The sequence below is a fragment of the Duganella zoogloeoides genome (assembly GCF_034479515.1).
GTDB lineage: Bacteria > Pseudomonadota > Gammaproteobacteria > Burkholderiales > Burkholderiaceae_D > Rugamonas > Rugamonas zoogloeoides.
Map to the genome: position 1 here is coordinate 2,465,650 of NZ_CP140152.1, position 108,895 is coordinate 2,574,544.

General features: G+C 62.3%; 129 protein-coding genes, 1 tRNA gene and 2 pseudogenes (2 of these 132 running past the window's edge). 74 read left to right on the plus strand and 58 right to left on the minus strand.

All coding sequences use genetic code 11. The features are described 5' to 3' along the window. The 5 genes in view from SR858_RS10870 to wrbA are tightly spaced (at most 11 nt apart) and all read right to left on the minus strand, a layout consistent with a single transcriptional unit that may run on beyond the window. Positions 1-191, minus strand: partial view of an FtsX-like permease family protein gene (locus SR858_RS10870; protein ID WP_019920810.1) — the start only. Its footprint begins 2,380 nt before the window's first position; only the first 191 of its 2,571 coding nucleotides appear in the window; the start codon lies at positions 189-191; the stop codon falls past the left edge of the window. Continuing rightward, a complete protein-coding gene (locus SR858_RS10875) occupies positions 191-664 on the minus strand; it encodes a hypothetical protein (protein ID WP_051120283.1) in 474 nt (157 codons plus the stop codon). The genes SR858_RS10870 and SR858_RS10875 overlap by 1 nt, the downstream gene beginning before the upstream one ends. A gap of 11 nt (positions 665-675) precedes the next feature. Further along, positions 676-2,094, minus strand: a complete 1,419-nt coding sequence (locus tag SR858_RS10880) for an FAD-binding oxidoreductase (RefSeq protein ID WP_019920811.1) — start codon at positions 2,092-2,094, stop codon at positions 676-678. After that, entirely contained in the window at positions 2,091-2,498 is a 408-nt protein-coding gene (locus SR858_RS10885) for a DUF2069 domain-containing protein (protein WP_019920812.1), read from the minus strand. Before SR858_RS10885 ends, SR858_RS10880 begins: the two co-directional genes overlap by 4 nt. An 11-nt stretch (positions 2,499-2,509) precedes the next feature. Further along, positions 2,510-3,118 (minus strand): NAD(P)H:quinone oxidoreductase, encoded by a 609-nt coding sequence (wrbA, locus tag SR858_RS10890; RefSeq protein ID WP_019920813.1) that lies wholly within the window; start codon positions 3,116-3,118, stop codon positions 2,510-2,512. Positions 3,119-3,200: 82 nt separating this feature from the next. Between wrbA and SR858_RS10895 the strand changes: the two genes are divergently transcribed. Further along, positions 3,201-4,577, plus strand: coding sequence for a YihY family inner membrane protein (locus SR858_RS10895; protein WP_019920814.1), 1,377 nt, complete (start codon positions 3,201-3,203; stop codon positions 4,575-4,577). Between the two features lie 187 nt (positions 4,578-4,764). After that, on the plus strand, positions 4,765-5,223 hold the full coding sequence (locus tag SR858_RS10900) for a CBS domain-containing protein (protein ID WP_019920815.1): 459 nt from the start codon (positions 4,765-4,767) through the stop codon (positions 5,221-5,223). Positions 5,224-5,270: 47 nt separating this feature from the next. Here SR858_RS10900 and SR858_RS10905 read toward each other — a convergent pair whose 3' ends face one another. Then, entirely contained in the window at positions 5,271-7,577 is a 2,307-nt protein-coding gene (locus SR858_RS10905) for a bifunctional diguanylate cyclase/phosphodiesterase (protein WP_040377547.1), read from the minus strand. A 237-nt stretch (positions 7,578-7,814) separates the two neighbouring features. Between SR858_RS10905 and aroC the strand changes: the two genes are divergently transcribed. Then, positions 7,815-8,912 carry a chorismate synthase gene (gene aroC / locus SR858_RS10910; RefSeq protein WP_026637097.1) on the plus strand — a complete coding sequence of 366 codons (1,098 nt, stop codon included), beginning with the start codon at positions 7,815-7,817 and terminating at the stop codon, positions 8,910-8,912. Between the two features lie 6 nt (positions 8,913-8,918). On the opposite strand, the gene SR858_RS10915 is transcribed toward aroC, so the two are convergent. The 3 genes from SR858_RS10915 to SR858_RS10925 are packed head-to-tail and all read right to left on the minus strand — an operon-like array spanning position 8,919 to position 12,403. Next, positions 8,919-10,433 (minus strand): HDOD domain-containing protein, encoded by a 1,515-nt coding sequence (locus SR858_RS10915; RefSeq protein ID WP_019920818.1) that lies wholly within the window; start codon positions 10,431-10,433, stop codon positions 8,919-8,921. Continuing rightward, on the minus strand, positions 10,430-12,166 hold the full coding sequence (locus SR858_RS10920) for a putative bifunctional diguanylate cyclase/phosphodiesterase (protein ID WP_322534554.1): 1,737 nt from the start codon (positions 12,164-12,166) through the stop codon (positions 10,430-10,432). The genes SR858_RS10915 and SR858_RS10920 overlap by 4 nt, the downstream gene beginning before the upstream one ends. An 18-nt stretch (positions 12,167-12,184) precedes the next feature. Next, positions 12,185-12,403: a hypothetical protein gene (locus SR858_RS10925; protein ID WP_154819791.1), complete on the minus strand. Its 219-nt coding sequence runs from the start codon at positions 12,401-12,403 to the stop codon at positions 12,185-12,187. 25 nt (positions 12,404-12,428) lie between these two features. Here SR858_RS10925 and upp point away from each other — a divergent pair, with 25 nt between their 5' ends. The 3 genes from upp (at position 12,429) to SR858_RS10940 (ending at position 13,983) form a co-directional block, all read left to right on the plus strand. Further along, on the plus strand, positions 12,429-13,079 hold the full coding sequence (gene upp, locus SR858_RS10930) for a uracil phosphoribosyltransferase (protein ID WP_019920820.1): 651 nt from the start codon (positions 12,429-12,431) through the stop codon (positions 13,077-13,079). Positions 13,080-13,095: 16 nt separating this feature from the next. Then, on the plus strand, positions 13,096-13,461 hold the full coding sequence (locus SR858_RS10935) for an Hpt domain-containing protein (protein ID WP_019920821.1): 366 nt from the start codon (positions 13,096-13,098) through the stop codon (positions 13,459-13,461). A 318-nt stretch (positions 13,462-13,779) separates the two neighbouring features. After that, on the plus strand, positions 13,780-13,983 hold the full coding sequence (locus SR858_RS10940) for a cold-shock protein (protein ID WP_008448165.1): 204 nt from the start codon (positions 13,780-13,782) through the stop codon (positions 13,981-13,983). Between the two features lie 107 nt (positions 13,984-14,090). Here SR858_RS10940 and SR858_RS10945 read toward each other — a convergent pair whose 3' ends face one another. Beyond that, positions 14,091-15,008, minus strand: a complete 918-nt coding sequence (locus tag SR858_RS10945; protein WP_019920822.1) for a LysR family transcriptional regulator — start codon at positions 15,006-15,008, stop codon at positions 14,091-14,093. A gap of 197 nt (positions 15,009-15,205) precedes the next feature. On the opposite strand from SR858_RS10945, the gene aceB reads away from it, so the two are divergent. Next, positions 15,206-16,813, plus strand: a complete 1,608-nt coding sequence (gene aceB / locus SR858_RS10950; RefSeq protein ID WP_040377553.1) for a malate synthase A — start codon at positions 15,206-15,208, stop codon at positions 16,811-16,813. A 127-nt stretch (positions 16,814-16,940) separates the two neighbouring features. On the opposite strand, the gene gloB is transcribed toward aceB, so the two are convergent. Continuing rightward, positions 16,941-17,747, minus strand: coding sequence for a hydroxyacylglutathione hydrolase (gene gloB / locus SR858_RS10955; RefSeq protein WP_026637098.1), 807 nt, complete (start codon positions 17,745-17,747; stop codon positions 16,941-16,943). 20 nt (positions 17,748-17,767) lie between these two features. Between gloB and SR858_RS10960 the strand changes: the two genes are divergently transcribed. The 4 genes from SR858_RS10960 to SR858_RS10975 all read left to right on the plus strand — a co-directional run bounded on the left by SR858_RS10960 (position 17,768) and on the right by SR858_RS10975 (position 19,973). Then, the gene (locus tag SR858_RS10960) at positions 17,768-18,613 is read left to right on the plus strand and encodes a class I SAM-dependent methyltransferase (protein WP_019920825.1); all 846 of its coding nucleotides are present in this window, start codon (positions 17,768-17,770) and stop codon (positions 18,611-18,613) included. Next, positions 18,606-19,055: a ribonuclease HI gene (gene rnhA, locus SR858_RS10965; protein WP_019920826.1), complete on the plus strand. Its 450-nt coding sequence runs from the start codon at positions 18,606-18,608 to the stop codon at positions 19,053-19,055. The genes SR858_RS10960 and rnhA overlap by 8 nt, the downstream gene beginning before the upstream one ends. Before the next feature lie 54 nt (positions 19,056-19,109). Then, entirely contained in the window at positions 19,110-19,826 is a 717-nt protein-coding gene (dnaQ, locus tag SR858_RS10970; RefSeq protein ID WP_019920827.1) for a DNA polymerase III subunit epsilon, read from the plus strand. 72 nt (positions 19,827-19,898) lie between these two features. Continuing rightward, positions 19,899-19,973, plus strand: a tRNA-Val gene (locus tag SR858_RS10975). A gap of 86 nt (positions 19,974-20,059) precedes the next feature. Here SR858_RS10975 and SR858_RS10980 read toward each other — a convergent pair. The 7 genes from SR858_RS10980 to SR858_RS11010 all read right to left on the minus strand — a co-directional run bounded on the left by SR858_RS10980 (position 20,060) and on the right by SR858_RS11010 (position 24,381). Then, a complete protein-coding gene (locus SR858_RS10980; protein ID WP_019920828.1) occupies positions 20,060-21,076 on the minus strand; it encodes a tyrosine-type recombinase/integrase in 1,017 nt (338 codons plus the stop codon). Further along, a complete protein-coding gene (locus SR858_RS10985; protein WP_322534555.1) occupies positions 20,965-21,303 on the minus strand; it encodes a hypothetical protein in 339 nt (112 codons plus the stop codon). The genes SR858_RS10980 and SR858_RS10985 overlap by 112 nt, the downstream gene beginning before the upstream one ends. Beyond that, a complete protein-coding gene (locus tag SR858_RS10990) occupies positions 21,300-21,671 on the minus strand; it encodes a hypothetical protein (protein ID WP_322534556.1) in 372 nt (123 codons plus the stop codon). Before SR858_RS10990 ends, SR858_RS10985 begins: the two co-directional genes overlap by 4 nt. After that, the gene (locus SR858_RS10995; protein WP_019920830.1) at positions 21,668-22,924 is read right to left on the minus strand and encodes a hypothetical protein; all 1,257 of its coding nucleotides are present in this window, start codon (positions 22,922-22,924) and stop codon (positions 21,668-21,670) included. Before SR858_RS10995 ends, SR858_RS10990 begins: the two co-directional genes overlap by 4 nt. Continuing rightward, the gene (locus SR858_RS11000; protein ID WP_019920831.1) at positions 22,921-23,163 is read right to left on the minus strand and encodes a hypothetical protein; all 243 of its coding nucleotides are present in this window, start codon (positions 23,161-23,163) and stop codon (positions 22,921-22,923) included. The genes SR858_RS10995 and SR858_RS11000 overlap by 4 nt, the downstream gene beginning before the upstream one ends. A 94-nt stretch (positions 23,164-23,257) precedes the next feature. Next, complete coding sequence (locus tag SR858_RS11005) at positions 23,258-23,578, minus strand: hypothetical protein (RefSeq protein ID WP_019920833.1); 321 nt, start codon at positions 23,576-23,578, stop codon at positions 23,258-23,260. Continuing rightward, on the minus strand, positions 23,575-24,381 hold the full coding sequence (locus SR858_RS11010; protein ID WP_040377555.1) for a hypothetical protein: 807 nt from the start codon (positions 24,379-24,381) through the stop codon (positions 23,575-23,577). The genes SR858_RS11005 and SR858_RS11010 overlap by 4 nt, the downstream gene beginning before the upstream one ends. Between SR858_RS11010 and SR858_RS11015 the strand changes: the two genes are divergently transcribed. Further along, entirely contained in the window at positions 24,344-25,066 is a 723-nt protein-coding gene (locus SR858_RS11015) for a hypothetical protein (protein ID WP_322534557.1), read from the plus strand. The genes SR858_RS11010 and SR858_RS11015 overlap by 38 nt on opposite strands. A 15-nt stretch (positions 25,067-25,081) precedes the next feature. Here the strand turns inward: SR858_RS11015 and SR858_RS11020 are convergent, their stop codons facing one another. The 20 genes and pseudogenes from SR858_RS11020 to SR858_RS11115 all read right to left on the minus strand — a co-directional run bounded on the left by SR858_RS11020 (position 25,082) and on the right by SR858_RS11115 (position 35,989). Further along, on the minus strand, positions 25,082-25,498 hold the full coding sequence (locus tag SR858_RS11020; protein WP_322534615.1) for a DNA translocase FtsK: 417 nt from the start codon (positions 25,496-25,498) through the stop codon (positions 25,082-25,084). A 141-nt stretch (positions 25,499-25,639) separates the two neighbouring features. After that, a pseudogene (locus SR858_RS11025) lies at positions 25,640-26,542 on the minus strand (recombination-associated protein RdgC); the annotation flags it as partial. Between the two features lie 8 nt (positions 26,543-26,550). Then, on the minus strand, positions 26,551-26,964 hold the full coding sequence (locus SR858_RS11030) for a recombination protein NinB (RefSeq protein ID WP_019920837.1): 414 nt from the start codon (positions 26,962-26,964) through the stop codon (positions 26,551-26,553). Beyond that, on the minus strand, positions 26,961-27,149 hold the full coding sequence (locus SR858_RS11035; protein ID WP_019920838.1) for a hypothetical protein: 189 nt from the start codon (positions 27,147-27,149) through the stop codon (positions 26,961-26,963). The genes SR858_RS11030 and SR858_RS11035 overlap by 4 nt, the downstream gene beginning before the upstream one ends. Beyond that, complete coding sequence (locus SR858_RS11040; RefSeq protein ID WP_154819792.1) at positions 27,146-27,367, minus strand: hypothetical protein; 222 nt, start codon at positions 27,365-27,367, stop codon at positions 27,146-27,148. The genes SR858_RS11035 and SR858_RS11040 overlap by 4 nt, the downstream gene beginning before the upstream one ends. Continuing rightward, positions 27,364-27,600 (minus strand): hypothetical protein, encoded by a 237-nt coding sequence (locus SR858_RS11045; protein WP_019920839.1) that lies wholly within the window; start codon positions 27,598-27,600, stop codon positions 27,364-27,366. The genes SR858_RS11040 and SR858_RS11045 overlap by 4 nt, the downstream gene beginning before the upstream one ends. Continuing rightward, positions 27,597-27,896: a KTSC domain-containing protein gene (locus tag SR858_RS11050; protein ID WP_019920840.1), complete on the minus strand. Its 300-nt coding sequence runs from the start codon at positions 27,894-27,896 to the stop codon at positions 27,597-27,599. Before SR858_RS11050 ends, SR858_RS11045 begins: the two co-directional genes overlap by 4 nt. A gap of 24 nt (positions 27,897-27,920) precedes the next feature. Then, positions 27,921-29,831, minus strand: a complete 1,911-nt coding sequence (locus SR858_RS11055; protein ID WP_019920841.1) for a YqaJ viral recombinase family protein — start codon at positions 29,829-29,831, stop codon at positions 27,921-27,923. Positions 29,832-29,879: 48 nt separating this feature from the next. Beyond that, positions 29,880-30,809, minus strand: a complete 930-nt coding sequence (locus SR858_RS11060) for a RecT family recombinase (protein WP_322534559.1) — start codon at positions 30,807-30,809, stop codon at positions 29,880-29,882. Positions 30,810-30,876: 67 nt separating this feature from the next. Further along, positions 30,877-31,011, minus strand: a complete 135-nt coding sequence (locus SR858_RS11065) for a hypothetical protein (protein WP_019920843.1) — start codon at positions 31,009-31,011, stop codon at positions 30,877-30,879. Beyond that, complete coding sequence (locus SR858_RS11070; protein ID WP_019920844.1) at positions 30,998-31,267, minus strand: hypothetical protein; 270 nt, start codon at positions 31,265-31,267, stop codon at positions 30,998-31,000. Before SR858_RS11070 ends, SR858_RS11065 begins: the two co-directional genes overlap by 14 nt. Beyond that, positions 31,264-31,398, minus strand: coding sequence for a hypothetical protein (locus tag SR858_RS11075; protein ID WP_019920845.1), 135 nt, complete (start codon positions 31,396-31,398; stop codon positions 31,264-31,266). The genes SR858_RS11070 and SR858_RS11075 overlap by 4 nt, the downstream gene beginning before the upstream one ends. 109 nt (positions 31,399-31,507) lie before the next feature. Next, the gene (locus SR858_RS11080) at positions 31,508-31,729 is read right to left on the minus strand and encodes a hypothetical protein (protein WP_019920847.1); all 222 of its coding nucleotides are present in this window, start codon (positions 31,727-31,729) and stop codon (positions 31,508-31,510) included. Next, positions 31,726-31,983 (minus strand): hypothetical protein, encoded by a 258-nt coding sequence (locus SR858_RS11085; protein ID WP_019920848.1) that lies wholly within the window; start codon positions 31,981-31,983, stop codon positions 31,726-31,728. Before SR858_RS11085 ends, SR858_RS11080 begins: the two co-directional genes overlap by 4 nt. Before the next feature lie 319 nt (positions 31,984-32,302). Beyond that, entirely contained in the window at positions 32,303-32,485 is a 183-nt protein-coding gene (locus SR858_RS11090) for a hypothetical protein (RefSeq protein ID WP_019920849.1), read from the minus strand. A 149-nt stretch (positions 32,486-32,634) separates the two neighbouring features. Beyond that, positions 32,635-32,988 (minus strand): hypothetical protein, encoded by a 354-nt coding sequence (locus SR858_RS11095; RefSeq protein WP_019920850.1) that lies wholly within the window; start codon positions 32,986-32,988, stop codon positions 32,635-32,637. Continuing rightward, positions 32,985-33,323, minus strand: coding sequence for a hypothetical protein (locus SR858_RS11100; protein ID WP_019920851.1), 339 nt, complete (start codon positions 33,321-33,323; stop codon positions 32,985-32,987). The genes SR858_RS11095 and SR858_RS11100 overlap by 4 nt, the downstream gene beginning before the upstream one ends. A gap of 319 nt (positions 33,324-33,642) precedes the next feature. Then, a complete protein-coding gene (locus SR858_RS11105; protein ID WP_019920852.1) occupies positions 33,643-34,407 on the minus strand; it encodes a KilA-N domain-containing protein in 765 nt (254 codons plus the stop codon). A 264-nt stretch (positions 34,408-34,671) separates the two neighbouring features. Beyond that, on the minus strand, positions 34,672-35,172 hold the full coding sequence (locus SR858_RS11110) for a lipoprotein (RefSeq protein ID WP_019920853.1): 501 nt from the start codon (positions 35,170-35,172) through the stop codon (positions 34,672-34,674). A 76-nt stretch (positions 35,173-35,248) separates the two neighbouring features. Further along, positions 35,249-35,989: a S24 family peptidase gene (locus tag SR858_RS11115; protein WP_019920854.1), complete on the minus strand. Its 741-nt coding sequence runs from the start codon at positions 35,987-35,989 to the stop codon at positions 35,249-35,251. Between the two features lie 84 nt (positions 35,990-36,073). Between SR858_RS11115 and SR858_RS11120 the strand changes: the two genes are divergently transcribed. The 11 genes from SR858_RS11120 (at position 36,074) to SR858_RS11170 (ending at position 41,870) form a co-directional block, all read left to right on the plus strand. Next, positions 36,074-36,352 (plus strand): transcriptional regulator, encoded by a 279-nt coding sequence (locus SR858_RS11120; protein ID WP_019920855.1) that lies wholly within the window; start codon positions 36,074-36,076, stop codon positions 36,350-36,352. Beyond that, positions 36,349-36,753: a hypothetical protein gene (locus tag SR858_RS11125; protein WP_019920856.1), complete on the plus strand. Its 405-nt coding sequence runs from the start codon at positions 36,349-36,351 to the stop codon at positions 36,751-36,753. The genes SR858_RS11120 and SR858_RS11125 overlap by 4 nt, the downstream gene beginning before the upstream one ends. Before the next feature lie 88 nt (positions 36,754-36,841). Further along, complete coding sequence (locus SR858_RS11130) at positions 36,842-37,132, plus strand: hypothetical protein (RefSeq protein WP_019920857.1); 291 nt, start codon at positions 36,842-36,844, stop codon at positions 37,130-37,132. 47 nt (positions 37,133-37,179) lie between these two features. Then, positions 37,180-37,956, plus strand: coding sequence for a KilA-N domain-containing protein (locus SR858_RS11135; protein WP_019920858.1), 777 nt, complete (start codon positions 37,180-37,182; stop codon positions 37,954-37,956). Then, positions 37,953-38,540, plus strand: coding sequence for a hypothetical protein (locus SR858_RS11140; protein WP_019920859.1), 588 nt, complete (start codon positions 37,953-37,955; stop codon positions 38,538-38,540). Before SR858_RS11135 ends, SR858_RS11140 begins: the two co-directional genes overlap by 4 nt. Further along, positions 38,537-38,719, plus strand: a complete 183-nt coding sequence (locus tag SR858_RS11145) for a hypothetical protein (RefSeq protein ID WP_019920860.1) — start codon at positions 38,537-38,539, stop codon at positions 38,717-38,719. The genes SR858_RS11140 and SR858_RS11145 overlap by 4 nt, the downstream gene beginning before the upstream one ends. After that, positions 38,716-39,006 (plus strand): hypothetical protein, encoded by a 291-nt coding sequence (locus SR858_RS11150; protein ID WP_019920861.1) that lies wholly within the window; start codon positions 38,716-38,718, stop codon positions 39,004-39,006. Before SR858_RS11145 ends, SR858_RS11150 begins: the two co-directional genes overlap by 4 nt. Then, positions 39,003-39,236 carry a hypothetical protein gene (locus tag SR858_RS11155; RefSeq protein WP_019920862.1) on the plus strand — a complete coding sequence of 78 codons (234 nt, stop codon included), beginning with the start codon at positions 39,003-39,005 and terminating at the stop codon, positions 39,234-39,236. Before SR858_RS11150 ends, SR858_RS11155 begins: the two co-directional genes overlap by 4 nt. 95 nt (positions 39,237-39,331) lie before the next feature. Further along, complete coding sequence (locus SR858_RS11160; protein ID WP_019920863.1) at positions 39,332-39,523, plus strand: hypothetical protein; 192 nt, start codon at positions 39,332-39,334, stop codon at positions 39,521-39,523. Further along, entirely contained in the window at positions 39,520-39,840 is a 321-nt protein-coding gene (locus SR858_RS11165; protein ID WP_019920864.1) for a hypothetical protein, read from the plus strand. Before SR858_RS11160 ends, SR858_RS11165 begins: the two co-directional genes overlap by 4 nt. Next, on the plus strand, positions 39,837-41,870 hold the full coding sequence (locus SR858_RS11170; RefSeq protein ID WP_019920865.1) for a DNA cytosine methyltransferase: 2,034 nt from the start codon (positions 39,837-39,839) through the stop codon (positions 41,868-41,870). Before SR858_RS11165 ends, SR858_RS11170 begins: the two co-directional genes overlap by 4 nt. A gap of 8 nt (positions 41,871-41,878) precedes the next feature. On the opposite strand, the gene SR858_RS11175 is transcribed toward SR858_RS11170, so the two are convergent. Further along, a complete protein-coding gene (locus SR858_RS11175) occupies positions 41,879-42,502 on the minus strand; it encodes a hypothetical protein (RefSeq protein WP_019920866.1) in 624 nt (207 codons plus the stop codon). Between the two features lie 14 nt (positions 42,503-42,516). On the opposite strand from SR858_RS11175, the gene SR858_RS11180 reads away from it, so the two are divergent. Beyond that, entirely contained in the window at positions 42,517-42,954 is a 438-nt protein-coding gene (locus tag SR858_RS11180; protein WP_019920867.1) for a hypothetical protein, read from the plus strand. A gap of 34 nt (positions 42,955-42,988) precedes the next feature. Here SR858_RS11180 and SR858_RS11185 read toward each other — a convergent pair whose 3' ends face one another. Next, positions 42,989-43,645 carry a hypothetical protein gene (locus SR858_RS11185; RefSeq protein ID WP_019920868.1) on the minus strand — a complete coding sequence of 219 codons (657 nt, stop codon included), beginning with the start codon at positions 43,643-43,645 and terminating at the stop codon, positions 42,989-42,991. Positions 43,646-43,677: 32 nt separating this feature from the next. Here SR858_RS11185 and SR858_RS11190 point away from each other — a divergent pair, with 32 nt between their 5' ends. The 8 genes from SR858_RS11190 (at position 43,678) to SR858_RS11225 (ending at position 48,854) form a co-directional block, all read left to right on the plus strand. Further along, positions 43,678-44,370 carry a recombination protein NinG gene (locus SR858_RS11190; protein ID WP_084669855.1) on the plus strand — a complete coding sequence of 231 codons (693 nt, stop codon included), beginning with the start codon at positions 43,678-43,680 and terminating at the stop codon, positions 44,368-44,370. 34 nt (positions 44,371-44,404) lie between these two features. After that, positions 44,405-44,638, plus strand: coding sequence for a hypothetical protein (locus SR858_RS11195; protein WP_019920870.1), 234 nt, complete (start codon positions 44,405-44,407; stop codon positions 44,636-44,638). Next, complete coding sequence (locus tag SR858_RS11200) at positions 44,635-45,783, plus strand: DNA-methyltransferase (protein ID WP_019920871.1); 1,149 nt, start codon at positions 44,635-44,637, stop codon at positions 45,781-45,783. Before SR858_RS11195 ends, SR858_RS11200 begins: the two co-directional genes overlap by 4 nt. Further along, on the plus strand, positions 45,780-46,196 hold the full coding sequence (locus SR858_RS11205) for a hypothetical protein (RefSeq protein WP_019920872.1): 417 nt from the start codon (positions 45,780-45,782) through the stop codon (positions 46,194-46,196). Before SR858_RS11200 ends, SR858_RS11205 begins: the two co-directional genes overlap by 4 nt. Then, positions 46,193-47,041, plus strand: a complete 849-nt coding sequence (locus tag SR858_RS11210; RefSeq protein ID WP_019920873.1) for a YdaU family protein — start codon at positions 46,193-46,195, stop codon at positions 47,039-47,041. The genes SR858_RS11205 and SR858_RS11210 overlap by 4 nt, the downstream gene beginning before the upstream one ends. 16 nt (positions 47,042-47,057) lie before the next feature. Then, entirely contained in the window at positions 47,058-47,801 is a 744-nt protein-coding gene (locus SR858_RS11215; RefSeq protein WP_019920874.1) for a gas vesicle protein GvpD, read from the plus strand. Then, positions 47,801-48,211 carry a hypothetical protein gene (locus tag SR858_RS11220; RefSeq protein WP_019920875.1) on the plus strand — a complete coding sequence of 137 codons (411 nt, stop codon included), beginning with the start codon at positions 47,801-47,803 and terminating at the stop codon, positions 48,209-48,211. Before SR858_RS11215 ends, SR858_RS11220 begins: the two co-directional genes overlap by 1 nt. Positions 48,212-48,323: 112 nt before the next feature. Beyond that, positions 48,324-48,854, plus strand: coding sequence for a hypothetical protein (locus tag SR858_RS11225; RefSeq protein WP_154819793.1), 531 nt, complete (start codon positions 48,324-48,326; stop codon positions 48,852-48,854). Here the strand turns inward: SR858_RS11225 and SR858_RS11230 are convergent. The 3 genes from SR858_RS11230 to SR858_RS11240 all read right to left on the minus strand — a co-directional run bounded on the left by SR858_RS11230 (position 48,834) and on the right by SR858_RS11240 (position 53,688). Beyond that, positions 48,834-50,390 (minus strand): recombinase family protein, encoded by a 1,557-nt coding sequence (locus SR858_RS11230; protein WP_019920877.1) that lies wholly within the window; start codon positions 50,388-50,390, stop codon positions 48,834-48,836. The two genes, SR858_RS11225 and SR858_RS11230, sit on opposite strands and share 21 nt — an antisense overlap. Positions 50,391-50,704: 314 nt before the next feature. Further along, on the minus strand, positions 50,705-52,240 hold the full coding sequence (locus SR858_RS11235; RefSeq protein ID WP_084669857.1) for a recombinase family protein: 1,536 nt from the start codon (positions 52,238-52,240) through the stop codon (positions 50,705-50,707). Between the two features lie 320 nt (positions 52,241-52,560). Continuing rightward, the gene (locus SR858_RS11240) at positions 52,561-53,688 is read right to left on the minus strand and encodes a hypothetical protein (protein ID WP_154819794.1); all 1,128 of its coding nucleotides are present in this window, start codon (positions 53,686-53,688) and stop codon (positions 52,561-52,563) included. Positions 53,689-54,016: 328 nt separating this feature from the next. Here SR858_RS11240 and SR858_RS11245 point away from each other — a divergent pair, with 328 nt between their 5' ends. Continuing rightward, positions 54,017-54,181 carry a hypothetical protein gene (locus tag SR858_RS11245; protein WP_322534561.1) on the plus strand — a complete coding sequence of 55 codons (165 nt, stop codon included), beginning with the start codon at positions 54,017-54,019 and terminating at the stop codon, positions 54,179-54,181. 20 nt (positions 54,182-54,201) lie between these two features. Here SR858_RS11245 and SR858_RS11250 read toward each other — a convergent pair whose 3' ends face one another. Continuing rightward, positions 54,202-54,414 (minus strand): hypothetical protein, encoded by a 213-nt coding sequence (locus SR858_RS11250; RefSeq protein WP_322534562.1) that lies wholly within the window; start codon positions 54,412-54,414, stop codon positions 54,202-54,204. Between the two features lie 22 nt (positions 54,415-54,436). On the opposite strand from SR858_RS11250, the gene SR858_RS11255 reads away from it, so the two are divergent. The 32 genes from SR858_RS11255 (at position 54,437) to SR858_RS11410 (ending at position 84,480) form a co-directional block, all read left to right on the plus strand. Further along, on the plus strand, positions 54,437-54,634 hold the full coding sequence (locus SR858_RS11255; RefSeq protein ID WP_019920881.1) for a hypothetical protein: 198 nt from the start codon (positions 54,437-54,439) through the stop codon (positions 54,632-54,634). 82 nt (positions 54,635-54,716) lie between these two features. Continuing rightward, positions 54,717-54,962 carry a hypothetical protein gene (locus SR858_RS11260; RefSeq protein ID WP_019920882.1) on the plus strand — a complete coding sequence of 82 codons (246 nt, stop codon included), beginning with the start codon at positions 54,717-54,719 and terminating at the stop codon, positions 54,960-54,962. A 702-nt stretch (positions 54,963-55,664) separates the two neighbouring features. Further along, complete coding sequence (locus SR858_RS11265; RefSeq protein ID WP_019920884.1) at positions 55,665-56,234, plus strand: putative metallopeptidase; 570 nt, start codon at positions 55,665-55,667, stop codon at positions 56,232-56,234. A 30-nt stretch (positions 56,235-56,264) separates the two neighbouring features. Further along, a complete protein-coding gene (locus SR858_RS11270) occupies positions 56,265-56,741 on the plus strand; it encodes a DUF2280 domain-containing protein (RefSeq protein ID WP_019920885.1) in 477 nt (158 codons plus the stop codon). Then, complete coding sequence (locus tag SR858_RS11275; protein WP_026637104.1) at positions 56,710-58,035, plus strand: phage terminase large subunit family protein; 1,326 nt, start codon at positions 56,710-56,712, stop codon at positions 58,033-58,035. The genes SR858_RS11270 and SR858_RS11275 overlap by 32 nt, the downstream gene beginning before the upstream one ends. A gap of 14 nt (positions 58,036-58,049) precedes the next feature. Further along, a complete protein-coding gene (locus SR858_RS11280) occupies positions 58,050-59,480 on the plus strand; it encodes a DUF4055 domain-containing protein (protein ID WP_019920887.1) in 1,431 nt (476 codons plus the stop codon). Further along, positions 59,477-60,538 carry a structural protein gene (locus tag SR858_RS11285; protein WP_019920888.1) on the plus strand — a complete coding sequence of 354 codons (1,062 nt, stop codon included), beginning with the start codon at positions 59,477-59,479 and terminating at the stop codon, positions 60,536-60,538. The genes SR858_RS11280 and SR858_RS11285 overlap by 4 nt, the downstream gene beginning before the upstream one ends. An 868-nt stretch (positions 60,539-61,406) precedes the next feature. Then, positions 61,407-61,811, plus strand: coding sequence for a M48 family metalloprotease (locus SR858_RS11290; RefSeq protein WP_019920891.1), 405 nt, complete (start codon positions 61,407-61,409; stop codon positions 61,809-61,811). Between the two features lie 152 nt (positions 61,812-61,963). Continuing rightward, complete coding sequence (locus tag SR858_RS11295) at positions 61,964-62,743, plus strand: DUF6651 domain-containing protein (protein ID WP_154819795.1); 780 nt, start codon at positions 61,964-61,966, stop codon at positions 62,741-62,743. Positions 62,744-62,912: 169 nt separating this feature from the next. After that, entirely contained in the window at positions 62,913-64,238 is a 1,326-nt protein-coding gene (locus SR858_RS11300; RefSeq protein ID WP_322534563.1) for a P22 phage major capsid protein family protein, read from the plus strand. A gap of 54 nt (positions 64,239-64,292) precedes the next feature. Next, entirely contained in the window at positions 64,293-64,664 is a 372-nt protein-coding gene (locus SR858_RS11305) for a hypothetical protein (protein ID WP_019920894.1), read from the plus strand. Between the two features lie 67 nt (positions 64,665-64,731). Then, complete coding sequence (locus tag SR858_RS11310) at positions 64,732-65,610, plus strand: hypothetical protein (protein ID WP_019920895.1); 879 nt, start codon at positions 64,732-64,734, stop codon at positions 65,608-65,610. Beyond that, the gene (locus SR858_RS11315; RefSeq protein ID WP_154819796.1) at positions 65,607-66,857 is read left to right on the plus strand and encodes a sialidase family protein; all 1,251 of its coding nucleotides are present in this window, start codon (positions 65,607-65,609) and stop codon (positions 66,855-66,857) included. Before SR858_RS11310 ends, SR858_RS11315 begins: the two co-directional genes overlap by 4 nt. 9 nt (positions 66,858-66,866) lie before the next feature. Next, a complete protein-coding gene (locus SR858_RS11320) occupies positions 66,867-67,385 on the plus strand; it encodes a DnaT-like ssDNA-binding protein (RefSeq protein WP_019920897.1) in 519 nt (172 codons plus the stop codon). After that, complete coding sequence (locus tag SR858_RS11325) at positions 67,382-67,756, plus strand: hypothetical protein (protein WP_019920898.1); 375 nt, start codon at positions 67,382-67,384, stop codon at positions 67,754-67,756. The genes SR858_RS11320 and SR858_RS11325 overlap by 4 nt, the downstream gene beginning before the upstream one ends. Continuing rightward, positions 67,753-68,127, plus strand: a complete 375-nt coding sequence (locus SR858_RS11330) for a hypothetical protein (RefSeq protein WP_019920899.1) — start codon at positions 67,753-67,755, stop codon at positions 68,125-68,127. Before SR858_RS11325 ends, SR858_RS11330 begins: the two co-directional genes overlap by 4 nt. Continuing rightward, positions 68,127-68,525, plus strand: coding sequence for a hypothetical protein (locus SR858_RS11335; RefSeq protein ID WP_019920900.1), 399 nt, complete (start codon positions 68,127-68,129; stop codon positions 68,523-68,525). The genes SR858_RS11330 and SR858_RS11335 overlap by 1 nt, the downstream gene beginning before the upstream one ends. Further along, the gene (locus SR858_RS11340) at positions 68,522-68,944 is read left to right on the plus strand and encodes a phage tail terminator-like protein (RefSeq protein ID WP_019920901.1); all 423 of its coding nucleotides are present in this window, start codon (positions 68,522-68,524) and stop codon (positions 68,942-68,944) included. Before SR858_RS11335 ends, SR858_RS11340 begins: the two co-directional genes overlap by 4 nt. A 66-nt stretch (positions 68,945-69,010) precedes the next feature. Further along, complete coding sequence (locus tag SR858_RS11345; RefSeq protein WP_019920902.1) at positions 69,011-70,189, plus strand: phage tail tube protein; 1,179 nt, start codon at positions 69,011-69,013, stop codon at positions 70,187-70,189. 130 nt (positions 70,190-70,319) lie between these two features. Further along, positions 70,320-70,820: a hypothetical protein gene (locus SR858_RS11350; protein WP_019920903.1), complete on the plus strand. Its 501-nt coding sequence runs from the start codon at positions 70,320-70,322 to the stop codon at positions 70,818-70,820. 68 nt (positions 70,821-70,888) lie between these two features. Continuing rightward, on the plus strand, positions 70,889-71,152 hold the full coding sequence (locus tag SR858_RS11355) for a phage tail assembly chaperone (protein WP_019920904.1): 264 nt from the start codon (positions 70,889-70,891) through the stop codon (positions 71,150-71,152). A gap of 67 nt (positions 71,153-71,219) precedes the next feature. Further along, positions 71,220-76,637, plus strand: coding sequence for a tape measure protein (locus tag SR858_RS11360; protein ID WP_084669860.1), 5,418 nt, complete (start codon positions 71,220-71,222; stop codon positions 76,635-76,637). After that, a complete protein-coding gene (locus SR858_RS11365) occupies positions 76,634-78,124 on the plus strand; it encodes a serine/threonine-protein kinase (RefSeq protein WP_019920908.1) in 1,491 nt (496 codons plus the stop codon). The genes SR858_RS11360 and SR858_RS11365 overlap by 4 nt, the downstream gene beginning before the upstream one ends. Next, positions 78,121-80,610, plus strand: coding sequence for a phage tail tip fiber protein (locus SR858_RS11370; RefSeq protein WP_026637109.1), 2,490 nt, complete (start codon positions 78,121-78,123; stop codon positions 80,608-80,610). Before SR858_RS11365 ends, SR858_RS11370 begins: the two co-directional genes overlap by 4 nt. Then, positions 80,607-81,461, plus strand: coding sequence for a hypothetical protein (locus tag SR858_RS11375; protein WP_019920909.1), 855 nt, complete (start codon positions 80,607-80,609; stop codon positions 81,459-81,461). Before SR858_RS11370 ends, SR858_RS11375 begins: the two co-directional genes overlap by 4 nt. A gap of 25 nt (positions 81,462-81,486) precedes the next feature. After that, a complete protein-coding gene (locus SR858_RS11380) occupies positions 81,487-82,386 on the plus strand; it encodes a hypothetical protein (RefSeq protein ID WP_019920910.1) in 900 nt (299 codons plus the stop codon). 63 nt (positions 82,387-82,449) lie between these two features. Further along, the gene (locus tag SR858_RS11385) at positions 82,450-82,770 is read left to right on the plus strand and encodes a hypothetical protein (RefSeq protein WP_019920911.1); all 321 of its coding nucleotides are present in this window, start codon (positions 82,450-82,452) and stop codon (positions 82,768-82,770) included. Next, positions 82,767-83,006: a DUF7940 domain-containing protein gene (locus tag SR858_RS11390; protein WP_019920912.1), complete on the plus strand. Its 240-nt coding sequence runs from the start codon at positions 82,767-82,769 to the stop codon at positions 83,004-83,006. The genes SR858_RS11385 and SR858_RS11390 overlap by 4 nt, the downstream gene beginning before the upstream one ends. After that, on the plus strand, positions 82,993-83,472 hold the full coding sequence (locus tag SR858_RS11395) for a lysozyme (protein WP_026637111.1): 480 nt from the start codon (positions 82,993-82,995) through the stop codon (positions 83,470-83,472). Before SR858_RS11390 ends, SR858_RS11395 begins: the two co-directional genes overlap by 14 nt. Beyond that, positions 83,451-83,834 (plus strand): DUF6527 family protein, encoded by a 384-nt coding sequence (locus SR858_RS11400; protein ID WP_322534564.1) that lies wholly within the window; start codon positions 83,451-83,453, stop codon positions 83,832-83,834. The genes SR858_RS11395 and SR858_RS11400 overlap by 22 nt, the downstream gene beginning before the upstream one ends. A gap of 2 nt (positions 83,835-83,836) precedes the next feature. Next, positions 83,837-84,232 carry a hypothetical protein gene (locus SR858_RS11405; RefSeq protein WP_019920915.1) on the plus strand — a complete coding sequence of 132 codons (396 nt, stop codon included), beginning with the start codon at positions 83,837-83,839 and terminating at the stop codon, positions 84,230-84,232. Then, positions 84,229-84,480 carry a hypothetical protein gene (locus tag SR858_RS11410; protein WP_019920916.1) on the plus strand — a complete coding sequence of 84 codons (252 nt, stop codon included), beginning with the start codon at positions 84,229-84,231 and terminating at the stop codon, positions 84,478-84,480. Before SR858_RS11405 ends, SR858_RS11410 begins: the two co-directional genes overlap by 4 nt. A 16-nt stretch (positions 84,481-84,496) precedes the next feature. Here SR858_RS11410 and SR858_RS11415 read toward each other — a convergent pair whose 3' ends face one another. Both SR858_RS11415 and SR858_RS11420 read right to left on the minus strand, forming a co-directional pair. Next, positions 84,497-85,189, minus strand: a complete 693-nt coding sequence (locus SR858_RS11415; protein WP_026637112.1) for a hypothetical protein — start codon at positions 85,187-85,189, stop codon at positions 84,497-84,499. A 321-nt stretch (positions 85,190-85,510) separates the two neighbouring features. Then, complete coding sequence (locus SR858_RS11420; RefSeq protein ID WP_157094824.1) at positions 85,511-86,398, minus strand: HNH endonuclease; 888 nt, start codon at positions 86,396-86,398, stop codon at positions 85,511-85,513. A gap of 243 nt (positions 86,399-86,641) precedes the next feature. Between SR858_RS11420 and SR858_RS11425 the strand changes: the two genes are divergently transcribed. Beyond that, positions 86,642-87,322 (plus strand): hypothetical protein, encoded by a 681-nt coding sequence (locus SR858_RS11425; protein WP_019920918.1) that lies wholly within the window; start codon positions 86,642-86,644, stop codon positions 87,320-87,322. Between the two features lie 275 nt (positions 87,323-87,597). Here the strand turns inward: SR858_RS11425 and SR858_RS11430 are convergent, their stop codons facing one another. Further along, positions 87,598-87,786: a hypothetical protein gene (locus SR858_RS11430; protein ID WP_154819798.1), complete on the minus strand. Its 189-nt coding sequence runs from the start codon at positions 87,784-87,786 to the stop codon at positions 87,598-87,600. Positions 87,787-87,941: 155 nt separating this feature from the next. Between SR858_RS11430 and SR858_RS11435 the strand changes: the two genes are divergently transcribed. The 3 genes from SR858_RS11435 (at position 87,942) to SR858_RS11445 (ending at position 91,656) form a co-directional block, all read left to right on the plus strand. Beyond that, positions 87,942-88,379, plus strand: a complete 438-nt coding sequence (locus SR858_RS11435; protein ID WP_051120284.1) for an alpha-amylase family protein — start codon at positions 87,942-87,944, stop codon at positions 88,377-88,379. A 15-nt stretch (positions 88,380-88,394) separates the two neighbouring features. Next, the gene (locus SR858_RS11440; protein WP_051120285.1) at positions 88,395-91,097 is read left to right on the plus strand and encodes an NPCBM/NEW2 domain-containing protein; all 2,703 of its coding nucleotides are present in this window, start codon (positions 88,395-88,397) and stop codon (positions 91,095-91,097) included. A gap of 364 nt (positions 91,098-91,461) precedes the next feature. Beyond that, positions 91,462-91,656, plus strand: a complete 195-nt coding sequence (locus tag SR858_RS11445) for an ATP-binding protein (protein ID WP_154819799.1) — start codon at positions 91,462-91,464, stop codon at positions 91,654-91,656. On the opposite strand, the pseudogene SR858_RS11450 reads toward SR858_RS11445, so the two are convergent. Both SR858_RS11450 and SR858_RS11455 read right to left on the minus strand, forming a co-directional pair. After that, positions 91,651-92,224, minus strand: a pseudogene (locus SR858_RS11450) (homogentisate 1,2-dioxygenase domain-containing protein); the annotation flags it as partial. The gene SR858_RS11445 and the pseudogene SR858_RS11450 sit on opposite strands and share 6 nt — an antisense overlap. Before the next feature lie 133 nt (positions 92,225-92,357). Next, positions 92,358-92,621, minus strand: a complete 264-nt coding sequence (locus tag SR858_RS11455) for a hypothetical protein (protein ID WP_154819800.1) — start codon at positions 92,619-92,621, stop codon at positions 92,358-92,360. Positions 92,622-92,632: 11 nt separating this feature from the next. Here SR858_RS11455 and SR858_RS11460 point away from each other — a divergent pair, with 11 nt between their 5' ends. Then, on the plus strand, positions 92,633-93,292 hold the full coding sequence (locus SR858_RS11460; protein WP_019920923.1) for a chemotaxis protein CheB: 660 nt from the start codon (positions 92,633-92,635) through the stop codon (positions 93,290-93,292). On the opposite strand, the gene SR858_RS11465 is transcribed toward SR858_RS11460, so the two are convergent. The 3 genes from SR858_RS11465 to SR858_RS11475 form a co-directional block, all read right to left on the minus strand. Next, a complete protein-coding gene (locus SR858_RS11465; protein ID WP_019920924.1) occupies positions 93,268-94,614 on the minus strand; it encodes an MFS transporter in 1,347 nt (448 codons plus the stop codon). The genes SR858_RS11460 and SR858_RS11465 overlap by 25 nt on opposite strands. Positions 94,615-94,626: 12 nt before the next feature. Beyond that, positions 94,627-95,712, minus strand: a complete 1,086-nt coding sequence (locus tag SR858_RS11470) for a porin (RefSeq protein ID WP_019920925.1) — start codon at positions 95,710-95,712, stop codon at positions 94,627-94,629. A gap of 101 nt (positions 95,713-95,813) precedes the next feature. Next, complete coding sequence (locus SR858_RS11475; RefSeq protein ID WP_019920926.1) at positions 95,814-97,175, minus strand: enolase C-terminal domain-like protein; 1,362 nt, start codon at positions 97,173-97,175, stop codon at positions 95,814-95,816. Between the two features lie 218 nt (positions 97,176-97,393). On the opposite strand from SR858_RS11475, the gene SR858_RS11480 reads away from it, so the two are divergent. Beyond that, positions 97,394-98,122: a GntR family transcriptional regulator gene (locus SR858_RS11480; protein ID WP_019920927.1), complete on the plus strand. Its 729-nt coding sequence runs from the start codon at positions 97,394-97,396 to the stop codon at positions 98,120-98,122. A 297-nt stretch (positions 98,123-98,419) separates the two neighbouring features. On the opposite strand, the gene hmgA is transcribed toward SR858_RS11480, so the two are convergent. After that, positions 98,420-99,721 (minus strand): homogentisate 1,2-dioxygenase, encoded by a 1,302-nt coding sequence (hmgA, locus tag SR858_RS11485; protein WP_322534565.1) that lies wholly within the window; start codon positions 99,719-99,721, stop codon positions 98,420-98,422. Positions 99,722-99,860: 139 nt separating this feature from the next. On the opposite strand from hmgA, the gene SR858_RS11490 reads away from it, so the two are divergent. Then, positions 99,861-100,766 (plus strand): LysR family transcriptional regulator, encoded by a 906-nt coding sequence (locus tag SR858_RS11490; protein WP_019920930.1) that lies wholly within the window; start codon positions 99,861-99,863, stop codon positions 100,764-100,766. Between the two features lie 6 nt (positions 100,767-100,772). Here the strand turns inward: SR858_RS11490 and SR858_RS11495 are convergent, their stop codons facing one another. Further along, the gene (locus tag SR858_RS11495; RefSeq protein WP_322534566.1) at positions 100,773-101,963 is read right to left on the minus strand and encodes an ABC transporter substrate-binding protein; all 1,191 of its coding nucleotides are present in this window, start codon (positions 101,961-101,963) and stop codon (positions 100,773-100,775) included. A gap of 288 nt (positions 101,964-102,251) precedes the next feature. On the opposite strand from SR858_RS11495, the gene SR858_RS11500 reads away from it, so the two are divergent. Further along, on the plus strand, positions 102,252-102,659 hold the full coding sequence (locus tag SR858_RS11500; RefSeq protein ID WP_019920932.1) for a hypothetical protein: 408 nt from the start codon (positions 102,252-102,254) through the stop codon (positions 102,657-102,659). A 91-nt stretch (positions 102,660-102,750) separates the two neighbouring features. On the opposite strand, the gene SR858_RS11505 is transcribed toward SR858_RS11500, so the two are convergent. The 4 genes from SR858_RS11505 to SR858_RS11520 form a co-directional block, all read right to left on the minus strand. Further along, entirely contained in the window at positions 102,751-104,244 is a 1,494-nt protein-coding gene (locus SR858_RS11505) for a PepSY-associated TM helix domain-containing protein (RefSeq protein WP_019920933.1), read from the minus strand. Further along, positions 104,244-106,643, minus strand: coding sequence for a TonB-dependent siderophore receptor (locus SR858_RS11510; protein ID WP_019920934.1), 2,400 nt, complete (start codon positions 106,641-106,643; stop codon positions 104,244-104,246). The genes SR858_RS11505 and SR858_RS11510 overlap by 1 nt, the downstream gene beginning before the upstream one ends. A gap of 85 nt (positions 106,644-106,728) precedes the next feature. After that, entirely contained in the window at positions 106,729-107,715 is a 987-nt protein-coding gene (locus SR858_RS11515) for a FecR domain-containing protein (RefSeq protein WP_019920935.1), read from the minus strand. 3 nt (positions 107,716-107,718) lie between these two features. Continuing rightward, the gene (locus SR858_RS11520) at positions 107,719-108,246 is read right to left on the minus strand and encodes a sigma-70 family RNA polymerase sigma factor (RefSeq protein WP_040377577.1); all 528 of its coding nucleotides are present in this window, start codon (positions 108,244-108,246) and stop codon (positions 107,719-107,721) included. Positions 108,247-108,559: 313 nt separating this feature from the next. Between SR858_RS11520 and SR858_RS11525 the strand changes: the two genes are divergently transcribed. Next, positions 108,560-108,895, plus strand: the 5' end (the start) of a protein-coding gene (locus tag SR858_RS11525) for a hybrid sensor histidine kinase/response regulator (RefSeq protein ID WP_322534567.1). The gene runs 1,818 nt beyond the window's last position; only the first 336 of its 2,154 coding nucleotides appear in the window; the start codon lies at positions 108,560-108,562; its stop codon lies beyond the right edge, outside the window.

A 108,895-nucleotide genomic window follows, 5' to 3' on the forward strand; every position in this document is an offset into this window, starting at 1 on the left:
GCCACGCCGGACAGGCCCTTGATGGCCGACGAGAATTCGTTGAAGGCGGCAGCGTTGATCAGGTGGATGGCGAAGCCGAGCGCGATGCCGATGGCAATTGCCGCCACCGCCACCAGCGTGCGCACCGGGTGCGCCCGCCATTCGCCCAGCAGCAGCCAGCTTCCCAACCGTCCCGGCGCCAGCGCCGTCATCAGCGGGGGCACTCCAGGGCCAGCAGCTCGGCGGCGCGGCGGGCCTTGAGGCGGGCGGCATCGACCGTGGCGGCCGTGGCGCGGCGCGCGTCGTCGTCGGCCCACTGGCGATTGAGGCGCAGCTTGCCGCATTTGCGCTCGTGCGTGGCGGCCAGTTGCGCGGCCTTGGCGTCAAGCTTTGCTTCGCGTTCGTCGCGCGCTACGCGGGTCTTTTCCAGCGCCGCCGCTTCCTTGCGGGCGCGGGCCAGGCTGGCTGCGGCTGCGGCTGTCGCTGCCGGTTCAGCGCGCGGCGCGACCGGTATGGCCAGAGTACTGGCCCAGGTGGCGGCGGCAGGGCAGGGCGTATCGCCATAGCTGACCTTGCCGTCGACGATGCATTTGTGGATGTCTTGCGCGTGCACCGGATGCAGGGTGGTCGCGCACAGCAGGGCCGTGGTCATCACGCCGACCGGCCCGTACAGATGAGGTTGCATGGCTGTCCCGTTCACAAAATTTTCCCGGGATTCATGATACCGAGCGGGTCCAGCGCACCTTTGATGGCCCGCATCATGTTCAGCTCCACTGCCGATTTATGGTGCACCAGCTCGTCTCTTTTCAGCATACCGATGCCGTGCTCGGCCGAAATCGAGCCGCCAAAAACTTCCACGCTGTCGTACACCACGCGGTTGACCTCGTCCTGTTTGTGCAGGAATGCGTCGTTGGACACACCGTCGGGCGGCGCCACGTTGTAGTGCAGGTTGCCGTCGCCGAGGTGGCCGAAGCACACCAGCTGGCAGCCGGGGAAGGCGGCTTCGAGCTTCGGTCCGGTGGCGGCGATGAACTCGGCGATGCGCGAGACCGGCAGCGAGATGTCGTGCTTGATGTTCTTGCCCGCCTTGGCCTGCGCCAGCGGGATATGCTCGCGCAGCTGCCACAGGCCGGTCGATTGGGCCATCGACGTGGCCACCACCGCGTCGTCGATCACATCGCCGTCCAACGCCGCGCCAATGGCCCGTTCCAGCAGGCCCACGGCATGGGCTTCGGACTCGCTGCTCGAGAGCTCCAGCAGCACATACTGGGCGTGCGGCGTTTTGAATGGCTGCGGCAGTTGCGGGAATTCGCGCGCGACCAGCGCCAGGCAATACTGCGACATCAGCTCGAAGCCGGTCAGGCTCGCACCGCAGTGGTCCTGCATCAGGTTCAGCAGGCGGAGCGCGTGAACGGGCGAGGGCAGCGCCGCCAGCGCGGTAATCGCGGCTTTCGGCTGCGGGTACAGTTTCAGCACCGCCCCCGTGATCACGCCCAGCGTGCCTTCCGCGCCGATAAACAGGTCGCGCAGGTCGTAGCCGGTGTTGTCCTTGCGTAGCCCGCGCAAGCCGTTCCATATCTCTCCCTGCGGTGTGACCACTTCCAGGCCCAGGCACAGGTCGCGCGTGTTGCCGTAACGGAGCACGGCGGTGCCGCCCGCGTTGGTGGCCAGGTTGCCGCCGATGGTGCAACTACCCTCGGCCGCCAGCGACAGCGGGAACAAACAGCCTTGCGCGGCGGCCGCTTCCTGGGCGTGCTGCAGGATGCAGCCGGCATCGACGGTCATGGTGCGGTTGACGGCGTCGACCTGGCGCACGGCATTCATGCGCGCCAGCGACAGCACCACGGCGGCGCCGCCGCCGTCGGGCACGCTGCCCAGCACCAGTCCGGTGTTGCCGCCCTGCGGCACGATCGGCACGCGCCACTGCGCGCAGGTGCGCACCAGGGCCGCAACTTCGGCCACCGTGGCGGGCCGCAGCACGGCCAGTGCCCGGCCCGTGTAGCGCCCGCGCTGGTCGGTGAGGAAGGCGGCCTTGTCGGAATCGAGGTCGAGGACGTAATCCGCGCCAACGATGGCGCGGCACTGGTCGAGGAAAGCGTTGGTTATTTCCGTCATTTGACCGTGGTGACCTTTACCTTGTCGAGCAGTTCCTTGGCCAGTTTTTTCGCCGCCCGTTTATACGGGCGCAGGTATAGCAGCGCGCAGGCGAAATACACGCAGACGATGATCGCCTCGCCCCAGCCCAGCCAGGCCGACTCGCGGTCGGCGTCGCTCCAGCCACGCACGATGCCCTCGGTGAAGTACAGCAGTATCATCATCGACGTCCACTGCAAGGTGTAGATGTCGCGCTTCCACACGCCGTACAAAGGCAGCAGCAGCGGGGCGGCCTTGAGCACCAGCCACGAACCGCCCGGTTTCAGCGGCGCGATCACCATTTCCCACAACACGCACCACACGATCAGCAGGCCCAGGCTGCCGACGGCGCCCCAGTGAAAATACTTGTGCAAGGTGGTGTGCATGGCGTCGTCCTCTAACGGGTTGCGAGCTTGACGGCTGTTTCGGCCAGGCGCCGGCCCTGGGCGATGGCCAGGCGCTTTTCGTCGTCGGTGATCGGGCGGGCGCCATCGAGGCCGGCCCAGTGGCTGGCGCCGTACGGGGTGCCGCCGCTGGCGGTGGTCATCAATTCCGGGTTGGTGTAGGGCAGGCCCAGCACCATCAGGCCGTGGTGGAACAGCGGCACCATCATGGTGAGCAGCGTGGATTCCTGGCCGCCGTGCAGGCTGCCGGTGGACGTGAACACGCAAGCCGGCTTGCCGGCCAGCGCGCCGGACAGCCACTGGCTCGACGTGCCATCCCAAAAATACTTCATCGACGCGGCCATATTGCCGAAGCGGGTGGGCGAACCGACGGCAATGCCGGCGCATTCGGCCAGGTCGTCAAGTTCCACGTACGGTGCGCCGTCCAACGGCACCTCGGGCGCCGTGGCTTCGGTGACGGTGGAGACGGCGGGCACGGTGCGCAGGCGCGCATCGCAGCCCGATACGCTCTCGATGCCCTGGGCGATCAGCTCCGCCAATTTGCGCGTGGCGCCGTGACGCGAGTAGAACAGGACAAGAATAATCAGATTGGGTTGGCTCATCGCAGGTATTATAGGGGGTTAAAGCGGGCGCAGGCGGTGTGAAAAATCGGCTGCTGCGGCTCCTGAATTCCGATTATCGCTCATGTTCCAAAAATATATACAACCGATTTTCTTCTACCTGCTGCGCACCTGCCGCAACGGCGTCAATACCGTGCGCGCGCTGTCGTGGTCCGAGGTGCGCGACCTGGTGCTGTTCGCCCACCGCCGCCTGCGCGAGGAAAGCCTGCCGCAAGTGGCCGGCAGCCTCACGTTCACCACCGTGTTTGCGCTGGTGCCGCTGCTCACCATCGCGTTGGCGATTTTTACCACCTTCCCGATGTTCAATACCTTCCGCGCGTCGCTGGAAGCGTATTTCGTCCAGAGCGTGATGCCCAAGACGATCTCGGCCACCATCCTCAACTACCTGACCATGTTTGCGTCCAAGGCCACGCGGCTGTCGGCGGTGGGTGCGGTGGCGCTGATATTCACGTCGATCGCCATGATGAACCTGATCGAGCGCGTGTTCAACCGCATCTGGCGCGTGCGTGGGGAGCGCAGCTGGACCCGCCGCATCCTGGTCTATTGGGCCATTATCACGTTGGGGCCGCTGCTGATCGGCGTCTCGCTGACGCTGTCGTCCACCGTGTTCATGGCCACGTCCGACCTGTTCGAGCAGTTTCCGGTGGTGGGCGCCATCGTGTACACGTTCGCGTCGCTGGCTGTGACCACCGCCAGTTTTACGTTGCTGTACGTGGCGGTGCCCAATCGCGATGTCGATTGGTACGACGCCGCCTGGGGCGGCCTGGTGGCCGGCGTGGCATTCGAACTGGCCAAGCGCGGCTTCGCCATTTTCATCACGCAGTTCCCCACGTATTCCAAGATCTATGGCGCGCTGGCGGCCTTGCCGCTATTCTTGGTGTGGATTTATGTGTCGTGGGTGATCACCCTGATCGGCGCCTTGCTGGTGGCCGCGCTGCCGGTGGTCAAATACGAGCGCTGGTGGCACGAGGCCAAGCCTGGCGGCGAATTCGTCGATGCCATGGCGATCCTGAAAGTGCTGTTCCTGGCATGCAAATGCGGCGACACGGCATTGGTCAGCGCCGGCACCATCCGCACCCGCACCCGGCTGGGTTTTGACGAGATGGATGCCTTGCTTGAAAAAATGCTGGCCGAGGGCTGGGTGGGGCGCGTCAACGTGCCGGCGCCGCGCCGGGTGCAGTGGGGCAAGCGCGTGTCCGACGGCAGCGACCACTGGGTGTTGCTGGCCAATGTAGAGAAACTGACGCTGGCCGAGGTGTACCGGCTGTTCGTGTTCGGCGGCATGGCGGTCAATGCCGGCGTGGTGGACGATGACACGGACGAGCGCGACAAGCTCTCGGCGCGCGAGGCGGCGCAACTGGCGCGCGAGGTGGAAAACGCTGTCGAAACCGGGCTCGGCAAAAGCCTGGCAGACCACTTCGGCCCCATCGATTGCCGCTGATAACCGGGTTTTGGTTGCGGTGCAGCATAAGAGTGTTGCAACACTCTTATCAAATTCTTGCGATATCGTGGGGCGTGGCGCTGGATTTTTCGCCATGCATAGGCTACATTCGGCTTAGGCTTAAACACTAAAATTAATAATGACATCATCTACCCACGAAGCCTCTCAGCGGACAGGACGGTCAAATATGAAAGTCTCCGAAATCCTGCAGGTCAAAGGCAGTATCCTCTACACCATTTCGCCCGATCAACCGTTGGCCGAAGCGGCCGATATCATGGCGGAAAAAGACATTGGCTCGCTGGTCGTCATGGAATTCGGCGACCTGGTTGGCATGCTCACGTTCCGCGAAGTGCTGCGCGCGTTGCATGCTAACGAAGGCAATGTCGGCGCCGGCACGGTGCGCAAGCACATGGACGACTACCCGATCACGGTCACGCCCGATACCGAAGTCAACGAAGTGCGCCGCATCATGCTGGAAAAACATGCGCGCTACCTGCCCGTGATGAACGCCAAGACCATCCTCGGCGTGATTTCGTTCTACGACGTGGCGCGCGCGGTGCTGGAAGCGCAAAGCTTCGAAAACCGCATGCTCAAGGCCTATATCCGCGACTGGCCGGGCGACCAGGCCGAGCCGCATCCGGACTGACCGGCCGCCATCCCCTGCATCCGGCGCTGCCGGAGCAGGGGGCATTTTTATCTGCCGTTATCGAGCCATACCTCCAGCGCATCGGCCTTCATCGGCCTGGCGAACAAAAAGCCCTGCGCCAGCGGGCAGCCCAGCGCATGCAGGATCTGCGCCTGGCGTTCGTCTTCCACTCCTTCCGCAATCACCGTTAGGCCCAGGTTGCGGCCCAGTTGAATCACCATCTCGGCAATGCTGCTGCCGCGAGCCGAGCCGGTAATTTCGGTGACGAACGCGCGGTCGATTTTCAAGCGGTCCACCTGCAAGCGCTGCAAGTACGACAGCGACGAAAAACCGGTGCCGAAGTCGTCGATCGCGATCGAGACGCCGGTCTGCTTGATCTGGTCGAGCATCTTGATCAGCAAATCCGGTTCTTCCATCGCCATCGATTCGGTGATTTCCAGTTCGATGTTCTGCGGCGGCGCGCCGGTTTCCTCCAGCGCGCGGCGCAGCATCTCGAGGAAATGCGGGTGGCGGAACTGCACCTGCGAGACGTTGACCGACATGACGAAATCGAGGTGGCCGGCCGCGCGCACGGCCATCAGTTCGCGGCACGCGGTGCGCAGCACCCATTCACCGAGGTCGATGATCAAACCCGAATATTCGGCGATCGGGATGAATCGGTCGGGCGAGACGAAGGTGCCGTCTTCGGTCTGCCAGCGCAGCAGCGCTTCGGCGCCGACCGGCCGCCGGGTTTCGAGGTCGATCTGCGGCTGGTACATGACGAACAGCTGGCGCTGGCCAAACGCGGTGCGCAGCGCGTGCATCATGCGTACCCGCTCGCGGATTTCCACGCCCATCGAGCGCGAAAAATAGCAGTACCCGGCGCGCTGCTGGCTCTTGGCGCGTTTCAGGGCGATGTCGGCATCTTTCAATGCGTCGCCGCCGCTGCCTTCGTGTTCTTGCAGGCGCACCAGTCCTAGCGTGGCCGAGAGCTGCACGTCCTGGCCGTCGATGCGGAACGGCTGCTGGAACAGCGCCAGCAGCGCGGCGGGCGTGACCAGGTCGGCGTCGCCCAGCAGCGCGAAAATATCGCCGCCAATGCGCGCCACCGTCACTTGCCGCCCCAGGTCCGCCTGCAGGCGGTTGGCGACCGACACCAGCAGCAGGTCGCCGAACTGGTGGCCCAGCGCGTCGTTGGTTTCGGCAAAGTGGTCGAGATCGACGAGGGCCAGCGTGGCCTGTTCGTGCGCTGGCGCGGCCGTACTGGACGCGGCCAGCCGTTCTTCGAGCATTTCGAGCAGGCGGGTGCGGTTGGGCAGCTTGGACAGCTGGTCGTAGAACGCCGCGTTGTGCAGGTGGCTGACCAGTTCCACGTTGTCCAGCCCCACCGCCACGTTGCCGCAAAAGACGTCGAGCAGGCGTTCGTTGATGTCGGAGGGCGGCGTTGCAACGTCGAGGTAGGCGACGAAGTCGCGGCTGGCCTTGCCGGCGAAGTACAGGGTGATGCAGTCCGGGCCGTACACATTGCCGCGTTGGGCCAACGCCTGCTCCATGGCCGCCCGGATGCGGTCGTCGGCCAGCGGCGCATGATGCACGTGGCGGACGTGGGCATGGGCGCCGTGGTCGAGGTGAGCCTGCCGGCCGCACGCTGCCATTACCATCAGTTCGTGGCAGTCGCCGTCGCCCGGGCAATCCTTCACGCATAATACGCCGCTGGCGGGAATGCCGAGCAGGTCGCCGATCTGCGCCAGCACGCCGGAGGCGAAATTCTGCACGCCGTGCAGCGCCATCAACTCGGTGCTGGCGTGGACGATCTGGTTCAGGCCACGGCGGCTGTCGTCGATCTTGCGGATCTGTTCATACGAACGGATGGCCGACGTGACGGTGGTATAGAGCTTGATGCGCGTGAGCTCGGACTTGGTCTTGTAGTCGTTGATGTCGAAATCGCGGATGGCGTCGATTTCGGGCGCATAGCCGGGCTGGCCAGTACGCAGGATGATGCGCACATCGGCAAGCTTGAGCGTTTCGCGGATATGGCGCACCAGGTGCAGCCCGGCGTCGTCCTGTTCCATCACCACGTCGAGCAGGATCACGGCGATGTCGGTTTCGGTGGCGAGCAACTGGCGCGCCTGGGTGGCGGAATAGGCATGGACGAATTCCAGCGGCCTGCCTTGCATGTCGAGGTTGCCGAGCGCGAAGGTGGTAGTGGAATGGACGTCCTCGTCATCGTCGATGATCATCACGCGCCATACGCCGGTGGCGCTGGTGTCTGTCGTTGCCGCCGGATGTTCGTCCAGGAATACCAGGTCGTCTTGATCATCCTTGGCCACAGACGTAACCTGTCGGTAGCCAGGAGGGGTGATCGGTTGGGGCATGTGTCGCATCTCCAGGATTGCTCGGTGTTCTTCTGGGTAAGTATATAGCGAATTGTTAAAATGAACTCGAATTTCCCCTGAGACAGTCAACCGGCCGTTGCGCCGCCGTTGCACATGCGGCTGTATTGCAACAAAGAATCGAGCTGCCCCCGCGATGGGCCATCGCCCCGGCACGCGCCGGGCGTGCGGTAGCTGTTAGAATATAGAAATCCCTATAATTCCAAAGATTCTCTTCCTATGTCCGGTAATACATTTGGTAAATTGTTTTCTGTAACTACCTTCGGTGAGTCGCACGGTCCCGCAATTGGTTGCGTGATAGATGGCTGCCCGCCGGGCCTGGCCTTGTCCGAGGCAGATATCCAGCCGGAACTCGACCGCCGCAAACCGGGCACGTCGCGCCACGTCACGCAGCGCCAGGAATCGGACACGGTGGAGATCCTCTCGGGCGTGTATCAGGGGGTGACCACCGGTACCCCGATCGCGCTGTTGATCCGCAACGAAGACCAGCGCAGCAAGGACTACGGCAACATCGCCGAGAGCTTCCGCCCGGGCCATGCCGACTACACGTATTGGCACAAGTACGGCGTGCGTGATCCGCGTGGTGGTGGCCGCTCCTCGGCGCGCCTGACCGCGCCCATCGTCGGCGCTGCTGCGGTGGCCAAAAAGTGGTTGCAGCAGCAGTACGGCACCACGTTCAAGGGCTGCATGAGCCAGTTGGGCGATATTCCGGTGCCGTTCCAGGACTGGGTCCATGTGCACGACAATCCGTTTTTTGCCGCCAGCGGCGACGCCGGCCTGATCGCCCACATGGAAGCGACCATGGACGACTTGCGCAAGGCTGGCGACTCGATCGGCGCGCGCATCGACGTCATCGCCCAGAATGTGCCGGTGGGCCTGGGCCAACCGATCTACGACAAGCTCGATGCCGATATCGCCTACGCGATGATGGGCATTAATGCGGTGAAGGGTGTGGAAATTGGCGCCGGCTTCAAGTCGGTGGCGCAAAAGGGTACCGAGCATGGCGACGAACTGACGCCGCAGGGCTTCGTCGGCAATAACGCCGGCGGCGTATTGGGCGGCATCTCCACCGGCCAGGACATCACGGTGTCGATCGCCATCAAGCCGACGTCGTCAATCCGCACGCCGCGCCATTCGATCGACAAGGAAGGCAACCCGGTGCTGGTGGAAACCTTCGGCCGCCACGACCCGTGCGTGGGCATACGCGCCACGCCGATCGCCGAAGCGATGCTGGCGCTGGTGCTGATCGACCACGCGCTGATGCACCGCGCCCAGTGCGGCGACGTCAAGGTGGCGACACCCGACATCTCCCGGTAAGACTCTTCAGGCGCGGGTAGGGGCGGTGATGGTGGCCACCGTCTCCTGTTTATGGCGCCGCTCGGCGGCGCGCACCACCATCATGCGGATGTCGTTGAGCAGCGAGAACTCGGTGGGACTGAGCTGGATCGGCGGGAAGGTGTCATCCCAGTCGCCATACAGGAAACCGGCCGCCTGGCCGTTGTACGACAGCGGAATGATGACAAAGCTGTGCGCTTCCGACAGCGAGGTTTTCCACCACTGCGGCAGCTTGGCCGCGAACTTGGCGTCGCGGGCATTTTCGATGAAGATCACGCGGTCGCTGTTGAGCGACGCGTGGAACACGTTCGGTTCGTATGCGTCGTCGAAGCTCATCGCCGCCAGCAGCTCGCGGCTGTCGTTGCCGAAGCAGATGCGCGCTGCGTACAGGCTGTCGCGGCGGTTGCGCACGAACGCGATGGCACGCGAAAACTCCAGTCCCTTGTAAATGGTCTCCAGCGCGATCTGCACCATCTGGCCGGGGCTGGCCGTGTCCAGCACGTCGCGCATATCGGCCAGGCCGCTGAGCAGGATCTTGTTGCCGGCCGCGCGCTGGCGGTGTTGCGCCTGCGCCTTCGCGCGTCGCTCGGCCGGGCGCGAAAGCGGGGCGATGGTCAGATCGTTGGCCGCTACCACCTTGGCCTGCTCGATGGCGATCATCAGGTTGTCGGCCTCCATCCCCAGCAGCGACGAATAGCTCTCGGTCAGCGCCTGCACCTCGGCTGCGCCAACGGCGTCGTCGTGCCACAGCGATTCGGCGCACATGGCCGACATGGTGGACAGGCCCGCCACCCAGTCGGCCTGCTCGATGGCGGCGCCTTCTGCGGGCGGATCCATGCGGCGCATGCCGTCGACCAGCTGCGCCGGCAGGCGCCAGTGCAGGGCGGCGGCGTGGCCCAGCTGTTCCATGCTCAGCCCCAGCATATCGGGGGCGACGGCTTCGATACTGGTGCCGTCGTCGTCGGCGCGGCGTTGCAGCTCGAGCCAGCGCTCGGGCATGTAAAAGGTGAGCATCATGCGGCCCAGCGTATGCAGCATCGAGCACACCACGGCTTCTTCGCCGCGCGGGTTGTGGGCGGCCGTGGCGATCTGCTGCGCCACGATGCCTGCCAATACCGCTTTTTCCATTTCGATGTGCGCCACCGTGGCCTCGCCGCCGGCCGTGTCGGCGCCCATTTCCTCGATCAGCTTGAGCCCCAGCGCCAGGTGGCCGATGGCGTCGGTGCCCAGCACCACCACCGCTTTCGAGACCGTGTTGACGTGCTGGCCGAAAGCCGAATACATGCTGCTGTTGGCCAGCCGCAGGACTTTTTGCGTGAGCACCGGATCGGACAGCACGGTGCTGGTCATATTGAATGCCTGGTCGTCCTCGCCGCGCATGGCGCCCAGTATCGACGTGATCGCCTTGGCGAAGCCGGGCATGTCGCCGCGCCGGCGCGTGCAGTCCCACAGCTTTGCCAGGGTCTTTTCGCCTTGTTCGCCGATGATGCCGAGGCCGGTCATGGCGTCACCTGCGCGGCCTGGGCTGGCGGCACGTGCGGCACCAGCTTGGCGTGGATGCTTTCGCGCAGCGCCGCCATGGCAACGTTGGCAGGCATTGGTTTGCCGGTCAGGTAGCCCTGGATGTACTGGCAGCCCCTGTCGTTGAGCCAGCCCATCTGCTCTTCGGTTTCCACGCCTTCGGCCACCACGGACAGGTCCAGGTGGCGCGACAGGTCGAGCACCGTGCTGCAGATGGCGCCGTCCTTTTGCGAGCCGGGCAGGTCGCGGATGAAGGCGCGGTCGATCTTGAGCACGGAAATCGGGAAGCGCTTGAGATAGGCCAGCGACGAATAGCCGGTGCCGAAATCGTCGATGGCGATGCGCGCGCGGCGCTCGGCCATCTTGGACAGGATGGATTCCGCGTGGACCGGGTCGATCATCAGCGTTCCTTCGGTAATTTCGAGTACCAGCTGTTCGCCGGGCAGGCCGGAAAAGGCCAGGGCGTCGTCGAGCACATCGAGGAATTTATCGTTGCGGAACTGGCGCGGGCTGATATTGACCGATATGTACAGGCTGCGGCGCGCCACTTCCTCGAACTGGCGCAGCTGCACGCATGCCGCCTTGAGCGCCCAGGCGCCCAGCAGGTTGATCAGGCCATTGGCCTCGGCGATCGGAATGAAGCGCACCGGGGGCACCATGCCGAGCGTGGGATGCTTCCAGCGCATCAGCGTCTCGAAGCCCTGGATCTCGCGCGTGGGCGCATCGACGATGGGCTGGTAGTACAACAGGAATTCGCCTTCGCGCACGGCCTGGAACATCGCCGCCTCGAGCGAGATATCGTGCTGCGGCGGTCCCGCGTGCGAGGGGCTGTAGACCACGCAGCGCGCCTTGCCGGTTTCCTTGGCGCGCGACATGGCGGCATCGGCCAGCGCCACCAGGCGCACCTCGTCCTCCGCGTGCAGCGGGTAGATCGACACGCCGACCGAGGCGCCCACGTAAATGGTGTGCTTGCCGATGTCGAACGGCGACTGCAGCGAGGCGATCAGCCGCCCGGTGACCAGCTTGATCTGTGCCTCGGTATGGGTGCCGGGCAGGATGGCGACGAATTCGTCGCCACCCACGCGCGCCAGCGTATCGCTGTCGCGCAGGGTTTTACGCAGGCGCGCGGCGGCCATTTGCAGCAGCGCGTCGCCCACCGGGTGGCCAAGGCCATCGTTGACTTTCTTGAAGCTGTCGAGGCCGATGGTGGCCACCGAGAAGCCCTGGCCAGAACGGCGCGCGTTGGCGATCACCATGCGGATGCGGTCAGACAGCAGCAGGCGGTTGGGCAATTCGGTGAGCGCGTCGTGGGTAGCCAGGTGGCGCAGGCGCTCTTCGGTGGCTTGTTGCTGTGACATGTTTCGTCCCACCACCAGCGTGCCGCCCGTCTGCGGCAGGAAGGAAATGCGTAATTCATGCCAGACTTCGCTCTCGGGCGCCTTGATGCGCACTTGCAGGAGCTGCGGCGTGCGCGTGGCCTGGGCTTCCGCCAGCGCCGCCGTGATCGATGCATGATGATCGTCGCTGACCAGCCGCGCCAGCGACAGGCCGGTGAGCGGCGCCAGGCGCCCGATCAGCGTGGTCGCGCGCTTGCTGGCATAGGCGACCGCGCCGGTGGCATCGAGGCGAAACACCACATCGCCAGCTTCTTCCATGAAATGGTCCAGCTCGTGGAGCAAATCGCGTGGCGTCTGAGGTGTGGGGGACTGTTGCATTGCAAAAATCTAAGCTTTCTAATTTGTATATGTGACACGCGGATTATGTGAATCTTGCAAATCCATAAAGCACTTTATCACTTCTACGCGGCGTTTTACATGGCTAAAGACAACATTCTGTTGGGTTTCATTAATTTCTTTTGAGAAATCTCTAAAACCGCACAAATAGTTGTTTCGCCATGTTGTCACGGCGTCACCGCCGCCGCGCGCGCGCTCCGCTTGTATAATGGCGCGCATAAACGTCTTCATAGAGCAAACAATAATGAAACAAGATCCGCGCTTTCCGAACCTGTTCATCACCGACCATCCACTGATCCAGCACAAGCTGAGCCATATGCGCGCCAAGGATACGTCAACCCGGACTTTCCGCGATCTGCTCAAGGAAATCACGCTGCTGATGGGCTATGAGATCACGCGCGACTTGCCGCTGACTACCCGCACGGTCGAAACGCCGCTGATGACCATCGACGCGCCGGTGATCGCCGGCCGCAAACTGGCCATCGTGCCGATCCTGCGTGCCGGCATCGGCATGAGCGACGGCTTGCTGGACCTGGTGCCGTCGGCGCGCGTGGGCCATATCGGCGTGTTCCGCGACCCGGCCACCCACTTGCCGGTGGAATACCTGGTGCGCTTGCCCGACACCGTTGAGCGCACCTTCATCCTGTGCGACCCGATGGTTGCCACCGGCAATTCGGCCGTGCATGCGGTCGATGTCCTCAAAAAACGCGGTGTGACCGACGAGCAAATCATTTTCCTGTCGCTGGTGGCGGCGCCGGAAGGCGTGGAAGTGTTCCAGAAATCGCACCCGGGCGTGAAGCTGTATTGCGCCTCGCTCGATTCGCACCTGGACGACCATGCCTACATCATCCCGGGCCTGGGCGATGCCGGTGACCGCATCTTCGGCACCAAGTAATCGCCGCATATATATAATGAACGCCTCGACCGACCCTGATTTTCGCGCCCGCCTGGCGGCGCTCAACGCCAAGTTCGCCGCCACCGTGCCCGGGACGATGGACAAGATTGCGCAGGCGCTCGCTGCCTGTCGCGCCAGTGCCAGTGCCGGGTGCGCCGCGCCCTCCGCCGCAGCGCTGCACCAGTTGCACGAACTGCTGCACGGCGTGGCGGGTTCGGCCGGCACCTTCGGATTCGCGACGTTGGGGCAGGAGGCGCGCCGCATCGAACAGCAGGTGCGCACCGTCATGAAAGAGGGCGCCGGCTGGGAGCTTATCCCCGTCCAGGTGGATCGTCTGCTGGCATGGGCGGCGCGCGACGCGAGCGCCACCGAATTCAATTGAAACACGTAGTCCACTTGATCTATCGCAAATCGGTTATGATCTAGTTGTCTATAATGACATGTACGCTTTGAACGAGAGAGTTGCTGTTCATGAGCAGCGGTAGTTGAAGCAAAAAAGGAAGGTTGTTCACGCTGTCTTCCGGCTTTTTCTACCAAAAAATGCGGTCTTTTGCATTTATTTTTGTGAACACGTGCTTTTCTCTAGTAAATGGGTATAATACGGAATCGTTTAGATTCAAGAGTACTGCAGTTTGTATGTCTTTCTTGCCTCAAACGATATCACGGGCGCAAGCCCAACTTAACTGAAATAGGAATTGTAATGGCAACTGGTATCGTAAAATGGTTCAATGATTCGAAGGGCTTCGGCTTTATCACCCCTGACGAAGGCGGCGAAGATCTGTTCGCTCACTTCTCGGCGATTCAGTCGGCAGGCTTCAAGTCGCTGCAAGAGAACCAACGCGTTTCTTTTGAAGTGACCGCTGGTCCTAAGGGCAAGCAAGCTTCGAACATTCAGCCTCTGTAATACGCTGGATCTAACGAAATAAAGAAATCCTCGGTAACCGAGGATTTTTTTTCGTCTGTACGTTTGGCAGACCGCACGTCTGCGCGCGGTAACGCCTGTCTTTCCTTTCAATGCTGCGCAGGTTTGCGCCGCCAGTAGTCCGGCTGCGCATACGCCCGCCGCAAAAAATCCACGAACGCCCGCACCCGCAGCGGCAAATGCCGGCGCTGCGCAAACACCGCGTGAATATCGTTGCCCGGCGCCGCAAAATCGGCCAGCACCGTGTGCAATTTGCCTGCTTCGATCTCGCTGCCCACTTCCCACATCGACCGCCACGCCAGCCCTTTGCCGGCCAGTGCCCATTCGTGCAGCACCTGGCCGTCGTTGCAGCCCATATTGCCACCCACTTTGAGCACCACGTTCTTGCCGTTTTCCCGAAAAGTCCAGCCGCGCTGGCTGCCTTCGCTGCTGATCACCAGGCAGTTGTGACGCGCGAGGTCGGCCAGGGTTTCCGGCGTGCCGTGGCGCTTGAGATAGGAGGGCGCCGCCACCACCACCCGTTCGTTATCGGCCAGCTTGACGCTGACCAGGCTGGAATCGGCCAGGCTGGCGATGCGGATCGCCACGTCGATGCCTTCACCGACGATGTCGGTCACGCGGTCGGTCATGTTCAGGGTGGCGGTGAGGTCCTGGTGTTCGGCCAGGAAAGACGGCAGCAATGGCGCCACGTGCCGGCGGCCGAAACCGGCCGGCGCCGAGATCATCAGGTGGCCGGTGGCACGGGCGCTGCGCTCAGCCACGGCTGATTCGGCTTCCTCGAGCTCGGCCAGGATGCGCTGGCAATCCTCGAGAAATGCCGTGCCCTCGTCGGTGAGGGCCAGCTTGCGCGTGGTTCGTTGCAGCAATTTGACGCCGAGGCGCGCTTCGAGTGCATCGAGCCGGCGGCCGATCATGGCCGGCGCAATGCCTTCCGCGCGCGCGGCAGCCGACAGGCTGCCCCTGGCCACGACCTCGACAAAGGTGGAAATCTGTCTGAATTGTCCCATCGTGAACTTTCTATCTGTGACAAAAACGCATGGATGAAGTGATATTTAGTCTCGTTTGCGTAACTAAAGAGTGAATATACTGGAAAAAAAGCCATGGTGTCACCGAGCCGACACACTAAAAAAGAAACCGGCGTGCGCACTGTGGCGATGCTTATAATTTGGTATGGAAGTTAACTTTTCTCTTGGAGATCTCGCACATGACGCTGCCTTCTGCTCAACCTCTTAATCTGCCCCAAGGCATGGAAATTACCGGTGACATCAAACCCGGTTACGAAGCCATCCTCACCACCGAGGCGTTGAGCCTCGTGGTCAAGCTCACGCGCGAATTCGAGGCGCGTCGCCAGCAATTGCTGGCCGTGCGGGTAGAGCGCGCCAAGCGTCTGGACGCCGGCGAACGCCCCGACTTCCTGCCCGAGACTGCAGAAATCCGCAACGGCGACTGGACCATCGCACCGATTCCCGCCGCGCTCGAATGCCGCCGCGTAGAAATCACCGGCCCGGTCGAACGCAAGATGGTGATCAACGCGCTCAACTCGGGCGCCGACAGCTATATGACCGACTTCGAGGATTCCAATACGCCCAACTGGGATAACCAGATTACCGGCCAGATCAATATGAAGGATGCGGTACGCCGCACCATCTCGCTCGAGCAAAACGGCAAGTCGTACAAGCTCAACGACAAGGTCGCCACGCTGGTGGTACGCCCGCGCGGCTGGCACCTCGATGAAAAACACGTGCTGGTCGATGGCAAGCGCATTTCCGGCGGCATCTTCGACTTTGCCCTGTTCATGGTGCACAACGCCAAGGAGCAACTGGCGCGTGGCGCCGGCCCATATTTCTATCTGCCGAAAATGGAATCCCACCTCGAAGCGCGCCTGTGGAACGATATTTTCGTCATGACGCAAAACGAGTTGGGGCTGCCGCAGGGCACCATCAAGGCCACCGTCCTGATCGAAACCATCCTGGCCGCGTTCGAGATGGACGAAATCCTGTACGAACTGCGGGAACACAGTTCGGGCCTGAACGCCGGCCGCTGGGATTACATCTTCTCGTGCATCAAGAAATTCAAGCTGGACAAGGACTTCTGCCTGGCCGACCGCGCCAAGGTGACGATGACCGCACCATTCATGCGTGCTTACGCGCTGCTGCTGCTCAAGACCTGCCACAAGCGCAAGGCACCGGCCATCGGCGGCATGGCGGCGCTGATTCCGATCAAGAACGATCCGGAGAAAAACGATGTCGCCATGGGCGGCGTGCGCAACGACAAGGCGCGCGACGCCACCGATGGCTACGATGGCGGCTGGGTCGCCCATCCGGGCCTGGTCGAACTGGCGATGGGGGAATTTACCAAGGTGCTCGGTGACAAACCCAACCAGATCGACAAGCAACGCTCCGACATCGAGGTCACGCGCGAGCAACTGCTCGACTTCAAGCCCGAGGCCCCGATTACCGAGGCTGGCCTGCGCTACAACATCAATGTCGGCATCCACTACCTCGGCAGCTGGCTGGCAGGCAATGGCTGCGTACCGATCCACAACCTGATGGAAGATGCTGCGACAGCCGAGATCAGCCGTTCGCAAGTATGGCAATGGATCCGTTCCGACAAGGGCGTGCTGGAAGACGGCCGCAAGGTCACGGCCGACATGGTGCGGGCGATGATTCCGGAAGAGCTGGCCAAGGTGCAGCGCGATGCGCCCGGTGGCGACGGCCCGACTTATCCGCGCGCCGCGCAAATCTTCGAAGATATGTCCACCTCGACCGAGTTTGCCGAATTCCTGACCTTGCCGCTGTACGAAGAAATCTAACGGGATGCTCAGCTGTTAGCCTTCAATCCGCCATCCTCGCGCACGCGGGGATCCATGCGCCGCACGCAATCGTGCGGCGCATGGATCCTGCTGACAGGCGGCTTTGCCCGCCCTCGCTGCAGTCACCTCAAAAATCGTTCTTCCACAAGCGCAAAGCCGTAAACGTCGCCAGCGGGGTGTCGATCTTGTCGAGCTTGCCAGCCTTCACCAATTCCTGGGCGATTGCCGGTTCGCGGTAGCGCAGGAAAGGGTTGGTGGCCTTTTCGATCGCGATCGTGCTGGGCACGGTGGGCAGGTTGTGCTCGCGCTTGTCGGTCTCTACTTTTACCCTTTCCTGCAGTGCCACGTTATCGGGCTCGACCACGCGCGCGAAGCGCAGGTTGGATAGGGTATATTCATGGGCGCAGTACACCTTGGTATCATCGGGCAGCGCGGCCAGCTTGCCGAGTGAGCTGATCATCTGCGCGGGCGTGCCTTCGAACAGCCTTCCGCAGCCGCCGGCAAACAGGGTGTCACCGCAGAATAGCCAGGTGGGCTCGGCATCGAGCGGTGCGCGCACGTAGGCGATATGGCCCATGGTGTGACCCGGCACATCGAGTACGCTCACGCGCAACGCCAGGCCCGGCACGTCGATGTGCTTGCCTTCACCGACGGGCAGGGTGACGGTGGCGATGCTCTCGTTGCGCGGGCCGTAAACGGGAACCTGGTAATGCTGTAATAATTCGGGAACGCCGCCGATGTGGTCAGCGTGATGGTGGGTCAGTAGAATGGCGGTGAGCCTGAGGCCGTGTTCTTTGAGCGCGGCCAGGACCGGTTTGGCTTCACCGGGATCGACGACGGCAGCGTGCACGCCGTCATGGATCAGCCACAGGTAGTTGTCTTTAAACGCTGGAATCGTAAGAACACTGAGAGCTTGTTGAGAAGATATGGTCATTGGATCGCTAAAGGCTGGACATGGATAAAGCAGGTTCGGAGCAATCCATTATAGCGCTGGAAGGCTGGCTGCAAACGCCCGCCGGTGTGTACATGCGTGCGTGGGAACAAACATGTTTAGATAATTTAACGGTAGATATTTTCGGCTACAACGCGGTGCAGATCGGCCTGCCGCAAATCGACGCGCTGGCCGCCAACCGCATGCCCAACAAGTGGTTGGTAGACCGCAAGGTACGGCCGGAAAACATCGCGCCAACCCCGCTGTCCGCACCGGCCGGCACCATGGCCACGATGACCGGACCGGTGATTGCCATGCCGCCGGCGCGGCCCGTCTCGCTCACCTGCGATTTCACCGAACTGCCGTTCGCCTCGCACAGCCTGGACCTGGTCGTGCTGCCGCACGTGCTCGAGTTCTCCACCGACCCGCACCAGGTGCTGCGCGAGGTCGAGCGGGTGCTGATACCCGAAGGGCAGGTGATCATTTGCGGTTTCAATCCCGCCAGCCTGTGGGGTGCGCGCCATGTGCTGCGACGCGTGGGTGGCGCCTCATTCCTGCCGCCCACGGAATCACTGATTACCATGCCGCGCATGAAGGACTGGCTGAAATTATTGAATATGGGCGACAGCCACAGCCACCTCGGCTGCTACGCGCCCGCCTGCCGCACAGAAAAATGGCTGCAACGCTATGCATTCATGGATAATGCCGGTCCGCGCTGGTGGCCGTTCTTTGGCGGCGTGTATATCATCCAGGCCATCAAGCGCGTGAAAGGCATGCATCTGATCGGCCCGGCGTGGGCCAAGAAATCGGCAACGGCCCCGGCGGTCGTGCCGGCAACCAACAAAAGACGGGAACAGCAGGATGGATAAGGTCGAAATTTTTACTGACGGCGCATGCAAGGGCAACCCTGGTCTCGGCGGCTGGGGCGCATTCCTGGTGGCTGGCAACTCCGAGAAAGAAATCTGCGGCGGCACGCGCGACACCACCAACAACCGCATGGAATTGCAGGCGGTGATCGAAGCGCTGAGCATCCTCAAGCGCCCCTGCGACGTCGTGCTGCACACCGACAGCCAGTACGTGCAAAAGGGCATCAGCGAGTGGATCCACGGCTGGAAAGCGCGCGGCTGGAAAACCGCGTCCAAGGAACCGGTCAAGAACGAAGACCTGTGGAAGGCGCTCGATATCGCGCAAGCGCTGCACACGGTGGAATGGCGCTGGGTGCGCGGCCACAATGGCCACCCCGGCAACGAACGCGCCGACATGCTGGCCAACCGCGGCGTCGAAGTGGCGCGCGCCGCCAGTAAAAAGTAAAACCGGCCGGCCTGTTATACTAGCCCGCTTGTCTGTAGCAATCACCGAAACACTATGCGCCAAATCGTACTCGATACCGAAACCACCGGCATCAATCCCAAGCTGGGCAACCGCATCATCGAGATTGGCTGTGTCGAACTCGAAAACCGCATGCTGACGGGGAATAACTTCCACGTCTACATCAATCCCGACCGCGATTCGGAAGAGGGTGCGCTCAACGTCCACGGCCTGACCACCGAATTCCTGAGCGACAAGCCACGCTTCCACGAAATCGTCGAAGACTTGCGCGCCTACATCCAAGGCGCGGAAGTGATCATCCACAACGCGCCGTTCGACCTGGGATTCCTCAACCACGAATTCAAGCTGCTGAACCTGCCGGACTTCAGCAGTCACATCAGCAGCGTGATCGACACCCTGGTGCAAGCGAAAGAATTGCACCCCGGCAAACGCAACTCGCTCGACGCGCTCTGCGACCGCTACGGCATCTCCAACGCCCACCGCAAGCTGCACGGCGCGCTGCTCGACTCGGAGTTGCTGGCCGACGTCTACCTGGCCATGACACGCGGCCAGAACAGCCTGGGCATGGATGTGGAAGAAGTGAAACCGGCCGGCAGCGAATTGCTGGCGCCGGTAGCCATGGCCGACATCATCTTCCTGCCAGCCTCGGACGACGAACTGGCAGCGCACGTGGAAGCGCTGGCCGGGCTGGACAAGGCTGTCAAAGGACAATGCATCTGGACTGCCGCCATGGCGCCGCAGTTGCCGGCGTGAGGGATAACGGAAGAATTTTCACGTTGGCCCTTCCATTTTGACTGGGACGTATCGTATAATTCGCCTCGCTTCGGGAGGTTAGCTCAGGGGTAGAGCACTGCATTCACACTGCAGGGGTCGCAAGTTCGAAACTTGCACTTCCCACCAGAATATGTATCAAAATCAGGTACTTAAGAGAATCCAGCCATTGACCGGCTGGATTTTTTTTGCCTTGTGTAATTAGCCTGTGTAATTTAGTTTTTTGCCTGAATCGGTGCAACCAGATCTGAAAGCTTACCTAACGCCGATCGCTGCGCGTCCACCTGCAGGTGAGCATATCTCTGCGTTGTCTGGACGTTACTATGCCCTAGAATTTTGCTGATTGTATAGAGATCAACACCCAGGCTTAGCATGATGCTGGCGCACGAGTGCCGGAGGTCGTGAAAATTCACATGCTCTTTCCCGGCCTTGACCCGAGCGCGGCGCCAAGCTGACTTCACTCCATCGGGCGCTAAGTCGAGAGGGAAGAACTCTAGCCAAGGTCTCAAGGCAGGTATTATCGGAATTACCCGAGTTCGAAGAGTTTTGGTGTGACTGGCAGGCAGAGTAATTGTGTCGCTGCCGATGTGCTCGGCGCGGATTTTGCACAGTTCACCCCTCCGGGCCCCAGTTAGAAGCGCAGCCCAAATGGCAGCCTGCGCCGGCTTGCTGCAGTATTGAGCAATATCTCTTACCTCATCCACCGTCAAAAACACCTCTCGTTTATTGCTTACCCTTACAGACTCGATACGTAGCCCGTGATTTTCGTGTGTGATCCGACGCTTCCATGCGAGAGTCAATCCTTTCTTGACGCAAGCCAGCGACCGGTTGATGGTGGCTGGCGCGTACGCCGGCTTCATGGATTTTGTTTTCGGATCCTCGATCAACTTGCTCATGTCCCGGATAACCTTGTCCGCAAATTCCTGGGCTTGACTCGCACGAAAGCTTGCTGCCCAGGGCTTCAGGCGCATGATATGGTGCTTGGATGAGTCAGCGCTGCGCAATTGAGAGGCGTGCTCTAAGTATATTTCCAAAATCTGCAGCATAGGCGGGTCACCTGGAATGGCTACTTGCTTGGCTTTTGGCGCGCGCGCCACTGCCGCGCGCAACTCAGCTTCAACTAGCTTGGCATCACGCGCAGTTGCGCCTTCCGGCAGTATTCGGTGAACTCTTTTCCCGGCGACCATGATCCCGACGTGTTTGCGGCCGTTTTTGTCGTCCCAGATGGACATAATTGATTTTCCTTTAACCACTTCTTGCATTCCGCCAGGTCGTAGCGCTTCGATCTCGCGCCCACTGGCGTGTACGGCATTCCCTGTTGTTCGAGCCGCCGGATTGTAGACTCGCTCACGCTCAGCGCGGTGCAAATCTGTTGTCGATTAAGCTCGCCCATCGGGCTTTTGTTTTTGCTGGCCACCAACTCCGCAATGCGGGCCAGTTCGTTTTCGTCGAATTTCACGGTGGCGTCTCCAGGTTGGATGCCGCAGCTGGGCATGAACTGCGGGGCTGACCAGGCAAGTTGCTGCCCGTGCAGTCGTGGCGGTGGTCGTTCGCGCGCGGGCAGCGTTTGTTGCCGCACGTGGGGCACAGCACCATGCGCGAGTCGAGCAGCGTCACCGGCCGGCAGGTGGTGCACCAGCACGCTGACATCAGCTTGGCCGGCGCCAGTGCCGAGGCGGGCACCGGCGCCGCGCTTACCGCCGCATCCCACTCCTTGCGGCAATCGTCCAAGCTGGCGCGCAGTTCCACCGGCAAGGCGTCGCTTTGCGACAAGTTGTAGGCAAGGTTGGCCAGCTTGGCGCCGGCATTACGGATGGCGTCCATCATGCATTGCCTTTCAGGTCGAATGCGAACCTGGCGCCCGCGCCAAAAGCTTTGCGGATCAGATCATCGACAGGGTCGTCGCTGGGGTAGCCTTCCTGATCGCAAAATGCGACAAGCGCCGCATCGATGGTCGCTGCATAATTCGCAGGCGCTGGCAATGGCGAGTGCTTCGGCTTTGCCGCCTGCTTGGCGCGGATCGATTCCACCTTCGTCCAGATGCGCGCCAGTTCGACCTCGGCGGCTTGGTGCATGTCCAAGCCATTGGCAAGGCACAGCGCCGCCAGCGTGACCATCACGCCACCAACCTCCTGCGCCGGCTCGCCGACTGGCCGGCCATACACATAGTCCACCAACTGGTGCGCCTCGCTTGGCGTCATGCCGCAGGCCTGCACCAGTTCCGTAGATTCTTCGAAGAAGCGGTGGTTGCGCTCCTTCGTGTCGGCGGAAATCTCGGCGCCGAAGCACGCCATCATCCACGGCTGCACGCGCTGCTGGAAGGGCTGCACGCTGGTGGCAGGAGCAGTGGCGGCGAAGAGGGCGCGCCAATCTTCGACTTCCAGACGCATGCACTCGATTTTCGCCGGCGACCTAACTCCATGGTTGTAGCGGTCCTGCCACCGTTGTACGTGCGGCGCAGGCTGCTGCACTGGCTGAGCACCAGCTGGTGGCTGGGCGAACATGCGCTTAGCAATTTGCTCAACTTTGTATGCAATGCGAAAGCGCGCATCAACTACCGGGCCGGTCTTATCGGCGCTACGCATGTTTTCCGCAGCACTGAAAAGAACCTGTGCATCCTCGATATCGAAGTCCTTCACTACAACAGCGGCGCCCGGCGCAGGCTGCTGAGCATGCGGAGCGCCGCGCAGTTGCTCGATGTACTCGATCAGGCTGTCCGTGGTCGGGCCGCCGCCTTTCATGTCGTCAATCCACTTCGGTAGCGGCTGCGTGCGCGCCAGCAGTTCCTCGCCGCTCACCAGCGGGATGGCCACGGTCTCGGCGCCGTATGCTTGGCGTGCGAGGGCGATGAGTTCGAGCACGGCAGACGGATTGGCGGCGGCGATATGCGCTGCGTTGCATGCCATTTCGTCGAGTCGCATCCAAACCGCGCCAGTCGCCATTGCCAACTGGTTCTGGCCCTTACCATTCGCGTACTGCTGAACTGGTCCTCCAATCACTGCCCCGTGGCGATTCAGTTCCCACGGCCCCGGCGTTGCCGCGCGCGCCAGCGCTTCCAATTCGTTCAGATCGATTTTCATGTAGGTTGCTCCAATATCGTTATGTCACATGGCCGCACCGGCTCGGCGCGCCCCTTGAGGTAGATCAGCATTTCCGCATCACCATCGTGGTGGCAGTAGGTGCTGACGAAATGCTTTGCGCCGTTGATTCCCACCGCCTGGCATCGCTGCCGCGCGCGGATGATGCGCAGGTCGTGGTCGTCGGCCAGATCCTGCGCGGTCTTGACGCGCTCGGCCGGCACCTGGTCGCGCGCGCTCACTTCGACATCCAGTCGCAGAGCAGGGCGGCCATCGCCAGGCCGTACAGCTTGAGGGCGCCGATGCAGACGACGCGGCGGGCGGTGGTACTGCTGATCATGACCGTCCTTTCTTCTTTTTCAGGTAGGGGCGCGCGCTGCCGAATGCCGGCGCACCGGCGCGCTGCATCGGGAACTCGACAGGTGCGACCTGGAACTTCGCCATTGCCGCCGCCAAGTCGCGAAACTTCGCCGCCGAGTTGATTGCGCTCAGTTCGAGCGCGGCAAGTTCCGCTTCAATGCGCCCGCGCACTGCCGCCTCCTCGTACTGCTTCGACGCCGCGATGAGCGCCTGGCCCAGGCTTGTGGCTGAAACGGCGAGCATCGCAGTCAGGCGGCGACCATCGCCGCTGCCGACGATCAGGATGCGGCCGGTCACGGCATCACCCGCTCAAATTCCACGCACCACACCCATGGGTTCGCATCCCAGCTGCCGACGCCGTTGATCGCTTCCCACAAGTGGCGGTACAACTTGAGGTGCGTATCGCAGTCCGTGCAATCCACGTCGAAGTTGACGCCGCCGCCGGCGCCCAGCGTGCTTCGCAGGCCGGTACCAGCACACGTCGAGCACAGGCTCCATCCGTCCTTGGTACGCGCCTCCGGGCGCGGGCTGTGGTCGGCATCCAACTGCATGACGCCTTCGGCCTTGGCGTCGGCCTCGCTGCAGTCGTTCAGCCGCTCCACGCGCACACTCACGATCTCCAGCAGGATCCGGCTGGCCGCGCGCGGCATGAAGATGGCTGGTCGCTTGTACCAGCCGGGCAACACGCCGCCATCGCGCTTCTTCGCCAGCGGCAAGTCGGGGGCGTCGGCGTCGTATTGGTAGGCGTGGCCGCACTCGACGGTCATGTCGATGAAGTGCCACTCGTCGCGCTTCTTCTTCTCGCTGTAGCGCGTTACCCACCGGCCGTAGGCGAAGAAGGTTTCACGGATCCAGATGCGACCACCTGGCCGGCCGTACGGGAACTTGCGGCCCATAGTTTCGTCCGACGCGCCAAATATTTCACGGCCCGGGGCGTCGTAGCCGCCGTTGTCGATGATGGTAGGGTTGTACGCGCCCACGAATGGATTCCAGTATGGGCCCGGGTCCGGCTTTACGATCCGGCGCGTCTGGCTTTTGGTGCCGGCCAGCGTGGAGCGGACCATGGCGCCATTCATGAGGATAGACCGTTCTTCGACCATGCTACTATTCCTTTCTATTAATATTTTTTACTGGCGACTTATGGACTGGATGCAATTCGTTTCTAGCCTCGTTGGATCTCTGGCATGGCCTGTAGCGCTAGTCACTATCCTTTTCCTTTTCAAAGAAGAGGTAGCAAAACACCTCCCGCTGCTACAAAAACTCAAGCTGCCTGGCGGCATTGAGGCGGAGTTCAATAAAGACCTCGCTGAAGTCGCGGCAGCGATAGAAGATTCCGTCGCTGCCCCACCCGTAGTTGCTGCAAGCGACGAGCGCGAAACCACGAACCAAGAAATGCTTGGCGTCGATCCAGTAACCTTGTCCAACATCCTGAGCTTTATGCTTCCTGATGATGATCCAGTCGCACTTCGGGCGAATCCAACCGGGGTGGTGATGGAGGCATGGAAGTCACTAGAGACCGTTCTTCGGGCTGCGACTAATCGCGCGAAAAAAAATGTTCACTTCTCAACGCGCATAGGATTCCCAAGCATCTTGCATTTCTTGGCGGACTCCAATTTCTTAACCAGCGAGGAAATTGATAGCCTTCGAAGATTGAAAAGCATGCGCGACCTTGCCGCCCACAGTAACGATCCAATTTCCGCCCAGAGCGCCACCGATTTCGCGGAATTGTCCGCCCGGATGGCGAAAAATTTAACTGTGCGAATGGGGCAAATGTTCCCTCAATAGCGCGGGGTGTGGACGTTAGGATTCGCAACTAAGTAGCTCACGATTGCCGTTCGACTGTATCGGTCCGACCACCGAGCCCTCCATCGCTTCCAGCAGGCGCGCCGCGCGGTTGTAGCCGATGCTCAGGTGGCGCTGGATCAGCGATAGCGAGGCGCGTTGGTTCGTGCGCACCACGGCCACGGCCTGGTCGTACAGCGGATCGGTGGCGCTGCCGTCGCCGGCTGGTACGTCGGCGCCCAGGCTCGTCACCACGCGCTGCTCGCGCACAGGCTCGTCGCCGGCTGCAGGGAGCGGGCTTGGTTCCACGATCTCGACCGCCGCGACCAGGAACAGTTGGGCCGAAGTCGAGCCGGTGGCCTGCTCCTTCGCCAGTGCGATGGCTGCCTCGATGGCGCCACCGGCTTCATCCATGCGCTCCCGGACGCGCGCCATGTAAGGTTCGATCGTCTGCTCGTACAGCGCACCCAGCACATGGCGGTGGAGCGCGCGCTGTTTGTACAGCTCCGCCCCCAGGCGCACGGCCCGCTCGATCTTCGGCTGGCCGGCCGGTGCCGCGCGGGTATCTTCACCAGCCTCGCCCACCGTCGCTTCGCCGCCCAGCGCTTCCACCACGTCGGCCAGCATCTTCGCCAACTCGCCGGTCATGAGCATGAAGTCGCCGTCGAAGCGCTCGTCGTCGTTGCGGCTGGTGCCGCGCGTTTCCTCCGTCAGCACGTCGAGCGTCTTGACCGACTTGATGGCCAGGGTCTCGTCCAGCACGAACGAAATTTTGCTGTCCCAGGTCATGGCCAGGCGCGTGCACTGTTTGCCGGCCTTGAAGTGACGGCGCAACTCGTCCGGTTCGAGCGTGTGGCGCTTCCACTGAACGGTGGCCTTGCTCTCGCCAGTGGCGCGCAGCGTCGCATCTTGGTCAATGGTGAAGCCGGCAGGCGCCTCGTCGGTCGAGAGCCATTCGGTCATGACGCCCACCGGCGAGCGCTGCACGCGCAGGCTTTCTAGAGGCAAGCGGTCGACGGCCTTGAGCAGCAACTTGATCACCTCGTCGGCCTTCGACGGGCTGGCCGCATCCACCACCAGCCAGCCGTTCACCGGATCGATCCAGGTCCAGATGTTCGATTCGATGCTGAAAGCGCGCGGCAGCAGTTCGTCGGCGACTCGCTCCTTCAATTCCTTCATCGCCTTCTTCCCCGGCGCGAAGCCTTGGGCTTCTTCCATTTCGGCGGCGCGCGCCTTCGTCACCTGGTTGATGACGGTGGCTGGCAGCAGCTTCTTCTCGCCGCGCAGGCGTATCAGCATTTGCTTGTTCACGGCATGCACCAGGCCGCCTTCCTTGCGCGGCTCGTCCCAGCCTTGGCGAACCAACTCGCTGCTGCTGGCTGGTGTGAACTTGTTCGACGCCAGCGCCTCGGCCAGCGCCTCGGTGGTCATTTGCCAATTTTTCGGCAGTCGATAAATTTGGAGATTCTTAAACCACATGGCTGATCCTATTCTGAAAATACGACGCCGCGCGCGGTGCCGAAGGCATACAAAAATTCAATAAACTGCGCCGCTTCCTTCACGTAGAACTCGGCGGTCTGGATGCCGAGCTGTACGGTGCGGCGCCCGTCGAAGCTCACGGTGACGCGGCCGTCGTGATGCAGCGGCGTGCAGGCCAGGCGCATCTCTTCGGCAAACTCGTCCACCAGCAGGCGCTTCATGTCGTCCGCGTCCCACTTGCGGCCGATGTGCTCAATCTGTTTCGCGATCTCGCCGATCATCGCGTGGTACTTTTCCTCCTGGGCGCGCTTCTTGCGGGGCTCCGAAAAGACGACCATCCAGCCTTCCGGGGCCGTGCCGGCAAACGCGGCCGCGCGGCGCCGGGCCTCGGCGTGGACTAGGAAAAACGTCTGGCGCGTCATGGCGGTGCTCCCGCAGCGATCGTGATTACTACCGACAGGAACAACCGCTGTGCCACCGCGCGCGTCTCGTCCAGCGTCAGGCCGGTGATGGTGATCAGCTCACCATTCGGGCGCTGCATCACTGCGCCCAGCGTGCCCTGGTCGTCAAGCTGGCCGACTTCGACCAGCGTGCCGGCGGCGATCATGGGCAGCACCTTGGCGAGCAGCCGCCCAGCTTTATTGCATTGGGGTGCGCGAAGTCTTCCGGCGTGCCGTACCACTCGCATACGCGCTCACAACCCTCACAGTCGTAGTAGAGCTTGCCCCGCCGCAGGGTCAGACCTTCCGGTAAGCTTGCCTCGAACACTTCTTCTGCCAGCGCGCGGGCGGTGGCGCGGTTCTGGTAGCGCTGCTGGGCGTTCATGTAGCGACAGCCTTCACCGGTGTCACCCGGTCCAGGAGGTAGCAGCCACGAATGCCATCGAGCCAGATCACGGCGCTATGGCCGCTGAGCACCTGAGCTTCACTGGTGGTAATGGTCTCGCGGACCTCGCCGCCGTCGAGCAGCACCGTGACGGCGGCACCGACCTGATTCGCAGCGTTGAACTTGTCGCACGCGGCCTGCAAGCTCGGGGCCGATGGAATGCGGCGGCTCACGCCGCAACTCCTGGCGTCGCCGGCTCGGCTGCGACTGGCGCCGCTGGCACCCCCATGTTCTGGTACGGGTGCTTTTCCTTGTGCGGCTGAATGTGCTGGATGAAGTGCTTGCCGACCGACTCGGCGCTGGCGAATGCGGTGTACTCCTGCGCCGTGAAGTTGGCGTAGTGGTAGACGTTGCCGGGCGCGCCCTTGGCGAAGAACTGGATGGCCAGGGTCTGGCTGGCGGGGTCGTGGCCGATGGCGTGCAGTTTGCTGGACTTGACCGGGGTGAGCGGGATGCTGTTTGCGTTCATGGATGGCTCCTGATGGTGAACGGGTTAGACGGAAAACTTGGCCTGGACGGCGGCGATGTGGCGGCTCAGCGCAGCGCACATGCGCGGGAAATCTGCTTCGTGGTACAGCTTGGCGGCACGATCGGTGGCCACCGGCGCGAAGCCCAGCGAGGTCAGGAAGTCGGCCGTGAGGGAAATACCCAGGCGCTCGCCGATCTGACCCAGGCGCAGTGCCGGCGCCGTGGTGGCATCGCCTGCGCTGGCGGCGCTGCTGGCCGAGAACAGGTCATCGGCGACGGCAGTGCCGGCCTGTGCGTTGGCGAGGTCCGTGAGCTGGCCCTGGTCAGCCAGTGCGTCGGCCTTTTCCTGCGCCAGGCTCTGGTGGGCGGCGGCGAGGGCGCTTTCGCGGGTGGGTTGCGCGTCCTGGGCTACACGCTCGGCGGCCTGCTGTTCCATCTTCGCCTTCGTTTCGGCAGCCACGCGGTTGCGCTCGGCCTGGTCGGCGGCGGCTTGGCGCTCGGCAGCGGCTTTCGCCTCGGCCGCCTGGCGTTCGGCGTCGGCGCGGCGCTGGGCGGCCAGCTCGGCAGCGGCGGCTGCTTCCGCCTTGGCCTTTTCTTCGGCCGCGATCTTGGCGCGCAGCGCTTCCTGCTTGGTGGCCTCAGCGCGCTCGTGGTCGGCGATGCGCGTGCGCACCACCAGCTGAAAGTCGTCCATCGGCTTGGCGATGATCTGCGCCATGTCCATGAACAGGTGGCCGTAGCCGGCGGCGTTCTCTTTGCACCAGGCCTGCTTGATGCGGTAGTCGGCGGCCCGCTGGTTGGCTTCGATCTTGGCGTTCGCCAGTGTGGTGTTGACGGCATCGTGCAGGCTGGCCAGCGTGCGCTTGTTCTTCATGGCACCGGCGAAGTCGGGCGGCAGCAGCGCCAGGCGCAGCGGTACGATTTCTTTTTCCAGCGCTGCGATGTGGTCGACGTACTCGCGCTTGCCCTCATTGAGGATCGTTTCCTTGATCTGCTCCTTCCGGGTCTTGACCAGCTTTTCCAGATCCAGCCGCTTGGCGCGGAATTGGGCCTTGATGTGGTCGACCGTGCGCATCACCTCGTCGATGGTCGAGGTCTGCGCCAACGCGGCAGCCTTCGCCAGCTCGAGCTTGTCCTCGGCCTCACCACAGAATTTGACGTTGTATTCGGCGTCCGCGAAATCTTGGTCATCCTGCAGGTCCGTCTTGATCGTCGAAAGGAACTTCTCGGCCGCTTTCTGATAGACCATCAGGTTGCTGCTGACCACCTTGCCCTCCGTGTGCACGACCAGTGCAGGCAGCGCGGCGGCTGGCGCGGCCTCAGGCTTCACGGCGTGGTCCACCTGCTTGTAGTTGGCGACGTCGGCGTCGAACTGCTCCCAGCCGGCGCGGATCCGGTCGAACCAGGCGGCATCCGGGTACACCCACATCCAGACCATGTTTTCTTCGCTGCCGTCCGACACCATGAACATCCACTTCTCGGCGCCGGTCACCATCAGCTGCTGCTGGACCTGCGGCTTGTGGTCGTCGGGCAGGTCGTTGGCGGCAACGGCGGCGGCCAGCTCTTCGTTCCACTGCTTGTGCTCGAAGCCGATGGTCTCGTCCATGTTCAGGCCGTCGCAGGATGCGCTCTCGCGGCCCAGCGACAGCGTGACTGGGTAGAGTTCGTCAGCGAGGATCTTCTCGGCGTTGGGGCGCGCCAGCGCCTCCACCTCGTGGCCGTAGTCCAGGATGTTCTCCTGCACCCAGTCGCTGAATTCTTTGGCCAGGCCGGTGGCCTTCATGCGCACCAGTTCGGTACGGCTTACCTTCTTCGACAGGCCTAGCATGGCGGCGGCCTCGCTGGCGCCGTGGTGCGCGAAGCGGAAGGCGTGCCAGTCGTCGCTGCCTTGCAGCAGGTTGTGGATTTCACGGGTGAGGGTGTTCTCGCGTTGCATGATGTGTCCTAGTAGTTTTCGTGGTTTGGTCGGTGGTTGCGCTGCGGATTACTCTTGCTCGTGAGCCCAGCTGTCGATGGTCATCTTCTGGCTCTCTGTGAACGTGGCGCGGGTGCTCAACATGGCGATCAGCTGGGCCGGTGTCTTTTTCTTGCTCAAGATCATTTCGCGCCATGCCGGCGCTTTTTCCTTGAACAGCTCATCGGTACATTCGGGCAACTGGTCAATGGTGTGCGGTTCAGCGACAGCCTCGCGCGGCGCCGGCGTGATGTCGCGCATTTCCCGGCTCGATTCGTCGAGCTCGTCGGGGGTGTAGACGCCTAGGATTACGTCCGGTGCGTAAAGACGCGCCCAGCGCTTCACGGCCAGGTAGGCGAGTTGCTGCTTGGGATCGGTGGCCCACAGCGGCGAGTTGCGCACGCTGGCCTGCACCAGCAGCAGTTCGAGCACGCGCGGCACCGACTCGCCGCGCAGCGTGGCCGAGATACGGATGCCCAGGCCAATCTCGGCGTTCAGGTCATAGTCGGGCGTGTGGAACTGATAGGCCTTCTTGTAGTCCTTGTCACCCTTCTTGCCTTTCTCCGGCACGGTCACCACACGCGTCTTGCCGATGATCTTTTCCCAGGCGCCGAACCACTCATAGTTGAAGCGGTCTTGCGTCACGCCGCTGGATACGATGGCCGCATTCACCAGTTGCCCTTCGTAGCCCAGCGCGCCGTTGACCACGTGCGTTTTTTGCGCAACGGCGAACGGGTTCATTTGCCACTGCATGGCCTGCATAATCACGGCCGCGCAGTCGGATGCACTGCTCTTGAGGTGGTCGGGGATCGTCGCGCGGCCCTTGGCCATGATGTCGGCCAGGCGCATGATGCTTTCCATGCTGGCGACGTCGAGGACGAGTGATGCGGTGCTGGCCGGCGCCATCGGCGTACTCGACAACTGCATGGCGGATTGGGACTCACGGGTAACTGCGTTCATGCTTCTCTCCAGGTGGACTTCGTTGTTGCCGCCGGTGGCGGAAAAATTCGTGGTACTGCGGCGCCGGCTACTTATCGACCTTGCCGGTCCAGATTTCTTGCTCGTGCTGCGCGGCGCGGGCGTCGGCTTGCTGCATGTAGCCGTAGGTGGCCGCAACCAACGTGAGCAGGGCGCCGATGGTCAGGATTTCACGCAGCTTCATGACCAACCCTCCCTTGCTCGGTGTATCGGGACATCACCCGGTTGCGCCGCAGCTGGATCGCCGCCTCGATCGCCTGGCGCCGCTCGCTGGCCGGCGCGCCGAGGCCCTCCATCGCGATCTCCAGCACCCGCAGTTCGTGGCCGCTCATGTGAGCGTTGTCGGCGAACAGCGAGACGATCCTGCGCAGCGCCTTCTCAGCCGGCGCTGGCTCGGCGTCGAGCAACTGGGCCAGCAGGCCCGGCTCCAGGGCGCTCACGTGCGCACCATGGCGGTTACGCCCAGCGCGCCAGCGTCGTACAGCGCGTCAACAATGGCGGCCAGCTTGCCGATGGCAGTGCGGCGTTCGGTGCTGCCGTCCGCGTGCTTGATGGTGAGCTGGTAGATCATGGCAACACCACCGATTGCAGGACGCCGAACCAGAGCGCGCCGGCGACGGCGCTGCCGATCACAAAGCCACCGATCGAACCGACCAGGATGGCGCGAAGAAAACGATATTTCACGAGGCGGCTCCTTCCCGGTCGGTCATTTGCAGGCGGATCGCGTTGCGGCCGGCCGTGGCGGGTGCGCTGCAGCAGCCGCCGGCGGGCACGTACTCAGCCGCGTCCAGGTTGCCGCTGGTGAGCGCATCCTCGAAACCGCTGTCCTGATAGTCGAATGCCAGGGCGCTGGAAACGGCGAGGCGCGAGGCGCGGCCGGCGGTGATGTGGCGGGCGATCACTTGGCGCGCTCCACCAGCATGGCATCGGCAAACGCATATGCACGGGCGGCGATCTCCTGCTCATTTCCGTATTGGCAGCTACCTTTGGTCTTGTTTTCGATCATCGGCGCCAACGACTGCGCCGCGAAGTAGTCGCGCAGCGACATGCCGCCGTGCGCCTCGGTATCAATCCGCTCTTGGCCGTCGCTGTCGATGCCGGTTATGGTCGCTTCAAGGCATGGGAATGCCGGGCCGCCGTTATTGGTGATGCTCATGCCACTCTCCCTGTTCGATTCGTTGTTGGGGACCGCGTTCGCCGGTCGCTGCGTGTGGTAAGTGCCGAAGCAGACCCTACCCACCCCTCTTGTGCATGGATTCGAACCATGTTCCTTCCTGTCTGCCAGGCGTGCTGCCGGATACACCTTCACAAGTCGTCACCACATGGCTGCTGACTGCCCCACCAAATCCGCCCGCGCACTGCACCAGCTCTACCTGTGTGTGTGTTCCCGCTCCTCGGCAATCAGCAGCCACGTGGTTCCCGCGCTTGCCCGGCGCGGGACGGGTAGTGCTGGCGGCCTGCACGCCGCCGTTGTGTCACGCTGCCTGCACCTGCGAGGGGCGGTAGCTGCCGACCTTGTTGTCGCCCAGGTCGATGTCGTAGTAGCTGCCCTTCGAGCCCGGGCGCTCCTTGAGGAACTTGCCTTGCACGACCTTGCTGCGGGCGCGGACGGTGACCTTCTGGCCAGGTTTGAAAGTGGTCGGAGTAGCTGCTGCCATGTGATGCCTTTCTATGGTTGGTGGTGGCCGGATACGCCGGCCGGCGGCACGGGGCGAGTGCGACGCGGGCATGCTGATCCCACAGGGGCTATTTCTTCGCCTGCCAAGGCTGAGCCGGGTGGTAGCAGCGCCCGGCGACCGCATACGGATCAGGGTGGCTCGAAGTTGCGTTCCCACTCGTGGCGCTCGATGCGCGCCTCGTCGATCGAGACCAGGCGCAGTTCGTGGGCGCTCGGCAGGTGGTCGTCGCACCAGTCGTCGAACTGCAGCAGCTGGTCGCGGGAGAAGAGGGCGGTCAGCGCCACCGTCTCGCCGGTCAGCGTCACGTCCGTCACGTCGTAGCCGGAGCCATCGAGCAGGCCGTGCAAGTCCAGCAGCAGGCCGTCGTGCTCGTGGCCTACGACCAGCACGCGGCTGTCGGGCGCCACGGTCGGCTGCTGGTCGCGCAGCACCACCGGCGCGGCGCAGGCTTTGAGCAGGGCGGGGTTGATCGGGGCATTCATTGGGCGGCCTGGATCGCGTCGAAGGCCAGTGCAAGCACGTCGGCGTCGTATGTGTTGACCTCGCCGAACTGCTCCATGGCGCGGCCGATCAGCAGGCCGTCAGCGCGGCTCAGCGCTGCAGCTTTGCGACCAATGCGGCTCAGCGTAGCCAGCGGCAGGTCGGCGCCGCGTGTAGCGCAGAACTGGGCCACGGTGACCATTCCGGTGGCGGCAGGTGCCAGCTTCGGCACCAGGGCCAGCTTGCGCGCCGGCACCAGGTTGCGGATTGCGTCGCCGGCCAGCTCGGTGAAGTTGAAGGTGCTACCGGCGTGGACGCCCACGATCAGGGCGATCATTTCCGCACCTGGGCGGCGTGCGCGGCATCACCGCGGTGCTGGGCTTCTGCAAGTGCTGCAAGTTCGGCTGGTGACATTTCGTTCTCCATCGCTGTTGGTGTGTCGATGAAGTGAACTATAGCAATTTGCTTTTGCTTTTACAATAGCAAATTGCATTTAATTTGCTTTGGATGCGAACGCTGGGGGGGGGGCACGAAAAAAGATCCTAGAATCGGAGCTTTTCGTGACCTACGGTTGTAAAAAAGCCCGCTAGTGCGGGCTAAGTTAGGGAGAGGGGGGACTCAAATGCGATTCCCGGATAAACGGGAATCCTCTGAATTTAGGCCTTCGCGGGTGCCGTTAGCAATTTCGGTAAGTACGTAAGGGCTACTGGGTCGCGTTCTTGGAAGTACTTCAGGGCCTTCTGCGGCAGCCATACGTTGTTGAAATGGGCCCGGAAATCGGCCAAATACTCATTTGGATAAAGTCGTGCATCAACCACCCTCCCATCCATATAGCGATGCTTGTAACTCGGGAACATAGACGGTTCAACCCCTTTTTCATCGCGTATCCACTTAGAAAACATTCGACCCTCTGAGATATCCGGCACCAATCCCTCGGGAAGGGTATAACCTTCCGATTCCATAGGCGCGATGAGGCCAAAAATAATTTCGTTCAGCATTGAAAAATGTGTTGCGGGAATCGCACCGCGATTTACCATGTATCGTTGAATATGAACTGGAAGATTTCCGCCGCCCGCCATACCGGGCACTCCCCCAGCCATCCATTCTGATACCCACTGCGTCACACGCACCGCGAATACCGGCGACAACCACTGTGCAAGGTGGATGGCGACTTGGGGGTGGACCCAAGTACCCGCGCCTTGCGCCGAAAATACAAGAGATTGGACTGGGATTTTGGTGTGGCGGCCCAGCTCCTCGAGGAACGCCTGCGTGTTGTCTGTAGAACGATAGTGATTCCACTGCTTGTTCGCGGCTTTGCACATTGCGGTTGCGTTGATAAAACCGTCGACTGCGCGCTGGCCGATAGTTACGCCATCGGCCTCGTGCTGAATGAGCGCCAGTTCAAGTTGCGTGTTCTTCATATTTTTAGAATTCTATCTCGAGGAGTGAGTGGGCTGGAGTTGGTAAGATTTGACTATGCTGAGCGTTAAAAATAAGGACCGAAAGATATTGGTCGCAGTGATCAGGATGACGAAGAACGCGACGATCACCACGTGCTGAAGTTGCTGGCGTTTTGCGCGAGCTGCGTGAACCGGGCTCGATATCATCGGCACAAATAGATAGTGATGAGCTGACACACAGGGGGGGGAGCCTTCCCCCTTCCAAGCTCCTAGCTCACCATCCAACTAGTTGGCGCCGTTGACAATAGCCTGCTTGCTTTCACCTGCCTTTACCTCGACGATTCCGGTAACCAGTCCGCCTTGTGCTCCGTGGAATGGAACATCCCAAGTTATCTCGGTTCGGATGTAATAAGAGCCTGCGGGGATATTCGAGAACTTGAAGCGGCCGTCGGCATCGGCGGTGGTCGATCTGCGCGCGCTCACGAACTTGGGAAATGGCGGTACGGTGCTCTTATAGCGCCACACTTTTCCCGCTTGGTACCACCATGCGCGACTGACTTCCGTAACTGGATCGATGGTTACTAGGCGGCCGGCTGCCTTGACGGTGCCGCCTCCTTTTTGCGCCAAGAAAGCCTGACCCACAATCTCCGAATTGCCATCTACAAGATAGGGCTCATACTCAGCCTCGGCGCTCGAACTGAACTGCTTGTACGTCGGAGCTGGAGGCCTGGAAGCGCACCCGGCGAGTGCCGCTATGGCGAGAGCTGCGATGATTGGTTTTTTCATGATCCCTTTTTTTGTGGAAATTACAAATGAGAGGATTATATGAAAAATTGCTAATCGGAAATCTAACCAATTGTCACTAAATGTGGTCAGTTTCTCGCTTTATTACTCTGCCGATGATGCCGCAGTCGCCACTTCGGCAGCCTTTGGGCCTGTGACGGGTTTGGTCCGGATTGTCCGAGAACAACCACCACTCGCCGCGCTCTTTCACCAAGCGCTTGATCACCGATTCGCCGTCGTAGTTGAAAGCGTAGACAGCGCCGTCCTTCATGACCTTGTCGGCCGTATCGATAATCACCACGTCGCCCGCGTATAAATTCGGCTCCATGCTCTCGCCGGTGACGGTCAAGGCCATCAGCGTATTTGGATCTATGTCTCTGCGGTCCACCCAGTTCTTGGGCAGGCTGACCGTATCTCCGTCATAAATGTCAGGAATCGTTTGGAAGCCAGTAACGCCTGCGCGCAGTTGCAGCTTCACTTTCTTGATGAAGTAGAAATTCGGATCGCCTGTCTCAGCGATGACGACGCGCATCGCGCCAGGAAGGAGGGCTTGCGCTTGCTCAAACGTCAACGGTGTATCGACTTCGGTTCCGTGTGGGAGATCCAGCCACCCGACTTCTTTCCCGCATCCAGCCTCTAATTTGCGTGCGAGCGCGTCACCGACTCCGCGCGGCGTGCCTGTCGATGACTTCGCACCGTTGAGGATCTGGCTGAGATACATCGGGGCGGTGCCGGCGAGCTGCGCTACAGCATCGGCCGTCTTGAACTCACGGACAAGGGCGCGAAGGTTTTCGATTCGTAATTCTTTGGAGGTAGCCATCGGCGCATTTAATAGCAAAGTGCTTTGGTTTGGAATACGCAATTTGCTATTGACGATGTAAAAGCAAATTGCTATAGTGGGTTCATGGAACTCATAAACTTCGTTAAAGAGCGCGGCGCGCAGCGCGCGCTGGCCCAAAAATTGGCGATCACCCCCGTGCTTATCAGCCAGTGGGCCAATCGTTTGCGGCCAATTCCGCCTGAGCGCTGCGTCGAAATTGAGCGCGCCACCAATGGCCAAGTCACCCGCAAAGACCTGCGCCCAGACGACTGGCAGAACATCTGGCCGGAACTCGCGCCATCGTGCGCCGCCAATGCGCCCAGCGCCGTGACCCAGCTCAATCCTGCCGGAGAAGCTGCATGAAGGCCGCCCTCAATCGCATCGCTGCGATGCTCGGCTACGTCCCGGCGCCCGCCAAGCTCGCGCCGAGCGTCATCACGATGGAGCTCAAGTACGAGATCGACGGCGCACCGGTGGATGCCGCAATAGCCAAGCTTGATCAACTGGCCGACGCCGCGCGCGGCGCCGAGGCCGCGATCAACGACGCGCTGCTTGCGCAAGAGGGCGAGTTCATCAGCGCTGAGCTGGTGGCTGATGACACCCAGGCGCTGATCCTCGACGAGTTGCGGAAGCTGGCCACGCTGGCGGAAGTGCTGGCAAAGCAGGGCGACATCACCGTCGCCGCGCGCAGCACCGCATGCGCCGATCTCTGCTCGGTCATTCGCCCCGCCACTGGCGCTGCCGCATCCGGCTTACCTGGCTGACGGCGCTCACCACCCCGAATTTGTAACGTCGCCGGCCCTAGACCTGCCGGTTTAAATCCTGAAGTCCGCATCACTATAGGAGCAACACATGAGCACCACCCAACGCAAGCCGGATCCCCGCTTGAACGTCGTCAAGGTCTACCTCGGCGACGAGGAGCAGGCCACTTTGCAGAGCCACTGCGCTGCCGCAGATATCAGCATCAGCGGTTTCCTCCGCCAGGCTGGCATGCGCATCGCGACGGCACACCAGCAGGTTACCCGCTTCCCGAGCCGCCAAGAAGGGGCTGGTGTAGGCCTGCGCCGGGCCTTCTCGTTCCCGGGTCAGGCCCAGGGCGTGCGCCGCGTGTCGCGCGGTGCGCTGCGCCCGATGCGCTCCTGAATCGCAACCAAGTCCCGCACCCGCCGGGCGCAACCAAAGGAAGAGCCGTGAACCACCTCAAAATCGCTGATATACCGATTCGTACCGATGAAGCAGGACGCTTCTCGCTGAACGACCTGCATAAGGCCGCCGGCGGCGAAGCCCGCCATAAGCCGCACGACTTCCTTCGAAGTCAGCAGACGCAAGCATTGGTGAGCGAGCTCGCAGGAGAGGAAAGCGATACGGGAATTCCCGCATCGGTCGTCAGCATCAAGGGCGGTCTCAACCAAGGCACCTACGCCGGGAAGGAACTGGTATACGCCTATGCGATGTGGATCAGTGCCAAGTTCCACCTGCAGGTTATCCGCACGTTCGACGCGGTGGCCAACGGCGCGCTGCCGGCACCAGCTGCAAAGGCCGTGCGCGCGGCGCCCGTGAAGTCGCCAGTGATGGTTGCGGCCGGCATGATGCCCGCCCTGGTGCGCGCGCTGCGTTGCTGCGGCATCGACAAGAACGCTGCCGCCATCGGCGCCAACCAGATCGCCACGGCGCAGACCGGCGTGAACCTGCTCGCGCTGGCCGGCCAGCAGCATCTGCCGACGCCTGATCAAGAAATCTGCTTCACGCCCACCGAGTTGGGACATCGCCGCTGCATCAGCGCCAAGACGTTCAACCGCACCCTTGCCGACGCCGGCCTGCAAGAACGCGTCGGCGAGCACTGGGTTCCGACCGCGAAGGGCCGGCCGCACGCTGTCGTCCTCGACACCGGCAAGGCGCACGGCAACGGCACCCCGATCCAGCAGGTGAAGTGGAAAGATTCAGTGCTGGCGGAGGTGGCATTGTGAATAGCCCGTCGAATAATCAGCCGCGCCCAGCAGCGGTAGAGCAGGGCGCGCTGCCAGCGTTGCCCGAGTGGGCCTACCGCGACGACCTGGGCGGCCTGGTGCCGAGCGAGATCCGCACGGCGCTGAACGAGCACGCCCGCGCCGCCTGGAACATGGGGCTGGACACTGGCCTGCTGCACGCGCCTGCCGTCACCGACACCGACTTGCCCGAGCTGCGAGACCACCTGGCCACGGCCAAGGTCATGGACCGCTCGATCACTCTGTCGCCGGCTGCCGCTGACGCGTTGTACCTGGCGGCGACCACGCCGCCCACCGAGGCTAAATCTGTCACCACCGCGCCGCAGGTGGCCGGCTACATCGAGCCGCAGGAAATTCCGTGCATCGGCCAGTGCCGCACCACGCTGTGGGCCACGAAGCAAAGCCCGGGCGCGATGGCCGTGTACTTGCCAGCGCCGGCCGCGCCCGCCACAACCGACGTGTGCGCCGAAATGCGCGCGCTGTGCAGCAGCTGCGGCGGCACCGGCGACGTCACCCGAATTGATGGCGAGTGGCTGGGTTACTGCAATTGCGGGAGCGCCAAGTGAGCCACCAAGACGAAGACAAAGGCCGGGTGAAGCTGGCCGTGCTGGTGCGTGAAATGCGCGAGAACCTGGCCGCCCACATCGAGATAGCGCAACTCAGCGCGAAGATCGGCCGCGCCAAGTATCTGGCGCTCGTGGCCGAAGGCTTCACTGAGCAGCAGGCGCTGGAGCTGTGCAAATGAGCGCCGACCTCAACGGTTTGAGCCGCAATGCGCTGTCCGCAGCAATGCGCGGCGGAACTGCCGGCTGGGGCGAGATCGGTTCGTCACATCGCCATGTGCGCTACAGCGAACCACTGCCGCAACGGCCAGGCCGCAAGAGGAAATGCTGGTGCGGCTGTGGCGGCCCGCGCACCCATACGGGCATGGCGAACGGCTGCGCGCTCACCTCGGCGTGCGAGTTGGGCATCGCGCGCTGGGTGCGCACTGGCGACGTGAAGCCTCGCCGCACTGCCGGGGCACCGCCATGACACCAGGCCCCGTGCCGCCCAGCGTGCGCGCGCTGCTGGAATACCTGATTACCGAACACCGATTGAAAAATTACGCCGAATTGGCGAGGGAAATGGAAGAGACGTCATCGACCATCAGCCGCCTGCTGCGCAGAGGGCAGCGCCTCTCGGCAAAACAGATTTTGCGCATCCATGAGTACTACGGCATGGGCGTGCAGGAAATCCGCGAAAGATCAGGGCAGATCGACTAATCGCGGAAATAGAAAAGCCGGCGTGCAGGCCGGCTTCGTACAACAAACTACTTTGGAGTAGCGATGATATCACACAAGCAAGCGAGGTCCGAATCGTGACGACCTCGATCAACTACACCGAGAGCAAAACCTTGGCGGCCGTCAAGGATTGGCGGACCACTGACAAGGCCAAGATCGGCGCCGCGCCGGCCGAGAAGAGCACCGCTGTCAAAAAACACCGCCACAGCGAGCAGAAGCTGCGCGACTGCGCCGACCAGCTGCTGAAAGGTGAGGGTGGCCGGCCATGACGCATAAACGCGCACCCCACCACGGCAGCCGCACCTTGCTGCTGCTCGCGGCATTGAAGCAAGGCCCCGCCACTTTTTACCAGCTGTGCGAACGCGCCAACATCGAGATCGAGAAGGCCGCAGATGAGCACGCCGTTCGCAATATGGTCAGCAACATGATCGGCCGCAACGTCAGTTTTGACGGTCTGCTCTACCGCTTGACCGATGCATCTCGCGATCCGACCGCCGCCGGCCAGGTCGCTGGCCCTGCGTACCGCGGCACGCCGTACCACGCGCCGGTTCGCATCGTCCGCCGCGCTGCCGGAGCGCGAGCATGAGGCGCGACGACCCTCCCGAAGAAATCACTTACGGCTCCGTATGCAGCGGCATCGAAGCCGCCACCGAGGCTTGGCACCCGATGGGCTGGCGCGCGGCATGGTTGGCCGAGATCGAGCCGTTCCCGGCCCGGGTGTTGCATCACCACTACGGCGCCGGTCGCCCTGTCCACATGCCGGATCCCGACGAGCTCAGCGACGACCTCTCTCAGGAAGATCGCGACGCGAGGCGCGCCGCAATCAAGGCCGTAAGCATGTTGCCGGCTGTGGCCACCGGGCCACAGAACTTGGGCGATATGACGAAGATCGCCGCCATGGTGCGCGCTCGCGCGGTGGCTGCACCGGCGGCACTCGTCGGTGGCACGCCTTGCCAAGCCTTCTCAATTGCCGGCCTACGCGAATCGCTTGGCGACGCGCGCGGCCAGCTCACACTTTCTTTTGTGGATTTAGCCAATGCAATCGACGCAGCTCGACATGTTCTCGACCTCCCCGAGTGCATCATCATCTGGGAAAATGTCCCCGGAGTTCTCAGCACCAGCGACAACGCTTTCGGCTGCTTTTTGGCAGCGCTTGCCGGCGAGGATAGCCCACTGCTCCCACCAGGGGGCAAATGGCCGAACGCTGGTTGTGTCTTTGGACCCCAAAGGCGTATTGCCTGGAGAGTCCTTGATGCCCAATATTTCGGAGTGGCCCAACGACGCCGTCGTGTGTTCGTTGTCGCAAGTGCTCGAGACGGGTTTGATCCCGCAGCGGTACTTTTTGAGCAAGATGGCGTGCGTCGGGATTCTCCGCCGAGCCGCGAAGCGAAAGAAGACGCTGCCGGAACAGTTAGAGCGAGCGCTGGCCGCCGTGGCGGAGTCCAGGATGAATGCGGCTTAGGGCTTCAAGCCGTTGCCACGCCGTCCCTCGCCCGCTGTGTCACAGCGGGCGAGGGACGGCGGCAGGACTACGAGACGTGCACCATCGTTCCAGTGCTGTCTGCACCGATAGCTCGCAGCGTTGAGCGCCGGCGCGGCGATGGCCTCGACACGCTGATCACCGGCACGCTGCTTGCGAACGATAAGGCAGCAGGAAGCGCCACGCAACAGGATGCCGAGGCCGGCATGTTGGTGCCGATCGCGTTCAGCATGAAGGACTACGGCGGCGACGCGAGCTTTGATCTGGCGTCGACGCTCCGGGCTGGAAATCACGCAACTAGCCACGCCAACGGCGGCCAGCCGCCAGCGATAGCGTTTGCCGCTGACGACTACAAGAACGGCACATTCTCTGCCGTGGATGTCTCTGGCGCGTTGACCACATCCGCTGACCGCACAAGGGCTGCCCCGATTGTTTGCGAGGGCAACACGAATTCCAGCAGCACGCCCGGCCTGGGTGCAATGCATGCCCAAGATTTCTGCTACGCAATTCAGGCCGGCGCACTCCGTACGAACCCGAATAGTGGCCCCGATGGCGTAGGCGTTCAGGCTCACATCGCCTACACGCTTGAGGCGCGTGCCGAGGTGCAAGCCGTGTGCATCACCGGCGAGGTCACCCATACGCTCAAGGCCGAAGGCTTCGACGCCAGCGAGGATGGCTCTGGGCGAGGGCAGCCGATAGCGGCCGCACCGCTGCCTATTGGTCTAGACGAAGAACAGAATGCGATGGTCGACGCGTTTGGTTGCCTAAAGGCACGCAGCAAGGGTGGGGGATTTGAAGGCTCCGTCATGCAGTCGGACATGGCCGTTCGTCGCCTCACTCCGCGCGAGTGCGAGCGTCTGCAGTCTTTCCCTGACTTCCACACCCTCATCCCTATGAAGATCGTTACGGCCAGTCGCGCAGAAACGATGTTGGTGAAAGGCGATCCAGTCATGGAGATTGCCGGCGTCTGGTGGGCCTTGTCCGCTGACGGACCGCGCTACAAGGCATTGGGCAATTCCATGTGCGTGTTCAACATGCGCTGGATCGGGCGCCGCGTGCATTTCGCCCTGACAGGCGCGTGGCCGGCGTGCGCGAACTTCATGCATGAGCGTGAAGTGGGTTGGGTGGCTGCGTGATGAGAGAGTCAGTCCAGCAGCAACTGCTCACCCGCCTTAAAGCAGATCTCCGAAAGTTCATGCAAGGAAGCGTCGATTGCGTTAAGCATCTTGATGGAGTCAAAAATTGCAATTGCTCTGTCCGCAGGAACTGTGGATTTCAGTACCACCAGCCTGATGTGGGCGGGAAAATTAAGTGTGAGCGCCCCAGTCGTAAGCAATCCAGCCGCAGCCTTTTCTTTCAACGGGATTATGGGAATAAGATCATCAGCCTCCCACAACTCAATGCTTTTGATTTTATGTATGCAGCGCTCAATTGCAACATCGCCACTGGCGATATCAATTGCGTCGAGGAGATCTTTGGCGGCCAACCCGATTACCTCCCTAATATCTTGCAGCTTGTATGTCAGGGCGCTGGCGTGAATTCGTGCTCGAACAAGCGCCTCTCGCTCCAGCCGACGTGTCTGGGCGGTAGCAAGCCACACGGTCCCTATCAATGCGCCGACTGTGCCGACGGCACCGACCCACATAGCCCAGTCACCGCTACTCATTTGAGCGCGCAGCCCAGTCAATATCAATGCCGCTAAAAGAGATCCAGCCAGCATCGGGTACTTCACAACCCGCGTTTTGAAATATTTGAGTTCGATTGCCATAAAGGAATCTTAGCATGATCTACGACCTCTCCCGCGAAGAGCGCCGCCACCGCGCTATCGCTAATGAAAAGCCCGCGCCGGTTCTCAAGGCGCAGCGCTGCGCTTGCGGCAAGGCCTCGCCGGCCAAGCAGCTCGCGCAGCACGGCAAGTGCGTCGCCTGCCTGTTCGCTGCGCGCGTCGCGACATTGCAAGACAACGACCTGGACATCCTGCACCACATGCTGGGAGCCACGCTGCATCACCCGAAAGCGCACTGGGGCTTCCGCAACCAATACCTGGCCAACCGCCGCGACCTGGCCGCACTTGCCCGCCTGGTCGCTGGCGGCTTCGTGCGCGCCGGCGCCGCGCTGCTGGACCTGCGCTACTTCCACGCTACCTGTGATGGCTGCAAGCTAGCAGGATTAAACGCAATGGCAGCACGTCGTGCGTTGGAGCCAGTTCGTGATCAATAAAACGTGGCCCATCATTAGCGGCATTAAATCGCGCTCAAGCTTCTGGGGGCAGCAGATTCCGTGCACGATCAACTCCCTCGGACACGCGTTCCATGGCATCTTCGCTGGCCAGCCGGAACTCTTCTACCTGAGCAAACCATTCGTCAATGTCGTGATTATCCAAGGAGGGATTCTCGCGACCAAACTCGGTGAGGCGATGTGCCGCAGTAAGGCAATTCTGCACGCCAAGCACTCCTTTGATCATTTCCGCCGAGCGCAGCTCATGCAAGGGGATCAACTCAAGAGCCCTTTTCCCTCCTTCGAAATCGAGATAGTAGGACGATACGAGAAAATAACCCATGAGAGATCCTTCTTTGCTCATATTGGTCAGTGCTTCGTCGATTATTTCCTTGGCGTGCGCGACCACGGCAAAGGCGGAGAGAAGCCGCTCAACGTCCTGTTCAAGCCTTTCTGTTTTTGCGAGTGCTGCTGCACTCTGAGCTTGTCGATTTGCGAGCGCAAAGCCCGAAGCGATGGCGATTACAGAGCCAAGCGCTTGAACCCAACCAGCTGCCTCACTCGATGCCAATCCCTTTTTCGGATCGTCGATGACAAGCCGAAGCGCAAACAACATAGAAGCGAATATTCCCAACATAAAAACGATGATTGCAATGTTCGTCATCGTGCGGAACGCAGCTCTCAATTTGGACATTTAGCTTTCCCGAGGAAAAGCGGGATCGTAGCATGATGCGCCGCTCCCCCATGAAGCCCGGCACAGCGCCGATGAAGCGCCAGGCATTCGCGCGCGGCGAGCGCATCGAAGCCCGCGAGCTGACGAAGACCATCACCAAGACCGCCCGCGAGAAGAAGCACAAATGCGCGGTCCGTACCTGCCGCGCCGAGTTCGTCCGGCCGCAGCCGTTCGTCACCTGGTGCTCGCCCGACTGCGGCACGGTGGTGGCGCTGGCCAAGGTTGCTAAGCAGAAGGCGGCCACCGCCAAGGCCGAGCGCAAGGACCGCCAGGAGAAGCTGGCCAAGTTCAAGCGCAAGGCCGACCACGTGGCCGACTGCCAGAAGGCTTTCAACGCTTGGGTACGGTTCCGCGACCGCTTCGAGCCTTGCATCGATTGCGGCAAGCATGCCAGCGACGACGCCCTGACCGGCGGAGCTTACGACGCTGGCCACTACCTGTCGCGCGGCAGCCACCCGCACCTGCGCTTCGACGAACGCAACGTGTTCAAGCAGCTCAAGGGCTGCAACCGGCCGGGCGGCACCACGGCGGCATCGTTTCGCGCCGGCGTCGTTGCGCGCATCGGCCTGGCCGCCGTCGAGGCGCTCGAAGCCGACAACGAACCGCGCCACTACACGGTCGACGAACTGATCGCCTTGACTGCGCACTACCGCAAACTTTTAAAAGAACTGAAGGCTGCGGCCTGACGGCCGTTGCTCGACCAACCAAAACGGAAACACCATGAGCCCGGAACAAGCATACGAAGAAATTTGCAGACTGGCGCGTGAGCACGCGCTGATTCTGTCTGCCGCCGGCGGCGTCACGACCATCGTCCACCCAGCAACTCAGCGCCGCGAGGGCCTGTTCGAACAGATCCAGCACATGCATGGCCTGGGTGCGCACCCCGACACGCTTGCGCGCGAGCGCGAAGCCGCGTTCAAAGCGCGCCAACTTCCGCTGCTGGGGGATGCATGACGATCAAGATACTTATCGGCGACGTGCGCGAACAGCTGCGCACGCTGGCCGCCGACAGCATTCACTGCTGCGTCACGTCCCCGCCTTACTGGGGGCTGCGCGACTACGGCGTCGAGGGCCAGATCGGCCTGGAGGCGAGCCCGGCGGAATTCATCGCCGTGATGGTCGACGTCTTCGAAGAGGTGCGCCGCGTACTGCGCCCCGATGGCACCTGCTGGATCAACATGGGCGACAGCTACGCAACGGGCGCTGGCCGGGTGGGTAATCACCCTGGTGGTGGAGCGCAGGGTGAGGCCTGGCGTGGCTCGCGAGGCGGACACGAGGGCAAGCAAGCATACAGCGTCGGCGCGCGCGGTACTGGGCAACTCACCCAGCCCAACCGCATGCCGCAGCCAGGCCTCAAGGCCAAGGATCTTGTAATGATGCCGCACCGCCTGGCCATCGCACTGCAGGACGCCGGCTGGTGGGTGCGCCAGGACATCGTATGGAGCAAACCCAACCCAATGCCGGAGTCGGTGCGTGACCGCTGCACGAAGTCGCACGAGTACATCTTCTTACTCACCAAAAGCGAGAAGTATTTTTACGACGCCGAAGCTATCAAGGAACCTGCGGTGAGCGCCGCCGACCACCCGCGCAACAGCTTCGCCACGAAGGATTACGACGTGCCTGGACAGAAGCCCCAGAAACGCGTCGCGCGCGGCGTCGGCTTCGGGCATGGTACGGACGCCGAAACGCGCCAACGCGGCCGCGTTGAGGCGTCGTGCAGCAAGGACGAAGGTCGTGATGAGCAGGGCCTGCGCACGGCGTCTCGGATGGGCGGCGGCGCCGGCTTCCGTAGTGACCGTGCCTCACGTCCGGACATGCGCAATAAGCGCAGCGTCTGGACCATGGCCACGCATTCGTTCGCCGAGGCGCACTTCGCCACGTTCCCGCCAGAGTTACCCGAGAACTGCATCAATGCTGGCTGCCCAGTGGGCGGCGTCGTGTTGGATCCGTTCTTCGGCGCCGGCACCACCGGCCTGGTGGCTGACCGTCTCCAGCGCGATTGCATCGGCATCGAATTGAATCCCGCTTATGCCGAGATCGCGCGCAAGCGCATCCAAGGCGAATCTACACTTTTTGCTGAAATCGAGGTAGCCGCATGAAGGCCGATCACCCACTTACCGCCCATCGCATCGCGGCCATCACGGCCGTGCTGCAAGATGGCCCGCTGTGCGCTCACGACGTGGCGCCGAAAATCTTTCTCTGCTACGGCCACACCTGGCGCGTGCTCAAGTTCATGCACACCCTGGGCCTGGTGCACATCGCCAAGTGGCCTTTGCGCTGCACACCGCGCGCCACCCGCGTCTCGGCGTATGCGGTGGGCGCGGGCGTCGATGCCAAGAAGCCAAAGCGCCGCACCGGGCAGCAGCGCCAGGCCCGCGCCAAGTCGAAGCTGCGCCGCGACGCCGAGCGCTACGAGTTTCACCTCGCCAAGTGCCGAGCGCGCAAGCGCAAGCCGGCGCGCGATCCACTGGTAGCCGCGGTGTTCGGCGGAGCCGCGGAGGTTCGGCCGTGAATTATTACCAGCACCACATCGGCGACTTCCGCGCCGGCACTTTCACCATGGGCCGCCTGGAGCGTTGGCTCTACCGCGACATGATGGACATGTATTACGACACTGAAAAACCGCTGCCACTGGACCACGAAATGGTGTTCTACACCCTTGGAACGACCGATGAACAGGAGCGAACGGCCGTTGAACGTCTGTTGAAATTTAAGTTCCAAAAGACAACAGAAGGATACGTCCACGAGCGCTGCGACAGCGAAATTCGGGCCTTCCACGACAAGGCGGAGAAAGCATCGGCCGCTGGCAAGGCATCTGCTGCCAGTCGTACAACAAAAAAGCCAACGGACGTTGAACAGGGGGGCAACGTCGGTTCAACGGATGTTCAACGTCCGTCAACTAACCATAAACCATTAACCAATAACCATAAGAATAAAACCTTGTCGGCGCAAAGCCCCGACGCGCCGAGGGATACCGGCGAGCAGGGTGATGATGAGGACAAGGAGCGGCGCAAGCAACGCCGCAGCACGCCCGAGGACGAGGCGTGCGCGCGCTGGCTGTTCGGCCGCATCCTGGCGAACAATCCGGGCCACAAGCCGCCCAGCTTCGAGGCATGGTCGGAGGATGTGCGGCTGATGCGCGAGCGTGACCGCCGCACCCACCGCGAGATCTGCGAGCTGTTCAGCTGGGCGCAAGACGACGAGTTTTGGAAGGCCAACGTGCTTTCGCCCTCGAAGCTGCGCGAAAAGTGGGACCAACTGACGATCAAACGCGGCACGCCGCAGAAAGGCACGAAACATGGAAACTTCTCCGCGCAGGATTACCGGGCAGGGGTTAGCGCTGATGGCAAATTCTGAGCGCCGCCCGCGCTTCATGAGCGCGATCCTCGAAACTTGCCAGCAGCACGGCGAGTACACCTCGCTGCTGCTCGCCGGCGGCTGGTCTGCCTGCGTGAAGTGCGAGCACGTGGCCGAGGCGGCGGCTACGGCAGCCGCACAGGCCTCCTGGCAGGCCGAACTGCGCAACCGGGCATGGGAGGTGCGCCTGGGGCGCGCGGCGATCCCTGAGCGCTTCTCCGACCGCCGGCTGGGCACGTACGAGCCGACCTGCGACGAAGCCGAGAAGGCGCTGCGCATGGTCACCCGCTACGCGGACAATTTCGCTGCCGTGCGCAAGGCCGGCGCCTGCCTGATCCTGTGCGGTGACGTCGGTACCGGGAAGACCCACCTGGCCGTCGGCGTCGCGCACGTGGTGCTGGAGCAGGGCGGTCAGGCCGTTTTCACGTCGGTGATGCGCGCGGTCCGGTCCGTGAAGGAGACCTATGCCAAGGGCAACTCGAAGACCGAAGCGCAGGCGATCGCCGACCTGGTCGAACCGGACCTTTTGATCCTCGACGAGGTGGGCGTGCAGCACGGCAGCGACACCGAAAAGCTGGTGCTGTTCGAGATCATCAACGGCCGCTACGAGGCAGGCCGGCCGACGATCGTGATCAGCAACCTGGCGATCAAGCTGCTAGAGGAATACCTCGGCGCGCGCGCGTTCGACCGGCTGCGCGAAGGTGGCGGCCAGCTCGTGGTGTGCGATTGGGAATCGTACCGGTCGCGGAGGGCGGCCTGATGGGCGCTCGCCAGACGCTTCTCGCCAACCCGCTCGACCTCCTGGCCGCCAAGCAAGTGGTGGGCCAGGAAGATGCCGATGCCACGGCACTGGTCGTGCTGATCGCGCTCGACGCGGCCAAGCGCGGGCTGGCGCCGGCGTCGCTTGCCAACACGCTCACGGAGCACCTGCTGACCAGCGCGGCCGTCTGGTCGCAGCAGGGTAATCGCCGACTGTACGACAAGGCGGTGCTGGCCTGGGCAGCACTGCTGAAGGCCTGCGCGCGGCCTACGGCGCTGCTCGACCTCACTACCGGCGAGTACGCGGCGATTAGGTTGTCGATCGCGTACTACGTCCGGGCGCTGCCCAAGCTCGAGGTGGGCGTGCTGGCCGTAGCGCACGAGAAAGCGCTGCGCCAGTTGCGCGACTGAAACTGCGGCCAACAGGAAAGACCTTGCCAAAATCTGCAACACTTTGCCTGTTGCCCTATTGTTTCCGGGTTTTCCGTGTGTTAACGTTCCGGCGTTGCCACGGGAGAACAACATGGGTTATGCAGATCGGTTCGTAATGAGTTTGGGCGCCAGCACGTTGCAGGACGACGCGCAGCATCACGCGGCCGAACCGCTGGCGGCCGCTGCGCTGGCGGACCTGACCGGCGCCGGCTTCGGCGCGCTGCTGACCCGCGTGAAATACGCTGACGGCTCGATTAGCAAGACCTTCGAGTCCGGCACTCAGAATCTGGCGCAGCTGCTGCGCATTTGGACCAACCGCGTGACCGAGAAAGGCCGTGAGCGCAAGTGGGTGAAGGAGGGCACCGAGTGGGACGTGTGCGCCGCCATGACCCTGTACCGCCGCGTCGCCGAGCGCTCACTGGCCTACTGGCTCGACGGGAAGTGCGGCACCTGCCACGGTACCGGCACGGCCAGCCGGATGATCTGCCAGCCGTGCAAAGGCAGCGGTCGAGGCGAGATCGGTGGCGGAGGTTTCGAACGCGAAAAGGCGCTCGACATGGTCAGCGAGCTGGAAGGCCTTCTCCAAGCACACAATGCTCGTTCAGCCGCCTTGCTCAGATAGTTCGACCGGGTGTGGGAAAAAGTCGGCCAATTCAGGCCTGATGATATTCCCCAGACTGGCGCGGGTTAATTCGGTGAAAGAGATGTCTCGGTTTTCAAATTCGCGCGCCGACACCAACAGGTAGGCTTCAATTTTTTCATTTCGCTGATCCAGTACGGCAGCAATGAGAAAGTCGTAGCCGGTAGCGAGCCGCTTATTGATTCGCCACCGGTGGTTACCCCACTTATTGTCCAGCGCGCAGCGCACCACGCGAATCGATGCGGTGACCGCGTCGTTTATACGAAGGGTGTGCGGCATGTTGGTTGCTTGCCAGGTGCCGCCTGCCTCAATAATGGCACATTTCACAATGTCGAGGAACCCGGCCTTTATCGAGTGCGTGCGGCGGCGAGTAATGATGGCCTCGGCATTGAATGGCCCCGGAATTTCTGCCAGTTCATACGCGGCGTATATGGACCCGAAGCGACGGCAGAAGAGCTGGCATGCAGGTCCGTCTGGATCCCGGTCAATCAAGGCGCTGGTTACCCTTCCGTGGGCTTTGTAAATTCGCTGCAGGGTCTGCATGAGCTCCTCGGTGGTGTATCGATAATTTCGATCACTCCGCTCTATGCGTGCGGCATGGAAGAGTTGCAAAGGCACAATTGGCGGGAAAGCTGCATCGCAGCGGACCCACAACGCCGCGGGATTCCTGACGGCGGTCTTTCGCAGCTTGTAGGATCCCTTGTTGAATATAAGGTTGCCGATGTATTTTTCGTTGCGGATCATTCCTCGGATGAGTGCGCCTGTCCACGGCCTGCCAGATTCTGAAGCGACGTTCTGCTCGTTGAGCGCGATGGCGATACGTCGATCTCCAACTTTGTCTACGGCGTACCAGTGGAATATTAGATTAACAACCTCGATTTCGTGCTTGGGGCCAGGCACCAGGACGACGCGGTGCGTCTGAACCGCCTTCCATTCGCCTTTTTCCATTATGCGGATGAAATCGCCATTCGAATCGAGTAGCGCTCGGCGCAGGCCGTATCCAGCCATGCCACCCAGTTTGTATCCCATCTTGATGATGCGGCACTGGGCAATGAATACTTTGGAAGACAGCTCGCGGCTGTAATCCGCCGCTGCTATTCGCTTCATCGCTTTGATGATCGAGGTGTAGGGCGAATCATCATTCTGGAAGGCCTCGGTGCAGTAGGTGACCTGCACTCCGTTCAGCCGGCAGATGTACTCGTAATGGGCGCTCTCATCGACGTCTTGGAAGCGGCCCCAGCGGCTGACGTCGTACACGAGGATGCAGGTGAAATCGTCTTTCGTCTGCACGTCTGCAAGCAGCTGCTGCAGGCCGGGTCGCCCCCGCATGGTGAGCCCGCTTTTGCCCGCGTCTTCATAAACTGCCACGATCGTTATCTGCTGCTCCGCTGCATACTCCTGGATGCGCTGCATCTGGTTTGCCGTGGAGTAGGTCTGTCTCTCGGTTGACATTCGCACATAGGCCGCAGCTCGACGAAACGGCGACAGGATAGTAGTTTCCAGCAAACCGCTCATCATTTTTCTCCGGTGGAATCATGGGATAGCAGCGACAGGATAACTCTTCCAGCGGACGCGTCAGGAATCTCAGCGCAAGCTCGATCGAAACGTCGTTGTCGGAGAGCAGTGCGGCGGCAAATTTGACGCCGTGGCTGGGCACCATGCCACGCGCGGCCAAGCAAAGGGGGATGGGATTTCTCATCCGATAACTTTACCGGGCGCTTGTCCTGCTGGCATTGAGAATTATCAACTTCGGCTTCGAACGCGAGAAGGCGCTCGATATGGTTAGCGAACTGGAAGGCCTGATCCAGTCGCATATTGCTCGATCGACTGCGTTACTTCGCTGAGCTCGTCGGCAGGAAGAAGTCCGAGAGGTTCCATCGTTGGTTTGCCGAGTACCGTTTGATGCTGGATTCTGTAAATGCGATCGCCCGATGATCCAGGTCACCAGTCGGGAAGAGTAGGTATGAGGTGATATTTCTGTTCGTGCGGTCCAGTAATGCAACGAGCAAGAAGTCACACCCTTCAGCTAAACGAGCCGGTATCCGCCATCGGTAGTATCCATATTTTTTGTCGTGCGCACATCGGATGGCCCTCATCGATACCGTCACACTCCCGTTTAACCGCAGTGTATGGGGTGCATCCATTAGCTCTGCCGTTGCCCCGGCACCGATTGCCAGTGCTGTCGCCTCGGCCACCATGCGGTCACGAAACCCGTAGTTCTGATCGCGTGTGACCAAGAAGTCGTTGCTCCGAAGATTTGGGATGCCTGCCTGTGTGAACGCATCAAATAGCGTGCCGAAGTGGCGAGCAATCAGCCGTGCCGTAGGCAAATCCGGATCCGCATCAATCAGGGTGCTCGAAATGCGACCGTGCGCGTTGTAGATCCGCTGCATCGACGTAATCAACTCCTGGTCGGTGTATCTCCGGTGGCGGCGCGCTCGCTCTCGCGCGACGGCATTGAAAAGCTCTTGGGGCACGATGGGCGTAATCGCGCCGTCGCATCGAACCCACTCCTCCGGCGGGTTCCGCACCGCAGTCTTTCGCAACTTGAAGGATGCTTTGTTAAATATCAGATTGCCGATGTATTTTTCATTTTGGAGCATGCCCCGGATTATGTCGGGCGTCCAGGGGCCACCTGACTCCGTTGCGACAGATTGCTCATTTAGTACAGCAGCGATTTTTCTGTCGCCGACGCCATCCTCGGCGTACCATTTGAAGACCTGGTTGACAATGGCAATCTCGGCCACCGGACCAGGCACAAGCACCACTCGGTGGGTCTGGACTGCTTTCCATTCGCCAGCCTTGAGGATCTGAATAATCTTCCCGTCCGAGTCGAGTAGGGCGCGGCGTAATCCGTAGCCAGGTGGCCCGCCCGTTTTGTATCCCATCGAAATCATTCTGCACTGGCCGGCGAAGACCTTGGCAGAAAGCTCGCGGCTGTACTCGGCTGCCGCCGCGCGCTTGAGGGCCTTGATGATGGCTGTGAACGGCGTTCCATCGTTTTCGAACACCTCGGCGCAGTAGGCGACGTTGACGCCGTTCAGGCGGCACAAGTACTCATAGTGGGCGCTCTCGTCCAAGTCCTGGAACCGTCCCCAGCGGCTGATATCGTACACAAGAATCAATGCGAAGTCGTGGTTGCCCTGCACGTCCTCTATCATTTGAGTGAGGCCCGGACGACCCTTTTTCGTAAGGCCACTGCGCCCCGAATCTTCGTAGATGGTTACCACGTCGACGTCATGGCTCGCCGCGTATTGCCGAATCCGGTCCAGTTGGTTGGCCGTCGAGTAGATCTGGCGCTCCGTCGACATACGGACATACGCTGCAGCGCGGAGGCGGACGGTTGATGGTGCTTGTGAGGACTTCATGTTCGTGCTCCTGGCATCGGTACGGCCAACAGGCACAGGATAGCTGGTTTAGCGGCAGCGTTAGAAATCGCAGGGCAAGTTCGATGGGTACGGCGTGGTCACATAAGAGCGCAGCGGAAAAAGGGATGCCATGCGTGGGCGCTAAGCGGCGAGCGGCAAGACAAAGGGCGATGTAGTTTTTCATCTGATAACTTTACCTGCCGCTTATCCTTCTGGCATTGAGAAATATCAAGGTCGGCTTCGAGCGCGAGAAGGCGCTGGATATGGTCAGCGAGTTAGAAAGTTTGTTGCACGCCCGCAACGCGCGGGCTTCCAAGAGGTTACGACTCTAACGAAGTACCCTCTGCTTTTGCCGCCTTCCGGCCATTGATTCGATCGACCAAAGCCAGTACTAGTTCCTGCGTATTAATCGGATACGATTCCTTTGTCACATGATCGAATGTTTTTGGTGCAAACATTCTCTGTGCAATTTCAGCCTTTAGAGTATCTTGTTGCTCCTTAGGTAAGGTCGCAATATATGGCCCAACTGCCTTCAAATCCAGAGATGTTTGTAAATGGGTGTATTGCTGCTGGCGGTGTTTAGCAGATTCTCTCGCGAGATATGCGGCGGGTACTGAGAATAATAGTGAGCATATAAGCTTTAAAGCCGACTTCTCCCACGAGAATTCACCTGTCGTGATGCCGTAAAAGGTAAAGCCGACAAATATCATAACGAGTACCATGAATACGATCGAAGCGATTCGCAGTGCGTCGGCTGAAGTTTTCTCAATATCAGCACTTTTTTCATAGCTTCCCACGATGCTCTTAGCCGCGATTACCCCGACAACCTCATTGACTTCGGCTAACTTTCCTTCGAGATAGACAGATGTCTCTAAAAGCTTTTCGTCTATGCGGGATCTCAATTCTGAAGCACTTAAATTAGTGTCAGAAAGTGAGGACTGCAAGCTACGGATCGAATCTTCGATCACCCCTGTTTGCTTCAGCTGTTTAGATAATGAGTCTTCAGTTTGCGATATCCGGAGATTGAAAAAATCTAGCTGTGCGAGAAACTCTGGAGAATTTTTGTTTCTTGGATAGCTCATAATTTTTGAGTGCAGCGCGTAATTCTCAGCATGCTCTTGCACTAAGTTACGAAATCCTTTGAGAATTTCCTTGATTTTTCTCGCTTCTAAAGTGCCAGGTTTGCTATAACCAATCTTATCAAGAATAACTGCTGCAATCCCCTCAAATTTATTTGCATTGTCGATAATTTCAGAAAATCCAATAGGTATACTTTTTAAAGTATTCGGTAAATCTATTAAGTTGGCCCATGCTGCATTCAGTTTTTCTCGAAGCTGAGGTGCGTCTGAAAAATCGTTACTTTCCAAAGTGCTGCTAATTAGAGAGTATAGATTATTTCCCGTTGAGATAATTTCCGCCAAACTACTATCAAGATCGAAGGGGTCCACCGTATTTCCTTATAAGTTGTCTGTCGGGAATGATATACCACATTATTTTGGCATATCAAAATTTCAGTCTTTTTCTTTTTATTTCGATTTGGTCTGCATCCCAGTTGACATTTTGAATTTGCTTGGTTAAAGTGCAGCTACACACTAACCGCACTCGTAATGAAGGCTTCGGCCTCACCGATAGCGGTGATTCGAGGATTGCACCAACTTCGTTGATGCTTTCGCTCGCGTTTATATTACACTCACCGCGCAGATAGCACGGGAGCAAATCCTCAAGCCACCCATTGCGGTGGCTTTCTTATTTCCGCGTCCGAAAAGCGAGGCGGCCATGCCAGATACCACCCGCCCGCCGAAGGAACTCGTTCGCGAGTACTTCGAGCGCCGCACGCACGCGCCATTGGATCCGCCGCCGACCCCGGAAGAGATCCGGCGTCTGCTGGGCTGGCATATGCTGCCTCCCGCGCGCCAGCCGGACCGCGACGAACGAGATTGATTCGCCGCAGTTTGCTCGAGTTAGCCCGGCTTGCTGGCGTCCTCTATCGCCTTCGCGATGCCTGCCATGAGCTTGGAATCATATGAGTAAGGATTGTGCTGAGAGCGTCCCCGCAGGATTGCTACCACTTCCCTTTGTCTTTCCTGATATTGGTCGCTGGACGCGTATGCAGTCTGAAAGAACTCAAGTGTGTCCAAGGCTTCGTGAATCGTCTGAATAGCTGTTTTTGTCATTCTTTTCTTCCAAAAGGAAAACATGAATATCATCACCCCAGTAGCACTGGTAAAGGCCGACTCGCAGGAGTATCAGGCAACCGGGAAGATCCTACGGGTCTTCGATACCAATGGCTCGGGTGAGCTTCTGCCTGTTCAACACAGGCAGCAGTCGGATGATAGCAAGTTTACATTGCAACATATGCCATTCGGCAAGATTTATGCCGAAGTAGCTCGCTAAATAAATTAGCCCTGAGTCTCCCGTTGGACCTTCGCCGCCGGCCGCATCACTGCGCTGGCGACTTTTTTTATTCGAGGTGGCTATGGCCAAGTTCCGCGAGAAACCAGTCGTGATCGACGCGATTCGATGGGACGGCACCAACGTCACCGAGGTGATGGATTTTATGAATTGGCGCAACGCCAGTCATGATGATCGCCAAGGGCTGGTCATCCACACGCTCGAAGGCAGCCACAGCGCGATGGTCGGCGACATGATCATTAAGGGCGTGGCCGGCGAGTTCTACCCGTGCAAACCCGACATCTTCGCCGCCACATACGAGGTAGCCTAATCATGGAGTATCTCGCGTCATTCCATTTGCTGCCCGAGTTCATCGGGATGCTTGCCGGCGGCGTTCTCGCGGGCGTTGTAATTGTCGTGGTGCTGCGGGCCTGGGATTGACCTGGATCGGATTTGAAACACGGGCGTACCTGCCATCGCACCCCAGCGGCAGGGCTTGCAAAAGCGGGTGCAGATCGCCGACGAAACATGACCAGGTGGGTCCGGCCGCCGGGTGCAGAACATCGCTCCCGGCGGTCCCAGCCAGGAGCGGGCGGCGACGCTAGTTATTTTTTCGGGACAGCGTTACGGGCTGTTTGCCTGCTACGCTGATTTCGAAGGAGTCACCCGGACCAAACTTAACAGTCCCTTCGTGAGAGGTAAGTGCCAAGCGTGTTGCATGCACCGTGCGAGTGCTACTACTTCCCATTGAATACCCAGATTTCTTTGTTTTGGTGACGTCTTCCGAAATCTCAATCGTGTATGCCTCAAATTCGCTGTCGCAAAGAGTCTCATACCTCACCTCGGTGATGAACTCAAGTTGCTCTATCGGATCGCTGCTAGATGAATTAGTCATTTTTGCCCTTGAAAGAAGTGGTGGAGCGAAGTAGCTCCAGTGCAATAGGATAGCAGTGGAGGTGGTACTTTGGGCAAGAGATCATCTCCACCCTTTGGGCTCGGCAGGCCCACGCCCCCCGAAAGCTTCATAGACCTGATGACCGCCCGCTACCTGCCCGCGCCGGAAGTGCTCAGGTGGGCCCGGGCCGAGATCCTCACCGAGGGCGGCCAGCTGCACAATCCCGACTTCGCCCACCTGGAGTACGCGGACGTCCAGTTCCTCTGGGCTCCCGGCAGCTTCAACAAACAAGGCCGCACCGTGCTGGGTCAGTGCGAGGAAGTCATCTTCCGCTGCGGACCGTGGCAAAAGGGCCGCCAGCAACAGCAGATGGTCGACTGGTTCGGCGCCGTTCCCGATTACCTGATCACCCTGGACGCCGAACACTGCTTGAAGTGCAGCGACGCTGAGTTCTGCTCGCTGGTCGAACACGAGCTATATCACATCGGCCAGGAGTTCGATGAATTCGGATCGCCCGCCTTCACCAAGGATGGACTGCCGAAGCTCTGTATGCGCGGCCACGATGTCGAGGAGTTCGTCGGCGTGGTCCGCCGCTACGGCGCAAACAAAGACGTGCAGCGAATGATCGACGCCGCCAGGAGCGCGCCGGAGGTCTCCAAACTCAACATCGCGAGGGCGTGCGGAACCTGTCTGCTCAAGGTCGCATAGTTTTACGCGGCTTTTACCGGATGGCAACTTATGGCAGCACTACGAGACGAGGTGAAGCTGTTCATCGTCCAAGCGCTGGCCTGTTTTGACACGCCGACGCAGGTGTCGAAGGCAGTAAAAGAGGAGTTCGGGCTCGACGTTATGCGGCAGCAGGTGGCCGCTTACGACCCGAACTGCTATGTAGGTCGCAACCTCAGCGAGAAGTGGCGCACGGTGTTCAACGACACGCGCGCCAAGTTCCGCGAAGAGGTCGCGGAGATTCCGATCGCCAGCCGAGCCTTCCGCCTTCGTGCGTTGGCCCGGATGGCGCAGCAGGCCGAGGGCATGCGCAATATCGCGCTGGCCGTGTCGGTTATCGAGCAGGCCGCCAAGGAAGTGGGCGACATGTACGTCAACCGCCGCCTCGATACGCCCAAAGCACCAGGCGACAACGGCGAGGGCATCCCGGCCGCGCCAGAATACATGTTGAAGCCCGATGAAGACCTCCCCGACAGCCCGATTCTCTGAAGGTCCTGTCGCGCTCACGCCGAAACAGGCGAACATTTACTGCTGGGGCTGGCAAAAGAAGGCCCGCTTCCGCGATGCGGTGTGCGGCCGTCGCTTCGGTAAGACGTTCCTGGGCAAAGCTGAGATTCGCCGAGCTGCGCGCCTGGCCGCTGAGTGGGGCGTCAGCACCGAGGATGAGATCTGGTACTGCGCGCCGACCTTCAAGCAGGCCAAGCGCGTGTTTTGGAAGCGCCTCAAGCAGGCGATCCCTCCCGGCTGGCGCGCCAGCAAGCCGAACGAAACCGAGTGCTCGATCACGACCAAGGCCGGCCACGTTATCCGTATCGTCGGCCTGGATGCCTACGACAACCTGCGCGGCTCCGGCTTGTTCTTTGCGCTGGTCGATGAATGGGCCGACTGCGTGTATGCGGCCTGGGAGGAGGTGCTCCGTCCGATGCTGTCCACCTGCAAATTCACCATTCAGGGTGAGCAGCGGGTTGGTGGCCACGCGCTGCGCATCGGCACGCCGAAAGGCTTCAACCACTGCTACGACAGCTACCTCGACGGCCGGGGCCGTGAGCCTGACCACAAGAGCTGGCTGTACACGTCGGTCGATGGTGGCAACGTGCCGCCGGAAGAGATCGAGGCGGCGCGCCGCAAGATGGATCCGCGCTCGTTCCGCCAAGAGTACCTGGCCAGCTTCGAGAACTATCAGGGCGTCATTTATTACTGCTTTGATCGCCGGAAGAGTCACACCGACGAAACTGTGCGGCCCGGCGACGCCCTGCACATCGGCATGGACTTCAACGTGTCGCACATGGCTGCCGTGGTCTTCGTGATCCGCGACGACATGCCGCGCGCGGTGGACGAGTTCATGGAGGTGTTCGACACCCCGGCAATGATCGAGAAGATCAAGGCGAAGTATCAGCAGGCCGGCCAGCAGCACGCGATCTCGGTCTACCCCGATGCATCCGGCCAAAACCGGAAGTCGAGTGGGGCGAGCGAATCGGACCTGACGCTGCTGCGCGCCGCTAAGTTCGCCGTGGTGGTGGACCATAGCAACCCGGCCGTCAAGGATCGGATCAATAGCGTGAACGCCATGCTGTGCAACACCTATGACGAGCGGCGCTTCCTGGTCAACACGGCGAAGTGCCCGAAATACACAATCAGCCTGGAGCGCCAGGTGTACGACGACAAAGGCCAGCCCGACAAGAAGGGTGGCTTCGACCACGGCAATGACGCCGGCGGCTACTTCATCACGAAGCGCTGGCCGGTGACCAAGCGCGAGACCAGTGTGGCTCCGCTCCGCCTGTAACAGCAAGGATTCCCATGACCCACCCAGTACGCAAACGCTCGCCCGAGGCCGAAGCGCTGAACGAGCATTGCGCCCTGATCGACGCGCTGCTGGGCGGCACGAAGGCCATGCGGGCCGCAGTCGAATACATGCCGCGCTGGCCGGCGGAAGATAAGGAATCGTACGAGACGCGCCTGAAGGTGGCGACGCTGTTCCCGGCGTACCAGCGCACGATCGAGGTACTGGGCGCCAAGCCGTTTAGCAAGCCTGTAACGCTGGGCAAGGACGTGCCGGCGAAGCTGCAGCAGTGGCTCGAAGACGTCGACCGCCAGGGCCGCAACCTGCATGCCTTCCTCGCTGAGGTCGGCCAGGAAGCGCTCGGCTACGGTTTCTCTGGCATTCTGGTGGACTACCCTCCGACCCAAGACAAGGACGGCAAGGCGCTGTACGTGACCAAGGCCGAGGAACAGGCCGCTGCCGTACGGCCGTACTTCGTACAGATCCACCCCAAGAACATTCTGGGCTGGCTGACCGATAAGGATGGCCTCAAGCAGTTACGGCTACTGGAAACCGCAACCGAAGAAGACGGCGATTTCGCCACGAAAGAGGTCGAGCAGGTGCGCGTGCTGACGCGGGGCGCCTGGGTCACCTGGCGCAAGGTCGAGGGCGGCAACAAGCAAGACGACTGGGCACCGCACGACAGCGGCGTGACCACCATCAAAAGCATCCCGTTCGTGCCGGTTTATGGAAACCGCCTGGGCTTCATGCGAGCCCGGCCGGCGTTGCTCGAGCTGGCCTACGCCAACGTTGAGCACTGGCAGAGCAAGAGCGACCAGCAGAACATCCTGCACGTCGCCCGCGTGCCGATCCTGTTCGGCAAAGGGCTCGAATCGACCGACACCATTGCCGTTGGCGCCGGATCTATGATCAAGACAGATCGCGCTGACGCCGACCTCAAGTTCGTGGAGCACAGCGGCAAGGCGATCGATGCCGGCCGTTTGTCCATCCTCGACCTCGAGGACCGCATGCGCCAGGCCGGCGCCGAGCTGCTGGTGATCAAGCCCGGTAATGTGACCGAGACCCAAACGCTGGCCGACAACGAGCAGGGCGCCTGCGCGCTGCAGAAGGTGGCTGAGAACATCGAAGACTCGGGCGACCAGGCGCTGCAGTTCATGGCCGAATGGGTTGGCGAGGCCGAAGGCGGCCACATCACCGTGTTCAAAGACTTCGGCGCCGCCACCTTGGCAGAGGCCAGCGCGGAGCTGCTGCTCAAGGCCAACCAAGCCGGCAAGCTGTCCAACGAGTCGTTCTACGGTGAGTTGCAACGGCGCGGCATTGTCCGGCCGGACGCAACCTGGGCGGAGGAACAAGAGAAGATCGACGCGCAGGGCCCGGCGCTGGGCAACATGCCGGACCCCGACGCGCCGCCGGCGCCACCACCGAAGGCCAAGCCTAAAGCACCATGATCGATCCTCTGCTCGACCACACTGTCCGCCACCAGGTGAACATGACCCAGTACGGCAACTACGTGCTGGCGAAGATGATCCGGATCCTGAACCTGTCCGATGCCGATCTGATTGGCGCCCTGAATGCGGCGCTGGAGGATATGGACGCGGACTCGTTCAAGGTCCAGCGCTTGGACAAGCTGCTGGCCAGCGTGCGGGAGGTGAACACCCAAGCCTACGCCGCGCTGTACGGCGGCATGACCGACGAGCTGGCCGCCTACGTGGAATACGAAGGCCAGTTCCAGTACGACCTGTACAAGCACGTCGTGCCGGTCACGTTCAGCATCGCCAGCGTGGTACCGGAGCAGGTCTACGCGGCAGCCATGGCGCAGCCGATGCAGGGCCGCCTGCTCAAGGACTGGGCTGCCAACCTGTCGGCCAGCCGCCTGCAGCGCGTCAAGGACACTATCGCCGTGGGCTATACCCAGGGCAAAACCACGGGCGACATCGTGCGCGAGATTCGCGGCACGCGCGCCCTGAACTACGCCGACGGCCTGCTCGACACCAGTCGCCGGGAAGTCGACGCGGTGGTGCGCACGGCCCTGAGCCACACCGCGCAGATCACGCGCAAGCGGTTCACGGAAGAGAACGACGACATTCTCGGCGACGAGATGTGGGTGAGCACCCTCGACGGCCGCACTAGCCCCGAGTGCCGCGCTCGCGACCACAAGCTGTATTCGAAGATCGAGCACAAGCCGGTGGGCCACGATCTGCCGTGGCGATCCGGTCCAGGCCGCATCCATTGGTGCTGCCGCTCGTCGTCGATCGCGCTTCTCAAGGGGCAGAAGACTCTTTACGGCTCGCGTGCTGCTGCCGGCGGACCGGTCGATGCGAACTTGACCTATGCGGACTGGTTCAAGCGGCAGAGCGCTGAGGTGCAGGACCATGTCATCGGCGCGGCGCGCGGTGACCTGTACCGCGCCGGCAAATTCGACGTGAAGGACTTCACGAACGACAAGGGCCGTATGGCATCGCTCAAGGAACTGCGAGAGCGTGATGCCAGCGCCTTTGCCCAGTGATATCATGCGGAATGACCTTACACCTCGTTCCAGCCGCGCCAGCACCTGATAAGCCAAAGTTGCGCAGCGCCCGCGCCAGCAAGCCGGCCGGCATGCTCCAGTGCCCGCGCTGCCATGGGCGCGAATTCATCGAGACGGTGATCGGCGCCATGCTCCAGGCGCGAAAGCTAAAGGGCGGCACGCGGCAGGTCCTTTGTGTGGGCTGCCTGCTTAAAGGGCAGCGTGTCGTTATCTTATGAGTAGCCAGCAAAAGGACTATCGCGCCCTCCTGTTATAGTTATAATAGTTGTTTCCTTAACTCACTCACGCATTCGCCGATGAATGATTTAATCCTGGGACTAGGGCTTAAGAACTACGATTTGGCATTATTGATCTTTTGCCCCTTAGGAGCTGCGCTTGGCAGCTTCGCGCATGCAATCCTACTCACTATAAATCCTCACAAGATCCCAAGGGCTGGGAATGTCAGAATAGTCTCGCACTTGGAGGCGTTTGGACGGGGCACTTGGATTTTTCTCAGGATGGCGCTTGGCGCAATTCTCGGACTGGTTGTTGCTCTCTATTTTATTGGAGCATTACAGGAGAACGTGTCCACCCTGGCGAAGGTTGTGGCGCTCTCCATCCTCTTGGGGTACGCTGCGCCGAAGTTATGGGTTGCGCAGGAAAATATTGTAGTGAGTGAGGGTTTGAAGCGCCTCCAGGACGCAATGTCGAGTCAAAGCCCCCCACCTAAGTCAACAACCGACACCACTTCGACGCCAGTTCAGTGAACGAATGGTTACTTGAATGGCCGACAGATATTGCCTCAAGCGCCAAAATTTTCACACCATTTTAGACCGCCCTCGAGGCGGTTTTTTTATGCCCGGGCCATATGCACATAGTCATCAACATCATCTGCTGGCTGTGGGTCGGCTGGGTCGGGTTCAACCTGTTCATGGTCGCACTGGCCGCCACCGTGCTGCCGGTGCATCAGGCGCACTTCGACGGCTTCCGCGCGCGGCTGCCGACCTGGTTGCCTGAGCTGCTGACCAGTGACGAAATAGCCGCGGTGATTTCGCACGAGCACGGCCACCGGCACCACCTGCACGTATGGACCAACCTGGCGCTGCGCTGCCTGTTCCTGAATCCCGGCGCGCGCCGCCGGCGCAGGCAGGAGATCGAGGCCGACGACTTCGCGGTCGCCCATGGGCACGGCCGCCACATGGCCAGCGCGCTGCGCAAGCTGTCCAGTCACCCTGATGACCTATCCCGGGCCGAGCGCCTGGAGCAAATGTAACCAAACCCGAATTTCACCAAGCCGCCTTCGAGCGGCTTTTTTTATGCCGCAAGCGGACGCGACGCGGTGCACGGCCGGAAGGCCATCGATAGGGCGGATGCCCGGAAAGTCAGACCATGCCATTCAAATTTAATGCCGACGGCACCATCGCAATGGACGCCGAAAAGAAGATGCCGATCTTCATCCACGCGAACGGTACCGAGGCGCCCTTCGACGCTGACACGACCATCGCCAACATCGGCAAGCTGAACGGTGAAGCCAAAGGCCATCGCGAGCGCGCCGAAGCAGCGGAAGCGAAGCTGAAGAGCTTCGACGGCATCGAAGACGGCGTGGCAGCGCTGGCCGCCCTGAACACCGTAAAGAGCCTGAGCTCCGGCGAACTGAAGACGGCAGCACAGGTCAAGGAAATCCAGGATGCCGCCGCCAAGACCGCGCAGGAGCAGGTTGCAGCGCAGGCCAAGGCCAGCGCCCAGCAATTGCAAGAATTGACCGCAACGCTGGAGAAGCGCACCAACGAATTGAATAACCACATGATCGGCGGCGGCTTCACGGGCTCGAAGCTGTTCAATAAAGAAGCCAAGCACCCAAGCCAGTTGGCGATCCCGCCTGAGATGGCGCGCGCCTACTTCGGCAACAACTTCAAGGTTGAAGACGGCAAGATGGTTCCCTACGACGCCGCTGGTAACAAGATTTTTTCGCCGACCCGCCCTGGTGAAATCGCCGACTTCGATGAAGGTCTCGCGCAGCTCGTCGCCGCCTGCCCGTTCAAGGATCAGATCCTCGCGGGCTCCGGCGCATCCGGTGGCGGCGCCCAAGGCAGCGGCGGCAAAACGCCGGACGGCAAGAAGCAGATCACCCGCGCAGCGTACGACGCCATGGACCCCATGGCCCGTGCAGGCGCAATGAAGGAAGGCGCTGCGATCGTCGATTGATCGCCTTCCACGCAGTAATTGAGGCCCGCCGCGCGCGGGCTTCTTCGTTTTCAGCAGTACCGCAGTGCTTTGCCGGCGCCTGGATGGGCAAGTCGGTGCTTTTGGGCTGGATGGCCTCTCTGTTCAAAACCTCAAACCACCAATTAAAGGCAATTCCACCATGAAGAAAATGTTGATTTCCCTCGTAGCCCTGGCTGCGATGGCCATGTCCTCGACGGCACAGGGCGCCAGTGCCTGCGTCGATAAAGCTGCGTTCTGCGTCAAGGTCGTAGGCGAACTGGTCCAGGCCCACGTCTGGAACTACGCCGCAAAGACTGGCCTGGTGCTGGGCCCGAATAACCTGACCGGCCTGATCACCACCTTGTACAACGCGATGGACGTGGTCTCGCGTGAGCAGGTCGGCATGATCCCGGCCGTGTCCGCTGACATGACGTTCGCCCGCGCTGCCGTCGGCCAAGTCGTGACGTCGCCTGTCGCTCCTGCCGCAACCGCAACCGACATCACGCCAGCCGTGACTCCACCGAACGACGGCGATCAGAACATCGGCAACAAGTCGGTGACCCTGACCAAGGCGCGCCGCGTGCCGATCCGCTGGAATGGCGAAGAAAAGCTGGCACTGGATAACAGCGGCAACAGCTACAACATCATCCTGCGCGACCAGTTCGCCCAGGCCATGCGCACGCTGTGCAATGAAGTCGAATCGGACCTGACCGCGCTGCACGTCAAGGCCTCGCGCGCTTACGGCACCCCGGGCACCGCGCCCTTCGGCATTGCCAACGACCTCGGCGACACCGCCGGTGCCCTGCGCATCTTGGAAGACAACGGCGCCCAAGGCCTCGACTTCCAGATGGTTCTGGGCTCGGCCGCGATGCAAAACATGCGCGGCAAGCAGTCGGGCCTCTTCAACGTGGAGAAGGCCGGCCGTGAAGACATGCTGCGCGACGGCATCACCGATCGCTTGCAGGGGCTGGCGCTGCGCCAGTCCGCGCAGATCAAGCGCCCAGCGAAGGGTACTGCTGCCGGCGCCACCACCAATGCAAACGGCTACGCCTTTGGCACCACGGTCATCACCTTGGCTGCCGCCGGTACCGGTTCGTTCGTTGCGGGCGACGTGATCAGCATCGCCGGCGACCCTGAAAACAAGTACGTGGTTTCGTCCGGCGACGCCAGCTCGGCGGATGGCGGCACCATCACCATCGCTGCGCCTGGTCTGCTGCAAGCGATCCCGGCCGCTGCTACCGCGATCACCGTCGCCAACGTCGCGGCGCGCAACCTGTTCTTCGCCCGCTCGGCAATCGTGCTGGCGACCCGTGTTCCGGCGCTGCCAGCGCAGGGCGACTCGGCCGCTGACCGTACCATCATCACCGATCCGGTTTCCGGCCTGTCCTTCGAGGTCAGCATGTACATGCAGTACCGCCAGGTGCAGTACGAGATCGCGCTGGTCTGGGGTGTAGGCGCCGCGAAAGACGAGCACATCGGCATCCTGCTGGGCTAATCCTTCAACATCACCCGGCGGCCGCCAAGGCGCCGGGCAACCTGCGAGAACGCAATGCCAACCATCAAAGTCAAATCCACCCATCCGGCCACCCAGGGCGCTTTTGTCGTCATCGACAAGGCCGACTTCAATCCCGACGTGCACGAGCTGTACGACGACGGCACCGACCAGGGCATGGGCGTCGTCGAGCGCGCGCCCCCCGTCGCCGAGCTGCAAGCCGCTCACGAGCGCCTGCTGGCGCGCGAACGCGAAATGGACGCCGAGCGCGACCGTCTGGCCGACCAAGCGCGCGCCAACGAAGCCGAAGCTCTGCGCCTGGCCGACGAGCGCGTCGCTGCCGAGAAGGCCGCAGCGGACAAGGTTGCCGCCGACAAGGCTGCTGCCAAGGCGGCCGAAAAGGCCGCAGCGGAATCCGCGAAGAAGTAAAGCACCACCAGCATCACGACCAGCCCGCCGCGCGCGGGCTTTTTCAATTTCGCCACCGAGATAGCCAATGTCCAACACCACCACGATCAAAGTAGGCGAGTCCGCCAAGACCATCATGCTGTCCGAGGGCAAAGCGCTGGTCCTGACCGGCGCGCCAGGCACCTCCGGTGTGGCCTACCTGCTGGACCAGGCGCTCGGCGGTACCAACTCGCTGCGGTCGTGGACCGTCGGCGCGGGCGCTCTCGCGGCCATTGGCCCGTACGAAAATACCCAGAAAATCCACATTACCTGTTCGGCCGGCTCGATCGCCGCCACGGTGAAGGAAGCGGTGTTGACGATCTCGGCCACGCCGGCACCAACCGCGCCCGGACAGCCCGCCAAGCCCGTGCTGACCGCGATGGCCGGCGCCGTGAGCTTGGCCTGGACGCCCGGTGCCGCAGGCAGTACCGCGACCACCGGCAACATCTGGACCGACATCAACGGCAACGTGACGCAGTTGACCGCGAATCCACAGGTCATCACCGCGCCGGCTGGCACGCCGTACACCGGCACGGTGACCACGCTGAACGCGCAGGGCGCCGGCCTGGCATCGGTTCAGGCGGATGCGGTGACGCCGACGGCCGCACCAGCTACGCTGCGCACGTTCGAGACATTCGATGTCGCTGGCAACAACACCAACACGTTCAACCGCGTGGCGGTGGCCGAGCTGGGGCGTGCCAGCCTGATTATCCGCAGCCCTGCCAGCAACACGGCACAGATCGCGCTGGGTTACCGCGATGCCGACAACCTCAACAATCCTAACCCCGATTTCAGCGCGCCCGTCCTGATCAACCCCGGCGAGGAAATGTTCAGTGACAACGACCAGATGCAGTACTACGCACGACAGAACGCCGCTACCGCCGTGACCGGCCAATTTGTAGAAGTCGAGAGAGTGATCACGCTATGACCCGCACCGTCCGCGCAGCAACCCCCCGCGCCAATCCTCAGTACACGATGACCGGTGTCGAATACATCGCACCGGGCGCATCTGTGATTGGCATTTCTAAAAACGGCGCTCGATTTTACGGCTCGACTGGCAACATCCTCAAAATGTGCCTGGATCTGGCCACAGCCAGTACGCCGACGTGGACCAACGTTCATGATTTCACGGCCGAGGGCGTCACCAACCACACGGTGGGCGGCATCCACGAGATGTTCAACGGCGAGGTGCTGGTTGCCTGTACCAACGGCAGCGGTTTCTCGGCGCTGTACCTGTCCCTGGGCTGGTCAGCAAATCCTGCCACGGCCACGTGGACCAAGGTGCTGACCGCAACGAACGGCATATTCAGCCCGCAATACTCGCTGACCGATTTCTGCTCGGGCACCAACGGCGTGGTGTACCTGATCGACTCCAATACCGCGCAGACGCTGGGCGGCGAGTCGAACGCAGCTACCGACGCAACGCGCGGCGGCTTCGGTATGCTCTCGACCGATTTCGGCAAGACCTGGACCAAGGTCTTCGACCTGGTGGCCTATGCGACGTCGCGGGGATTTCCGTACGCGTCCGGCCTGCACACCCACGGGAGTTGCTACGACGAGGTGGATGATCGCATCTACCAGATGTACGGCGATAACACCGGCCAAGGCAAAGACGTAGCAGGCATTAGCTTTGCGCAGGTCGTGTACAGCGACGATCGTGGCGTTACGTGGAACCGACTGCCCAACCCCGCGAAATACGACACCAATGCACCCAGCTCAGCGAGCACCATCCAGTACATCAGCGTGGCGCCTCTCGAAACCTGCGTACTGTTCAGCCCTGACGTCAACCAGCCAACCGCTGCCGTGATGTACCCGCGAGCAGGCTACCGGCAGTTGGGGGTAGCGCACATCAGCACCACGATTTATTACGGCGGTGTGAATGGCTACATGCAGCGCACTGGCGTCGGCATTGACAAGCCGTTGTTCGTCGGCGGTACTGTCGTGCAGACTCAAACTGGCAGTCGCAAGGTGCAAATTCCGATGCTCCACCCAGGGCAATCTGCATGGTCGCGCCTGGACTACGATATCCCGGTGCAGTCTCCCAACATTACCGGCTACGGGTTTGGCCGCGTGTTTGGCCCGTTTGCCAACAATCGAATCGTAGCAACTTGCCGCCACAGCGTCGGCGGATCCGGTAGCACGTTGATGCGCGCAACGCTGGTAAACCCTACGTAAGGAACGCAGATGCCCCTCATCATCGAAACCGGCGCCGGCCTGCCGGATGCTGACAGCTATGCCAGCGTGGCCGAGGCTGATCGCCAGCTGGCCGCCTTGGGCGTGACCTACTGGGCGCCGCTGGATGAGTCCGACAAAGAAGTCGCGCTCCGCAACGCGACCCGGTTCATGCGTACGAACTACCGCCTGCGCTGGGCCGGCCAGCGCGTCCACCAGACCCAAGCGCTGGACTGGCCGCGCTACGACGTCTGCGTTGACGGGTGGCCTGTCCGCAGCGACGTCGTGCCGACTGAGGTTGTCAGCGCCTGCATCGACCTGGCGGCGCGGGCAGGGCGCGGCGAGCAGCTGATGCCCGATCTCGACACCGGCTCGAACGTCGTGAAGCGCGACAAGACCGGTCCGCTGGAGACGGAATACTTCCAGAACACGACCGAGGCGCGCGAGCGCTTCGTGGCCGTGGATGCCGCGCTGGCGCCGTTCTTCGGCGCGACCGGTGGCGCGGGCATGATCAAGTTGGTGCGCGGATGAGCAAATACCCTGTGGTGCACATCGAAGGCTGCGCTGTGCACGAAAATACCTACACTTCCGGCGGCAAGGTTTGGACTGTCACCAACCTGGTGGCGCGCGCCAAGGACATCGAACCTTTCGATTTGCCGCTGGCGGCGATCTATGCGGGTGTCGATGTCTGGACGCCGACGGGTTCCGCCTACGGCATGGCCTTCCACATGCGCCGCGCGCTGGACGTGGACACCAGTTACCCGATCATCCTCTGCGAAGAGGGCTTCATCATGGACGGGTGGCACCGCGTGCTGCGCGCGTTGATCGACGGCAAGGCCACCATCAAGGCTGTGCGCTTCCCGAAGACGCCGCCGCATGATTACCTCCAGGCGACCACATGACCGACTACGCCAAGAAAGCGCGCGAGACCGACGGCAAGCTGCGCAAGAAGGGCGGCACGGTCACACTGCGCCGGATCGTGCTGGGCGACGACGATCCTGACACGGGCAAGCCCGAACAGACGATCACCGACTTCGCGGCCGCCGGCGTCAAGTTCGGCTATGTGGCCGAGCGCATCGACGGCAAACTGATCCAGTCCGGTGACCAGGAGCTGTTGTTGTCGCCGCTGCAACTGACCGGCCAGCCGCTGCCGGAGCCGTCCACCGGCGACCTGGTGCTGATCAACGGCGCCAGGTTCGCCATCCACAACGTCGCCAAGCTCGAGCCGACCGACGTCGTGATCCTCTACACCCTGCAACTGCGAGGCAACTGATGGCTGGATCCTTCAGCGCTGACCTGACCAACTTTATCCGCCACACTGGCGGCAACATCGACAAGGCGCACCGCATGGCCATCGTGCTGGTGGCGCAGGGCGTGGTGATGGGTTCGCCCGTGGACACCGGGCGCTTCCGTGGGAACTGGCAGTTCGGCAAGGTGCTGCCGCAGGGCACACTACCCACGCTCGACACCTCTGGCGCCGCCGCGATCGCGCGCATCGCCGGCCAGACGGTCGGCGTGAAAGCCGGCGGCGAGGTTTGGGTCGTCAATAACCTGCCGTACGCGGGCAAGCTCGAATACGGCTACAGTCAGCAAGCGCCCAGCGGCATGGTGCGCGTCACCCTGTCCAACCTGCCGGCGGCGCTGGAAAACTACGTCCGAGGCCTGCAATGAGCAACAAGATCATCCGCTCCGCGCTCGAAGGTCACCTCAAGGCTTGGGCCGCCGCGCAGGTGCCGCCGCTGCCGGTGTTCCTTGAGAACCGGAGCAAGGTGCCGGCCACGGGCGAGCGCCACCTGCGTGCCGACCTGATGCCGGCGGAAACACTCGACCCCAGCCAAGGCGCGCAGCACCGGCGCTACCACGGCATGTATCAGGTGGGCGTGTTCCTGCCTGAGAACGAGGGCACCGGCGACGCCGACGATTTGGCTAAAGCCATCGAGGTGCTGTTCAAGTGTCCGACCGTTATCGCCAAGCTGGGCCTCAACGTCCGCATCATGCAGACGCCATCGATTGTCGCCTCGCGGCCCGACGGCGCCGGCTTCTGGATGACACCCATCACCATCAAATACTCGGCTGACGACTTCAGCTAAACCGCCGCACATCGCACCATCCACCAGCGCCTTCGGGCGCTTTTTTTTCGTCCGAAAGGTTCTACCATGCCTATTCAAACCCAAGTTCTGACCAAGGTCATCCGCAAGAAGGAGGCCGTGTTCGGCACGCTGGCCGGCGCCACCGGCGCGCGCGAGTTCCGCAAAGTCAGCGACAGCATCGCGCTGAAGAAGAACAAAATCCAGTCCGCCGCAATCCAGACCAACGCGCAGCGGCCGATGGCGCGCCACGGCGGCCGCACCGTCGACGGCAACATCGGCGTCGAGCTGGCCCTGGGCCTGATCGATTCCGAGCTCGCTTCGGTAGTGCGTCGGGACTGGACGGCTGTGGGGCCGCTCACCAACCTGACCGTGACGGCCTCGGCCGCCGCGCCACACTTCGTCCGCGCCGCTGGCTCGTGGGTCACCGACGGCCTTGCCCTGGGCATGCTGGTCAAATTCAGCGGCTTCACCGCCGGCGCCGCTGCGAACAACGGCAAGCTGTACACGATCATCGCGCTCACCGCCACCGAGATCACCGTGGCCGAGACGGTCGTGGCCGCCGCCAGCGCCGCGGCCATCGGCCTGACCGTACCTGGCAAGATTACCTACATCCCTGAGACCGGTCACACCAACGACAGCTACACCATCGAGAAATGGTACAGCGCCGTGGGAGAATCCTACCGCTTCACTGGCCAGCGCGTGGCCTCTATCAACATCGGACTGGCTGCCGATGATAAAGTCTCGGCCGAAATCGCGTATATGGGCCAAGACCGCAAAAAAGATGTGGCACAGTACTTCACCAACCCCGCCGCTCCTGGCGGTGGCGACATGCTGGTCACGCCTTCTGGCCTGGCGATCATCAACGGCAAGGCCACCAAGGTCTGCACCAACTTCAGCCTCGACATCAACGGCAATGCGTCAGTTGGCAAGGTGGTTGGCGCGAACGTCACGCCGGACGTCTTCATGGACATGATCGATGTCAGCGGCCAGATCAGCGTGTACTACGAGAACGGCGAAATGGATGACTACTTCGACCAGGAGCAGGCCATCTCGCTGATCAACCGCCTCGACGATGGTATCGGCGGCGCGTTCGTCATCGCCATGCCGTACGTGAAAGTATTCGGCGGCGGCGAGTCGGGCGACAAGGAGATTATCCGCCAGTACGACTACACGGCGGGCCCGAATGCCGCTGGCACCGGCGCCGGCAAATCGACCATCCTGCTTCAGGATACCACCCTGGTGTAGCCCATCCGACCCGGCCGCGCGCCGGGTTTTCATTTCGGCGCAAGCCACCCCAGCACGGACCGGACGCTGTCGCCTTCGTCGGCGCAGCGGCCGGCACCGGCACCTATTCATCCGACGAAAGGTTTTATCCATGAACACCATCACCAACACCGAAACCACCGCAGTCGCTACCGCTCACAACGCCGCCACCAAGATCCTTGACGCTGGCTTCGATATCGCCCTGCTGCTGGCGCCCGATGCCAAGTCGATCGAGAAAACCTTCACGGTCAGCGTGCTGTTCGATGATGACGGTAATCACAAGGCCGGCTTCGAGATCGTGAGCAAGAACTCTACCCAATATCGCGATGTGATCCGCGCCACCTCGGTCAGCGCGATCAAGCGCAGCCAGACGAAAAAGGAGCAGATCGACGCCAAGACGGATGTTGGCGCCGGCACTCTGTTCGACCTGGGCGAAGACCGCAACCAGAAAATCGCTATGGCCGTGGTCGTCGGCCTGCCTGGCTTCGTAAGTGCTGGCCAGCCGGTACCGGTGACCGGCGAATTCCTCAAGGCCGTCTTCGACAAGTTCCCGACCTGGCAAGACGCCATCATCGCCGCACTGGAAAAGGACGCCAATTTTTTGGCGATCTAAAGCGGCAGCTGCTTGAGCACGCCGAGGCGTCGCTCAAGCTTTCGGCCAAGCAGAAAGACGGCAAGACATTGCGCTGGCACCTGGAGAAGGTGCTGGAGCAGACCGGCATCACGCCGCCGCAGCTCGACACCCCACCGATCCCGCATGAGTTGGTGCACGTCTGGGAATACTTCTGCCAGATGAGCGCCAAGCGCACTTGCGGCGCCATGGCAGCCAATCCCATTTCCGACGAGCAGGTGATGGCCTGGGAGCGGCGGCATGGCATCCGCCTGTCGCCGTTCGAGGGCGAATGCGTCGACGCGCTGGACCAGGTTTTCCTGACTAGCGAGTAGGGCGGCCGCGTGCCGCCTACACCGAATTACCAGCCGCCCGCGAGGCGGCATTTTTATTGGGCCTCCCATGACCGTTGATGTCGCCACCCTCGCAATCCGCATCAATTCGCTGGAAGCGCGCAATGCCGCCCGCGATATGGACCGCATGCGTGACTCCGGCGGCCGGGCCGAGCAGCAGACCAACGCGCTCGAATCGGCGAGTCGCAAGCTGGCGGGCGCGCTCGCACTACTGGGTATTGGTGCCGGCATCGGTAGCATCATTAAGATGGCAGACGAGTACACGAAGTTCAGTGCGCAAATCAGGTTGGCGACCCGCTCACAAACTGAATACAACCAAGCAATGGAAGATGTGCGCCGAATTTCCACGGCGGCGCAGCAGGACTTGGGCTCGACCGGTACGCTCTATGCCCGAATCGCAAATAGCCTACGCGAGATGGGAAAATCGCAGAAGCAGGTTTCCGACATTACTGAGACAGTCAATCTGGCGCTGGCGGTGTCAGGCGCAACTGCTTCGGAGGCGGCGTCTGCGCAGCTCCAACTTTCCCAGGCATTTGCATCTGGCGTACTTCGCGGCGAAGAATTCAACGCGGTGAATGAGGCCGCGCCACGCCTTATGAAAGCGTTAGCCGATGGCATGGGTGTTCCGATCGGCGCACTGCGCAACATGGCAACCGAGGGGAAAATCACGTCGCAGATCATGGCCGAGGTTTTGCCAAATGCACTGGAAAAAGTCCGCGAAGAAGCGAAGAAAGTTCAGACCATCGGGGGCTCATTCACGGTATTTAGAAACAGTATTGTTGAGCTTGTCGGCGTACAGGCTCAGGCCAGCGGCGCCGTGTCGAATATCAACACAGTGTTGACGACGCTCGCCGCAAACATGCGCACTATCGTTGAGGTTGCCTTGCTCGCGGCTGCCGCGTATGGCGGCAAGATGGTCGCCGCATTAGTCGAGTCCACCAAGAAAAAAATTCAGGATGCCGCCGCAAGCATCGAGCAGAGTAAGGCAAACCAGTTGGCCGCTCAGTCTGCGGCAAGCCGTGCCGCTGCCGAGCAGCAGGCCGCGCTTATTGGGCAAAGCAATGCCCGGGCAAGAACGGTGCAAGTCCGCGCTGAGGTTGCGGACGAGCGTTTGCGTGCTGTTGCTGCCGCCACAGCTTCCGAGCAGGCAGTTGCAGCTCGCCAGGCCCTGTACGTCGCCACCGCTCAGATCATTCGCCAAGAAATGGCTCTTGAGCAAGTACGCCTTGCTGCGCAAATCAATAGCATCGGGCGCGCTCAGCGCCTTGCGGAAATGCAAAAGCTCGGCTCTCAGATTGTGGCTATTGATCGCGCAGTTGCGACCCAAAACGCCGCGCTGACAGCAACTCGCGTCGCCAACGAGCAGGCGGCTGCAACGGCCGCAACCGCCGGCGCGGCGCGGATCATTGCCGCGCGTGAGGCTGAGACCGCCGCTACAGGCGCCGCCGCTGCGGCAACCATGGGGCTGCGCTCCGCCAACGCCGCGCTAGCGACCGCCACCGGTGCTGCTTCCGTGGCTGGTCGCATCGGTGCTGGCATTCTTGCTGCGCTTGGCGGCCCCATCGGCGCGGTGATCACCGCGCTGACCTTGGGTGCCACAGCTTGGATGCTTTGGGGTAACAAGGCGAAAGAGGGCAGTGAAAAAGCCGCGAACTCGTTCCGCGAGAATCAGGACAAGGTGCTTAAAGGGCTTGATGAAGAACTTGAGAAGCAACGTGCTCTGCTAAAACTCAAAGGCCAAGGCGTTCCGGTTGCCCAAGCCAATAAAGAACTTCCAGTTACTCAGCAAATTGACGCTACGAAATCGGCCCTTGGTGTGCTTGGCGATACTTTTAAAGGCGGCACTCGGGCAGATATGGTCGCTTACTACAAAGAGCGGGCCAAATTGACTGCCGAACTGAAATTCCTTGAGGGCGGCCTTGTTGAGAGCCGACAAAATGAAGTGGCTATCAACAAGCAAAGCATAGACGAGCGCGTCAAGGGATTGAGGAAGGAAATGGCGACCAACAATGAAAAGAGATTGGCCGAGCTGAAGGCTATCGAAGATCTGAAGGGGAAGACTGCCGATTATGACGACCTTGTCGCACGCATCAACAAGAAGTACGAGGAAAAGGGGGCAACTTCGGCGCTAACCCAGGAAGAAAACGCTTACAAGACGCTGATCTCCAACATTAAGGAAAAGATCGCCGCGAACGAACTCGAAATGGCTGGCTATAACCAGTTGTCCGAATCGCAAAAGTTGACCATCAAACTCGACGCCGAAGTGGCAACCGGCAAGACGAAGCTGAACGCCGGCGACATTGAGCGCGCACGCGCCCTGATTGCTGTAGTTGCGACCACTGATGGCGTGATCGCCGCTAACAAGGCGGCAGCCGAAGGCCTGGCCGGCTTCACGAAAATGCAAAAGGACCACGAAGATCAGGTGGCGAAGACCCTCTTGGTCGCACAAGACGAAGCAGCCAAGAACGAAGAACTGGTGCTCACCTACGGGATGTCGAAAGCGGCCATCGAACAGATGGAACTGGCGCGCTTGGAAAGCCAGTACGCGCAGCGGGTTTCCAGTGCGCTGACCCTACAGGAAATTGCTGACCTTGAGGCGCTGATCGCGGCCAAGCGGCGCAACGTCGCTGCCGTGACCAAGATCGAAGCGCTCGATACCGGCTCCGACGTCGCCAAAGCCAAGGAACTGTTGGATATCCTGGTCGCCGTGGACAACGCGGCCAAGTCGGCCGCCCAAGGTATGGCCGCTTCGTTCGGCACTGTGGGTGCCGCCATCGGGGGCCTGACCACGGCGCTGACCGACTACGCCGTGCAGCAGCAGGCGGTGGCCGCGCAGTTGGCAGCGGTGAGGGCTGATCCGAAGAGCAGCGCCGAAAAGATCGCCAAGGCAGAAATGGCTGCGTCGAAGGCAAGCGCCCAGGCGCAGATCAAATCGTACGGCGATATGGCGGCGGCGTCGAAAGGCTTCTTCAAAGAGAACTCGAAGGGGTACAAAGCGTTGGAAGCGACCGAGCGCGCATTCCGTGCGTTCGAAATGGCGATGGCCATTGAGTCCATGGTGAAGAAGCTGTTCACTATCGGCGCGGTCACCACTGCAACCGTTGCTGGCGAGGGCGCCAAGACCGCAGCAGTTGCAGCCGGCACCGCTGCGCAGGTGGCTGCTGACACGGTGAAGGGCACATCCGCTGCGGCCGTCGCCGTAGCAACGCAGGCACAGGGTGACCCGTATTCGGCGTGGGCGCGCATGGCCGCCATGGTGGCGGCGATGGCGGCTCTCGGCTTTGCAGTCGCTGGTGGTGGCGGTGGCGGTAAATCCGTCTCGCAGCAGCGCCAAGAGACCCAGGGCACCGGCTCTGTATTCGGCGACAGCACCGCGAAATCGGATTCGATCAAACGGTCGTTGGAGCTTGTGGCCGGCAACAGCAATATCGAACTGAGCTACACGCAGGGCATGCTGGCCGCCCTGCGGGGGATTCAGTCGTCGCTGTCGGGCCTCGGTAACGTACTGGTGCGCAACGCTGGGCTGACCGGAGACACTGCGGCCGGCAGCAAGAGTTCGGCAGAGAACCTGGTCAACAACTCGACTTTTCAGCTGGTATTCGGTGGTGTGTTCGGTTTGGCGCTGAACAAGCTCGATCAGGCGCTCGGAGGGTGGGGCGGGAAGCTGGCCAGCTCGGTCTTCGGTGGAAAGACTTCGGTGGAAGACACCGGGTTCAAAATCGATCCGAAGACGCTCGGCGCCGCGCTGGACGGCGGTGTCGCCTCGTTCCAGTACACCGATATCAAAAAGTCTGGCGGCCTCCTGGGCAGTACGAAACGGGATACGGATTGGCGCGGGTTGGGCAGTGAGGCAAATGCTCAGTTCACCATGGTTATCTCGAGCATCGCCGCCAGTGTCGAGACTGCAACCGCTCTGTTGGGTCTGGGTGGTGACGAGTTCACGAAGCGACTCAATGGTTTCGTGATCGACATCGGCAAGATCAGCTTGAAGGGGATGAATACCGAGGAAATTCAGAAAACGTTGGAATCGGTGTTTTCGAAATTGGGTGATGACCTGGCCAGCTACGCTGTTTCGGGTCTGGATGCATTCGCCAAAATTGGGGAAGGGCCGCTTGAGACGCTTACGCGTATCGCATCGAACTACGCCAACCTCGATTCCATCCTGGCGTCGAGTAGCACGTCTTTCGGCCAGGTGGGCATGGCCAGCATCATGGCGCGGGAGCGCCTGATTGAGTTCGCCGGCGGTATCGACGAGTTGGCCAGCAAGCAGTCGAGTTTCAACGACAACTTCCTGACTGAAGCGGAACGGCTGGCGCCGGTACAGAAGTATGTAACGGACCAGTTGACCGCGATGGGCTATGCCGGCATCGACACCCGCGACAAGTTCAAGGATGTCGTGCTTGGCCTCGCCAACAGCGGCGCACTGGCAACTGCGGCCGGCGCTGACACCTACGCGAGCCTCCTGGCCCTGGCCGACGCGTTCGCAAAAACGCACGCGGCAACCGAGGATCTGACCAAATCGGAGCAGGAAATTGCAGACGAGCGCAAGGACCTGCTGCAGCAACTCGATGAGATCACGAAAAGCGAAGCGGAGCTGCTGGTCATCCAGCGCGCCGGCATCGCCGACGTCAACAAAGCCCTGTTCGACCACGTGCAGGCAGCCAAGGCGGTGGTGTCGGCCAAGGATGCACTGTCTGCGGCTTACGACCGTGAATCGTCGGCGGCCAAGACCGCGCTCGATCGCTCGAAAGCGTGGGTCACCACGCTGAACGGCCTGAACGGCAATCTTGCGCTGAGCAACCAGTCCACCCTCACGCCGGAGCAGAAATACGCCGAGGCACGGGCGCAGTTCGAGAAAACACTGGCAGCCGCGAACGCCGGCGACACGACGGCGCAGTCCGGGCTGTCGGCAGCCGAGCAGGCGTTCCTGACGGCCTCGCAGGTGGTCAACGCGTCGGACGCCAAATATGCGGCGGACTACGCGCGCGTGGTCGCAGCCAACCAGGAGGCGGTCAAGTGGGCGAGCCAGCAGGTGGACCTGCAGCAGGCCAGCTACGATGCGCTCGAGGCGCAGGTCAAGGGCCTTATCACCATCAACGACAGCGTGCTGACGGTGGCCCAGGCCATCGCCAACCTGCAAACCGCGATGGGCGTCACCGACAGCATGGGCGGGAAATTCACGAATGCCCCAGCCGTCACGGCGATGGCTGTCGCTGCCGCGCCGGCGATCGATTTCAGCCGGTACCAGGCCGGGTCGAATGCTGGCACGGAGGTGATGGCTGCGGCGATCAAGGAGCTGCAGGAAGAAGTGAAGGGCTTGCGCGCCGACCAGGCAAAACAAACTGGCGCCATGATCCAGTCGAACGAGCGTGCGAACGCCCAGGCGGCTGACAAGGTGGTCGATGGCGTCGAGAAGTCGGCCAAGGTCTCGGCCTGGACATCTACTGTGAAAGGAGAATACGCATGACCGATGAGCAATTCATGGCCTGGCTGAAAAACCCAGCCGCAGTGCGCATGGTGCTGATCGAGGCGGAGGTGAATGTGGCCGGCGCCGAGGTGACGCGCTACATCGCCTCGCGTGAGTACGTCACCGGACCGGCCGACTTGCCGGCCAACACGGTCTATCTGCCCCTTGCAAAGGGCGGCCTAGCGTTCACCGAGCAGGTCAGCCTGACCGGTGAGGCCTCGCTGTCGAGCGGCGACATCGAGCTGGACAACGGCGACGGCGCGCTCGACAGCTGGCTGGGCGACGTGTGGCGCAACCGCCGCATTCGCGCATGGTCCGGCGACCCGGCCTGGCCGCGCGCGGAATTTCGGCTGGTGTTCGACGGCATCGTCGACGACGTGGGCAGTTCGAGCCGCGACACGGTGAACCTGGTGCTGCGCGACAAATTGCAGCGCCTGAATACGCCAATCAGTGAGGCCAAGCTGGGCGGCACATCGCCCAATAAGGACGCGGTGCTGCCGATTCCGTTCGGCGCGTGTTCCAACGTCACGCCATTGTTGAAGAATCCCGGGACACTCGAATATGGTTTCGGCTGTCAAGTCGAAGGAATTATGGGTGGGATTGAATACGGCAGCGAGGCCCGCTACAACGGAAAGCCTGTCGCAATCGATGCCAATTTCGCTGCAGGCAGTTTCAAGCTCCTGCTCAATCCGAACGGGAACACCATCACGTGTAGCGTGTTGGGGGACAACGGCAGCGGGTATGCGCCCCGCATCGCGCCGCTGGTACGCCGCATCGCCACGGCGTACGGCAAGCCGGGCGACCGGTTCACCGACGCCGACTTGGATCTGACCAATCTCGCCGCGTTCGATGCCGCCCACACGCAGCCGGTCGGCCTGTATGTGGCCGATCGTATCAATCAAGCGCTGGCCATCCAGCAGTTGGCCGCCAGCGTCGGTGCGCAAGCGGTCATGTCGGCCACTGGGCAGCTGCGCCTGATTCAGATCGCGCTGCCGGCGCGGGGCGTGCCCGTAGAGATCGGTCCCGACCAGATGCTGGCGAACTCACTACGTCCGGCCGAGCGTCTGCCGGTGGTAGCCGCGGTAAAAATTGCTTTCGACCGAAACTACACGGTGCAGACTGGGTTGGCCGCAGGCTTGCTCCCGTGGCACGCCGACCTGTACGCCACCGAGTGGCTGACCGAGACGGTGGTGGACGAGGCGGTGCAGGCGCGGTACCGGCTGACGGACGATCCGGTGCAGATCGAAACATGCCTGAAAACCCGGGCCGACGCGCGCGGCGAGGCTCAGCGGCGCCTGGCGCTGCGCAGCGTGCCGCGCACCATTTATGAGTTGGACGGAGAGCCAGAGCTGGCCGTGCTTCAGCTGGGCGCGCCGGTAGTGCTACGTGACGACCGCTGGGGCCTGGCTGCTGGCGCGCCGGGTGTGGTGGTGATGATGCAACGAAACTGGCTGACCGGCCGTGTAACTGTAGGAGTAATGGTATGACGGCAATCGTAGGCGAACGCGACAACTTGATCATGAACACCGTGCCGCGCTACGCCGCGCCCATTGATCGCGCGCTGCGGATCACGGCCAGTTCGACCACGTTCGAGGTGTCGCTGACCGGACAGCCAGCGCCGGCGACGATCACGTTCTCCGCGCTGATGCTGGGCGCCGTCGGCGAGATCATGTTCTCGTCGGAGCCACCGGTGGCGCTGGCTGTGACCAATGGCGACGCGGTACTCAAATTCGAGGACATGACCTCAAGCATCGTGACGGTCACGGCCACCACGGTCATCGACGGCCTGACCTATTTCGATCGCCAGACCGTGGATAAACGCCAGGCGCTCGACCTGCGCCCGCCGCCGGCGCCGACTGGCCTGGCCACCACCGGCCAGCCGGCCGCGATTCGCCTGAATTGGGCCGCTGCGCCGGCCAATTACGCTAACCTCGACTACACCGAGATCTGGCGCGCGCCCGTCAACGACATTGCCCAGGCCGCGCCGGTGGCGCGCGCGGACGCGCGCGAATTCACCGATCCAGTGGGGCCGGGCAAAACGCTCTACTACTGGATCCGGTACGTCTCGCGCGCGTCGATCCCGGGGCCGTTCAACAACAGCACCGGTACAGTAGGCGCTTCGGCCATCGAGGTCGAGCACCTGCTCCAGGTGTTGACAGGGCAGATCACCGAGTCGCAGCTGTACGCCGACCTGGGAGCGAAAATTGACAAGATCGAACAGCTTGAGGATGTTTTCGGTGATGCTGTCAGCGCCGCCCAGTCAGCGGCTGCTGCTGAACTCGCGCGTGCTGCTGCGGACCAGGCCGCCGGCCTGGCTGTCCAGTATCGCGACGCGTCCGCGCAGTCAGCGATCTCAGCCGAGACGGATGCCGCCAAGGCCACGTCGCAAGCTGCCGAATCGGCGCAGTCGTCAACAAACGCGGGTACCTCGGCAGCGGCTGCATCGAGATCGAAAGACCTGGCCGTGCAGGCTGCAAACGGTGCTGGGCAGAGCGCTGTCGGTGCAGCACAAAGTAGCAGCAGCGCATCGGGCTTTGCGAATGCGGCCGGCCAGTCGGCGACGGCGGCCAGCGGCTCGGCCACCATGGCGAACACGAATGCCGGCCAGGCCGGCACCTACGCGGGACAGGCCGCCAGTTCGGCCACCGCCGCTAACGGCAGTGCTACGGCGGCGGCCTCATTTCTCCAGCAGGCGCAGGCAATCCTCAACGATCCAATCACAGGTCTGGTCGATAAATATGCAGCCGTGAAAGTGCTGGCCGACGCCACGGCCAGCGCGCTCGATGGTGCGCGGGCGCGGTATGCCGTGCAACTCGATGCGGATGGTGTGGCTGGCGGGTTTGAGCTGATCGGCGGCGGCGGACGCATCGATTTTGGCGTGCGCGCCACGTCGTTTTTCATCGCTGGTCCTTCTGGTGGCCCGGTGGCGCCCTCGGTGCCGTTCATCGTGCGCACCACGGAAACGGTGATCGATGGCGTCACCATCCCGATCGGCACCTACATCGCCAACGCATTCATCCAGAACGCTTCGATCACCAACGCCAAAATTGCCGGCGACATCTGGTCGAGCAACTGGGCGCCAGGCGCCAATGGCAGCGGCTGGTATCTGCAGCGCAGTGGGGATTTCTATGCCAACAGCGTGCGCCTGCGCGGCAACATCGCCGGTGGCGCGTACACCGGCTACTCCTGGCCGGCCAACAACGGTACCGGCTACTACCTGGGTCCTGAGGGGCTGTTGCTGGGCAACCCTAGCACCGGGCGATATCTCCAGGTGGAAGGGGACGGGACCCTGCACGCTCCTGGGTTCTCGATAGAGAACGGCCGCGCCAATTTCTCCGGCAACGTGAACACCGGCATAGGAGCGGGTTTTCGCATCGAGATGGGGCCTGACGATCCGGTGTACGCAATGTGGGCCGGCGCCGGAACAAAAAACGATACGAATGCCATTTTTTACCTGAAGCGCAGCGGTGCCGGCTATTTTGGAGGCGCACTGTCGGCGGGCACCTTGCGCACGGCGGTGACCAATCCATCCATTTCTGCGAACGTTGAACTGGTGGACGGTCCGTTCGGCACCAACGGCGGCGCGATTGCGGTCGTATGTAGCTACAACTACCTGGAATTTAGGGGGCGTGATGGGGGCAGTTATTCAGTATCCGGGCCTGAGTCCAGCGCGACCGTGAGGCTGTATCGCACCATCGGGACGGCCGCAGAAACGCTCGTTCAAACATTCATCATCACAGGCTCGACAACAGTGACTAACTCAGGGATAGCCTCGGAATTGTCATTCTACCAGCGCGAGATGGGTGGTTCATTCACCTACACCGACAATGCCGGCAGTAGCGAAAATCGAACCTATCGCGCAGTGCTGTCGGATCGGAACCTGAAAACGGTGACATTCAATCCAGTTTCCGGGGGGCTCGGAGCAAGCGTCTCGACCCTCAATCAAACCCTGACGATAGTGACCACGGAATGAACAATCTACGAATCCTGCACGACAACGCCGTCGACCGCGCGGTGCTGACGGCATCGAGTCAGGCCGGCGCGCTCGGCCCCGCGAACCTGCAGCGCGACGAGCGGTCGGCGGTGCTGCGCGCGGTCGGCACCAGCGTCATGATCACGGCCACGTGGCCGACGCAGGAACTCATCGCTTGCGTGGCACCGATCCGCACGAACATGAACAGTTCGGCGCGCATGCGCGTGCGGGGGTATGAGCGCGTCGGCGACGCCGTGCCGGTGATCGATACCGGCGTGATGCTCCCATGCCCCGAGGCGCCGCTGGGGGACTCACCATTCGGCTACTTGCCGCTGGGTTGGAACGGCTACACATGGGGCGGTGTGAATACCTGGGCGCGCGGGGGCGGCTCGGACGGCGTGGCCTGGTTCGAGCCGGTCAGCGTGCGGCAGCTGGTGATCGAGCTGTCGTCGGTGGACAACCCGGATGGGTACATCGAGATCTCGCGCCTGGTTGCCGGCATGTACTGGGCGCCGGAATACAACCCCAGCTACGGCGCCAGCCTGACGGCAGTGGACACCAGCGAGGGGTATCGAACTGCTGCCGGTGCCGCCAAAACGAATGTCGGTACCCGGCACCGGCTGCTCAACATAAACCTGGAATTCCTGACGCGGCACGACCGCGCGCGCCTGGCTCGCATCGTGGACGAATGCGGAACAGTGCGCCCACTGCTGTGCAGCTTGTTCCCCGAACACGCCGACCCGGTGCTCGAACAGCAGCACATGGTCTATGGCCGCGTTGCAAATATCGACGCCATCAGCGCATCGAGTTTCGACATCTATTCCGCTCCACTCCAAATCGAAGGGTATTAACGTGGCAAATATATTCAAACCTGGCATGACCAATTTTGTCGAGGTGCTGAACCAGATGTGGGCAGCTTTCGTGGTCGGTCCATATAACGCACTGTCCCTCGCCGGCGGCACCATGACCGGACCGCTCGCCAGCATCAGCACGATTGGCGCGGAAGGCGAGGTAACGTCGCGACACCGATTGCTCTCTCCCAAGCTTCACATCGGCGTGGTCGGTGCTGACCCGGATATCAGCGTCATCGCGCGCATCGGTTCGATAGAGGGAGCAGAGGTTCTCGCCCTGGCAAACGTGGGATCGTTTTTCCACGGGGACGGTGGGCTGGGCAACGGGCTGCCTACATGCCTCAACATCTCGCGTAATGGCCCTACGGGGCGAGGCGTCACGTCGAAGGGCACGTTCAACGGCAATGGCGCCGACTACGCCGAGTACCTGATCAAGGGGCTCCTGTGCGGCACCATCGTGCCCGGGCAGATTATCGGCATCGACGCCGACGGCCGCCTCACCGATAAATGGGATCTGGCGATCTCGTTCGCCGTCAAATCGACCAATCCGTGCATGGTGGGCGGCGATACCTGGGCGGCTCACCTCGGGCCGCGCCCGATCGCGCCAGTGCGCCAGGACGGCGATACCGACGAACAGTGGGTCGATGCGCTGGCCGCCGCGCAGGTGGGCCAGCAGGTTTTCGACGCTGAGCTCGAGCAGGCGCGCCGGCAGGTGGACCGCATCGCGTTCGCCGGCCAGGTTCCGGTCAACCTGCAGGGGGCCGCGCCCGGCCAGTTCATCGTGCCGGTGCAGGATGGCGACGGCATCGGCGGCCTGGCCATCGACGAGGCCGATATCACCCTTCGCCAATATATGCGCGCCCTCGGCCGCGTGATCGCTATTGAGGACGACGGCCGAGCGCGGATCATCGTCAAGGTCGCATAGGCACCACCCATACCATCACAACCCGCTCCGGCGGGTTTTTTTACGTCCCACGAAAGGGGAAACATGCCAGCAGATGAGGCAGTAGAAGACGCGCGCCACGCGGACAACCAGCATCGAATCAAAGCGCTGGAGGAAGAGTTGGCAGCGGCTGTAGCAACGATTAATCGCCTGGACGCGCGCGCACAAGAGACGCTGGACGTGCTTGGCGCCATCAAGGGTCTGATCGACCAGCTGGACGTTCCGGCGCTGCGCGAGATGGCCGACGCGATGAACACGATGAAGGGCGGGGTCCGGGTGCTGGGCTGGCTCGAACGGCCAGCCAAGTGGCTGACGGTAATGGCGGCTCTGGCCGCTTCAATTTATGGACTGTGGAAACTCAAATGAAAAAACTCGAACTGATCGAAGACTGGCGGGCGGTGCTTACGCGCGCCTGGTCGATGAAATTCAGCATCCTGGCCGCCATCCTCGGCGGCCTGGAGGTGGGCGTCCAGTATGTGCAGCCGGCCGGCATCCCGAACGGCGTGTTCGCAGGAATCGCCTCGGCCGTGTCGCTGTCCGCCGCCGTGGCGCGCCTGGTGGCGCAGCGTGAACTGTCGGGAGGCGCCAATGGCAACGCCTAAACAACGTGCAGCGGCCGCTGCGGTGCTGGCCACGATCATCGCCGTACCTGCCGAGGGCATCCGTCAGATCGCCTACTACGACCCGCCCGGCATCCTGACCGTGTGCTACGGACACACCGGCGCCGACGTGGTGGCGAAGCGCCTGTACTCGATGGACGAATGCCGCGCGCTGCTGACGGCCGACATGCAGAAGGCGGTGGCCACAGTCGAGCGCTGCGTGCCAGGCCTGCCGGTACCGGTGCTGGCTGCCTTCGCCGACGCGGTATTCAATCTGGGCCCGACGCTGGTTTGCAGCCGCGCCAGCTCGACGGCCGCGCGCATGCTGTACGCCGGCGACCTGGTCGGCGCGTGCAACCAGCTGCCGCGCTGGGACAAGGCGCGCGTGCTGGGCGCCATGGTGGCTTTGCCGGGGCTGACCAAGCGCCGCGCCGCTGAGCGCAGCCTGTGCCTGACGGGGACGACATGAGCGCCGGCATCAAGGCCGCGCCGATGAGCGACAACCAGGTGGCGTTCGATTGCCCCGGTTGCGGCGAGGTGCACGTGCTGCCGGTCGGCCCTGCCGCCGACGGCCACCAGCGGCCTATCTGGGGCTACAACGGCGACCCGGTGCGGCCGACATTCACGCCGTCGGTACTGGCACGCAACGGGCACCACATGGACGGCGACAAACAGGAGTGTTGGTGCAACTACGAGGCCCGCACCTGCCGCAAGTCGCCGTTCAAGTGCGGCGTGTGCCATTCGTTCGTCACCGACGGCCAGATCCAGTTCCTCAGCGATTGCACGCACGCGCTGGCCGGCCAGACCGTTCCTCTACCTGATTGGAGTTGACCATGGATGCATTTAGCCTGGCCGGTGGCGCCGTCGTCGCCGGCATATGGAAAATCGCGGCGGTGGTGCTGGCCATCCTGCTGCTGGTAGTGATCACCGGCGCCGGTATGGGCTGGTGGCTGGCGGCCGCCGCGCGCGACCAGGCGCTGGCCAAGCTGGTGACGGAGCAGGGCGCCAGCGCCGCGCTGCGCGCCTCGATCGGCGTCCAAAACGAGGCGGTGGAATCGATGCAGCGCGCCACCGCCCAGGCCCAAGCGCGCGGCGCGGCTGCTCGAGCAGCGGCAGTGGCCGCCGCCCGGCGGTACGACGCCGCGCAGGCCAAACTGGCTGGAGTGCGCGCCACCACCTGCGACGAGGCCATGCCGTTTGTCGATCAGCTACTGAAGGACGTCAAATGAAAATCGCAATCATCTTGGGTACGCTGCTCCTGTCGGGCTGCGGCAGCGCGCCGCCGGTCACGCAAACCGTCTACGTGCCGTTGCACACGCCGTGCGTGAAGGACGTGCCGGCGCGGCCGGACTACGAATTCGACAAGCTGGCACTTGACTCGTCGGCTGGTGAGAAGGTTCTGGCGCTGGCGCGAGACTGGACATCCGGGCGAAAATACCTGGAATTGCTTGAAGCAGTAGTCGCTGGTTGTTTATAGGAAATGAAATCCTTCCTCAGCAGGGGGCGCGGTGCTGTTCAAGCTCGCTTTCATTTTCCTCCAGCCATACTTCGAGCTTTAAAAACAAATCCTCTGAATGCTCGTACTCGTTTTCGAACATACTCATCGACAGAATCGTCCCTTCAATCTGCATTCCTGAATATAGTTCACGTGTTTTATTGTTGAACGACGTGATCATCGTTTTCGGGTCTGTGTCAGAATATGATAATCTCATGCCTTCGTAGTTCGGATGGGCGCTTTCCGACAACCAGTTATATATTTTTTCAATTCCCTTGTATCGCTTTTCGCAGTGCTTTAACACTGTGACGATATTAATGGCTACCCACGCTGTGGATTCGTTCTTGGAGCCATGCATCAGTGCAAGCACCTTCTCCTCGAACTGGAGAAAGCTAAGTTTTCTTGTGGTTACGTCGCCGATCAATTTATCTTGATATATGAGTAGGGAAATTGTTTCAATTGCACTGCGAAGTAATATTCTTGCCCCCATCGGTTTGTGTTGAGAATGTAAAAACCAAGACTGCTCCAGAAGATCAACGAATCGCCATGCCACGGTTTCCCTATTGCATAAGACGTAATAAGTCACTTTCCATTTATGTGCAATGGGATTGCGCTCCCGCAAAGCGATGATATCTATCTGCTTGCAGAGAGTGTTTTGATAATCATTAATTGCTTGCTTTATGCTATCCATAATTAACCAAGAATAATTTCTTCAATGGATCGGGTGGGGCGTATGGCAACGGCCTTCCGGCACTGCAGCGTGCCCATATAGCATAGCTGTTCGATGCCGAGCCAAGCAGTGAGCGCCACCCCTTCGAAATTTGCGCCTAAGCTCAAACCTATTCGGACCTCAGCAAACCATCGGCCTTTGCAACCAGCCAGACGTTATCAAGTTTTGGCAAGGTCGCTCAAGGCCTGAGCGCTGCACCCTTCATTTTCTTGTAATTTCTTTGAATATTATACTTATTAAAACTTAAATTCGAGCAGAAACATTCGCCTTATTATTTCCGGTTCAAGTTGCGATACCAATTTCATTTTGTCTCCATTCCATGCCGGTTTCTGAGCAATAAATCCCAATCCCTGGACTGCTCAGAACGCTATCAGAAATTCTCATTTTACCTATTGTTGATCCAGTCGGCGTGAGTTGGACATTGGTTCCTCCGATGGCCATATTTATTTCTATCGCAGTCATGGGAAAATCATCGCGATATTTTTCAACCATATTTTTTTTGTATCTTTTCTCTGCCTCCGCTAAATTTTTTATGACCAAAAATCTTAAATGCAAATAATCTCCGTTCGCATATTTTATTTCCAGTTCCTTTCCTTGCGGCGGGCAACGAAGGTCGATCGGATTGCCAATATTTTCCCATGAGTGAGATTTAATAACTAATCTTTCTTCTGGGAGTAAACTTAGTAGATTTACTGTTAACCGCAAATAACCTAATTCGTCACGATTGAAAGCAATGACATCATATTCATCAATAACTAAAATCCTATAGGTTTCATAAAAAACATTTCCTCCTACAACCGCGAGTAGTTTGTTGCGGAGCCATTCGAGATCACCTTTTACCTTTTCTGAATTTACCCTATTCGCTTTTAGTGCGTGTAGTTGCTCATTGGTGTAATTTCCGCCATCAGCTTTTGCATGATGAACCGCGCACAAGGCAATCATGCCAGATGGTTCATTATGTGCGCGAATATTAACCGGCGGATCAAAATGATGGTACTCTAAAAAGGGAATGCCACATCCCTCGACAGGGCATCCGAAACCCACTTCTTCGCGCAATGCATGTTTCACTGCATCAGGAATAGATGTTCGTTTGTTTTTTAAGTTATTGTTCATGTCCGCCCTAAGTGATTTTGAATTTTTTTTCATTTCTGAATATTCGATATGTATCATGCACCTGCATTTCTCCCTCTACTCAAACGTGTCTGAAGCGGTTCGATTATTCCGATTCTTGCCGCCTTACCGCCTGTGAGGATGACGAACTTCGAAGAAGGTTTAGCCTGTTCTTAACTTGCCAAACTTACACCCTCTTCAACCCACACGAAGGTACCAGTTTTCGATCAACATTTGGAGGTTTAAACGTCGGAACACCTATTTGTTATACTGTATTTATATACAGTATTTATGGAGGGGGAGATGAGGGCTTGGATCTTGCGCCGGCGCGAGGGCGGTGCATACCTGCCCGAGCCGGTCCGGGTGGGCGTCGAGCCGGCGCCGTTCGAACTGCTGGTGGTCGAGGTCACGGACCAGGGCAAGCGCCGGCCGTCGAAGGTCGCGCGCCTCTACGCGCCCGGCACGAAGATCATCGTGGCCGAGCTGGCCAGCGTGCAGCTGCTGTGGCTGAAAGGATTCGAGTTCGTGCTGCACGGCGTGGACGTTACTGCCAGCGAGCGCGGGCCGGTCCACGCGGCCCAGTCTTGGATGTGCAAGCTGGATGAGCCGCTCCACGCGGTGGGGTACAGGATGCGCGGCATTTACGATCGCGGCCTAGTGCTACCGCGTCGCCAGCTCATGGATCGACCGTCCTATGTCAGCGAGGGCAAGCTGACGGTTGGCGGCGCCGTGGACGAGCGCATTGGCCGCCACGCTATGCGGGCAGAATTCACCAATGCCAGCCGACACGTCGGCACGCTGCTCGACTGCGACCTGGAATGGATGAGCGAGGAGCGATTCCAGTTGTCCGGGTTCCAGCACTACGACGCCTACGGCGACGCACCGGCGCGGCTGCTGCGCCAGGGTTGGCTGATCGAGTTCGACATTAAGACCCCAGAGCAGGTTGCATTCATTCGCTCGCTGGCGCCAAAGCCGCAGCGGTAGTCCCAAAAGCCTGTGTAAATCCCAGTGTAATCCGGTGCAATTCAATGGACTTTCTTGGCCCCCACCAAAGAACTCTCCCTATGAGAGCACTGCATTTTGGTGGCGGCAATGGCATTCACACTGCAGGGGTCGCAAGTTCGAAACTTGCACTTCCCACCAAGAATATCCTTTAATTTCAACGGGTTGCATCGCGCAGGCGAGCTCTGTTACAAATTTGGGCAATGCGAAATTCGCTGCCCTATGAAAAAACCGGCCGAGGCCGGTTTTTTTTCGCCCTAATTCTCGTCAGATCTGGGGAACTCATCCACGCGTTTTTCATTGCTTTGCTGATATAGCTGGAGCAGGCGCTGGCGCTTGTCATCCTCCAGCCCGGCGTGCACCCATTTGCCATAGGTACGCATGACCAGTGTCGTATCAGCGTGGCCCAGCCGGCTCACGACATACAGCGGGTTGGCGCCGAGCATGAGCGGGCCCTGGCGGCACATGCATGCCGCGCAGCCGAATAATCATCGACGCGACTCGTTGGCGCTTAAAATCCCGCGCCCGATTCGCTAATGTGCGGGAACTAATATATTAGTGCTTTCTAGCACTCCAATCATTACCGGTCACCGGCAGACACATGAACATACCCGATCAAACGCCCGCCCGTGCGCGGCAACGGTTCGCCCTGGCCTTGCTGGCCATGGCGGGTCTGCCCTTGCTGGCGCTGGCTGCAGGGCCCACGGTGGCGCTGACGCCGCCGATGGGCTGGAATCCCTGGAATGCATTCCGTACCGAGGTCACCGAGGCGAAAATTTTGGCGGTGGCGGAAAAGCTCAGGCAGTCCGGCCTGGCTGATGCCGGCTACCGCTATGTCAATCTCGACGATGGCTGGTGGCTCAAGCGCCGCGCGGACGGGCGCATCGAAGTGCGCACCAGCATGTTCCCCAGCGCGACTGCCGGCAACGGCAATACCACGCTGCGCCCGTTCGTCGACCGCCTGCACGGCATGGGCCTGAAAGCCGGGATCTATACCGAGATCGGCCGCAACGCCTGTTCGCAGGCCTGGGACGTCTAATCTCCCAACCTGCCGGTGGGCACCCGGGCCGAGCGCGAGGTGGGCACCTACGGCTACGGCGCACAGGACATGCAATTGCTGTTCGGCGAATGGAATTTCGATTACGTCAAGGTCGATGCCTGCGGCCTGGCGGACTACGCGGCCGGCCAGCGGCACGTGCGCGACGGCACGTACCGCCCGCTGGGCCCCTACATCGTACGTGGCCGCCCGGAGGAGGCGGCGTCCGACCAGGTGGAGGCGCTGTACGCGGACCTAGCGCAGCAACTGGCCAAGGTGCGCCCGCAGGGCGACTACGTGCTGTCGATCTGCGCGTGGGGCGAAGCGCGCGTGGCCGACTGGGCAGGCAAGTACGGCAACATGTGGCGCACCAGCGCCGATATCCGCGGCACATGGAGTTCGATGCTGCATAACTTCGACAGCGCCGCCATCCGCCCGCTGTATGCCGGCCCCGGTCGCTGGAACGACCCGGACATGCTCAAGGTGGGCATCGGCGAGTTCGATGGCGCGCACCTGGTCGCCGCCCGCGCCCACCTGTCGATGTGGGCGATCATCAACGCCCCGCTGATACTGGGCGCGGACCTGCCCCGGGTGCCGCAGACGATCCTCGACATCATGGGCAACCGCGACGTCATCGCCATCAACCAGGATCCGGCGGGCCACCAGGGCGTGACGGCGGCGCGCAATGGAGACACGCAAGTCATCGTCAAGACCCTGGCGCAACCGGGCCGCAAGGCGGTGGCGCTGATCAACCGTGGCGATCAGCCGCGCAGTGCGGCGATCTCGGTGGCGCAGCTGAACCTCGATCCCACGGCGCCGCTCACGGTGCGCAACGCGTGGACCGGCCGCGTGCTCGCGCTGGACGGCCAGCGCATCGTCACCGGGCTGGCGCCGCGCGAAACCGTGCTGCTGGTGGTGGAAGGGCGTCCGCGCGTGGCTGGCGGCGCCTACGTGACCGAACTGCCGGCCCGCCTGCGCATCCTGGACGATGGCAGCGCCGCGCTGCCGATGGCCTTGCGCGCGCAGTGGGTGCCGGTACAGGCCAACGCGGCGCCGTCGGGCGCGCCGCTGGTCGTCGATGGCCAGCCGGTGAACCATGGCATCGGCGCCCTGGTCAACTCGCGGCTGCAGGTAAGGCTGGACGCGGAGTTCGGGCGCTTCCGGGCGCAGGCCGGCGTGATGGATGTGGCCACGCTGGGCGCCGCGCCGCGCCGCGCCGCGCAGCGTCACCTGGCAAGTGTATGGCGACGGCAAGCCGCTGTTCCGGCAGGCAGGCGCCCGCGCCGATATCGACGTGGACGTGCGCGGTGTCCGCCAGCTCGAGTTGCAGGCGGAAGCGCCGCCGGGTACGCCCGGCGTGATCGCGTGGGCGGGCGCCGAGGTGACGCCATGACGGTGCGGACAGAGGACGGCCTTGACCCCGCCGAACAGCATCCGGCCGATCGGCCGGTGCGGCGCCGAACGTTTGTCGTAGCGGTAGCCTCGGCCCTGGCCGCCGGTTGCACCCCGCTGGCGCGCAGGCAGCACGAGCGTCCGGTCGTGCTGGGCGTAATCGAATACGGCCAGTCCAATGGGGAAGCGCAGGCCATGAAGGCTGCTGCGGTGCTGCACCCGGACTATCCGGCGGGACTGCGCATGCCGCAGACCGCGTCCGCCAACGTGTGGCTGGGCCAGGCCACGGTGGGCGGCCGGTCGTTCGCGGCCGACGCCATCAGCGGGCTGGCGCCGCTGCGCGGCGCCATGGGCAGCGCCACCCATGGCACCACGGCAGGCGAAAGCATGGTGCTGCGCCTGGTCGATGGCGCTGCGCAGCCGCCCGGTCAGCCGGGCCGCGAGATCGTACTGTTCAACGCTGCCGAAGGCGGCCAGGCGATCCGCAATCTGCTGCCGGACGCCGCTGCGCAATATTTCGGGTTTCGCAACCTGCAGCGAGCGGTCACGGCCGTCACCGCCGCGCTCGAGCATGAACACAAGCGTTACGAGGTACGCGTTGTCATCATGGCCCAGGGCGAATCGGACGCCCGTAACCGGCAACTGGGCGCCTTGCAGGAACAGGTGCGCGCCGCAATCGAAGTCACCGTCAAGGCGGTTACCGGCCAGCGCGTACCGGTGTGGCTGCTGACAGTGCAGCCGTCGAGCTTCTCCACGCGCGAGACTGCCGGTGTACTCGCCATCCTGGACCAGCACGGGAACAGCCTGGCGCAGCGCGGCGCCTTTTTTTGCCTGGGACCGACCTATAATTTCCCGTTCGCCCACGATTTTCTGCACCACACCACCACGGGACACGACATGCGGGGCGAACTGTACGCCGTCGCATACCAGGCCCTGCTGCGCGACGGCCGCTGGGACCCGCTGCGCGTACTGCGCGCCACGCTGGCAGGACCTCGCCGCATCGTGCTGGACCTGAGCGAAGCGGCAGCGGTGGAGCACATCGATGCTGCCGCGCCACCGCCGTGGCTCGGCATCGACGTGGTAGGCGGCGCGATTGCGGCAATCACGGTTGATGGCGCCGCCGTCGTGATCACCACGACCGGGCCGGCAGCGCAGGTGACTGCTGTGCGGGTGGGACTTGCCGGCCACGACGGCAAGCGCAGTGCCGCTACCGTGCCGCGCACCAGCATCCGGTCGGCATTTGCTTACGGGATCTATCGCAATGGTGACGTAATGCGAAAATGGCTGTGCCACGCCAGTATCGAATTGTCGCCGGTCGAGAGCTTTTAAAACCTTGATGCGTTGCACGGCACGACTGGCACACAACACCGCGTACCACGCCGCCCGGATGATGAGCGTGTGGCGCAGATCCGCATCGCCAGCGGCAACCTCGACCGGTCGTGGCCGCCGCATATCTCCGTCAACTGCAAGTTCCGGACCGTGCTGGACGAACATACCAACATCGCACGAGCGATCGCTGCCGGTAACCCTACCGACGCCCGGCAGTGGATACGACGGCACGAGCGCTGTCCGCTCAGGCCGAACCCGGTGCTGGCGATGCAAGCGCACGACAATGGCGATCTGCCGGTCAGCTTCAGCCCGAAAGGCTTGCTGAACGTGCATCGCCTGCGGCAGCGACGCCCTGGTGCTGACCGTGGCCGACAACGGTCGCGGCACGGACGACAAGCAAGTCCGGCTGCGTCTGAAGGACCGCCACTTTGGCCTGGTGGGCATGCGCGAGCGGGCGCGCCGGGTGGGCGCTGTGCTCGGTATCGGCAACGCTCCCGGCCAGGGTACCATGGCCGCGCTGAAAGTGCCGGCGCGGCGGGTGCATGCGGAAGCGCTATAAGCCGGCCCGCACCGGATCGAAGCGCTTGCGCATGTCCATCCAGCATTGCGCATAGTCGGGCTGCAGCTGGGGCGACGCCAGCGCCTGGGCAGTGGGGTGGATCACGTGGCGCGTCTCGAACATGAAGGCCATGGTGTTATCGATCTTGTGGGGCGCGCTGGTGTCGCTGGTGCTGGCTTTTTCGAACGTCGGCGCGTCCGGACCGTGGCCGCTCATGCAGTTGTGCAGGCTGGCGCCGCCGGGACGAAAGCCGGTGGCCTTGGCGTCATACTGGCCGTGGATCAGGCCCATGATGTCGCTGGCCACGTTGCGGTGGAACCACGACGGACGGAACGTGTCCTCGGCCACCAGCCAGCGCGGCGGGAAAATCACGAAGTCAAGGTTATCGACGCCGGGCGTGTCGCTTGGCGACTGCAGCACCAGGAAAATCGACGGATCGGGATGGTCGTGGCTGATCGAGCCGATGGTGTTGAAGTGGCGCAGGTCGTATTTGTACGGTGCGTAGCGGCGAATGGCCGATGGCGGCCCGCCAGAGGTTGCCGTAGAACTTGGCCACCAGTTCGAAGTCGGGTAGGTGACGGCTTTTTTTGTTCATAACGAAGATACTGGCAACGGCCGCGCTAGCTACGCATCGACCCGTGTCCGCTTCATAGCTGTCCACTCCCATCGGTTCATCAACCCGTTTTAAATAGATCGGGCCTTCATTCACGCCAGCTGCGGTGGCCGGTCGTAGCGCCGACCAAGCTGGCCCAGGCCACCGGCCTGGCCGAGCGCGCAATGCCGTCGGTGGGTGCGATCCATCCGGCGTACGCTATGTCGAACGGCAAGGCGTTGCTGTCCTGCCTGGCAGACGCGGCGGTCAGGGACTTCGTCTCGGTGATGCTGCCCACCGCGCTGTCCGAGCGCCAGCGGCCGGTCACCGAGGCGGCGCTGCGCGCAGCGTTGCCAGTGACGCCTACAGACAATGGAGTAAGCAATGCAGCAACGCTCTGCGGTAAATAGCAATTTCCCCACCGTATGCGTGGGCGGCCCGGCAGGCGGCTTGGACGCCTATATGCGCCTGCTGCGGCATCTGCCTGCCGACATGGGCTTGGCGATCGTGATCGTCAATCGCATCACCATGGCGCCCACCATGCTGCGCCACGCGCTCGCGCATATCGCACCCATGCCGGTCGAGCTGATCGAGAACGGCATGGCGGTGGTGCCCGATCGCGTGTTTGTCATTCCGTCCAACCGCGACCTCCACATCGACGCAGCCAGCTTCCGGCTGGCGCCTGTCTCCAAGCCGCGCGGCTGGCCCGAGGTCATTACAGTGTTCCTGAAGTCGGTGGCGCGTAGCTGGGATGGCCAGATCGTGGCGGTGATCGTGTCCGGCTACGACGACGACGGCGCCGATGCGCTGTGCGGCATCCGCGATGCGGGCGGCATCGCGGATGCCCAGCAACTGAGCACGGCCAGACAACCCGACATGCCGGAAAGCGCTATCGCCACCGGCTGCATCGACTTCATCCTGACCCCCGAGGGCATCGCCGCACACTTCGTTCGCATCGCGCGCGGCGACATGTCCGCCTGGCTCCGCAGCGACGCGCTGGTCACCGTGCTCGCGTCCGGTCAGCCGGCCTTGGCCGCCAGCTGACCCGCCCCGTCCACCTTGGGCCGGCTGCGGGCAAACAGCACCGCGATGGCGCCCAGCAGCGACGCGCATGCCAGGCCGTACAAGCCGCCCTGGATCGAACCGGTGCGCTGTTCGAGCATGCCGAACGCGGCCGGCGCGACGAAGCCGCCGAGGTTGCCGATCGAGTTGATCAGCGCGATCACGGCTGCGGCAATCCGCACGTCGAGGTACGACTGCGGAATCGGCCAGAACAGCGAGGACGCCGCCTTGAAACCGATCGCGGCAAAGCAGATCGCCACGAAGCCATACACATTGTTGCCAGTGGAGGCCGACGCAAACATGCCGATCCCGGCCACGGCAAACGCGGCGGCGGTCCAGCCCTGCTGGTGCTTGAAACGCTGCGCCAGCGCTGCAAAGATGTACATCGCCACGATGGAAATCAGCCATGGAATCGAGTTGAACAGGCCCACTTCGAATTCGGTGAAATGTCCCATCTTCTTGATGATGGTGGGCAGCCAGAACGTGGCGCCGTAAATGGTCAGCGCGATCATGAAGTAAATCGTGCAGAACAAAATGATTTGCGGATCGCGCAGCAGGCCCAGCATGCTGTGCTTGCCTTGCGTGCCCAGCGCCGCTTCGCGTTCCTTCTGTTCGGCCGCAATCGCGCCGGTCAGTGCGTCGCGCTCCGCGTCGGTCAGCCACCGGGCGTCGCGCGGCTCGTTATCGAGCAGGAACCATACGGCCACGCACAGCACCATCGAGAAGCCGCCTTCGATCAGGAACATCCACTGCCAGCCGTGCAGGCCCATGCCCTCGATTTGCAGCAGCCCGCCCGTGATCGGGCCGGACAGCACCGATGCCGCTGCCGAACCGCTGAGGAACACCGCCATCGCCTTGCCGCGTTCGGCGCGTGGCATCCAGCGCGTGAAGTAATACACCACGCCGGGGAAGAAGCCCGCTTCGGCCACACCGAGCAGGAAGCGCAGCGCATAAAACGAGTGCGCACCCTGGACGAACGCCATGGCGGCCGCCGCCAGGCCCCAGGTAAACATGATGCGCGTGAGCCACGCCTTGGCGCCCACTTTTTGCAGCATCATATTGGACGGCACTTCGAACAGCGCATAGCCGATGAAGAACAGGCCGGCGCCGAAGCCGAACGTGGCCGGATCGATGCCGAGATCGGCGCTGAGGTGCGGCCGGACGAAGCCGATGTTGACGCGGTCGATGTAATTGGCGATGAACATGATGACCAGCAGCGGCAGGATGCGCCACTTGACCTTGCTGATCGCGCGCGCCAGCAGGGGATTGTGTCCCGGGGCGGTAGGGGCGGGGGTGTGTTGCACGATGATCTCCGGTTAAAAGGTGAAGCGCATGCCGAGATTGACGGCGCGGTCGCCGGTGCCGCCGTCGCTCGCATTGCCGAGTGTATAGCTGGCGCCGTTCTTGTTGCGCATGCGCGCGTAGATCGCATACAGATCGGTACGGCGCGACAGCGCGTAGCGGTAGCCGAGGCCCAATTGGTCGGCGTCCTGGTTGGCCGCTTCCTTGTCATCTTTGTGGATCCACGAGGCCAGCAGGGTGTGCGGGCCGAACGGCACGCTGACGCCCAGCAGGCGGTCGGTGCTGTCGCGGGTGACGCTGGTTGCCACCGGCGCCACCGTGTAGCCGTAGGGGTTGGTGGCGTTGCGCAGCGTGGAGCTGAGCGGGCCCTTGTTGACGCCGTATGCGAAGAACAGCTTGGCCGCTTTCAGGGTGTACGTGGCGGCCAGCAGCGTGTTGCGGGCGCTGGCGAGGCGGGTGGTGGCTGTGTCGTTGCTCTTGTCGTGGTACGTGAGGCGCACGGCCAGCGGACCGTCGGTGTAGTTGATGCCGGCGCCGCGCGAACTGGCGGCGGCAGTATCGCCGGCGATCTCGCCGGCCGCGTACACCAGGTCGGCGCTAAAGCCGTGGAACACGGCGCTCGCGTACTTGATGCTGTTGTCCAGGCGGCCGCCGTTCGACACGGCGTTGATCAGGTTTTTTTCGTCGGCCGAGGTGCCGCTGGTGAACGGATCGGCCATCACCGCCGCCAAATAGTGCGGCGCGTACTGGCGGCCGAAGGTGAGCGTGCCCAGTGCGGTGTTGCCGATGCCGACGAACGCCTGGCGGCCGAACAGCACGCCGCCCTGGCCGGAGGCGCCGGTGTCGGCCTGCACACCGCTTTCCAGCACGAACAGCGCGGTGCTGCCGCCGCCGAGGTCTTCCGTACCCTTGAAGCCGAGCCGCGAACCGGACGAAATGCCGCCGGTAAGCTTGGTGATGGAACCGGCCTTGTTGCCGCCTTCGAAGGACAGGCCGGCGTCGAGCACGCCGTAGACGGTGATGTTCGACTGGCTCCAAGCGGTCGGCGCGGTCGAGGCAAGCAGCAGCCATGCGGCTGCTGCCAGGGTTTTCTGATGCATGTGCGTCTCCAGATTAGTTATAGTTGTTTATAGTTTTAGTGAGTCGGTGCTTGTCATTGACGTGGACGCCGCACCGCCCGAAGGCGTCCACGGTATGAAAATCAGCGTTTGAAGCTCGGCTGCTTCGGATCGTAAGTCCAGTCCGGCACCAGGTAGCGCATGGCGGCGGCATCGTCGCGGGCGCCCCCGGCCACGCGCTTGTACAGTTCGTGGGCGGCGTGGATGCGTTCCATGTCGGGCGTAATGCCCAGGCCCGGCCGGTCCGGCACCGCCACCTGGCCGCCGACGATCTGCAGCGGTTCTTCGGTCAGGCGTTCCTGGCCTTCCTGCCAGATCCAGTGGGTGTCGATCGCCGTGATTATCCCGGGGGCGGCGGCAGCTACGTGGGTAAACATCGCCAGCGACACGTCGAAATGGTTGTTCGAGTGCGAGCCCCAGGTCAGGCCCCATTCGTGGCACAGCTGCGCCAGCCGCACCGAGCCCTGCATGGTCCAGAAATGCGGGTCGGCCAGCGGAATGTCCACCGCGCCCAGCAGGTGCGAATGGGCCATCTGGCGCCAGTCGGTGGCGACCATGTTGGTGGCGGTGGCAATGCCGGTGGCGCGCTTGAACTCGGCCATGATCTCGCGGCCCGAGTAACCGTTTTCGGGGCCGCACGGGTCTTCCGCGTAAGCCAGCACGTGACCCTGGCCGCGGCAGGCGGCAATCGCTTGCTCCAGCGACCAGGCGCCGTTGGGGTCGAGCGTGGCGCGGGCGTCGGGGAAGCGCTGCTTGATCGCCGCCACGGCCGCCACTTCTTCCTCCGGCCGCATCACGCCGCCCTTCAGTTTGAAGTCGCGGAAGCCGTAGCGCTCCACGCTGGCCGAGGCCAGGTCGGCAATCGCCTCGGGGGTCAGCGCTTCCTGGTGGCGCAGGCCGTACCAGCCGGACTGGCCGTCGCCAGCCAGGTAGGGCAGGTCGGTGCGCTGGCGGTCGCCGATGTAGAACAGGTAAGCGAGCATCGGCACGTGGGTGCGCTGCTGGCCGGCGCCGAGCAGTTCGCACACGGGCACGCCGAGGTGCTGGCCCAGCAGGTCGAGCAGTCCCGCTTCCACTGCCGTCACCACGTTTTCCAGGCGCAGGTTGATTTCGTGCGGCTGCTTCATGACCGCCTGCTCGCCGGCATTGGTGACCTGATGGTTGTCCTTGCCGGCAATCGCTTGGCGCATGGTGTTCAGGGTGCGGTTGTAGCGGCCGACCTCGGTACCGACAACGAGCGGGACAGCTTTTTCCAGCGCACGCAGGATGCCAGCGGAACCGGGCACTTCGCCCATGCCGGTGTGGCCCGAGCTGTCCTTGAGCAAGACCAGGATGCGCGTAAACCAGGGCGCGTGGGCGCCGCACAGGTTCAGCAGCATGCTGTCGTAGCCGGCGACGGGGATAACTTGCATTTCGGTAATAACCGGGGTGTTCGATTGTTGCATATGAGTTTTAATCCACGAAAGTTGAGCTAGGATCCTAGGTAGCGGAGTCGAGTGTAACGCATGTTTTACTGCGCACGCCATCGAAATTTGAAGATTTCAGCATGCAATGTTGTGTCGCCACTGCATGCCAGCACCGGTGGTGGCCGGGCCGCGCGGGGCCTGCGCCCGGGGCGCCATGCTAGAATCGGCGCCTCCACGACCAACTTCGACGTCCCACAATGAGTTTAGACAGCCTGACCGCTTCGTTCCGCCTCGACCGTTCGCGCAGCGCCGCTTCCCAGGTGTATGAACATTTGCGCGAGGCCATCGTCACGCTGGCGCTGGAACCGGGCACGTCGCTCTCGCGCACCCAGGTGGCCGAAGCGCTCGACCTGTCGCCGATGCCGGTGCGCGACGCGCTGTCGCGGCTGGAAAAAGAGGGGCTGGTGGAGATTTTTCCGCAGCATCTGACGCGCGTGCGCGCCATCGACCTCGACTCGGCGCGCCAGGCCCACGTGTTGCGGTTATCGGTCGAGCTGGAAATCGTGCACGGTCTGGCCAGCACCCGCAGCGCCGGCATCGACAAACTGTTGATGGGCGCCGTGATCAAGCAGCGCGCGTGCCTGGAGGCGGACGATATCGGCGGCTTCATCCTGTTCGACCAGGAATTCCACAAGACCATGTACCACGCGGCCCAGTTGATGAGCGTGTGGCACATGATCCGTGGCGCCAGTGGCAACCTCGACCGATTGCGGCGGCTGCACGTGCCCGTCAACGGCAAGGCCCAGACCGTGCTGGAAGAACACACCGGCATTGCGCAAGCGATCGCCGCCGGCGACCCGGCGGGCGCCCAGCAGTGGGTGCGGCGCCACCTGTCCGGCACCTTGACCGAACTCGACAGCTTGCGCGAACGGTATCCCGACTACATCTTGCCGATGGCGGATTTTACGGACCGCGCGCCTGCATAGGCGAACGGAGCGGGGTTACAACTGTCGGTGGATTTTTCAGGCGACGACAGAACGAGTGCTGTCGATATCCTGCGATGTCTCGACCAATTCCGCCCTTCACTGATTCAAACTCTTGCCTGACCTTGTACGATAAAGGCAACTTTACCCGGGTACGACGTCGCCGCCGTCGGGCTGGAAACCGGTGTTTTTCCGGGGCAGCAACTGGACGTGGGCGCCGCGCTCGAGATTGGCGGCGCCGCCGGCCAGGGTACCGTGGTCGAACTGAAAGTGTCGGCGCGGCTGGTGTATGCGGAAGCGTTATAAGTTGGCGCGCACTGGATCGAAGCGCTTGCGCATGCCCATCCAGCATTGCGCGTAGTCGGGTTGCAGCTGGGGCGACGCCAGCGCCTGGGCGGTGGGATGGATCACGTGGCGGGTCTCGAACATGAAGGCCATGGTGTCATCGACCTTGTGCGGCACGCTGGTGTCGCTGGCGCTGGCTTTTTCGAACGTCGGCGCGTCCGGGCCGTGGCCGCTCATGCAGTTGTGCAGGCTGGCGCCGCCGGGACGAAAACCGGTGGACTTGGCGTCGTACTGGCCGTGGATCAGGCCCATGAACTCGCTGGCCACGTTGCGGTGGAACCAGGGCGGACGGAACGTGTCCTCGGCCACCAGCCAGCGCGGCGGGAAGATCACGAAGTCGAGGTTGTCAACGCCGGGCGTGTCGCTTGGCGACTGCAGCACCAGGAAAATCGACGGATCGGGATGGTCGTGGCTGATCGAGCCGATGGTGTTGAAGTGGCGCAGGTCGTATTTATACGGCGCGTAGTTGCCGTGCCAGGCCACCACGTCGAGCGGCGAATGGCCGATGGCGGCGCGCCAGAGGTTGCCGCAGAACTTGGCCACCAGCTCGAAGTCGCCTTCCATATCCTCGTAGTGCGCGCACGGCGTCAGGAAGTCGCGCGGATTGGCCAGGCCGTTCGAACCGATCGGTCCCAAGTCGGGCAGGCGCAGCAGGGCGCCGAAATTCTCGCAAACATAGCCGCGCGCCGCGCCATCCGGCAGCAGCACCTGGAAGCGGACGCCGCGCGGGATTACGGCAATCTCCTGCGGCGCGATCTCAAGCACGCCCAGCTCGGTGCGCAGCAGCAGCCGGCCTTCCTGCGGGACGATCAGCAGTTCGCCGTCGGCCGAGTAGAAATAGCGGCCAGCCATATCGCGGTTGGCGGCGTACAGGTGGATTGCGCAGCCCGATTGCGACGCGGGCGAACCATTGCCCGCCATCGTCACCCAGCCGTCGATGAAGTCGTTGGGCTGCTCCGGCATCGGCAGCGGATCCCAGCGCAACTGGTTCGGCGGCGTCTCGACGAGGCCGAAGTCGGCCACGATGCGGCCGTTGTCGCGGCGCTGGAACGGCTGGTGCATGGCGGCCGGGCGGATGCGGTACAGCCACGAGCGCCGGTTGTGGCTGCGCGGCGCCGTGAAAGCGGTGCCCGACACCTGTTCGGCGTACAGCCCGTAGGCGGCATTCTGCGGCGAGTTGCGGTGCGCAGGCAGCGCGCCGGGCAGGGCTTCGGTGGCGAGTTCGTTGCCGAAGCCGGATTGGTAAGTGGCAGTCATGGCGGTCTCCGTGGTCATGTTTTTGCCATCACTGTAAAACTTCGAACAGGGTTTTACGAGGTAAATGAATGAATACAGACTATTTACAATGTAAATAATGGTAGCCTGTGGCCGGAACTTCATTTTCCCGGAACCTGACATGATCGACATCCGCAATATCGACCTCAACTTGCTGGTGGTCTTCCACGAGGTGTACCGCGAGCGGCAGATTTCCCTGGCTGCCAGGCGCCTGCACCTGACGCAATCGGCGGTCAGCAATGCGCTGGCGCGGTTGCGGCGCACGTTCGACGACGAGCTGTTCGTGCGCACCGCGCAGGGCATGCAGCCGACGCCGTTTGCCGGGCAACTGGCCGATCCGGTGGCTGGCGCCCTGGCCAGCATTACCGATGCGGTCAACCCGCCGCAGGCGTTCGACGCCGCCACCAGCGCGCGCCACTTCCGCCTGGCCATGACCGACGTGGGCGAGGTGTATTTCATGCCGGTGCTGATCGACCTGTTGCGCCGGCGCGCGCCCCAGGTCCAGGTCAGCACCGTGCGCGCCGGCGCCATCGACCTCAAGACCGAGATGGAGGCGGGCAGGGTGGACCTGGCCATCGGCGCTTTCGATGACGTGTCGGCATCGCTGTACCAGCGGCGGCTGTTCGAGCAGGAATACGTGACCATGTTCCGCCAGGACCACGCGCTGGCCCGTGGCACGCCCACGCTCAAACGCTTCCTGGCAGCCGAGCACCTGGTGGTGGCGTCGTCCGAAAGCCCGTACGACCGCATCAACATGCTGCTGGAAGAGGCCGGCGTGCGCGCGGCCGCCACGTTCCAGGTGCCGCACTTTACGGCCGTGCCCTATATCGTGGGCAGTACCGACCTGGTGGTGACGGTGCCGGAAAAGCTGGCGCAGCGCGCCGCCGCGCCATTTCAGCTCGCGTACGTGCGGCCGCCGCTGGCGCTGCCAACCTTGCAGACCCGGCTGTTCTGGCACCGGCGCTACAGCCAGGATGCGGGCAACCAGTGGTTGCGCAACCTGGTGGCGCAGACGTTTGCGGAATAGTCCCGGTTAGCGTAGTTTCTCGCGCGCCGCCTCGATCCGCCGCACGGCCTGATCGGTATCGTGGGGCGGCTCGAGGAAGCGGCGCAGGTTGTCGTAGGTAGGCGCCACCAGGCCGGCCCTGGCGTCGCGGTCGAAGAAATAGGTGTGGCCGGCCGCCCGGCGCCAGGCGGCGGCCGTGGCCGCGCCCAGCAGCACGGCCGGTGACGTGGCTCCTGCCTGCGGCGCCAGGGTCTGGTCTGCCTCGGCGATGCGGCGCAGTGCGTCGCCTTCGGCCAGGAACGCCAGGAAGCGGTTGCGCGCCTTGGGATGGCGGCCGCGCGCCGGCAGTACCAGCACATCGAGCGGCGCTTCCTCGTAGACTGGCTGGACGGGGCGCATCACGGGGAACGGGAAGAATCCCATGTCGGGCGCGATGACGTTGGGAAAGCGGGCCGCGATGAAACTGCCGGCCACCATCATGCCCACGCGGTTGCGGTACATATAGGGCAGCACCCGTTCATGCTCCTGGTCGATGGTAGGGGCAAAGAAGTAATCGCGGCGCAGCAGGGCGCCCCAGGTATCGAATACCTGCCTGACCCGGGCATCGGTAAAGGCGATGTCGCCGCGCAGCAGCTTGCGATGAAACGCCGCGCCGTTCAGGCGCAGGTTCAGGTAGTCGAACCAGGCGGCAGCCGGCCAGGCGCTGCGTGCGCCCAGGCCCAGCGGCGTCACGCCCGCCGCTTGCAGGCGCGCGCACACTTGCAGGAATTCGTCCCAGGTGGCTGGCGCTTGCAGGCATAGTTGCCGGAACAGCGACTTGCGGTAAATAAAACCCCACACGTAGTAATACAGCGGAAAGCCGTACACCTGGCCTTCGATGCGGGTGCCATCGAGCGTGCCGGGCAAAAACTTTTTGCTTGCCAGGAGCGCCAGCATGCCGGCGTCGAGCGGCACCAGCAGCTTGTGGCCGGCGGCGTCGCGCAGGCGCTCGCCCGCGTACCAGAATGCCAGGTCAGCATGGCCCTCCCTGAGCCGGGCGCTGAAATCGCGCTTGTACTGCTCTTGCGGGAAGCCGTTGTTGATGACTTCGATGTCGGGATTGGCGGTGGCAAACTGGTCGATGATGGTGAGCCAGGCGCTGCGCTGGGGACTGTTGGAAATGACATAGTCGATCACCAGTTGCTCAGCGGCGCATGGCGGGCAGAGCACCAAAAACACGGCCCATAACCATCCCCTGGCATGTCGGCGGCGCGGACGCATGAATATGCTGGGCATCGATGTCATTGCAGTGACCGGTTTGGACGCAGTTGGCAGGATACGCTGATACTGTCTCAGAGCCATTTTAATTGTGCAAGTTTTAAATGTATGTGGACGTCTGATGGCAATGGACGACATGGCTGCTTGCCCCAATCCTACTTGCCACTACGCGTCCGTCCTACGCAAACCGGCCTCGGGCAGGCGCACAATCTCCCTGCATGTGAGAGATCATCTACAAGGAGTACCGACATGAACCTGACCACACCAACCACCATCGGCGAACTGCGCCGCCTGATTGCCGAAGCGGATGACCTTGCTGGCGCGCACGTATTGTGGATCGATACCGGCGGCGAGGTACACCTGTCGGCCAATGGCGGCAACCATGACGACAGCGCCGTGCGGCTGCGGTTTGCACCGTTCCAGGCCGGCGCCGGCATGGTCGGTCCGATGGCCGCGCACGACGACCGCCTGATCGGCAAGATGTATTTCAGTATCTTGCACCACTGGCTGCACGCCGGCGACGCGCCACCGGGACCGCTGGACGCTCAGCTCGACGATTTCGAGCGCGAGGGCGGCTGGAATGTGTCTGGCAAAACCGGCGCACATGTGATGAACATGGCGCCACGCCACGGCGCATTCGGTGCCAGGTGCCACTAATGCTGTTTCTCGGCTGCTTCTCAGCTGTTTCTTGCCGGAAGGCCATTCCGGCGGGGAGCGGGAGCTGATCGCGACTGCACCGATACAGGCGCTACCGCGTTGTAGCGCCAGTGCGCCATCCCAGTTGCAAGCACAGCAATCCAACCGCGACAAACGCGGTGTCGAAGCTGACAAACAGTGCGCTCGAAGGCAGGCCAGGCAGACTCGCATCAAGCAAAGGCAGCGCCACCCACAGCATTGCCCCCAGCCACCATAGCCCGCGCCAGGCCGCCGCGCCGCCGCGCCACCCCGAATACACGGCTGTGGCGCCCCAGCACAGGAAAAAACCGTGCACCTCCCACTGCTCGCGGTTGGCCAACCCGAGCGGCAACAGCCTATTGCTTAACAGGAAAACGGCCACTGCCACCGGTAACCCCGCCACGCATGCCGCATTGCCGGCCTGCGTAAAGCGCAGCCATGCCAGTGAAGTCGTGGCCTTGCTGCGCCGCTTGACCGTCCACAGCACCAGCCCGGTCGCTACCATCGCCGCCCCCAGCATGCTGCTGCCGAAGTACAGCCAGCGCAACGCCGGATCGGCATAACGCCCCAGGTGCAAGCCGTAGGCCGCGCCCCAGGCGGTGAGCGCCGGCCCGCTGTGTGCGCGCTCGTCGAGCAAGGCGCCGCTCGCGCCATCGAACAGCACATACGCCGGCGCGACCGAGATCCGGCCGCCATCGCCGCGCACGATCGCCACGCGCGACGCCGCATCGCCGGGATGAGTCATGATCACGCGGCCGATGCTGCCGTCGCCCCAGCGCGCAGTGGCCTGCGCCATCAATGGTGCAAGGGGAGCGGGCGGCACCATCACGCCAGTGCGTTTCGGCGTTTCGAATCGCGCCTGCATCGCCTGCGCCATCGCCGGCCGCGCCTGCTGCTGGCCGAATGCCGCCACCGCGCCCCACGGCATATAGGTCAGCATCAGCGTCACCAGACCGGTATACACGATCATCAGGTAAAACGGCAAGCCCAGCACCGAGCTGATGTTGTGGGCGTCAAGCCACGAGCGCTGGCCCTTGCCGGGGCGGAAGGTGAAAAAATCGCTGAAGATGCGCCGGTGCACGATCACGCCGCTGATCAGCACCACCAGCGCCATCATCGCGCACAGGCCGACGATCCAGCGCCCGAGCGTGCCGGGCAGGTAGTGCAGGGAAAAATGGAAGTAATAAAAGAATTCGCCGCCGTGCGTTGCGCGTGGATGGAGCACGGCGCCGTCGGCCGCGGACAGCAGCGCCCGTTTACGGTGGTCACCGCTTTCCCACGAGGCGTCGATCACGTTGTGGCGCGGGCCGGGCAGGTCGATCTGCCAGCGGTCGGCGCCGGCCGCCAGTTGCGACAGCGTGGCCAGCGCGCGCTGCGCTGCCGCCGCCTGGTCGAGCACGGTTGGGCGCGCCGGCAGTTCCGGCCGCAGCCACTGGGTCAGCTCTTCGCGGAAGTAGCTGATGCCGCCGGTAACGAAAATCGCGTACAGCAGCCAGCCGGCCAGCACGCCGGCCCACGCGTGCAGGCCGGCCATGTGCTGGCGCAGGCCGGGCGCCCTGGTTTCCATCAGAAGCGGTAGCTGGCGCTCACGTTGACGGTACGCTCGGCGCTGCGGTAGCAGAAGGTGCCGTCGCAATCGAGCAGTACCTGCTTGTCGAGCACATTGTTGAAGTTGAGCGCATAGCGCCATGACTTTTTCTCGAGCCCGAACGCCAGGTCCAGCATGCCGAACGACGGATTGGTCAGATTGACGTTGCCGTAGTCGAGCGACGAGCGCGCCTTGCCGTAGTAGCGCAGGCCCAGGCCGGCATTGGCCAGCCAGGTATCGTTCAGCTTGTGCTGGTACCGCGTCCATACCGAGGCGCTGTGCTTGACCGCGCCTTGCTGCGGCAGGCCGCGGTCGCCGTTGTTGCTCTCGGTGATGTCGGTATCCAGGTAGGTGTACTGTGCCACCACGCTCAGGTTGCGCGCCAGGTCGGCGCGCGCTTCCAGTTCCAGCCCGCGCGAGCGCACTTCGCCGCTTTGCACCAGCGCATCCGGGTCTTGCGCGGCGGCGGTGGTAACGTTCTTGCGCACCAGGTTGAACACCGACGCCGTGTAGCTGACATTGCCCTGGTCCGGCTGGTAGCGCAGGCCTGCTTCCAGCTGGCGGCCGGTCGAAGGCTTGAGCAGATTGTTGTTGATGTCGCGGCCGATCTCGGGCGAGAACGAGGTTGACCAGCTGACGTACGGCGCCCAGCCCGACGGCATCAGGTACACCGCGCCCACGCGGCCGGTGGTCTTGCTGGCCGACTGGTCGTAGGTCTGGCTGGCCGTGCCTGCCCGTGGCAGTTCCCGGGTGTTCGAGTTGTCGGCGCGGTCGCGGCGCAGGCCGGCCGTCACCACCCACTGGTCCCATTTCACCTGGTCCTGCACATACAGGCCGACCTGCTTGAGCGGGTAGCGTTCGTTGCGCGGGTTGGCTGAGGCCACCGGCGCCTGGCGGTCGCCATAGACCGGGTTGTACAGGTCCATGGCCGGCATGGGCGAGATCGCGTACGGGAAGCGGTCGACGGTCTTGTTGTCGGCGTAATCGACCCCGACGAGCACATTATGCGCGAGGGCGCCGGTGCGGAAGGCTGCCTGCGCGCGCGTATCGGCCTGCAGGCCGCGCCAGTGCGAGCTGCGCGGGTAGAACAGGCGCGTCATGGTGCCGTTGGCTTGCAGCACGCGCGGGAAGACGTTGGTTTCGTGGCGATCCAGCTTGGTGTAGCGCACATTCTGCTGCACGCTCCAGATGTCGTTGAAGCGATGCTCGAATTCGTAGCCGAGTGCGACATTCTCGCGCTTCCAGCGGTTGTCGCGCCCGCCCAGGTTGACGCTGGGCGCGGCCTGGCCGCGTGGCCCCGGATTTTGCAGCTGGTTGGGCCAGGCATAAGCCTGGTCGTCTTTCTGGTACTGGCCCAGCAAGGTCAGGCGCGTGTTGGCGTCCGGCTGCCAGGTCAGTGCCGGGGCGAAGAACACGCGGTCGTCGCGGTCGAGGTCGAGGCGGGTGCCCGCTTCGCGCGCCAGCATGGTCACGCGCCAGAGCCAGGCGCCCTGATCGTCGATGGCGCCGCCCAGGTCGGCCTTGACCTGCTTGCGGTCGTAGGTGCCGTATTCGATGCCCATCTCGCGCATCGCGCTGGCCGACGGCTGCTTGGACACGGCGTTGATCATGCCGCCCGGCGGCGACTGGCCGTACAGCACCGAGGCCGGGCCGCGCAGTACTTCCAGGCGTTCCAGGCCATATGGTTCGATCGGTGCGGCGTAGGCGCGGCCCGAGGTCAGCAGGCCGTCGCGAAAGATGCCGGCCGTGCCCAGCTCGAAGCCGCGCAACATCGAAAATTCATCGACCGCCCATGGCTTCATGTTCGGCGTCACGCCGGCGGTGTAGCGCAGCGCCTCGTCCAGCGTTTCCACCTTGCGGTCGGCCAGTTCGTCGGCCGTCACCACCGATACCGATTGCGGATTGTCGATCAGGCGGCTGTCGGTCTTGGTGGCGGTGGCGCTGCGGCGGGCCACGTAGCCGTCCACGTGGCCGAGAGCGGTTTCGCGCTCGCCGCTGACGGTCACGGCCGGCAGCGATGGCAACGGTGCGGCTGCCGGCACGCCGGTACGAATGGCCGCCTGCGGCGCCGCGCCCTGGCGCACGATATAGCGGCCGGCGCCTTGCGGTACTGCTTCCAGGCCGCTGCCGGCCAGCAGGCGGGTCAACGCGTCGTGCGGCGCCAGCGTTGCTTGCACGCCAGGGCTGGTCTTGTCGCCGGTGAGGGCGCCGTCGGCCGCCACGTACACGCCCGATTCCACCGAGAAGCGGGCGATCACGGCGTTCAGCGGGCCGGCGGGAATGTTGTAGGTGCGCGGAACCGCATCGGCAGCGCAGGCCAGGGTGGCGGTGGTGGCGGCCAGCAGGCCGAGCAGGGGACGGGGAGCGAAATAAGTCATGCGTGCTTTCGGAAAAGGAGGATATCGGTCTTCACAGAGCTTTCCGAACCACGCGGCAAAAAGGGAACCGAATTTCTGAAAATATTTATGCAGGGGCGACCGTCACCCACCACGGCAGCGTGAATTTCACCCGCACCGGCAGCGCCGCTTCCAGCATGGCCAGCGCCTGGCCGGTATCGCGCAGCGGGAAGGCGCCCACCACGCGCAAGCCGGCGATCGCCGGGTCGCAGCCCAGGTGACCGGGCCGGTAGCGCGACAGCTCCGCCAGGAACTGCGCCAGCGGCATGTCCTCGGCGATCAGCATGCCCTGGGTCCAGGCCTGGCGTGCCGGTTCCAGCGCGTCGGCGGCGGCGATGGCGTGCCGGGTAAAACGGGTTTGTTCGCCGGCAGCGATCACCCGCGCCGGCGCGTCGAACGGGGTGATCTCGACCCGGCCCTGGCTCACGCCCAGCTCGGTATTGCCGTGGTACTGGCGCACTGCGAAACGCGTGCCCAGTGCGCGCATGGCGCCCTGGCGGCTGTGCACGATGAAGGGGCGCGCCGGATGCGTGGTATCGGCATGGGTTTCTACCAGGATCACCCCCCGGTGCAGCACCAGCAGGCGCTGGCTGTCGTCGTATCGCTCGTCGAGCACGGTATCGGTATCGAGCCACAGCCGGGTGCCGTCGGCCAGCACCACCTGGCGGCTTTCACCGGTGCCGGTGCGGTGGGCGGCGCCCAGGCCGGCTACCAGCGTTTGCACGCTGTCCTGGCGCGCCACCTGCCAGCCCGCGCCCACCGTTACCGCTGCCAGCGCCATCGCCTTGAGCAGTTTGCGGCGCTGGCGCACCTGGCTGGCCGCATGCAGGGCGGCGCTGGCCGCTTGCGGCGCTTCGCGGGCGATGGCAACGCCGTCGCTGATCGCTTCCACCCGGGCCCAGGCCTGGCGATGGCCGGCATCGGCCGCCAGCCAGTCCTGCCAGCGCCGGCGCTCGTCGTCTTCGACGCGGCCGGAACGGAACACGGCAAACCATTCGGCGGCCTGTTCCAGCGTGGCGTACGGTATCTCCTGCTCGTGGCGTTGCATGGCCATCGATCAGGCCAGCGCGGCGCGGAAGGCGGCGCCCGCCGACAGGCAGTGCAGCATCGCCTGCGCCATGTATTTTTTGACCATGCGCTCGGACACGCCCAGCTGCGTGCCGATCTCGGCGTAGGTCAGCTCGTGCAATTGCGCCAGCAGGAAGGCCTGGCGCGGTTTGTCGGCCAGGCTGGCCAGGATGCGATCGACCTCGATCAGCGTTTCCACGACGATGGCCTGGTGCTCGGCCGACGGCTGCGTGGCTTCGGGACGTTCCAGCATGGCCGCCATCCACACCCGTTCGATTTCGGCGCGGCGCCAGTGGTCCACCACCAGGCCCTGGGCAATGGTGGTGAGATAGGCGCGTGGATGTTGCCCGGCATCGAGTTCGCGCGGCCGCACGACCAGGCGCAAGAACGTGTCCTGCGCCAGGTCTTGCGCGGTAAACAGGCACCCGAGCCTGTTGCGCAGCCACGCCTGCAACCAGTCGTGGTGCTCGGCGTACAGCGTATGCAATTGTGGCTGCCCGGGAGAAGATGCCGTCATGCGTCGTCACCATGGTTGAGAATAATTCTCATTATAGATTCATTCGTGGCGGCGCCACAAGCTTTGCGGGGTGGCGACTGCCCGCCGATCAGTTCGCTGCCATCGATCCGCGCGAGCATCCATGCCCGCACTGGGTTACTGCCGGGCGACGCCGCTGCGCGCCGAGGCGACGAGCACGAGGGGGCGACTCGAAGCAGGGGTGCAACAACAGTTATCTTAAGTTAAACTGCTGCACCGACTTTCGATCCTTGTGCTCCCTGATTCCATGCTTCCTCGTTCCCGGCGTACCTGGCCCCTGCGGCACCTGTTGATCATGCTCACCGCGATCGGACTGCTGCCGCTGGCGCTGCTGGGGGCGTGGAGCATCCACAGCGCCAGCGAATACCAGCAGCGTGAACAAAAACGCCTGATGCTGGACCTGGCGCGGGCCTTGTCCAGCGCCGCTGATGCCGAGCTCGACAGCGCGGTGGCCATCCTCACCGGGCTGGGCCGGGCGCCGGAATTGCAGGATGGCGACCTGCGCGCCTTTCACGGCGTGGCCAGCATCCTGGTCAAGGCGCAGCCGGAATGGCTGGGGGTGATCCTGAGCGACCAGGCCGGCAAACCGCTGTTGCGTACCATGGCCGATTACGGCGCGCCGCCGGCGCCC

Bases quoted from the DNA above. Each gene is read 5' to 3' on its own strand.
- SR858_RS10875 (WP_051120283.1), bottom strand. From the start codon at position 664: ATGCAACCTCATCTGTACGGGCCGGTCGGCGTGATGACCACGGCCCTG.
- SR858_RS10880 (WP_019920811.1), bottom strand. From the start codon at position 2,094: ATGACGGAAATAACCAACGCTTTCCTCGACCAGTGCCGCGCCATCGTT.
- SR858_RS10885 (WP_019920812.1), bottom strand. From the start codon at position 2,498: ATGCACACCACCTTGCACAAGTATTTTCACTGGGGCGCCGTCGGCAGC.
- wrbA (WP_019920813.1), bottom strand. From the start codon at position 3,118: ATGAGCCAACCCAATCTGATTATTCTTGTCCTGTTCTACTCGCGTCAC.
- SR858_RS10895 (WP_019920814.1), top strand. From the start codon at position 3,201: ATGTTCCAAAAATATATACAACCGATTTTCTTCTACCTGCTGCGCACC.
- SR858_RS10900 (WP_019920815.1), top strand. From the start codon at position 4,765: ATGAAAGTCTCCGAAATCCTGCAGGTCAAAGGCAGTATCCTCTACACC.
- SR858_RS10905 (WP_040377547.1), bottom strand. From the start codon at position 7,577: ATGCCCCAACCGATCACCCCTCCTGGCTACCGACAGGTTACGTCTGTG.
- aroC (WP_026637097.1), top strand. From the start codon at position 7,815: ATGTCCGGTAATACATTTGGTAAATTGTTTTCTGTAACTACCTTCGGT.
- SR858_RS10915 (WP_019920818.1), bottom strand. From the start codon at position 10,433: ATGACCGGCCTCGGCATCATCGGCGAACAAGGCGAAAAGACCCTGGCA.
- SR858_RS10920 (WP_322534554.1), bottom strand. From the start codon at position 12,166: ATGCAACAGTCCCCCACACCTCAGACGCCACGCGATTTGCTCCACGAG.
- SR858_RS10925 (WP_154819791.1), bottom strand. From the start codon at position 12,403: ATGCGCGCCATTATACAAGCGGAGCGCGCGCGCGGCGGCGGTGACGCC.
- upp (WP_019920820.1), top strand. From the start codon at position 12,429: ATGAAACAAGATCCGCGCTTTCCGAACCTGTTCATCACCGACCATCCA.
- SR858_RS10935 (WP_019920821.1), top strand. From the start codon at position 13,096: ATGAACGCCTCGACCGACCCTGATTTTCGCGCCCGCCTGGCGGCGCTC.
- SR858_RS10940 (WP_008448165.1), top strand. From the start codon at position 13,780: ATGGCAACTGGTATCGTAAAATGGTTCAATGATTCGAAGGGCTTCGGC.
- SR858_RS10945 (WP_019920822.1), bottom strand. From the start codon at position 15,008: ATGGGACAATTCAGACAGATTTCCACCTTTGTCGAGGTCGTGGCCAGG.
- aceB (WP_040377553.1), top strand. From the start codon at position 15,206: ATGACGCTGCCTTCTGCTCAACCTCTTAATCTGCCCCAAGGCATGGAA.
- gloB (WP_026637098.1), bottom strand. From the start codon at position 17,747: ATGACCATATCTTCTCAACAAGCTCTCAGTGTTCTTACGATTCCAGCG.
- SR858_RS10960 (WP_019920825.1), top strand. From the start codon at position 17,768: ATGGATAAAGCAGGTTCGGAGCAATCCATTATAGCGCTGGAAGGCTGG.
- rnhA (WP_019920826.1), top strand. From the start codon at position 18,606: ATGGATAAGGTCGAAATTTTTACTGACGGCGCATGCAAGGGCAACCCT.
- dnaQ (WP_019920827.1), top strand. From the start codon at position 19,110: ATGCGCCAAATCGTACTCGATACCGAAACCACCGGCATCAATCCCAAG.
- SR858_RS10980 (WP_019920828.1), bottom strand. From the start codon at position 21,076: ATGTCCATCTGGGACGACAAAAACGGCCGCAAACACGTCGGGATCATG.
- SR858_RS10990 (WP_322534556.1), bottom strand. From the start codon at position 21,671: ATGATGGACGCCATCCGTAATGCCGGCGCCAAGCTGGCCAACCTTGCC.
- SR858_RS10995 (WP_019920830.1), bottom strand. From the start codon at position 22,924: ATGAAAATCGATCTGAACGAATTGGAAGCGCTGGCGCGCGCGGCAACG.
- SR858_RS11015 (WP_322534557.1), top strand. From the start codon at position 24,344: ATGGCGCCATTCATGAGGATAGACCGTTCTTCGACCATGCTACTATTC.
- SR858_RS11010 (WP_040377555.1), bottom strand. From the start codon at position 24,381: ATGGTCGAAGAACGGTCTATCCTCATGAATGGCGCCATGGTCCGCTCC.
- SR858_RS11020 (WP_322534615.1), bottom strand. From the start codon at position 25,498: ATGGCGCGCGTCCGGGAGCGCATGGATGAAGCCGGTGGCGCCATCGAG.
- SR858_RS11030 (WP_019920837.1), bottom strand. From the start codon at position 26,964: ATGACGCGCCAGACGTTTTTCCTAGTCCACGCCGAGGCCCGGCGCCGC.
- SR858_RS11035 (WP_019920838.1), bottom strand. From the start codon at position 27,149: ATGATCGCCGCCGGCACGCTGGTCGAAGTCGGCCAGCTTGACGACCAG.
- SR858_RS11040 (WP_154819792.1), bottom strand. From the start codon at position 27,367: ATGAACGCCCAGCAGCGCTACCAGAACCGCGCCACCGCCCGCGCGCTG.
- SR858_RS11050 (WP_019920840.1), bottom strand. From the start codon at position 27,896: ATGAACGCAAACAGCATCCCGCTCACCCCGGTCAAGTCCAGCAAACTG.
- SR858_RS11055 (WP_019920841.1), bottom strand. From the start codon at position 29,831: ATGCAACGCGAGAACACCCTCACCCGTGAAATCCACAACCTGCTGCAA.
- SR858_RS11060 (WP_322534559.1), bottom strand. From the start codon at position 30,809: ATGAACGCAGTTACCCGTGAGTCCCAATCCGCCATGCAGTTGTCGAGT.
- SR858_RS11065 (WP_019920843.1), bottom strand. From the start codon at position 31,011: ATGAAGCTGCGTGAAATCCTGACCATCGGCGCCCTGCTCACGTTGGTT.
- SR858_RS11075 (WP_019920845.1), bottom strand. From the start codon at position 31,398: ATGATCTACCAGCTCACCATCAAGCACGCGGACGGCAGCACCGAACGC.
- SR858_RS11085 (WP_019920848.1), bottom strand. From the start codon at position 31,983: ATGAGCATCACCAATAACGGCGGCCCGGCATTCCCATGCCTTGAAGCG.
- SR858_RS11090 (WP_019920849.1), bottom strand. From the start codon at position 32,485: ATGGCAGCAGCTACTCCGACCACTTTCAAACCTGGCCAGAAGGTCACC.
- SR858_RS11095 (WP_019920850.1), bottom strand. From the start codon at position 32,988: ATGAATGCCCCGATCAACCCCGCCCTGCTCAAAGCCTGCGCCGCGCCG.
- SR858_RS11100 (WP_019920851.1), bottom strand. From the start codon at position 33,323: ATGATCGCCCTGATCGTGGGCGTCCACGCCGGTAGCACCTTCAACTTC.
- SR858_RS11105 (WP_019920852.1), bottom strand. From the start codon at position 34,407: ATGAAGAACACGCAACTTGAACTGGCGCTCATTCAGCACGAGGCCGAT.
- SR858_RS11110 (WP_019920853.1), bottom strand. From the start codon at position 35,172: ATGAAAAAACCAATCATCGCAGCTCTCGCCATAGCGGCACTCGCCGGG.
- SR858_RS11115 (WP_019920854.1), bottom strand. From the start codon at position 35,989: ATGGCTACCTCCAAAGAATTACGAATCGAAAACCTTCGCGCCCTTGTC.
- SR858_RS11120 (WP_019920855.1), top strand. From the start codon at position 36,074: ATGGAACTCATAAACTTCGTTAAAGAGCGCGGCGCGCAGCGCGCGCTG.
- SR858_RS11125 (WP_019920856.1), top strand. From the start codon at position 36,349: ATGAAGGCCGCCCTCAATCGCATCGCTGCGATGCTCGGCTACGTCCCG.
- SR858_RS11130 (WP_019920857.1), top strand. From the start codon at position 36,842: ATGAGCACCACCCAACGCAAGCCGGATCCCCGCTTGAACGTCGTCAAG.
- SR858_RS11150 (WP_019920861.1), top strand. From the start codon at position 38,716: ATGAGCGCCGACCTCAACGGTTTGAGCCGCAATGCGCTGTCCGCAGCA.
- SR858_RS11155 (WP_019920862.1), top strand. From the start codon at position 39,003: ATGACACCAGGCCCCGTGCCGCCCAGCGTGCGCGCGCTGCTGGAATAC.
- SR858_RS11165 (WP_019920864.1), top strand. From the start codon at position 39,520: ATGACGCATAAACGCGCACCCCACCACGGCAGCCGCACCTTGCTGCTG.
- SR858_RS11170 (WP_019920865.1), top strand. From the start codon at position 39,837: ATGAGGCGCGACGACCCTCCCGAAGAAATCACTTACGGCTCCGTATGC.
- SR858_RS11175 (WP_019920866.1), bottom strand. From the start codon at position 42,502: ATGGCAATCGAACTCAAATATTTCAAAACGCGGGTTGTGAAGTACCCG.
- SR858_RS11180 (WP_019920867.1), top strand. From the start codon at position 42,517: ATGATCTACGACCTCTCCCGCGAAGAGCGCCGCCACCGCGCTATCGCT.
- SR858_RS11185 (WP_019920868.1), bottom strand. From the start codon at position 43,645: ATGTCCAAATTGAGAGCTGCGTTCCGCACGATGACGAACATTGCAATC.
- SR858_RS11190 (WP_084669855.1), top strand. From the start codon at position 43,678: ATGATGCGCCGCTCCCCCATGAAGCCCGGCACAGCGCCGATGAAGCGC.
- SR858_RS11195 (WP_019920870.1), top strand. From the start codon at position 44,405: ATGAGCCCGGAACAAGCATACGAAGAAATTTGCAGACTGGCGCGTGAG.
- SR858_RS11200 (WP_019920871.1), top strand. From the start codon at position 44,635: ATGACGATCAAGATACTTATCGGCGACGTGCGCGAACAGCTGCGCACG.
- SR858_RS11205 (WP_019920872.1), top strand. From the start codon at position 45,780: ATGAAGGCCGATCACCCACTTACCGCCCATCGCATCGCGGCCATCACG.
- SR858_RS11215 (WP_019920874.1), top strand. From the start codon at position 47,058: ATGAGCGCGATCCTCGAAACTTGCCAGCAGCACGGCGAGTACACCTCG.
- SR858_RS11220 (WP_019920875.1), top strand. From the start codon at position 47,801: ATGGGCGCTCGCCAGACGCTTCTCGCCAACCCGCTCGACCTCCTGGCC.
- SR858_RS11225 (WP_154819793.1), top strand. From the start codon at position 48,324: ATGGGTTATGCAGATCGGTTCGTAATGAGTTTGGGCGCCAGCACGTTG.
- SR858_RS11230 (WP_019920877.1), bottom strand. From the start codon at position 50,390: ATGATGAGCGGTTTGCTGGAAACTACTATCCTGTCGCCGTTTCGTCGA.
- SR858_RS11235 (WP_084669857.1), bottom strand. From the start codon at position 52,240: ATGAAGTCCTCACAAGCACCATCAACCGTCCGCCTCCGCGCTGCAGCG.
- SR858_RS11245 (WP_322534561.1), top strand. From the start codon at position 54,017: ATGCCAGATACCACCCGCCCGCCGAAGGAACTCGTTCGCGAGTACTTC.
- SR858_RS11250 (WP_322534562.1), bottom strand. From the start codon at position 54,414: ATGACAAAAACAGCTATTCAGACGATTCACGAAGCCTTGGACACACTT.
- SR858_RS11255 (WP_019920881.1), top strand. From the start codon at position 54,437: ATGAATATCATCACCCCAGTAGCACTGGTAAAGGCCGACTCGCAGGAG.
- SR858_RS11260 (WP_019920882.1), top strand. From the start codon at position 54,717: ATGGCCAAGTTCCGCGAGAAACCAGTCGTGATCGACGCGATTCGATGG.
- SR858_RS11265 (WP_019920884.1), top strand. From the start codon at position 55,665: ATGACCGCCCGCTACCTGCCCGCGCCGGAAGTGCTCAGGTGGGCCCGG.
- SR858_RS11270 (WP_019920885.1), top strand. From the start codon at position 56,265: ATGGCAGCACTACGAGACGAGGTGAAGCTGTTCATCGTCCAAGCGCTG.
- SR858_RS11275 (WP_026637104.1), top strand. From the start codon at position 56,710: ATGAAGACCTCCCCGACAGCCCGATTCTCTGAAGGTCCTGTCGCGCTC.
- SR858_RS11280 (WP_019920887.1), top strand. From the start codon at position 58,050: ATGACCCACCCAGTACGCAAACGCTCGCCCGAGGCCGAAGCGCTGAAC.
- SR858_RS11285 (WP_019920888.1), top strand. From the start codon at position 59,477: ATGATCGATCCTCTGCTCGACCACACTGTCCGCCACCAGGTGAACATG.
- SR858_RS11290 (WP_019920891.1), top strand. From the start codon at position 61,407: ATGCACATAGTCATCAACATCATCTGCTGGCTGTGGGTCGGCTGGGTC.
- SR858_RS11295 (WP_154819795.1), top strand. From the start codon at position 61,964: ATGGACGCCGAAAAGAAGATGCCGATCTTCATCCACGCGAACGGTACC.
- SR858_RS11300 (WP_322534563.1), top strand. From the start codon at position 62,913: ATGTTGATTTCCCTCGTAGCCCTGGCTGCGATGGCCATGTCCTCGACG.
- SR858_RS11305 (WP_019920894.1), top strand. From the start codon at position 64,293: ATGCCAACCATCAAAGTCAAATCCACCCATCCGGCCACCCAGGGCGCT.
- SR858_RS11310 (WP_019920895.1), top strand. From the start codon at position 64,732: ATGTCCAACACCACCACGATCAAAGTAGGCGAGTCCGCCAAGACCATC.
- SR858_RS11315 (WP_154819796.1), top strand. From the start codon at position 65,607: ATGACCCGCACCGTCCGCGCAGCAACCCCCCGCGCCAATCCTCAGTAC.
- SR858_RS11320 (WP_019920897.1), top strand. From the start codon at position 66,867: ATGCCCCTCATCATCGAAACCGGCGCCGGCCTGCCGGATGCTGACAGC.
- SR858_RS11325 (WP_019920898.1), top strand. From the start codon at position 67,382: ATGAGCAAATACCCTGTGGTGCACATCGAAGGCTGCGCTGTGCACGAA.
- SR858_RS11330 (WP_019920899.1), top strand. From the start codon at position 67,753: ATGACCGACTACGCCAAGAAAGCGCGCGAGACCGACGGCAAGCTGCGC.
- SR858_RS11335 (WP_019920900.1), top strand. From the start codon at position 68,127: ATGGCTGGATCCTTCAGCGCTGACCTGACCAACTTTATCCGCCACACT.
- SR858_RS11340 (WP_019920901.1), top strand. From the start codon at position 68,522: ATGAGCAACAAGATCATCCGCTCCGCGCTCGAAGGTCACCTCAAGGCT.
- SR858_RS11345 (WP_019920902.1), top strand. From the start codon at position 69,011: ATGCCTATTCAAACCCAAGTTCTGACCAAGGTCATCCGCAAGAAGGAG.
- SR858_RS11350 (WP_019920903.1), top strand. From the start codon at position 70,320: ATGAACACCATCACCAACACCGAAACCACCGCAGTCGCTACCGCTCAC.
- SR858_RS11360 (WP_084669860.1), top strand. From the start codon at position 71,220: ATGACCGTTGATGTCGCCACCCTCGCAATCCGCATCAATTCGCTGGAA.
- SR858_RS11365 (WP_019920908.1), top strand. From the start codon at position 76,634: ATGACCGATGAGCAATTCATGGCCTGGCTGAAAAACCCAGCCGCAGTG.
- SR858_RS11370 (WP_026637109.1), top strand. From the start codon at position 78,121: ATGACGGCAATCGTAGGCGAACGCGACAACTTGATCATGAACACCGTG.
- SR858_RS11375 (WP_019920909.1), top strand. From the start codon at position 80,607: ATGAACAATCTACGAATCCTGCACGACAACGCCGTCGACCGCGCGGTG.
- SR858_RS11380 (WP_019920910.1), top strand. From the start codon at position 81,487: ATGACCAATTTTGTCGAGGTGCTGAACCAGATGTGGGCAGCTTTCGTG.
- SR858_RS11385 (WP_019920911.1), top strand. From the start codon at position 82,450: ATGCCAGCAGATGAGGCAGTAGAAGACGCGCGCCACGCGGACAACCAG.
- SR858_RS11390 (WP_019920912.1), top strand. From the start codon at position 82,767: ATGAAAAAACTCGAACTGATCGAAGACTGGCGGGCGGTGCTTACGCGC.
- SR858_RS11395 (WP_026637111.1), top strand. From the start codon at position 82,993: ATGGCAACGCCTAAACAACGTGCAGCGGCCGCTGCGGTGCTGGCCACG.
- SR858_RS11405 (WP_019920915.1), top strand. From the start codon at position 83,837: ATGGATGCATTTAGCCTGGCCGGTGGCGCCGTCGTCGCCGGCATATGG.
- SR858_RS11410 (WP_019920916.1), top strand. From the start codon at position 84,229: ATGAAAATCGCAATCATCTTGGGTACGCTGCTCCTGTCGGGCTGCGGC.
- SR858_RS11415 (WP_026637112.1), bottom strand. From the start codon at position 85,189: ATGGATAGCATAAAGCAAGCAATTAATGATTATCAAAACACTCTCTGC.
- SR858_RS11420 (WP_157094824.1), bottom strand. From the start codon at position 86,398: ATGATACATATCGAATATTCAGAAATGAAAAAAAATTCAAAATCACTT.
- SR858_RS11425 (WP_019920918.1), top strand. From the start codon at position 86,642: ATGAGGGCTTGGATCTTGCGCCGGCGCGAGGGCGGTGCATACCTGCCC.
- SR858_RS11430 (WP_154819798.1), bottom strand. From the start codon at position 87,786: ATGCTCGGCGCCAACCCGCTGTATGTCGTGAGCCGGCTGGGCCACGCT.
- SR858_RS11435 (WP_051120284.1), top strand. From the start codon at position 87,942: ATGAACATACCCGATCAAACGCCCGCCCGTGCGCGGCAACGGTTCGCC.
- SR858_RS11460 (WP_019920923.1), top strand. From the start codon at position 92,633: ATGCAGCAACGCTCTGCGGTAAATAGCAATTTCCCCACCGTATGCGTG.
- SR858_RS11470 (WP_019920925.1), bottom strand. From the start codon at position 95,712: ATGCATCAGAAAACCCTGGCAGCAGCCGCATGGCTGCTGCTTGCCTCG.
- SR858_RS11475 (WP_019920926.1), bottom strand. From the start codon at position 97,175: ATGCAACAATCGAACACCCCGGTTATTACCGAAATGCAAGTTATCCCC.
- SR858_RS11480 (WP_019920927.1), top strand. From the start codon at position 97,394: ATGAGTTTAGACAGCCTGACCGCTTCGTTCCGCCTCGACCGTTCGCGC.
- hmgA (WP_322534565.1), bottom strand. From the start codon at position 99,721: ATGACTGCCACTTACCAATCCGGCTTCGGCAACGAACTCGCCACCGAA.
- SR858_RS11490 (WP_019920930.1), top strand. From the start codon at position 99,861: ATGATCGACATCCGCAATATCGACCTCAACTTGCTGGTGGTCTTCCAC.
- SR858_RS11500 (WP_019920932.1), top strand. From the start codon at position 102,252: ATGAACCTGACCACACCAACCACCATCGGCGAACTGCGCCGCCTGATT.
- SR858_RS11505 (WP_019920933.1), bottom strand. From the start codon at position 104,244: ATGGAAACCAGGGCGCCCGGCCTGCGCCAGCACATGGCCGGCCTGCAC.
- SR858_RS11510 (WP_019920934.1), bottom strand. From the start codon at position 106,643: ATGACTTATTTCGCTCCCCGTCCCCTGCTCGGCCTGCTGGCCGCCACC.
- SR858_RS11515 (WP_019920935.1), bottom strand. From the start codon at position 107,715: ATGGCCATGCAACGCCACGAGCAGGAGATACCGTACGCCACGCTGGAA.
- SR858_RS11520 (WP_040377577.1), bottom strand. From the start codon at position 108,246: ATGACGGCATCTTCTCCCGGGCAGCCACAATTGCATACGCTGTACGCC.